At 40.6% G+C, this 115343-nt stretch carries 104 protein-coding genes, 1 tRNA gene, 1 other RNA gene and 1 pseudogene; 46 read left to right on the top strand and 61 right to left on the bottom strand.

The window, feature by feature from the left end; translation table 11 throughout:
- Positions 1-271 precede the first annotated feature (271 nt).
- The 3 genes from HLH18_RS09965 to HLH18_RS09955 are packed head-to-tail and all read right to left on the bottom strand — an operon-like array spanning position 272 to position 2261.
- Positions 272-1048, bottom strand: coding sequence for a glutathione S-transferase N-terminal domain-containing protein (locus tag HLH18_RS09965; protein ID WP_171546708.1), 777 nt, complete (start codon positions 1046-1048; stop codon positions 272-274).
- Between the two features lie 22 nt (positions 1049-1070).
- Positions 1071-1583 (bottom strand): ribonuclease E activity regulator RraA, encoded by a 513-nt coding sequence (gene rraA, locus HLH18_RS09960; protein WP_171546707.1) that lies wholly within the window; start codon positions 1581-1583, stop codon positions 1071-1073.
- Between the two features lie 12 nt (positions 1584-1595).
- Complete coding sequence (locus HLH18_RS09955) at positions 1596-2261, bottom strand: Rossmann-fold NAD(P)-binding domain-containing protein (protein ID WP_171546706.1); 666 nt, start codon at positions 2259-2261, stop codon at positions 1596-1598.
- A gap of 215 nt (positions 2262-2476) precedes the next feature.
- On the opposite strand from HLH18_RS09955, the gene rpsT reads away from it, so the two are divergent.
- On the top strand, positions 2477-2743 hold the full coding sequence (gene rpsT / locus HLH18_RS09950) for a 30S ribosomal protein S20 (protein ID WP_067724582.1): 267 nt from the start codon (positions 2477-2479) through the stop codon (positions 2741-2743).
- A 403-nt stretch (positions 2744-3146) separates the two neighbouring features.
- Positions 3147-3590, top strand: a complete 444-nt coding sequence (locus HLH18_RS09945) for an META domain-containing protein (protein ID WP_171546705.1) — start codon at positions 3147-3149, stop codon at positions 3588-3590.
- 55 nt (positions 3591-3645) lie between these two features.
- Here HLH18_RS09945 and HLH18_RS09940 read toward each other — a convergent pair whose 3' ends face one another.
- The 3 genes from HLH18_RS09940 to HLH18_RS09930 all read right to left on the bottom strand — a co-directional run bounded on the left by HLH18_RS09940 (position 3646) and on the right by HLH18_RS09930 (position 5881).
- Positions 3646-3843, bottom strand: a complete 198-nt coding sequence (locus HLH18_RS09940) for a hypothetical protein (protein WP_171546704.1) — start codon at positions 3841-3843, stop codon at positions 3646-3648.
- 389 nt (positions 3844-4232) lie between these two features.
- On the bottom strand, positions 4233-4970 hold the full coding sequence (locus HLH18_RS09935) for a histidine phosphatase family protein (RefSeq protein WP_171546703.1): 738 nt from the start codon (positions 4968-4970) through the stop codon (positions 4233-4235).
- Between the two features lie 56 nt (positions 4971-5026).
- Entirely contained in the window at positions 5027-5881 is an 855-nt protein-coding gene (locus HLH18_RS09930; protein WP_171546702.1) for a 3'(2'),5'-bisphosphate nucleotidase CysQ family protein, read from the bottom strand.
- A 13-nt stretch (positions 5882-5894) separates the two neighbouring features.
- Between HLH18_RS09930 and HLH18_RS09925 the strand changes: the two genes are divergently transcribed.
- The 4 genes from HLH18_RS09925 (at position 5895) to HLH18_RS09910 (ending at position 8892) form a co-directional block, all read left to right on the top strand.
- Positions 5895-6581, top strand: coding sequence for an HAD-IA family hydrolase (locus HLH18_RS09925; protein WP_171546701.1), 687 nt, complete (start codon positions 5895-5897; stop codon positions 6579-6581).
- Positions 6574-7014 (top strand): RNA-binding S4 domain-containing protein, encoded by a 441-nt coding sequence (locus tag HLH18_RS09920; protein WP_171546700.1) that lies wholly within the window; start codon positions 6574-6576, stop codon positions 7012-7014. Before HLH18_RS09925 ends, HLH18_RS09920 begins: the two co-directional genes overlap by 8 nt.
- Before the next feature lie 144 nt (positions 7015-7158).
- Positions 7159-8202, top strand: coding sequence for a recombinase RecA (gene recA, locus HLH18_RS09915; protein ID WP_171529912.1), 1044 nt, complete (start codon positions 7159-7161; stop codon positions 8200-8202).
- Positions 8203-8289: 87 nt separating this feature from the next.
- The gene (locus HLH18_RS09910) at positions 8290-8892 is read left to right on the top strand and encodes a regulatory protein RecX (protein WP_171546699.1); all 603 of its coding nucleotides are present in this window, start codon (positions 8290-8292) and stop codon (positions 8890-8892) included.
- 44 nt (positions 8893-8936) lie between these two features.
- Here HLH18_RS09910 and ffs read toward each other — a convergent pair.
- An RNA gene (ffs, locus tag HLH18_RS09905) (signal recognition particle sRNA small type) lies at positions 8937-9033 on the bottom strand.
- 294 nt (positions 9034-9327) lie between these two features.
- Between ffs and HLH18_RS09900 the strand changes: the two genes are divergently transcribed.
- Entirely contained in the window at positions 9328-10182 is an 855-nt protein-coding gene (locus HLH18_RS09900) for a YbgF trimerization domain-containing protein (RefSeq protein ID WP_171546698.1), read from the top strand.
- Positions 10183-10236: 54 nt separating this feature from the next.
- Here the strand turns inward: HLH18_RS09900 and lpxA are convergent, their stop codons facing one another.
- The 12 genes from lpxA to rimO all read right to left on the bottom strand — a co-directional run bounded on the left by lpxA (position 10237) and on the right by rimO (position 22602).
- The gene (gene lpxA, locus HLH18_RS09895; protein ID WP_171546697.1) at positions 10237-11025 is read right to left on the bottom strand and encodes an acyl-ACP--UDP-N-acetylglucosamine O-acyltransferase; all 789 of its coding nucleotides are present in this window, start codon (positions 11023-11025) and stop codon (positions 10237-10239) included.
- Positions 11022-11507, bottom strand: a complete 486-nt coding sequence (fabZ, locus tag HLH18_RS09890; RefSeq protein ID WP_171546696.1) for a 3-hydroxyacyl-ACP dehydratase FabZ — start codon at positions 11505-11507, stop codon at positions 11022-11024. The genes lpxA and fabZ overlap by 4 nt, the downstream gene beginning before the upstream one ends.
- Positions 11508-11513: 6 nt before the next feature.
- Positions 11514-12581 carry a UDP-3-O-(3-hydroxymyristoyl)glucosamine N-acyltransferase gene (lpxD, locus tag HLH18_RS09885; RefSeq protein ID WP_171546695.1) on the bottom strand — a complete coding sequence of 356 codons (1068 nt, stop codon included), beginning with the start codon at positions 12579-12581 and terminating at the stop codon, positions 11514-11516.
- A 3-nt stretch (positions 12582-12584) separates the two neighbouring features.
- Positions 12585-13082 carry an OmpH/Skp family outer membrane protein gene (locus HLH18_RS09880; RefSeq protein ID WP_171528864.1) on the bottom strand — a complete coding sequence of 166 codons (498 nt, stop codon included), beginning with the start codon at positions 13080-13082 and terminating at the stop codon, positions 12585-12587.
- A 77-nt stretch (positions 13083-13159) separates the two neighbouring features.
- Positions 13160-15655, bottom strand: a complete 2496-nt coding sequence (bamA, locus tag HLH18_RS09875) for an outer membrane protein assembly factor BamA (RefSeq protein ID WP_214647314.1) — start codon at positions 15653-15655, stop codon at positions 13160-13162.
- Positions 15656-15696: 41 nt separating this feature from the next.
- Complete coding sequence (gene rseP / locus HLH18_RS09870; RefSeq protein WP_171546694.1) at positions 15697-17052, bottom strand: RIP metalloprotease RseP; 1356 nt, start codon at positions 17050-17052, stop codon at positions 15697-15699.
- 3 nt (positions 17053-17055) lie between these two features.
- Positions 17056-18252, bottom strand: a complete 1197-nt coding sequence (ispC, locus tag HLH18_RS09865; protein WP_171546693.1) for a 1-deoxy-D-xylulose-5-phosphate reductoisomerase — start codon at positions 18250-18252, stop codon at positions 17056-17058.
- Positions 18253-19077, bottom strand: coding sequence for a phosphatidate cytidylyltransferase (locus tag HLH18_RS09860; RefSeq protein WP_171546692.1), 825 nt, complete (start codon positions 19075-19077; stop codon positions 18253-18255).
- Between the two features lie 3 nt (positions 19078-19080).
- Positions 19081-19833, bottom strand: coding sequence for a polyprenyl diphosphate synthase (uppS, locus tag HLH18_RS09855; protein WP_171546691.1), 753 nt, complete (start codon positions 19831-19833; stop codon positions 19081-19083).
- Positions 19834-19839: 6 nt separating this feature from the next.
- On the bottom strand, positions 19840-20394 hold the full coding sequence (frr, locus tag HLH18_RS09850; protein WP_131289069.1) for a ribosome recycling factor: 555 nt from the start codon (positions 20392-20394) through the stop codon (positions 19840-19842).
- A 77-nt stretch (positions 20395-20471) separates the two neighbouring features.
- Complete coding sequence (pyrH, locus tag HLH18_RS09845) at positions 20472-21200, bottom strand: UMP kinase (protein ID WP_171546690.1); 729 nt, start codon at positions 21198-21200, stop codon at positions 20472-20474.
- Between the two features lie 58 nt (positions 21201-21258).
- Positions 21259-22602 carry a 30S ribosomal protein S12 methylthiotransferase RimO gene (rimO, locus tag HLH18_RS09840; RefSeq protein WP_171546689.1) on the bottom strand — a complete coding sequence of 448 codons (1344 nt, stop codon included), beginning with the start codon at positions 22600-22602 and terminating at the stop codon, positions 21259-21261.
- A 360-nt stretch (positions 22603-22962) separates the two neighbouring features.
- Between rimO and glnL the strand changes: the two genes are divergently transcribed.
- A complete protein-coding gene (gene glnL, locus HLH18_RS09835) occupies positions 22963-24072 on the top strand; it encodes a nitrogen regulation protein NR(II) (RefSeq protein WP_171546688.1) in 1110 nt (369 codons plus the stop codon).
- Positions 24059-25540 carry a nitrogen regulation protein NR(I) gene (gene glnG, locus HLH18_RS09830; protein WP_171546687.1) on the top strand — a complete coding sequence of 494 codons (1482 nt, stop codon included), beginning with the start codon at positions 24059-24061 and terminating at the stop codon, positions 25538-25540. The genes glnL and glnG overlap by 14 nt, the downstream gene beginning before the upstream one ends.
- 59 nt (positions 25541-25599) lie before the next feature.
- Here the strand turns inward: glnG and HLH18_RS09825 are convergent, their stop codons facing one another.
- The 3 genes from HLH18_RS09825 to mnmG form a co-directional block, all read right to left on the bottom strand.
- On the bottom strand, positions 25600-25926 hold the full coding sequence (locus HLH18_RS09825; RefSeq protein ID WP_171546686.1) for a hypothetical protein: 327 nt from the start codon (positions 25924-25926) through the stop codon (positions 25600-25602).
- Between the two features lie 152 nt (positions 25927-26078).
- Entirely contained in the window at positions 26079-27278 is a 1200-nt protein-coding gene (gene mhpT / locus HLH18_RS09820) for a 3-(3-hydroxy-phenyl)propionate transporter MhpT (RefSeq protein ID WP_171546685.1), read from the bottom strand.
- A 313-nt stretch (positions 27279-27591) separates the two neighbouring features.
- Entirely contained in the window at positions 27592-29472 is a 1881-nt protein-coding gene (gene mnmG, locus HLH18_RS09815) for a tRNA uridine-5-carboxymethylaminomethyl(34) synthesis enzyme MnmG (RefSeq protein ID WP_171546684.1), read from the bottom strand.
- Between the two features lie 255 nt (positions 29473-29727).
- On the opposite strand from mnmG, the gene HLH18_RS09810 reads away from it, so the two are divergent.
- From HLH18_RS09810 to HLH18_RS09710, 21 genes are all read left to right on the top strand, one after another.
- Positions 29728-30141 carry a hypothetical protein gene (locus HLH18_RS09810; RefSeq protein ID WP_171546683.1) on the top strand — a complete coding sequence of 138 codons (414 nt, stop codon included), beginning with the start codon at positions 29728-29730 and terminating at the stop codon, positions 30139-30141.
- A gap of 164 nt (positions 30142-30305) precedes the next feature.
- A complete protein-coding gene (locus tag HLH18_RS09805; protein ID WP_171546682.1) occupies positions 30306-31196 on the top strand; it encodes a bile acid:sodium symporter family protein in 891 nt (296 codons plus the stop codon).
- A gap of 287 nt (positions 31197-31483) precedes the next feature.
- Positions 31484-32359 carry a bile acid:sodium symporter family protein gene (locus tag HLH18_RS09800; RefSeq protein WP_171546681.1) on the top strand — a complete coding sequence of 292 codons (876 nt, stop codon included), beginning with the start codon at positions 31484-31486 and terminating at the stop codon, positions 32357-32359.
- A 134-nt stretch (positions 32360-32493) separates the two neighbouring features.
- Positions 32494-33399: a 50S ribosomal protein L11 methyltransferase gene (gene prmA, locus HLH18_RS09795; protein WP_171546680.1), complete on the top strand. Its 906-nt coding sequence runs from the start codon at positions 32494-32496 to the stop codon at positions 33397-33399.
- A gap of 15 nt (positions 33400-33414) precedes the next feature.
- Entirely contained in the window at positions 33415-34287 is an 873-nt protein-coding gene (locus HLH18_RS09790; protein ID WP_171546679.1) for a DUF3426 domain-containing protein, read from the top strand.
- Between the two features lie 386 nt (positions 34288-34673).
- Positions 34674-34943 (top strand): DNA-binding transcriptional regulator Fis, encoded by a 270-nt coding sequence (fis, locus tag HLH18_RS09785; RefSeq protein WP_001086304.1) that lies wholly within the window; start codon positions 34674-34676, stop codon positions 34941-34943.
- A gap of 94 nt (positions 34944-35037) precedes the next feature.
- Positions 35038-36612 (top strand): bifunctional phosphoribosylaminoimidazolecarboxamide formyltransferase/IMP cyclohydrolase, encoded by a 1575-nt coding sequence (gene purH, locus HLH18_RS09780; RefSeq protein WP_171546678.1) that lies wholly within the window; start codon positions 35038-35040, stop codon positions 36610-36612.
- 129 nt (positions 36613-36741) lie between these two features.
- Positions 36742-38025, top strand: coding sequence for a phosphoribosylamine--glycine ligase (purD, locus tag HLH18_RS09775; protein WP_171546677.1), 1284 nt, complete (start codon positions 36742-36744; stop codon positions 38023-38025).
- Between the two features lie 242 nt (positions 38026-38267).
- Entirely contained in the window at positions 38268-38690 is a 423-nt protein-coding gene (locus HLH18_RS09770; RefSeq protein WP_171546676.1) for a hypothetical protein, read from the top strand.
- Positions 38691-39534: 844 nt separating this feature from the next.
- On the top strand, positions 39535-40404 hold the full coding sequence (locus tag HLH18_RS09765) for a MetQ/NlpA family ABC transporter substrate-binding protein (RefSeq protein WP_171546675.1): 870 nt from the start codon (positions 39535-39537) through the stop codon (positions 40402-40404).
- A gap of 74 nt (positions 40405-40478) precedes the next feature.
- Positions 40479-41504 (top strand): methionine ABC transporter ATP-binding protein, encoded by a 1026-nt coding sequence (locus HLH18_RS09760; RefSeq protein ID WP_171546674.1) that lies wholly within the window; start codon positions 40479-40481, stop codon positions 41502-41504.
- Positions 41501-42196, top strand: a complete 696-nt coding sequence (locus tag HLH18_RS09755; RefSeq protein WP_067724507.1) for a methionine ABC transporter permease — start codon at positions 41501-41503, stop codon at positions 42194-42196. The genes HLH18_RS09760 and HLH18_RS09755 overlap by 4 nt, the downstream gene beginning before the upstream one ends.
- Positions 42197-42414: 218 nt before the next feature.
- The gene (gene dnaE / locus HLH18_RS09750; protein ID WP_171546673.1) at positions 42415-45981 is read left to right on the top strand and encodes a DNA polymerase III subunit alpha; all 3567 of its coding nucleotides are present in this window, start codon (positions 42415-42417) and stop codon (positions 45979-45981) included.
- Between the two features lie 33 nt (positions 45982-46014).
- The gene (locus HLH18_RS09745; RefSeq protein WP_171546672.1) at positions 46015-46875 is read left to right on the top strand and encodes an RNA methyltransferase; all 861 of its coding nucleotides are present in this window, start codon (positions 46015-46017) and stop codon (positions 46873-46875) included.
- Positions 46868-47674 (top strand): serine O-acetyltransferase, encoded by an 807-nt coding sequence (cysE, locus tag HLH18_RS09740; RefSeq protein WP_171528870.1) that lies wholly within the window; start codon positions 46868-46870, stop codon positions 47672-47674. The genes HLH18_RS09745 and cysE overlap by 8 nt, the downstream gene beginning before the upstream one ends.
- A gap of 183 nt (positions 47675-47857) precedes the next feature.
- Complete coding sequence (locus tag HLH18_RS09735; RefSeq protein WP_214647313.1) at positions 47858-48772, top strand: ABUW_2363 family tetratricopeptide repeat lipoprotein; 915 nt, start codon at positions 47858-47860, stop codon at positions 48770-48772.
- Positions 48773-48895: 123 nt separating this feature from the next.
- Complete coding sequence (locus HLH18_RS09730) at positions 48896-50908, top strand: esterase/lipase family protein (protein WP_171546670.1); 2013 nt, start codon at positions 48896-48898, stop codon at positions 50906-50908.
- 421 nt (positions 50909-51329) lie between these two features.
- Positions 51330-53981 carry a DNA mismatch repair protein MutS gene (gene mutS, locus HLH18_RS09725; RefSeq protein ID WP_171546669.1) on the top strand — a complete coding sequence of 884 codons (2652 nt, stop codon included), beginning with the start codon at positions 51330-51332 and terminating at the stop codon, positions 53979-53981.
- A 205-nt stretch (positions 53982-54186) separates the two neighbouring features.
- The gene (gene fdxA, locus HLH18_RS09720; protein ID WP_067724492.1) at positions 54187-54510 is read left to right on the top strand and encodes a ferredoxin FdxA; all 324 of its coding nucleotides are present in this window, start codon (positions 54187-54189) and stop codon (positions 54508-54510) included.
- A gap of 142 nt (positions 54511-54652) precedes the next feature.
- Complete coding sequence (locus tag HLH18_RS09715; protein WP_214647312.1) at positions 54653-55369, top strand: D-Ala-D-Ala carboxypeptidase family metallohydrolase; 717 nt, start codon at positions 54653-54655, stop codon at positions 55367-55369.
- A gap of 132 nt (positions 55370-55501) precedes the next feature.
- Positions 55502-56167, top strand: coding sequence for an O-methyltransferase (locus tag HLH18_RS09710; RefSeq protein WP_171546668.1), 666 nt, complete (start codon positions 55502-55504; stop codon positions 56165-56167).
- 143 nt (positions 56168-56310) lie between these two features.
- Here HLH18_RS09710 and HLH18_RS09705 read toward each other — a convergent pair whose 3' ends face one another.
- The 11 genes from HLH18_RS09705 to HLH18_RS09655 form a co-directional block, all read right to left on the bottom strand.
- Positions 56311-57153 carry a universal stress protein gene (locus HLH18_RS09705; protein WP_171546667.1) on the bottom strand — a complete coding sequence of 281 codons (843 nt, stop codon included), beginning with the start codon at positions 57151-57153 and terminating at the stop codon, positions 56311-56313.
- Positions 57154-57291: 138 nt separating this feature from the next.
- On the bottom strand, positions 57292-57909 hold the full coding sequence (locus tag HLH18_RS09700) for a DapH/DapD/GlmU-related protein (RefSeq protein ID WP_171546666.1): 618 nt from the start codon (positions 57907-57909) through the stop codon (positions 57292-57294).
- Complete coding sequence (locus tag HLH18_RS09695) at positions 57902-58501, bottom strand: IMPACT family protein (RefSeq protein ID WP_171546665.1); 600 nt, start codon at positions 58499-58501, stop codon at positions 57902-57904. Before HLH18_RS09695 ends, HLH18_RS09700 begins: the two co-directional genes overlap by 8 nt.
- A gap of 113 nt (positions 58502-58614) precedes the next feature.
- Positions 58615-59805, bottom strand: coding sequence for a beta-barrel domain-containing protein (locus HLH18_RS09690; protein WP_171546664.1), 1191 nt, complete (start codon positions 59803-59805; stop codon positions 58615-58617).
- Positions 59802-61940 carry a type I secretion system permease/ATPase gene (locus tag HLH18_RS09685; protein ID WP_171546663.1) on the bottom strand — a complete coding sequence of 713 codons (2139 nt, stop codon included), beginning with the start codon at positions 61938-61940 and terminating at the stop codon, positions 59802-59804. The genes HLH18_RS09690 and HLH18_RS09685 overlap by 4 nt, the downstream gene beginning before the upstream one ends.
- A complete protein-coding gene (locus HLH18_RS09680) occupies positions 61937-63484 on the bottom strand; it encodes a TolC family protein (protein ID WP_502708122.1) in 1548 nt (515 codons plus the stop codon). The genes HLH18_RS09685 and HLH18_RS09680 overlap by 4 nt, the downstream gene beginning before the upstream one ends.
- A 161-nt stretch (positions 63485-63645) precedes the next feature.
- A complete protein-coding gene (gene lptB, locus HLH18_RS09675; RefSeq protein ID WP_171546661.1) occupies positions 63646-64392 on the bottom strand; it encodes an LPS export ABC transporter ATP-binding protein in 747 nt (248 codons plus the stop codon).
- Positions 64392-64958, bottom strand: coding sequence for a lipopolysaccharide transport periplasmic protein LptA (gene lptA / locus HLH18_RS09670; protein WP_171546660.1), 567 nt, complete (start codon positions 64956-64958; stop codon positions 64392-64394). Before lptA ends, lptB begins: the two co-directional genes overlap by 1 nt.
- Entirely contained in the window at positions 64942-65490 is a 549-nt protein-coding gene (gene lptC, locus HLH18_RS09665) for an LPS export ABC transporter periplasmic protein LptC (RefSeq protein ID WP_171546659.1), read from the bottom strand. Before lptC ends, lptA begins: the two co-directional genes overlap by 17 nt.
- A 41-nt stretch (positions 65491-65531) precedes the next feature.
- Positions 65532-66071, bottom strand: coding sequence for a KdsC family phosphatase (locus HLH18_RS09660; RefSeq protein ID WP_171546658.1), 540 nt, complete (start codon positions 66069-66071; stop codon positions 65532-65534).
- A gap of 3 nt (positions 66072-66074) precedes the next feature.
- Positions 66075-67052 carry a KpsF/GutQ family sugar-phosphate isomerase gene (locus HLH18_RS09655; RefSeq protein ID WP_171546657.1) on the bottom strand — a complete coding sequence of 326 codons (978 nt, stop codon included), beginning with the start codon at positions 67050-67052 and terminating at the stop codon, positions 66075-66077.
- 214 nt (positions 67053-67266) lie between these two features.
- On the opposite strand from HLH18_RS09655, the gene cysS reads away from it, so the two are divergent.
- From cysS to HLH18_RS09640, 3 genes are all read left to right on the top strand, one after another.
- The gene (gene cysS, locus HLH18_RS09650; protein ID WP_171546656.1) at positions 67267-68688 is read left to right on the top strand and encodes a cysteine--tRNA ligase; all 1422 of its coding nucleotides are present in this window, start codon (positions 67267-67269) and stop codon (positions 68686-68688) included.
- 63 nt (positions 68689-68751) lie between these two features.
- Positions 68752-68827: transfer RNA gene (locus HLH18_RS09645), tRNA-Gly, on the top strand.
- 382 nt (positions 68828-69209) lie between these two features.
- Positions 69210-69596, top strand: coding sequence for a carboxymuconolactone decarboxylase family protein (locus HLH18_RS09640; protein WP_171546655.1), 387 nt, complete (start codon positions 69210-69212; stop codon positions 69594-69596).
- A gap of 63 nt (positions 69597-69659) precedes the next feature.
- Here the strand turns inward: HLH18_RS09640 and HLH18_RS09635 are convergent, their stop codons facing one another.
- From HLH18_RS09635 to HLH18_RS09575, 13 genes are all read right to left on the bottom strand, one after another.
- Entirely contained in the window at positions 69660-70319 is a 660-nt protein-coding gene (locus HLH18_RS09635) for an ATP-binding cassette domain-containing protein (RefSeq protein ID WP_171546654.1), read from the bottom strand.
- Position 70320: 1 nt separating this feature from the next.
- Positions 70321-71004 (bottom strand): molybdate ABC transporter permease subunit, encoded by a 684-nt coding sequence (gene modB, locus HLH18_RS09630; RefSeq protein ID WP_171546653.1) that lies wholly within the window; start codon positions 71002-71004, stop codon positions 70321-70323.
- Positions 71005-71020: 16 nt separating this feature from the next.
- On the bottom strand, positions 71021-71785 hold the full coding sequence (modA, locus tag HLH18_RS09625) for a molybdate ABC transporter substrate-binding protein (RefSeq protein WP_171546652.1): 765 nt from the start codon (positions 71783-71785) through the stop codon (positions 71021-71023).
- Positions 71786-71799: 14 nt separating this feature from the next.
- The gene (locus HLH18_RS09620) at positions 71800-73029 is read right to left on the bottom strand and encodes a molybdopterin molybdotransferase MoeA (RefSeq protein ID WP_502708125.1); all 1230 of its coding nucleotides are present in this window, start codon (positions 73027-73029) and stop codon (positions 71800-71802) included.
- Positions 73030-73037: 8 nt separating this feature from the next.
- A complete protein-coding gene (gene moaCB, locus HLH18_RS09615) occupies positions 73038-73961 on the bottom strand; it encodes a bifunctional molybdenum cofactor biosynthesis protein MoaC/MoaB (protein WP_171546650.1) in 924 nt (307 codons plus the stop codon).
- A gap of 39 nt (positions 73962-74000) precedes the next feature.
- Complete coding sequence (locus HLH18_RS09610; protein WP_171546649.1) at positions 74001-74552, bottom strand: molybdenum cofactor biosynthesis protein MoaE; 552 nt, start codon at positions 74550-74552, stop codon at positions 74001-74003.
- A 1-nt stretch (position 74553) separates the two neighbouring features.
- Positions 74554-74805, bottom strand: coding sequence for a MoaD/ThiS family protein (locus tag HLH18_RS09605; RefSeq protein ID WP_171546648.1), 252 nt, complete (start codon positions 74803-74805; stop codon positions 74554-74556).
- A 1-nt stretch (position 74806) separates the two neighbouring features.
- Positions 74807-75859: a GTP 3',8-cyclase MoaA gene (gene moaA / locus HLH18_RS09600; protein ID WP_171546647.1), complete on the bottom strand. Its 1053-nt coding sequence runs from the start codon at positions 75857-75859 to the stop codon at positions 74807-74809.
- A 133-nt stretch (positions 75860-75992) separates the two neighbouring features.
- Positions 75993-76619: a molybdenum cofactor guanylyltransferase gene (gene mobA / locus HLH18_RS09595; protein WP_171546646.1), complete on the bottom strand. Its 627-nt coding sequence runs from the start codon at positions 76617-76619 to the stop codon at positions 75993-75995.
- A complete protein-coding gene (locus HLH18_RS09590) occupies positions 76616-79396 on the bottom strand; it encodes a nitrate reductase (protein ID WP_171546645.1) in 2781 nt (926 codons plus the stop codon). Before HLH18_RS09590 ends, mobA begins: the two co-directional genes overlap by 4 nt.
- A gap of 333 nt (positions 79397-79729) precedes the next feature.
- Positions 79730-81349 carry a nitrite reductase small subunit NirD gene (gene nirD / locus HLH18_RS09585; protein WP_171546644.1) on the bottom strand — a complete coding sequence of 540 codons (1620 nt, stop codon included), beginning with the start codon at positions 81347-81349 and terminating at the stop codon, positions 79730-79732.
- Between the two features lie 20 nt (positions 81350-81369).
- The gene (gene nirB / locus HLH18_RS09580) at positions 81370-83916 is read right to left on the bottom strand and encodes a nitrite reductase large subunit NirB (RefSeq protein WP_214647311.1); all 2547 of its coding nucleotides are present in this window, start codon (positions 83914-83916) and stop codon (positions 81370-81372) included.
- A 24-nt stretch (positions 83917-83940) separates the two neighbouring features.
- Positions 83941-85287, bottom strand: a complete 1347-nt coding sequence (locus HLH18_RS09575; protein WP_171546643.1) for an MFS transporter — start codon at positions 85285-85287, stop codon at positions 83941-83943.
- Between the two features lie 450 nt (positions 85288-85737).
- On the opposite strand from HLH18_RS09575, the gene HLH18_RS09570 reads away from it, so the two are divergent.
- The 3 genes from HLH18_RS09570 (at position 85738) to HLH18_RS09560 (ending at position 89568) form a co-directional block, all read left to right on the top strand.
- Positions 85738-86325: an ANTAR domain-containing response regulator gene (locus tag HLH18_RS09570; RefSeq protein WP_171546642.1), complete on the top strand. Its 588-nt coding sequence runs from the start codon at positions 85738-85740 to the stop codon at positions 86323-86325.
- Between the two features lie 3 nt (positions 86326-86328).
- Entirely contained in the window at positions 86329-87327 is a 999-nt protein-coding gene (locus HLH18_RS09565) for an ABC transporter substrate-binding protein (protein WP_171546641.1), read from the top strand.
- Between the two features lie 240 nt (positions 87328-87567).
- Positions 87568-89568, top strand: a complete 2001-nt coding sequence (locus HLH18_RS09560) for a TonB-dependent receptor plug domain-containing protein (protein ID WP_502708124.1) — start codon at positions 87568-87570, stop codon at positions 89566-89568.
- A gap of 110 nt (positions 89569-89678) precedes the next feature.
- Here HLH18_RS09560 and HLH18_RS09555 read toward each other — a convergent pair whose 3' ends face one another.
- The gene (locus HLH18_RS09555) at positions 89679-89963 is read right to left on the bottom strand and encodes a hypothetical protein (RefSeq protein WP_171546639.1); all 285 of its coding nucleotides are present in this window, start codon (positions 89961-89963) and stop codon (positions 89679-89681) included.
- A 454-nt stretch (positions 89964-90417) separates the two neighbouring features.
- Here HLH18_RS09555 and mdh point away from each other — a divergent pair, with 454 nt between their 5' ends.
- On the top strand, positions 90418-91590 hold the full coding sequence (gene mdh, locus HLH18_RS09550; protein ID WP_171546638.1) for an iron-dependent methanol dehydrogenase: 1173 nt from the start codon (positions 90418-90420) through the stop codon (positions 91588-91590).
- 184 nt (positions 91591-91774) lie between these two features.
- Complete coding sequence (locus tag HLH18_RS09545; protein WP_171546637.1) at positions 91775-92743, top strand: alpha/beta hydrolase; 969 nt, start codon at positions 91775-91777, stop codon at positions 92741-92743.
- A 23-nt stretch (positions 92744-92766) separates the two neighbouring features.
- Here HLH18_RS09545 and HLH18_RS09540 read toward each other — a convergent pair whose 3' ends face one another.
- Entirely contained in the window at positions 92767-93948 is a 1182-nt protein-coding gene (locus HLH18_RS09540; RefSeq protein WP_171546636.1) for a sigma-54-dependent transcriptional regulator family protein, read from the bottom strand.
- A gap of 203 nt (positions 93949-94151) precedes the next feature.
- Between HLH18_RS09540 and exaC the strand changes: the two genes are divergently transcribed.
- The 3 genes from exaC to HLH18_RS09525 all read left to right on the top strand — a co-directional run bounded on the left by exaC (position 94152) and on the right by HLH18_RS09525 (position 97223).
- Positions 94152-95663 carry an acetaldehyde dehydrogenase ExaC gene (gene exaC, locus HLH18_RS09535; RefSeq protein WP_131289695.1) on the top strand — a complete coding sequence of 504 codons (1512 nt, stop codon included), beginning with the start codon at positions 94152-94154 and terminating at the stop codon, positions 95661-95663.
- A gap of 149 nt (positions 95664-95812) precedes the next feature.
- Positions 95813-96532, top strand: a complete 720-nt coding sequence (locus HLH18_RS09530) for a glutamine amidotransferase (RefSeq protein ID WP_171546635.1) — start codon at positions 95813-95815, stop codon at positions 96530-96532.
- Between the two features lie 58 nt (positions 96533-96590).
- Positions 96591-97223: a LysE family transporter gene (locus tag HLH18_RS09525; protein WP_250852401.1), complete on the top strand. Its 633-nt coding sequence runs from the start codon at positions 96591-96593 to the stop codon at positions 97221-97223.
- Positions 97224-97292: 69 nt separating this feature from the next.
- On the opposite strand, the gene HLH18_RS09520 is transcribed toward HLH18_RS09525, so the two are convergent.
- The 3 genes from HLH18_RS09520 to tkt form a co-directional block, all read right to left on the bottom strand.
- Positions 97293-97877, bottom strand: coding sequence for a YceI family protein (locus HLH18_RS09520; protein WP_171546634.1), 585 nt, complete (start codon positions 97875-97877; stop codon positions 97293-97295).
- 432 nt (positions 97878-98309) lie between these two features.
- The gene (locus HLH18_RS09515; protein WP_131291760.1) at positions 98310-98525 is read right to left on the bottom strand and encodes a hypothetical protein; all 216 of its coding nucleotides are present in this window, start codon (positions 98523-98525) and stop codon (positions 98310-98312) included.
- A 164-nt stretch (positions 98526-98689) separates the two neighbouring features.
- Positions 98690-100678: a transketolase gene (tkt, locus tag HLH18_RS09510; RefSeq protein WP_171546633.1), complete on the bottom strand. Its 1989-nt coding sequence runs from the start codon at positions 100676-100678 to the stop codon at positions 98690-98692.
- A gap of 848 nt (positions 100679-101526) precedes the next feature.
- On the opposite strand from tkt, the gene metK reads away from it, so the two are divergent.
- On the top strand, positions 101527-102693 hold the full coding sequence (metK, locus tag HLH18_RS09505; RefSeq protein WP_171546632.1) for a methionine adenosyltransferase: 1167 nt from the start codon (positions 101527-101529) through the stop codon (positions 102691-102693).
- 50 nt (positions 102694-102743) lie between these two features.
- Here the strand turns inward: metK and HLH18_RS09500 are convergent, their stop codons facing one another.
- A complete protein-coding gene (locus tag HLH18_RS09500; RefSeq protein WP_131291767.1) occupies positions 102744-102989 on the bottom strand; it encodes a hypothetical protein in 246 nt (81 codons plus the stop codon).
- 321 nt (positions 102990-103310) lie between these two features.
- Between HLH18_RS09500 and HLH18_RS09495 the strand changes: the two genes are divergently transcribed.
- The gene (locus tag HLH18_RS09495) at positions 103311-103499 is read left to right on the top strand and encodes a hypothetical protein (RefSeq protein WP_171546631.1); all 189 of its coding nucleotides are present in this window, start codon (positions 103311-103313) and stop codon (positions 103497-103499) included.
- On the opposite strand, the gene HLH18_RS09490 is transcribed toward HLH18_RS09495, so the two are convergent.
- Complete coding sequence (locus HLH18_RS09490) at positions 103496-104134, bottom strand: LysE family transporter (RefSeq protein WP_171546630.1); 639 nt, start codon at positions 104132-104134, stop codon at positions 103496-103498. The genes HLH18_RS09495 and HLH18_RS09490 overlap by 4 nt on opposite strands.
- Before the next feature lie 144 nt (positions 104135-104278).
- Entirely contained in the window at positions 104279-104860 is a 582-nt protein-coding gene (locus HLH18_RS09485) for an FxsA family protein (protein WP_171546629.1), read from the bottom strand.
- Positions 104861-104982: 122 nt separating this feature from the next.
- Here HLH18_RS09485 and ruvC point away from each other — a divergent pair, with 122 nt between their 5' ends.
- A complete protein-coding gene (gene ruvC, locus HLH18_RS09480) occupies positions 104983-105528 on the top strand; it encodes a crossover junction endodeoxyribonuclease RuvC (protein ID WP_171546628.1) in 546 nt (181 codons plus the stop codon).
- Positions 105529-105537: 9 nt separating this feature from the next.
- On the opposite strand, the gene HLH18_RS09475 is transcribed toward ruvC, so the two are convergent.
- Genes HLH18_RS09475 through HLH18_RS09465 form a run of 3 tightly spaced genes read right to left on the bottom strand, consistent with a single transcriptional unit; the run spans position 105538 to position 107665 of the window.
- Positions 105538-105873, bottom strand: coding sequence for a hypothetical protein (locus HLH18_RS09475; protein WP_171546627.1), 336 nt, complete (start codon positions 105871-105873; stop codon positions 105538-105540).
- Between the two features lie 36 nt (positions 105874-105909).
- Entirely contained in the window at positions 105910-106185 is a 276-nt protein-coding gene (locus HLH18_RS09470) for an acylphosphatase (protein WP_171546626.1), read from the bottom strand.
- Complete coding sequence (locus HLH18_RS09465) at positions 106178-107665, bottom strand: NAD(P)H-hydrate dehydratase (RefSeq protein WP_171546625.1); 1488 nt, start codon at positions 107663-107665, stop codon at positions 106178-106180. Before HLH18_RS09465 ends, HLH18_RS09470 begins: the two co-directional genes overlap by 8 nt.
- 23 nt (positions 107666-107688) lie before the next feature.
- On the opposite strand from HLH18_RS09465, the gene queG reads away from it, so the two are divergent.
- Together queG and bioB are read left to right on the top strand one after the other, a co-directional pair.
- Entirely contained in the window at positions 107689-108801 is a 1113-nt protein-coding gene (gene queG, locus HLH18_RS09460) for a tRNA epoxyqueuosine(34) reductase QueG (RefSeq protein WP_171546624.1), read from the top strand.
- A gap of 284 nt (positions 108802-109085) precedes the next feature.
- Positions 109086-110075 carry a biotin synthase BioB gene (gene bioB, locus HLH18_RS09455; protein WP_171546623.1) on the top strand — a complete coding sequence of 330 codons (990 nt, stop codon included), beginning with the start codon at positions 109086-109088 and terminating at the stop codon, positions 110073-110075.
- A gap of 73 nt (positions 110076-110148) precedes the next feature.
- Here bioB and HLH18_RS09450 read toward each other — a convergent pair whose 3' ends face one another.
- The 4 genes and pseudogenes from HLH18_RS09450 to HLH18_RS09435 form a co-directional block, all read right to left on the bottom strand.
- Entirely contained in the window at positions 110149-110373 is a 225-nt protein-coding gene (locus HLH18_RS09450; protein ID WP_171546622.1) for a hypothetical protein, read from the bottom strand.
- A 716-nt stretch (positions 110374-111089) separates the two neighbouring features.
- Positions 111090-113294, bottom strand: coding sequence for an OsmC domain/YcaO domain-containing protein (locus HLH18_RS09445; RefSeq protein ID WP_171546621.1), 2205 nt, complete (start codon positions 113292-113294; stop codon positions 111090-111092).
- A gap of 465 nt (positions 113295-113759) precedes the next feature.
- Positions 113760-113957 (bottom strand): annotated as a pseudogene (locus HLH18_RS09440) (LysR family transcriptional regulator); the annotation flags it as partial.
- Between the two features lie 125 nt (positions 113958-114082).
- A complete protein-coding gene (locus HLH18_RS09435; RefSeq protein WP_171546620.1) occupies positions 114083-115000 on the bottom strand; it encodes a hypothetical protein in 918 nt (305 codons plus the stop codon).
- Positions 115001-115343: the final 343 nt, after the last annotated feature.

The raw sequence follows: 115343 nt of genomic DNA, 5'->3' as shown, positions 1-115343 counted from the left end.
CAATTAAAAAAATATCCCCAAAACCAAGTAATTTGATGACTTTTATACTAATAATTAAAATTCTAGTTTGGTATTTTGAGCGTTATCCTCTCAATTTAACACCATAAAATAAAAACACTGACGATTCAATCCATGATTAATGCATGATCAATAAATTAAATCATCTCAATAAAATTCAGTGTATAGCACTATCGGAGTTTAAAGAAAATTGGTTGATTGAAATAAAAATAAACAGCTGATCTAGCTGTTTATTTTTTGCTGTTGTAATCATTCAGCTATATTGTTTTTTTAAATATTTCACAATCTCAGCTGACTCAAACATTTTCACGCCAGTATTCGGGTCGACCAAATAAGGAACCTGAATATCACGCCCCATAATCTCAACAATCTTCTCACGTTTGCCGCCGGTTAATGGTTGGTATTTCCCAGGTTTTAAACGCAACACAGCCGGCCCCATATCTTGCCAGCGTTCTTTAGGTACATTATGAAATTTAAAAGGGAGTTCCAGCTCAGTTAATACACCACGTACCACACGCGTAAATGGGCTGGCTTCAAAGCCCCACAATTCCAGAAGCTGGGCTGGTGCCTCGCGATCAATAATTTTTTTATTCACCCAAACACCACGTGCGCCATTAATGATAGTTCCAGCAAAGGCAGCCACAGGAATTTTGGGATATTGCGTAAATTTTTTCGGTGTTTTTCCAGTTCGACCATAATGTTTGAATAAATAATGAATAATGTCTTGAGACTCATACATCTGGACACCTGAATTTTCATCAATAAAAAATGGAAACTGTTTTTTCCCACCTTTTTCTTTGACAATTTTTCGGTATTTTTGCCCACCTTTTGGACAAGGATAAACTTCATAATCCAGATTTAACAAGGTCATGACTTCACGTACACGACGGCAAAATGGCGAACCTTCAAACTCATAAAGTTTGAGTGATTTTTCCGGCTGTTTCGGAAATGCGGTACCACTAATTCCACGTCCACCTTCAGTCAATGCTGAAGCTAAAGCCTGTACAACTTTAATTTGATGATTCACCATTTTTATCCTTCTGCAATTGTCGTTATAAGTCGACTAATTTTTCTTTTGCAATCACAATTCCATTGTTATCCGCATAGATATAATCGCCAGAATGGATGCTTACCCCCCCAAAATACAAAGTTAAATCGACTTCGCCAATGCCTTTTCGATTACTTTTTTGTGGAATTGCAGCCAAGGCATGTACCCCCAGATCCAATTCGGCAATTGCATCTACATCACGTACACAGCCATAAATCAGCACTCCATTCCAGTGGTTTTTAACTGCTGACTCTGCAATCATATCGCCCATCAAGGCACAGCGCATGGATGCACCGCCATCTACCACCAGTACTTTACCAGTACCATCAGTCGCAAGCAGTTCTTTTACCCGCGAATTATCTTCAAAGCATTTAATCGTCACCACCTGACCACCAAAACTTTTACGCGCACCATAGCTTTTAAAGAATTTACCATCCATGGATGGCGTCACCACTTGAATCTCTTTTTCTGGATGATCATCAAGTAAATCGCAAGTTACGAATGCTGCAGTAGACACTTTTTATCTCCCTCATTTGGAATTTTGTATGCGTAAATTATCATAAATTTCAAACTTTTCAGTTTGAGTTTGCGCTGCCTCGACCATAGTATGAGCCACTTGCTCGGCTGTCACTGGCTTATATTTGAATGTATCAGGAACTAAATGCGAGAATTTTTGATAGAGCTTTTGAGTCAGATCTTCCAGGCTGCGTTGTTCTGGACGGTCACCTAACAATAATGAAGGACGTAAAATCGACACACGTTCAAGGTTTAAAATCTGGATATGCTTTTCCAGTTCACCTTTCACTCTATTATAGAAAAATTTTGACTTAGGATTTGCGCCCATCGCGCTGATCAGCAAGTAGTGAGTATTGGTCGATTCAAATAAATCGGCAAAATGTGCATTTATTTCATAATCAACATCATGAAATTTTTGTTTGGATCCGGCTTTTTTCAGGGTTGTCCCTAAACAGCTAAATGCATGGCTATATCCATTCACATCTTCATCATTGAGTAACAGAAAATCATCGAGAATGAATTGTTGTACTTTTTCCAAACTTTTGAGGGCTGAATCTTCACGACGAACCACTGCGGTAATTTTTTCGCAACTTTCTATTCGATTGAGTTGTTTCAGTAGCTCACGACCTACTAAACCTGTTGCTCCAATCACAATTGCACTTTTAATTGATTTAGTCATTTTTTAAGCAATCTCTATAGGTTATTACTAATCTAACGGTTTCTTTAGAATTTTTATGCATCTAAAATGTTGTCAAAGCAAGTCAAGACTTGACTTAACGTCATAGTTTAATCACAATATGGCACTTGTTTACGGGCTGGTGATAATTCTTCTGATGAAGGTTTTCAGTTGCAATTTCAGCCCGCCCAGACCAATCTAATTCAAGGAGTGCACGAGTGGCAAACTCTGCTCAAGCTAAAAAACGTGCCCGTCAAAACGTTAAAGCACGTAAACACAACGCTAGCTTACGTTCAATGGTTCGTACTTATATCAAACGTACAGTAGCTGCTATCGCTGCTGGTGATTATGCAGTTGCTACAGAAGCTTACAAAGCAACTGTACCTGTAATCGATCGTATGGCTGATAAAGGCATCATCCATAAAAACAAAGCTGCTCGTCATAAGAGCCGTTTGAATGCACAAGTTAAAGCTTTGGCTAACTAAGTTGTTGCATTGAAAAAAGCCCGTTAAGGGCTTTTTTTACGCCTAAAATTTCATCATTTATAAATAAAATATATAAATTTTTATACTTCAAACACTTTAGCTAATTAATATTAAATTGTAATGAATTAAAAGCCTAGGGATTGAGTGCTGTTTATACCCTTAATATAACAAATATATGATTAATCAATAATTCTAACCATAGTTGTTCTATTTAAGTTTATTGCTCCCTGTATCCTTTAACATGTCCTGTTTACCGAAAACCATACATGTTTATTTTCCGATCAACCCTTATAGATGATTAGTTAACAATCAAATGAATTCTAAGAAAATTTTATAAACTACAATTTGTTTTATCTGCCTCACAATTATCTTTAAGAAGTATTAAATTAATTGGAGAAAAGCGATGTTAAGAAAAATTATTCTCGCCACAAGTATAGCAACTTCCTTAACTTTGGTTGGTTGTAGTACATCTATGCCCAATCCCTCCACTGATCGAAATTTAGATCAATTGCAAAATAAAAATTGGGTATTAACCGAAATTAATCAAGTTATTTATAAAGCTGACCCGACCCAGTCTGCTGTTCCCACCATGACATTTGATAGTAATGAAGTAAGCGGCACCGATGGATGTAACCAATTCATGGGAGGTTATGCCGTTATGGGAACCCAGATTAAATTTGCAAATCTAAAGGCAGTAGAAAATAACGCATGTTCAAATGCGACCAATTTACCGCAAAAGTTCTCTCAAGCATTAAGCCAAGTTGTGAGCTATGAGGCTTCCAGGACGGAATTAAAGTTACTCGATAGCAACAACAGAGTGGTGATCAAGTTTAAAAATATTAAATAGATATAAATTCGCCCTCATTTGAGGGCTTTTTTTATTTGTTAAAATCGTTTTGGCTCTAAGAAATAGACCACAAATAATAATAGGCTTGAATATCTGGATTTAAGAATTCATCATTTTCAGGATCGTAATGAAAAGGTGTATTACTCAAAAGATCTACATAGTTAAGTGAGGTTAAATATTTTTTTAAGAACTGTTTAAAAATTTCAATTTTTGCAGGGAAGGTATTTTCACCATCCCATAAAATTACGTCCATTTTCAGCGGCCTAAAATCATATCTTCTTGCTTTCAAGTATATTGCCAAGAATCACACAATTCAATATATTTTGATAAATACATCACACTTTAATTCAACTACTTTCTTAACTCATATTTTGCGTATTTCAACTCTTTTAACTTTTGAATATTCATGCAAAACAATATTCTAAATATCTGTATTCTAATGATATAGGTTCATTTTTCTCATAAAATATGAGCCTGTAGGAACACTTATTTATATGAAATTTTGTAAAAAAGTCATCCCCTACACCCATTTTAATTTAGTAATTATTAATACGGATCAAATATTTAAAATTGCGGAAGATAAGCTGTATTTATCATTTTTGAATAGAACACCATCCGGGTAGATTTCCTTAAGTAAATCTTTTATTTTTCTAATTTTTGAAACTCTCGAATCGAAAGCTCCCTGACTTTACCACGCCAAATCCATTTGAGTTTTGATTCTAAAAATTCATCCCCTTCAAACCAGACAAACAAGCCTTCCATCATTTGTGGCCAGTCTTCCTGACTGATGGTATTACGCCCAGAAATCACTGCAATGATTGCAGCTAAAATCGTATCATGGCTGACAGCCAAACTTAAACCAAAATGATCTTGGGGATGGGTGTTATAAATAAGCTCTAATACGTCTACCACGCCGGTAATCGGATGTTTCATTCCCGGCAAGGCATTATTGACAAAACTATTGATAAAACCCAAAGCCCCTTGTTTACTAAAATATGGACCTGCCTGTTTGATATCCAGCACAAAACTTCCCGGTTCAACCAACAAGCCTTGCTCGACGATTTCAATATGATGGGTATTTTGTGCAAGCGTACTCGAATCAGCACCTTGAATCATTAAAGCTGCCGTATCGACACAGCGTTGAATTGGACTTGAAATACAGTGCTGGATGCTCCGGTCTGTATTTTCAATTAAATATGTGCCCCACGCCTGTGCCAAGTCACGACCTTGTGAAGTTAACTGTAAATCATAGCCAGCCAAACCCTGCCCAGCCACCACTTCACGAATAGAATGCCGGGTAAATAAAGTCACAGGTATTTTTGCATCGGGCAATAAATCAATTGCCTTGAGCATACTTGCAGGGAGTAGGTCTAATGCCATGATGCAGCCAAAAATTAAACATGGTTCGGCACACTATAGCATGTTAAAACATCTGCTCAAGAGATGTTCGCCATAAATCCTAGAGCATGGAATGCTAATTTTTTCATTTCGATATTCTTAAATGCAATAAAGCCACCGTTCAATAAACTATTCCGTTGATTATATAAAAAGGGACTGCCCTTTAAATCCACCAGCCCACCGCCAATACGCTCAATCAAACATTGACCTGCGCTGGTATCCCACTCACTAGTCGGATGGAAACGTGGATAAATATCGACTTTCCCCTCAAGCATCATGCAAAATTTATAAGCACTCCCTGCCTTAAACTCAACAATTTCAACTTGTTGTTTTAATATTTCCAAGTATTCAGCATATTTGGGCTTATTCTGGCTACTTTGACTTAAGCCGACTTGAATTGCAGTTGACGGTTTATCTTCGAGATACTCCCACCATTGCCCGGTTTGAAGCTCAAATTTCAACGGTAAACCTTGCTTCGGGCAAATATAGAGCGTCTGCTCAGCCGGAATGGCTAATATCGCAAAAGTGGTATGTGCACCTTCCACCAAACTTAAGTTAATCGTAAATTCAGGTCGCTTATGCAGAAATTCTTTGGTTCCATCCAAAGGATCAAGCAACCAGAAATTTTGCCATTTTTTCCGTTCGGTATTGTCACCTTCTTCTGACAATAAAGGGATCTGAGGAAAATTCTGCTGTAAAGATAGGGTGATAAATTCATTGACTCGGTGATCTGCTTGGGTCACAGGAGAATTGTCACTTTTTCTCTCGACATCAAAAGCTCCACCCGCACAATATGCCTGATATTCTACTCGCAAAATTTCACACGCCTGTGTCACAATGGGTACAAGCTGTAAAATCAAAGCATCTTGTGGTGCTGTTGTTGTTTTAAACATAGATTACCTTTATATGTCGAATTACTCAGAAAAACCGACCATCATTTTTGATATGGATGGCACGCTCCTTGACCTTGCTTATGATGATTTCATTTGGAATCATCAACTTCCCATTCGCCATGCTGCCACGCACGGTTGCACGCTCGAACAAAGTACTGAATCGCTATTTCAGTTTTATCAGGAACATAATCATACCCTAAATTGGTATTCAACCCGTTTCTGGAGTTCAAAAGTTGGCGTCGATACTCTTGCACTACAACATGAATTTAAACATAAGGTTGCTTTACGTTCTGGCTGTATAGAACTGCTCGACTATTTAAAAGCCAATGGTTATGCCTGCTGGATTGCAACCAATGCAGATTGCGAAGGTTTAAAGTTTAAACTTGAACACACCCAAATCGCTGATTATTTTGATGTGATTATCAGCAGTGAAAGCATTGGTTATGCCAAAGAATCGATCGAATTCTGGCAAAAGCTGCATGCCTTACATCCATTCCAAGAAAAATCTGCCTATTTTATTGATGACACAGAAAAAGTCCTGAAAGGTGCAGAAAAATTTGGTATTCAGAATTTAATTAGCATTGCACAGCCCTCATCTAAAGGAAATACACGGACTGAAAGTCCTTATCCTATTTTACAAGACTTGACCGATTTAATCGTCATGTTAGAACAAGCAGAGGATTTGAAAAAATATGCCTAATCCTTCTCAACAAAACACCGTTGAAAGTATGCGTGTGGATAAATGGCTGTGGGCAGCACGTTTTTTTAAAACACGTTCGATATCCAAAGCTGCGATTGAAGGCGGAAAAGTCCACCATAATGGTGAACGCGTTAAAGTTTCCAAAGAAGTTCGCGTTGGAATGGAACTGACCATTCAACAAGGTTTTGAGCGAAAAATTATTGTGATTAAAGCTTTATCCGCGAATCGTGGTGCGGCACCCATTGCACAACAACTGTATGAAGAAACGGAAGTGAGTATTGCAAAACGAGAGTTGCTTGCGACACAAAGAAAGTTGCATAATCTAGCCCGACCTGAGCATCGACCGAGTAAAAAAGATCGACGGCAAATCAGTAAATTTAAACAAGATAATGATCAGCAATTTGACCAGGACTGGTCTTATAGTCATGATTAATTTAAGCGTCACATTCTGTCGCATTTGACTGAATTGATATAGAACATAAAGAATGAATCTGTCACTATACTTGAGTGGAACACGTTTTAAAGTAACACATCCACTTAAGTTAATATGTTTGTGACATCGTTTTGAGGTTGTAAGATGGATGATAATAAAAGTAAGGCGCTGAATGCTGCCCTAAGCCAAATTGAAAAACAATTTGGTAAAAATACAGTAATGCGTCTTGGTGATAACACCGTACTGGCAGTTGAAGCGGTATCTACAGGTTCTTTAACACTGGACATCGCGCTCGGTATTGGTGGCTTACCGAAAGGTCGTATCGTGGAAATCTATGGACCTGAATCTTCAGGTAAAACCACCATGACTTTGCAAGCCATTGCACAATGTCAAAAAGCGGGTGGTACCTGTGCCTTCATCGATGCGGAACATGCGCTTGATCCTCAATATGCACGCAAGCTAGGTGTAGACCTGGACAACCTGTTGGTTTCTCAGCCGGACAATGGTGAACAGGCACTTGAGATTGCAGACATGTTGGTTCGCTCTGGTGCAATTGACATGATCGTTGTCGACTCCGTGGCTGCCCTTACGCCTCGCGCAGAAATTGAAGGCGAAATGGGTGACTCACACATGGGCTTGCAAGCACGTTTGATGAGTCAGGCATTACGTAAAATTACCGGTAATGCAAAACGCTCTAATTGTATGGTGATCTTCATTAACCAGATTCGTATGAAGATTGGTGTAATGTTCGGTAGCCCTGAAACCACAACGGGTGGTAACGCACTTAAATTCTACGCTTCTGTACGTCTGGATATCCGTCGTATTGGTCAAGTGAAAGAAGGCGATGAAATTGTCGGTTCTGAAACACGGGTTAAAGTCGTGAAGAACAAAATGGCACCTCCGTTCAAAGAAGCGTTATTCCAAATTTTGTATGGTAAAGGTGTGAATCAACTGGGTGAGCTGGTTGATCTTGCCGTAGCACAAGAACTGGTACAAAAAGCGGGTGCGTGGTATTCATATCAAGGCAATAAAATTGGTCAGGGTAAAAACAATGTTATCCGCCATTTAGAGGAAAATCCTCAAATTGCACAGGAACTTGACCGCCTCATTCGCGAAAAACTATTAACCCCTGTGACCAAGCCGATTGAAGAGAAAGATGAAGAAGAACCAGACTTTCTAGATGCCTAATCAGCATGATGTTAAAGTCGAATTTTTCGAGTTAAACTGTAAAACGCCCTACGGGGCGTTTTTTATTTGATGTGATAGATACACACTATGAGTAATCCAAAATTCCCCAAAATTCTTGACTATGAAAGCATTAAACAACAATTTGATGATTCATCGACAGAAGCGACACCTACCCCACAAGCCCCCATCCTAGAGTCCGAAGCATTACACTTTGAAGATGATCCACAGCCCAAGCCTAAAGGCCTCACAGGCTCACGTTTGCGCTCATATGCTTTTGCCGTACTGACACGCAAAGAATACTCAAAAGCCGACCTGATTGAAAAGCTTGCGATGTATGCCATTGATCGTGACGAGGTGCTGAAACTAGTGGATGAGTTAGCCAAAGAAAATTATCAAAGTGACCAACGTGTAGCAGAAATTATGCTGTCGAGTCAAAAAAGAAAAGGAAAAGGTCCAAACCGAATTAAGCTGGCTTTAAAATCAAAAAAAATTGACGCGAGTTTAATTCAGGAAGAATTAAAGGAAACAGACTGGAATGAACAAGCTTATCAACTGAAAGTAAAAAAATACGGTACAAATGTAGAAAAAGAGCCAAAACTAAAAGCCAAACAAATCCGCTTTTTAATGTATCGGGGTTTTGAAATGGATGCGATTATGAAAGCAATTACAAGAAAAGAGGATTATTTTTAAGAGAGGAATAGAATAAGAATTATTATTTTAGAAACTGGTGGCAACCCCACTAGCAAAACTTCGGCACATCATAGATCTGTTACCGTTGCTACCTTCCGGTCCTGGCGGGGTTCACAGAGTACAATTGCGAAGCCACCAGCGGGGCTACCATTGCAAGATCAGAGTATAGAGATTTTTACTTAACTTGCAAGCCTTCAAACCACTTTTCGAGCCACATCGCTTTTATTTGATTATTAAAAAAACAATCTTGATTAAAAAAAGCATTTTTGTATATTTTTATCTGGACTATCAATTACTTTAAAGCTACGACAAGTTTGTAAATGCATATTGCATTTCACGGCATGGACGTTTTTAATGTGGTCAGATCTTTTAAACTGGTACATTCTAAATGTCGCAAATTTTGAATATGCCTAAGAATACGAAATGGATGTTTTTATGATGCTCAAACAGCATGCTTTATGTGCACTCGCCTTACTTAGCTCAGCTTCACTTTATGCCAACATTCCAATTGAATCTCGTGGTTTAAGCCAAACTAGCATCGAACCGAGTGCAAATAATGTCGCTATTGATTCAGGTGCCACAACTGCCAATGTACCGACCAATCTGAATTGGCAAATCATGCAGAAAAATCAACAATTAGAAAATGATGTTCGTGCACTACGTGGCAAAATTGAAGAGCAGGACAATGAAATTGAAAAGCTTAAACATGAACTCACCAATCGCTATACTGACTTGGATCAGCGACTGGAACTGTTACAGCAAAAAGTGGATCCAGAAAGCGTAACGCCAGAGGAGGATAATCAACAGGATACTTCTCCCAGCACCGTAAATACCCCAACTCCAGTAACAGCAAAGGCAACCAATACCTTACCAGCAGCTGTTAGTACTCAAGCGACTACAGCAAGTACTCAACCCTCTCCGGCTGATCTGGACAAAGCTGCTTATACTGTTGCTTTAGATGCCTATAAACAAGGTGGTGCAAAAAAAGCCATTGCACCGATGAAAAACTTCATTAAAAACAATCCTAACAGTGTTTATATTAGTAATGCATATTTCTGGTTAGCAGAATTCAATTTAGCCATTGAACCCACCAATTACACTGAAGCGAAAAAGAATTACAATATTGTAATCAATCAATATCCAAATTCGGCCAAGGCAGCTCGAGCGCTGTACCAGCTTCACAGTATCGCCAAAGATGTAGACCGTAATACAATACAGGCCAATCAACTTAAGACCAAGCTAATCAAAGATTATCCGAAGTCGGAAGAAGCAGGTTATTTAAAGAAATAAAACAATAAAAAAGACACCCTAGAAGGTGTCTTTTTTATGCAACAGCATATTCGATTAACGAACAATACCACGCTTCGATTGTTCCAAAGAATCAATCAGCAACTGAACTTCAGAAACTTCAGGCAGGATTTCCGCACGAATCTGTTGAATCGCCTGTTCGGTGGTTAAACCTTCCTTGTAGATCAATTTAAATCCTTGACGCAATCCTTGGATCACATTCTTAGACCAACCTTTACGACGCATCCCTTCTACATTCATTGCAAAGGCATGCGCTGGGTTGCCTGACACCATCACATAAGCAGGTACATCTTTTAAAATTAAAGAAGCACCGCCAATCATACTGAAAGAATCGATTTTGCAGAATTGATGGATCCCTGAGTTTCCACCCACCACCACATAGTCACCGACATGAACATGTCCAGCAACACCGACATTATTGGCAAAAATATTATGATCACCCACCATACAGTCATGTGCAATATGGGTATTCACCATCAATAAGTTATGGCTACCAATTTTGGTAATGCCCTGATCTTGGGTCGTACCACGGTGCAAACTGCAATGTTCACGAATGGAATTGTGATCGCCAATTTCAAGCCAGGTTTCTTCGCCAGCATATTTTAAATCCTGACATACTTCACCCACACTCGCAAACTGAAATATTTCGTTGTTTTTCCCAATGCGAGTATAGCCACCAACTACTACATGTGAATGTAGCTTGGTGCCTTCACCAATACTGACCTGTGGCCCAATAATACAATAAGGACCAATTTGTACATCTGAAGCAATCACTACAGATGAGTCAATAATGGCGGTTGGGTGAATTAAATCGTTATTACTCATGCCTGCTCTATTTTCTGATGCGAAACCGTAATTTCCGCGGTAGTTGCTACAACGCCATCCACTGTGGCGATACAATTATATTTGTAAATGCCACGTTTGTGCATAATCAATTCTGATTTTAATACCAATTGGTCACCAGCAACGACCTGTTTTTTAAAACGGACTTTTTCAACACCCGCAAAAAGAAACAATGATCCTGGACCAGGTTTTTCATTATTCATGATAAAACCAAGTATACCAGAGACTTGAGCTAATGCCTCAACAATCAAAACGCCTGGCATAATCGGGTAGCCTGGGAAGTGCCCCTGTAAAAACTCTTCGTTGATTGAAACATTTTTATAACCAACGATACCATTGTCAGTCACATCTACAATGCGATCGACCAATAAAAATGGATAGCGGTGAGGTAAATATTCACGAATTTGTTGAATGTACATTGGCAATTCAGGTTTCGTAAATGCAGCAGTATTCGACTCAGTCATCATATTCTATTTACGCTTAAAAGTTGATTCAAGGGACTCTATTTGAGCCTGTATATGATCAAGCCGTTTCACTAATTGGGTCAATGGCACATCTGCTAATTGTTTAAAGCGTACAGCAGCGCGTTTCCAGTGCAAACTTTCTAACATGGGTGTCCCTGAAGAATAACTTCCTGCCTCAGAAATACTTTTTGTGACCATTGACATGCCAGTAATTGTCACATTATCTGCAATATTAATGTGACCGACCACCCCTACTCCACCCGCAAATACACAGTTTTTGCCAATTGTGGTACTGCCTGCAATACCACATTTTGCTGCAAGCGCTGTATTGGCACCAATCTTGACGTTATGGGCAATTTGCACAAGGTTATCAATAATCACGCCATCTTCTAGAATTGTATCGTCTAGAGCACCACGGTCGATACTACAATTTGATCCAATTCGCACGTCATTGCCAATTTTAACTGAACCTAGTTGTGCAATACGATTCCATTTACCTTGATAAGGTGCAAAGCCAAAACCTTCTCCACCAATCACACTGTTAGCATGAATACGTACTCTATCACCTACTTTCGTTTCACCCGTTAAAGTCACATGGGAATCAATAAAACATTGTTTGCCAATTTCTACATCATCATCGATTTTAACGTGCGATTGAATGACTGTTTCATCACCCACCACACAATTTTCACCGATCACCACATAATGCCCAATATAGGCACTATCAGCTACGATGGCAGAGGAATGAATTTGAGCTGTACTTTCGATACCCTGTTGCGTATGTTTTTTCTCAAAGACATGCGTCAGAATGGCAAAAGCCAGATAAGGATTATCAACCACAATAAAATTATTATGTGTATCTAACTGTGATTTTAAAGCTGTAGTGACAATGAGTGCACCTGCTTCTGAAGCACGTGCATGATCTAAATATTTTTCAGAATTTACAAATGCAATATGTTTGGCTTGAGCGACATCTAAGCTTGCCAATCCTTGTAACATTAAATCAGATTGACCGACAGACTCGCCTTGTACAAGGCGAGCAAGATCTTCTAAGCGAAATTGTCTAGGATTCATTGATTACTTAATAATATTGACCTTTTGAATCATTTTATCAGTTAAATCATATTTAGGGTCATAGGCAAGCGCTGAATTTTTATTCAAAACAACATCTAAATTATTTTCTTTACGCAATTGTTCCGCAGTTTGCTTCACACGTGCGTCAAAAACATTACGAATTTGTTGAATCGAATCTTGTACGCTGTCCTGTACAGATTGCTGTAATTGATTCAATTCTTGAAGCTTGGCTTGATACTGTGCCGAAAGCTTTTGCTTTTCTGCATCTGTAAATTTGGTATTGGATTGTGCCCGTTGCTGTAATGCTTCAAGCTCTTTAGATAACTGCTCAATTTTAGTAGTTTGTGGCTTGATTTTTTGCTGTACAGTTATATTTTGCTGCTTTAAATAGCTACTATTTTCCACAAGACGTTCTAAATCAATCACCCCATAACCGGCAGCCTGCGTTAAAGAGGTCGTACTTGCCAAGGCGATACCCATCACCATCATCATTTTTTGCATCATATTCTCTTTAAATTTGATTGTGTCAATACACCCGATAAATGTATTGACACAACCTAAATTATTCTTACGTCATCTTAGAAAGTACGACCGATTTCAAACTGGATATTTTTAGTATTGTCACCCGATTTTTCATTCAATGGGTAAGCATAACTGAGTGAAAGTGGGCCAATCATGGTAATCCAGGTGAAGCCAGCACCTACGCTATAACGCATGTTATTCGCGTCAAAACCAAAGTTGTCTTCACAATATTGTTTAGCACTCACACCTGGATCATTTCTACCATTTAAATAAAGTTGACCAGATGGAATATTACAATTAGTGTCAAATACCTGTGCACCTTCAGCAAACAGTACTGGACGAACTTGACGCGTCCAATCGCCTTTAAATGGTAAAGGTAATGCGAGTTCTGCACCAAATTGTACTAAAGCATTACCACCCACTTCTTCAGGATCATAATCTATATCATGTTTCTCGTTATAAGTTACACCAGGATATTTAGGACCTAAAGTACTATTGTCATAACCACGTACTGAACCAAAACCACCCGCATAGAAATTTTTATAGAATGGCAAGTCATTCCCATAACCCAACTTACCATAACCACGCAGTACAAAGTCATAGGGTAATGATAAGAATGCTTGTGCATCATAAGTCAATTTCTGATATTCAACATCACTGCCGGGTAAGGCAATTTCACCATTCACGCGATGCGACATACCTGATGTCGGGAATACAGGACGGTTTAAGGTATTATAAGACCAACCCAAATTCAAATTATAAGTTAAGAAATCGCCTTTAAATTCATCAAAAAAGGGTTGTGGGGTTGTAGCACAAGTATCGCCCGCTGTATTTAAGGCTGGACAATAAGTATCCGTACGACCAGTTTCCTTTCCACCATTTGCTAAGAGATAATCCTTAACATACGTTGAAACATATGCTCCAGTTGTTACCTCAGTTTGATCAATATTTAAACCTGCACTGATACTTTGATTCTCATCAATTGGATAACCAAATGTAATACCACCACCAAAACTATCCGTCACATAGTTGTTGACGTTATAGTCATTATCTAGCTTGGTTTTACGGTAGTACATGTTATAACCACGACGCACACCATCAATGGTAAAGTACGGGTCAGTCACACTTAAATTATAGTAATCTTGCGTTTCTGAACGGGATAAATCAATCGAAACACTATTACCTGTACCCAAGAAATTGGTTTGACTTAAACCTGCCTGGAAAGTCACACCACCACTTTGCGAGAAACCAACTGCAAGTGTACTTGTCCCAGAATGCTGTTCTTCAACATTGATATTTAAATCAACCTGATCTGGCACATTTGGAATACGAGCAGGTTTAATATCTACCGTTTTAAAGAAGCCGGTACGTTCTAAACGAACTTTAGACAGGTCAATTTTTTCATTACTTGCTAATGCACCTTCCATTTGGCGCATTTCACGACGTAATACTTCATCCGCAGTTTTGGTATTACCGGTAAAGTTAATACGACGCACGGTGACTTGTTGACCTGGATTAATATAATAATTCAGATTAACCAGTTTGGTTTCTTCATTAATTTCAGGAACCATGTTCACTTCGGCATAGTAATAACCAGCATTACCATATTTACGCAGTAAAAGTTGTTTGACTGCATTTACTTTTTCTTGAGAATAAGTTTCGCCATCTTTATAAATTTGCAGGGCTTTCAATTCTTCTGGTTTATAAAGTGCATCACCCAGGAACTTGGTTTCACCAAATTTGAACTGTTCACCTTCTTCTACAGCAACTTCAACAAAGATATTCTTTTTATCTTCACTCAGGTTCAAACTTGAATTGGCAATATTAAAGTTGATATAACCTTTGTTTAAATACAGAGCACGTAAAGCTTCCAGACTGGCTGCCATTTTTTCACGGGCATAGCGATCGTTACGGGTAACAATCGAACTCCAGCTACTTTCTTTCACTGCAAAAGCTTGCTTGATATCGCTTTCTTTAAAAACAGTATTACCAATAATATTGATATCTACAACTTTAGCTGCTTTACCTTCCAAAAACTCAATAGTTAAATCGACACGGTTGTTTGGCTTAGCGACCGTTTTAACACTGACATCAGCGTCATAACGACCTTGCTGCATATATTGTTGTTCAAGTTCGGTTTCAATGGTTTGCAGGGCAGATTTTTTCAAAACCTCACCTTCTGCAATGCCCATTTTTTTAAGCCCATCTTGAAGTGCTTCTTTAGGAATGAGCTTGTTCCCTTTAAACTCAACCTTGGAAATCAGGGGGCGTTCAACCACGCTAAAAATGAGCGTATCCGCTTCTTTTGACGCTTTGATATCATCAAACAAGCCCGTGGCATACAAAGCACGAATTGAATTTGCAATAGTCGTATCATCAACACGATCGCCAGCATTGACAGGCAACATCCCATAGACATTTGTTGGCGTTAAACGAACAAGCCCGTCAATTTTAATATCGCGGACAATGAATTCATCTGCTGCATATACTTGTTGTACTGCTGCCATTGCACTAATGAGCGCCAAAGGCATAAATAAATGTGTGTGCTGCATGCCAGTCTTTTCCGATGTTAATTTATTTCGTATTTACGTTGTTATAAACGCATGAAGTCATTGAATAATGCAAGGAGCATCATGCTGCCGAGCAGTACCATACCAATTTTTAAACCAACCAATTGTATTTGTTCAGAAACAGGTTTACCACGAATCAGCTCAATAAAATAGTAAACTAAATGTCCACCATCCAACATAGGAATCGGTAATAAATTTAAAATACCCAAACTCACGCTCATTAAAGCCATAAAAGAGATAAAGGTCTGCCAACCCATTTCCGCACTTTGTCCTGCCACTTTCGCAATGGTAATTGGGCCGGATAAATTATCCAGGCCAATTAAACCACGAAACATTTTGACGATCGAGTTCAAAATCATACCTGAAATTTGACCCGTTTTATCAACCGCCATCACAAATGCTTCAGTCGGACTGTATTGAATCATTTGTTTATAATCTGCAGGTATGTTTATTTTCCCTGGAATATTCTGTACGCCAAGCATACCTGAAACATTACCCATGTTGTCACGTTTGGCTTGTGGCATCACTTGCAAATGCAGCAATTGATTTTGACGTAACACATCTATTTTTAACAATTTTTCTGGTGAAGCCTGAACCACTTGAACCGCATCAAACCAGTCATTCATTTTTACGCCATCAATCGCAACAATTTTATCGCCTTCTTTCATCCCTTGTCGAATCGCTGCACCATCTTCACTAAGTTTAGTGGCAACGGCAGGAATGTGTGGGCGATATGGCATAAAGCCTAAACTGTCTAATGCAGATTGATTTTGATTTTTTAAGAAATTTTGAATGGGTAATTGAAAGGTTTTAATTTGTCCATCACGTTCTGCCTGAATTTCAATTGAACCTGTTTCACCTACACGGTCAACCAAAGCAAAATTCAATTTTTCCCATGTCTTGGTTTCAGTACCATCCACTGTTGTAATTTTGTCACCCACTTGCATTTGAACAGTTGCAGCAGGTGTATTCGGTAACACTTTACCAACACGAGTATTCAGTTGTTCTTGGGATGGGATAAATAAAATCCAGAATAAAACCACAGCAAAAGCTAAATTAATCAATGGACCTGCAGCCACAATCGCAATTCGCTTCCATGGATGCTGACGGTTAAAGGCTTTGGGTAAATCTTCTTCCGCCACGCTACCTTCGCGCTCGTCCAACATTTTCACATAGCCACCTAAGGGCAATGCAGAAAGTTGATATTGAATGCCAGACTTCTTAGACGTCCATTTAAATAATGTTGGTCCAAAACCAATTGAATAGACTAAAACTTTCACACCGAGTTTACGTGCAACAATATAATGCCCAAACTCATGAATCGCGATGAGCGGTCCAAGCAAAAGAATGGCTGCCACAACAATAAACAAGGCACTCATGATTTAGTTTCCTTTATTGATGACAATTTGCTGTGCAACAGAACGAGCAACTCGGTCAGCTTGTAAAATAAGTTCAATCGATTCCGCAGCACCACTTTCAACCTGATTCAAGGTTTGTTCAACCACTTGAGCAATGTCAGTAAAACCAATGTTGTTTTGCAAGAAGGCAGCAACAGCAATCTCATTCGCAGCATTTAAAATTGCGGGTGCCAAACCGCCACTTTGCATCGCTTGTCGAGCCAGTTTCAATGCGGGGAAACGTGTTGTATCAGGTTCTTGAAAATCTAACTGTTGATTCATAAACAAATCAAGTGCAGGAACATGGGTTTGAATACGCTCTGGCCATGCTAGCGCATGCGCAATTGGCGTACACATATCCGGATTACCCATTTGTGCCAAAGTCGAACCATCCACGTATTGAACCATAGAATGAATAATACTCTGTGGATGTACAACCACTGTTACAAACTGTTCTGAAATTGCAAAGAGATGGCAGGCTTCAATGAGTTCCAAGCCTTTATTCATTAAAGTCGCAGAATCAACAGAGATTTTTTGCCCCATCGACCAATTTGGATGCTTGCACGCTTGTGCAGGTGTCACAGTCTGTAATTGTTCAAGACTGTGATTTAAAAATGGACCGCCAGAAGCTGTAAGCAAAATACGGGAAACACCCTGTTTAGGCTGACCGTTACGCTCGGTTTGGAAATAATTCTGAGGTAAGCATTGAAAGATTGCATTATGTTCAGAATCGACTGGAAGCAATTCTGCATGATAATCATGTGCAGCTTGCATCATTAGGTCACCTGACATCACCAGTGCTTCTTTATTCGCCAGCAGGACTCGCTTCCCTGCTTTCACCGCAGCCAATGTCGGCAATAATCCTGCCGCCCCCACAATGGCTGCCATGACCACATCGACATCTGCATGTTCAGCAACGGCAATCAAGCCGGCTTCATCGGTCAAAATTTCAATATCGTTAAGATTTTGATTTTGAAAATGCTGTTTGAGTTCATCTACTTTATTGGATGGAACAACCGCGATTTTTGGTCGATACTGTTTGCATATTTCAACAAGTTCCAGAATGCGACTATGCGCCGTGACTGCAAATACAGAATACTTTCCAGGATGCTGCTGCAGAATTTTTAAGGTACTTTGACCAATGGAACCCGTGACACCTAATATACAAACAGATTGTGACATCTATAAATCTACACCAATAAGTTTTAAAACATACATGCCTGCAGCAAAAATTGGAGCAGCAGCAAGCAATGAATCAATACGATCAAGCACCCCGCCATGTCCTGGCAGAATACGACCCGAATCTTTAATTCCTGCACGACGTTTGATCATGGACTCGAACAGATCACCCAATACAGAACTAAATACAGTGACTACAGATAAAATTAAAAACAGGATATGCTGGGCCAAAGTTAAATCTAAATAAACAACTTCAACCACTACCACAATAATCATTGCAGTGAAGATGCCACCATATAAACCTTCAACCGATTTATTTGGACTAACATCGGGTGCCAATTTTTTCTTACCCAATTTACGCCCGACAAAATAAGCACCACTGTCTGCCCCCCATACCAGTAAAAACAGGTACATAAGCCACCATGGCGAGCTATTCCAGACTGAGAAAATTGCGGTAATCGCAGCAGAAATTAAAATAAATCCAATCACATTTAAGCTTGAATTATACCACCCATCATAACCTGGATATGATTTAACCCAAAAGATGCTTAAAATCCAGGAAAAAATGGAAGCTGCCCAAAGTAATAGAGCGATCTCATTAAAATATAATGCCAAAGTTGCTAATGCTGCTGTCGCTAATCCATACCCCCAAGCAAAGGGTTTCACCAGATTTTTATTTTTTCCTGGCATAAGTTTAAACCACTCATACCCTGCGACCCCTGCTGCAACAATCATCAGCACAAACATTGGATACTGAGACTGTGTAGCAAACATACAACTAAGTACGACTGCTACCAATACCAATGCGGTTATAATCCGCTCTAACATTTATTAATTCTCAAGTTTCTCTTGTTTGATTTGCTCTGAAGTTTTACCAAAACGACGTTCACGTCCAGCAAAGACTGCTAACGCATCATCGAATTCTTCAACGGTAAATTCAGGCCATAAGGTTTGGGTAAAATACAACTCAGCATAAGCGGCTTGCCAAAGTAAAAAATTCGACAAACGGTAATCACCACCCGTGCGGATCAGTAAATCTACCGCGGGTAAATCCGCCATACTGACATGTTGTCCAAACAACTCAACATTTATATCTTCAACTACGACTTTTTTTGCCAGAACATCAGCTGCAATTTGTTTTGCAGCCTGCGCCATATCCCACATACCACCGTAACTAATCGCGATGGTCAAAGTCATGCCATCGAACTTAGCAGTCCTTTGTTCGGCTTGCAACATCAACTCACGTAAATGCGCAGATAAACGAGAACGATCACCAATAAAACGTAAGGCAATATTGAATTTTTCCATTCGAGGCAGTTGCTCATGGATTGTTTCTTCCAACAATGCCATGAGTAAATCAACCTCAAATTGAGGACGATTCCAGTTTTCACTAGAAAATGCAAAAACGGTTAACGCTTGAATTTGTTTTTTTCTACAGTGCTCAACAATCGGATCCAGGACATTTTTCCCTTCACGGTGTCCAGCACCCTTTTGCATTTGCATTTTTTTTGCAAAACGATTGTTGCCATCCATAATGATGGCAACATGTTTTGGAAGAGGTAAACTGTCTTCTGATACGGTCATTAAATCTTAGACCTTCATCAATTCAGCTTCTTTCGCAGCAAGGCGTTTGTCCACTTCAGCAACAAATTTATCCGTGATTTTCTGAATATCATCAGATGCACGACGATCATCATCTTCAGAAATTTCTTTTTCTTTCAACAATGCTTTGATGTCGCCCAATACATCACGACGGATGTTACGGATCGCAACTTTGGCATTTTCAGCTTCAGTACGTGCAACTTTCTGCATGTCACGACGTGTTTCTTCAGTTAGTGCAGCCATTGGCACACGAATCGCATCAGCAGTAATCGGATTTAAACCCAAACCTGCTTCGCGAATAGCCTTATCAATTGCTGAAACCATTGTACGTTCAAATGGCTGTACAAGAAGAGTACGAGAATCTTCAAGACCCACGTTTGCCACTTGGTTTAAAGGCACATCAGAGCCATAGTAAGGAACCATCACACCATTCAAGATAGATGGATGCGCGCGGCCAGTACGAACTTTAGCAAAACCATGTTCCAAAGACTCTAAAGTCTTGTTCATGCGGTCTTCGCTGTCTTTTTTAAGATCGTTAATCATATGATCTTCCTTACTTAATTCTAAGAGATATAATTACTAAATAGCGTGTAGTATAAAGAGCTTTCAGGCTCACGTCATTAATTGGTAACGTGAGTCCCTTCTTTTTCACCCATAACCACTGAAAGCAATGAACCCGACTTATTCATATCGAATACTTGTAGTGGCACATTATGATCACGGCACAAGCAGATCGCAGTTAAATCCATGATGCCTAACTTTTCATCTAACACTTGGTCAAATGTAAGTGTTTCATATTTTACTGCATCGTCATATTTGCTCGGATCTTTATTATATACGCCATCGACTTTAGTGGCTTTCAAGATCAAGTTGGCTTCAATTTCAATACCACGCAAGCAAGCAGCTGTGTCAGTAGTAAAGAATGGGTTACCTGTACCCGCAACGAATACGCACACTTCGCCTTGAGTCAAATGACGAATTGCATCACGGCTAGAGTAAGACTCAACTACTGCACCAATTGGCAAAGCAGACATTAAACGGGTTTTAATGTTACGACGTACCAAAGCATCACGTAATGCCAAACCGTTCATAACAGTTGCAAGCATACCCATTTGGTCACCTGTTACACGGCCAACCAAACCATCTTTTTGCAATTGGCTACCGCGGTACAGGTTACCACCGCCAACCACGATACCGACTTGAACACCCAAACCCACCAAATGAGCAATCGCTAAAGACATTTGATCAAGCACTTGTGCATCAATCCCCATGTCCTTATTTCCTGCAAGTGCTTCACCAGAAAGCTTAAGCAAAATGCGTGCATAACGGGGTTTTTTTGAATCCAACATCAGGAAATCTCCGAATCTTCCAATATCTAAACTTTTATTCGTATACTTTTATGACAGATTAAGCAGACTTAACTCGAATTAACTTCGCATATAAATCATATTCATCTGCATCGGTAATTTCGACTTCAAGCAAATCGCCGGCTTTAATTTGACTCTTATCAATATCTTCTACAAAAACATTACCATCAATTTCAGGTGCATCTGCATAAGAACGTGCCACAGCCACCGGGAATTCTTCTTCCAAATCATCAACCAGTACTGTCATGGTTTGACCAATACGTTTTTGCAGTTTGGCAGCTGAAATTTCTTGCTGTACTTGCATGAAACGTTCATAACGGTCTTGCTTGATTTCTTCAGGTACATGATCCGGTAGATCATTTGCTGTCGCACCTTCAACAGGTGAATAGGTAAAGCAACCTACCCGATCAAGCTGTGCTTCTTTGAGCCACTCAAGCAGAATCTGGAAATCTTCTTCAGTTTCACCTGGGAAACCAACCACGAAGGTTGAACGAATCACCAATTCAGGGCATTTTTCACGCCATAATTTTAGACGCTCTAATGTATTTTCACTATGTGCTGGTCGCTTCATCAATTTCAAGATGCGCGGACTGGCATGCTGAAAAGGAATGTCTAGATATGGCAGGATTTTACCTTGTGCCATTAAGTCAATCACAGCATCCACATGTGGATATGGATAAACGTAATGTAGACGCACCCAAATACCGAGTTGACCTAAAGCTTCACACATGTCGAAGAATTTGGTTTTAACCGGCTGACCGTTCCAGAAATCGAGTTTGTACTTGGTGTCTAAACCATAGGCAGATGTATCTTGAGAAATGACTAAAACTTCTTTTACACCGGCATTTTTCAACGCTTGTGCTTCGCTTAAAACCGAACCTACAGGACGTGAAACCAGATCACCACGCATGCTTGGAATAATGCAGAATGTACAACGATGGTTGCAGCCTTCCGATATTTTCAAATAAGCATAATGTTTAGGGGTCAAACGAATACCCTGTTCAGGAACAAGGTCAATAAACGGGTTATGCTTTGGTGGTTCAGGTACGTACTCGTGTACGGCCTCCATCACTTCTTGATATGCCGCGGCACCGGTCACTTTAAGGACATTCGGATGCATTTTACGAATTTTGTCTTCATCTTTACCCAAACAACCGGTCACAATGACACGACCATTTGAGCTCATCGCTTCACCAATGGCATCTAACGATTCTTGTACTGCAGATTCAATAAAACCACAGGTATTAACAACAACCAAATCAGCACCATCATAATCTGATGCTACATCATAACCTTCAGTCTTCAACTGAGTTAAAATTCGTTCGGAATCTACCAATGCCTTAGGACAACCTAAAGAAACAAAACCGACTTTGGGGGATTTCATGAATCTGCACTCCACTATAATCCGCGTATTGTATGTCTTTTCGAATCATAAAAATAGGTAGAAAGCCGACTCTTTGCATCACGCACCAAAATATACCTATATTTTTACCAAATATTTTAAATGCACCATTTTGGTTCACTAATATTTTTATTTCCTTTACTATGCTATATAAATTCTGTAATCAAACAACAAAAAGCACACTTTTATAGCGTCAGAATTTTTATTTCCACACGTGCTTAAAGTTGGCGTGCATTTTGCTTTATTTCGACAACGTTTAACTCGTTGAATGTCCCATAACAGGGAGAAATGACAAGAAGTGCAGATGCCATTGCGCTATTTTAATACAGGATGCTTTCGCTAATGGATCAACCCGTCGGGATCGACTATCGCCTTTTAGTGGATAACTTAACCACCGCCATTTTACTGGTCGATAACCAGCTGAATATTTTTTATTTAAATTCTTCTTGTGAAGCTTTGTTTGACATCAGTTTGCTGCGTGCTTCAGGTCAACCTGTTTTAAATTTGCTGCATATGCCCGATGATGAGTTTAATACCGAAGAAGCGTTATTAAATACTTTCGTCACAGGACAACCTTATACCCGTCGTGAAGCCACCATTAGTGTCAACTTTAAAGATATACATGTGGATTATACGGTTTCACAAATAAACGCTCAAAAGCCGTATCACCCACTTCTACTGATAGAATTAAATCCGATTGATCGGATGTTGAAAATCTCTAAAGAAGAAAACCTGATTCAACAACACCAGGTTGCACGACAACTGATTCGCGGTGTGGCGCACGAAATTAAAAATCCTTTAGGCGGCATTCGTGGTGCAACCCAATTGCTGGCACGCAGCTTAAATGATCCTCAATATTCAGAATTCACTGACATTATCATTAGTGAAGTGGATCGTTTACGTAATCTGGCAGACACCATGCTCGGGTCTCGCCAATTGCCAAGTTATGAATTAGTCAATGTACATGAGCCACTCGAACGTGTCCGCTCACTCATTACCAATCAAACCAAAAAGAAAATCAAAATCACCCGTGACTATGATTTGTCTTTACCCGATGTTATGGCAGACCGCGATCAACTGATTCAGGTCATGCTCAACATTAGTGTAAATGCAGTCCAAGCCATGATGGAAAATAAAGAATTTTTTGTAGACCATCAACCTGAACTTATTTTGCGAACACGGATTCAGCGTCTGGTCACCATTAATGGTGTGTTAAAGCGCTCTGCTGTTCGTATTGATATTGAAGACAATGGCCCGGGTGTACCGGAAGAAATTTTAGAATCGGTGTTTTACCCACTGGTCACAGGACGTGCTAAAGGCACAGGGCTCGGTTTGAGCATTGCACAAAATATTATGCATCAACATAGTGGAATGATTGAATGCCAATCAGTTCCAGGAAAAACAGTCTTTAGCTTATATTTACCTTGGGAGTTTAACCATGTCGCGAAATAAAATATGGGTAATTGATGATGATCGCGCCATGCGCTGGGTATTGGAAAAAACATTCAAAGAAGAAGGTTTTGACGTTACCAGTTTTGAAGAAGCACAATCTGCGCTCGATCAACTTAATATAGATGCGCCTGATGTGATTTTGACTGATATCCGCATGCCGGGAATCGATGGTCTCACTTTCTTGGGTAAAGTGAAAGGTAGCCATCCGGATTTGCCTGTCATTATTATGACCGCTCATTCAGACCTGGAATCTGCGGTATCCAGCTATCAAACCGGTGCTTTTGAATATCTGCCAAAACCGTTCGATATTGATGAAGCATTGGCATTGGTTAATCGTGCAATTTTACATATTGCCAAGTTACAACAACAAGAATCTGCAAAAACAGCACCGCCTATTCAAACGACCGAAATCATTGGTGAATCACCTGCAATGCAGGAAGTTTTCCGTGCCATTGGCCGTTTGTCACAGTCGCATATTACCGTACTGATTAATGGTGAATCTGGTACAGGTAAAGAACTCGTTGCGCATGCCCTGCATCGTCATTCACCACGTAGCAGCAAACCTTTTATTGCCTTAAATATGGCTGCTATTCCAAAAGACCTGATCGAAACTGAACTTTTCGGTCATGAAAAAGGCGCATTTACCGGAGCGAACTCGCAACGTCAAGGTCGTTTTGAACAAGCCAATGGCGGCACACTATTTTTAGATGAAATTGGTGACATGCCATTTGAAACCCAGACACGTTTACTGCGTGTTTTGGCAGATGGTGAATTCTATCGTGTCGGTGGACACATCCCGGTCAAAGTGGATGTTCGTATTGTCGCAGCAACTCACCAAGACTTGGAAAAACTGGTTCATGACGGTCGCTTCCGTGAAGATTTATATCATCGCCTGAACGTGATCCGTATTCACATTCCAAAACTGGCGCATCGTAGTGAAGACATTCCAATGTTGGCGCAGCACTTCTTGGCACGCGCAGGTAAAGAATTGGGAGTGAATCCTAAAATCTTGCGCCCAGAAACCCAAGAGTACATGCAACAATTACCGTGGCAAGGCAACGTCCGTCAGTTAGAAAATACCTGTCGCTGGCTTACAGTCATGATTACTGGCCGTGAAGTTTATCCTGAAGATTTACCGTCTGAATTGAAACAAATTCCAATTCAACGTTCGGGTGACGAAGCCCAACCTCATGGTACTTTTGATCGTGTTTCACTGCATCACTGGGATGAACTATTGGCTCAATGGGCAATCCAAAAGCTTAAAAACGGTGAAATGAAGATTTTAGACATTGCTACACCCATGTTCGAGCGTACTTTAATTACTGCCGCTTTACAGCAAACCCGTGGTCGTAAACGTCATGCTGCTGAATTGCTCGGCTGGGGACGTAATACCTTAACGCGCAAGCTCAAAGAACTGGGCATGGACACGGCAGATGATGATGTTGAAGAAGAAGTCATCGAGAACTAAAATTTTTTAGCACTACAAAAAATAAAAGCTCCTTCAGGAGCTTTTTTATTAGATTCTATTTATGCCGTAAAACCGACATAACGAGAATATCCTGCTATGCCCAAATCAGATTGAAAAATCAAATAATCTGGATAAGTTGATTGCGTGATTTCTGCAAACATATTTACCTGATCATCATTGGCATGCAGATCATCAACCGAACGTGGCATGGTCTGCTCAAATTCATCGGTCATATATTCAAAACCGATATCCATGGCAATAAATAAGGTATGTTCACAGGGCTGTACATACTGCTCTTCAGCCCAGTTAATGACGTTTTGTTGACAATGTGGACACTGAATGTTGTCCGTTGCTTGAATGGATAATGGAATAAGTTGATAAGCCATATAAAAATAAGTCTGTTTGCTATAAGCCCATTTTAGCAAATTATTTAGATGACTTTATTTTTTCCAAGCAAGATTTTCAATAAAAAAGGGAATCTGAAGATTCCCTTTTTAAATGTCATGTTTTTAAGATTATATTTTTTAAGATCAGGATTTTATTTATGCGCAGATTTATAACGCGATAACGCAGTGACCGCCACAGCAGAAATGACAACTGCCGGCAAACTTGCCATTAAAATACCGGTGGTTCCCAAACCGAGTGCCAAGATTTTCCCGGTAAGTAATGGTCCAGTCATTGCACCCAAACGCCCCATAGAAATCGCACTGCCCACACCAGTCACCTTACCGGTACCCGAATAGAAGATTGGCGAAATACCGTACAGAATTGATTGACCACCGGTTGAGAAGATCCCGCCCATCACACCCGCCAAAACCAACATTGGGATAGAGGTTGTTGTGAATAACAGACTTAGGGCAACAAATAAACCACTATAGATAATCACTGCCATCTGCCAGAGTTTTAAACGGTCCAGCAAGTAACCCAAACCTAGCGTACCTATCACAGCACCGACTTGGAAAATCAGCATGATGCTGAATGCTTCTTGCTTAGACAACCCTTGTTCCATCAACAAGTTAGGCAACCAGCTAATCAAAATATAATTGATCATCAGGGTAAAGAAGAATCCCACCCAAAGTGGCAAGGTGTTTTTATATTGCTGGTTTTTAAACAATACTTGCGCCATTCCCGGAACTACTGCTGTAGACACTTGCGCTACAGCTTTTGGCTTGTCTTTAAGAATAAACGCCATACATGGAATAAGCGCTAAAGGTGTTAAGCCACCAATCAGGAACAAGGTTTGCCATTGAATCTCAGGTAATAGAATTGCCAGACCTGCAACAAAGATCGCGCCTACCGGTAAACCACAATACATCAGGCTATTTAACTTGCCACGATTGGCTTCCGTCGCTTCATCACCCACCACTGAAATCATGGTCGGCATTGCTGCCCCCAACCCAAGTCCGGTAAAGAAGCGCGCTGCATATAAAACTTCTACGCTTGGCGCAATTGCAGTCAGCGACATGAATACACCAAAAATACCAATAGATAACATCAGAACTTTCTTTTGCCCCAAATAGTCAGCAATACGCCCACCAAAGAATGCACCAAACAGCATTCCAAATACGCCTAAACTAAAGACATAACCCATCTGAACCTGATCCAAACCGAATGTCGCTGCAATTCCCTTAGCGGCTATACCCGGTGCTTGAAGATCGAAACCTTCAAAAAATGCGACCCAAAAACACAAAAATATCGTTAAGATTTTTTGTAGTTTCCCTGTGTGTGTTTGTGCCATGATCGATCTCCATCAATAGTATACAAATCGTTTTTACAATGACGATTCATCTCGCTATTCTCTGTGCAATCGTTCGATAGAAATACCACGACAATAGTCGGATTTCATGGCTCTAAAATAGTAAAGAGCTATCAAATTAGACTTAAAAGATTAAACAAATAGACTTTTTAAATATTAATTGTATTAATTTTAATTTATTTTCAAATACTTATATTTATAGTAGTTATTAATGATGAAATCATAGTCAGAATTGATTCATGAAAATTAGGCGATAAAAAAGCCCGCATTTCACGGGCTTTTTAACTTTAAAATCTTAAGCAGATTTTTTAGCTTGTGCATTCTTACGAATGGTAATCATGACGAGCTGTACCGCAGCTGGGGTTACACCTGGAATACGGCTGGCTTGCGCCAAAGTTTCAGGACGTACCTCTTTCAACTTCAAGGTAATTTCACGAGATAAACCAGAAACAATGTCATAGTCAAAATCGGCAGGAATACGTGTTTCTTCCAGACGCTTCATTTGCGCAACATCTTCATGCTGACGGTTGATGTAACCCGCATATTTCACTGCAATTTCAATTTGCTCACCGACAAATGGCGTCACTTCAGAATTGGTTAATTCTGCAATTTGAGCAAAACTGATATTTGGGCGTTTAAGTAAATCAATCGCGCTACATTCTTTTGAAAGATCCGCACCTGTCATCTCAACGAATTTCTTACCCATTGGATTGTTTGGCGCAGCCCATAAGTGCTGTAGACGACCTGTTTCTTTCTCAACGGCTTCCATTTTTTCACAGTAAGCTGCCCAACGCGTATCATCAACCAAGCCCATTTCACGACCGATTGCAGTTAAACGTTGATCTGCATTGTCTTCTCGAAGCATCAAACGATATTCGGCACGTGAGGTAAACATACGGTACGGTTCTTTAGTCCCAAGTGTAATCAAGTCATCGACAAGCACACCCATATACGCTTCATCACGTTTTGGTGTCCATTGTTCTTGATCCCAAGCACGGCGTGCTGCGTTCAAGCCTGCAAGCAGACCTTGTGCACCAGCTTCTTCATAACCGGTGGTACCGTTAATTTGACCGGCAAAGTACAGATTATTGATCGCTTTAGTTTCAAGCGAAAATTTCAATGCTTGTGGATTGAAGTAATCATATTCGATCGCATAACCCGGACGAAGGATATGTGCATTCTCCATACCACGAATTGAACGAACGAGTTCAAACTGCACGTCAAATGGTAAAGAAGTCGAAATACCATTTGGATAAAGTTCATGCGTATCTAAGCCTTCAGGTTCCAGGAATACCTGGTGAGAATTTTTATCCGCAAATTTATGGATTTTATCTTCAATTGATGGGCAATAACGTGGACCCACACCTTCAATTTTACCTGTATACATCGGTGAACGGTCGAGTCCGCCACGGATGATTTCGTGCGTACGTTCATTGGTATGCGTGATATAGCAGTTCACTTGTTCCGGATGCATAGATGCATCGCCCATGAATGACATGGTCGGAGACGGAAAATCCCCCGGCTGCGGCGTCATCACAGAGAAATCCACTGAACGCGCATCAATACGTGGCGGTGTACCTGTTTTTAAGCGACCGACTGGTAAATTCAATTCACGTAAACGCGCAGCCAGTGAAATTGATGGCGGATCACCCGCACGACCACCGCTAGATTTTTCAAGTCCGACATGGATCACACCACCCAGGAATGTACCCGTCGTCAATACAACCGTTTTCGCATCAAAGCGAATACCCATTTGAGTCACAACACCTTTAACGGTATCGCCTTCCACAATCAAATCATCAGCTGCTTGCTGGAAAATATCTAGGTTTGCCTGATTTTCTAGAGTTTCACGAATCGCAGCTTTAAAACGAACACGGTCAGCCTGTGCACGTGTTGCACGTACTGCTGCACCTTTACGTGAATTTAAAATACGGAATTGAATACCACCTTTATCGGCAGCCAATGCCATAGCACCGCCTAAAGCATCAATTTCACGGACTAAATGTGATTTACCAATACCACCGATGGCAGGATTACAGCTCATCTGCCCTAAAGTCTCAATGTTATGAGTTAAGAGCAAAGTCTGGCGACCCATACGCGCTGCAGCAAGTGCCGCTTCGGTACCTGCGTGACCGCCACCGATAACAATGACATCGTAAACTTTAGGATAATGCATAATGGTTTGAGAGATAAAAAAGAATGACGGAGTATTATATCAAAACTTGGAAAGATAAGTTGACAAAATAAGTCGATTTTATCAATGAAAATAGGATTGCCAAGCTCGGCATAAAAAATTGAAATGTAATCATGCTTTGCAGATTTACTATAGAAACAAAACACTTAGTTGGCAAAAATTTACGTGATTGGCATTGTTTTATTCTGGTTGTTTTTTAAGCTATAGGTTGGTTACATTACAAATAAGGTATAAAAGATGAATAAGAATTTCCTCCTCTCATCCATCCTCTGTGGTTTATGTCTCGCACCGTTTGCAGCCTCAGCAAATGATAAAGTTGAAAAAGTATATGATTCTCAAAGATACCAAAAGGTGTGTAAAGGTAAGAGCCAAGGCGCGCCAGTCAGTTTTGCATATCGCGGTATTATCTGGAATGGTACTTGTGAACCTCAATTCTTCCCTTCCGGCAAAAATGCTTCAGTGAGTGGAGATGAAGCAGAGTTAATGAATGCATGTAGTGGAGATATGAATGCTAAAATGGCAACTGTAAATGGTACTGAGATGAAAGGTAAATGTGCTTTAGGATTTATGGCACCTCGACCTACTTCTCAACCTCCAATGCAGTCTCCACCCCCTATGCAACATCAAATGCAAACTCAACCACAAATGTAACCCCCAACCTGAACTTCCGTCTCAATAATGAGTATAAAATACTAATTTTATTCAAATTATTAACGGGTGAAAGGATTACTTTTACCCGTTTTTCATATTGCTAATTTAAAAAACTGGTTTAAACTCAAAACATATTAAGGATAAAAATATAAAAAGGATATTCCATGGATTCGGGGCTATTTACTTTTTTTTTACCCATGGCTCTTGCCATCATGATGACTGGATTAGGGCTAGAACTTACGGTTAAAGATTTTCTTCGCGTACAACGCCATCCTAAAGTTATTTTTTTAGCTCTATTTACACAATTGATCGTTCTGGTCCTGATCGCGTTTTTAATCTGTATCCTGTTAAAACTCCCGCCGCTTTTAGCTGTGGGCCTGATGCTACTTGCCGCTTCACCAGGCGGGCCAACTGCAAATTTAATCAGCTATCTTTTCAAAGGTGATGTGGCTCTTAATCTCACTCTCACCACGATCAACTCCCTGATTTGTACTTTTACGCTACCTTTTATCGTAAATCTGTCGATTCGTTATTTTCTAGGTGAGCATCCAAAAATTGGGATGCCGACTGAAAAAATCACCCAAGTATTTTTAATTGTTTTCATCCCGGTTTGTTTGGGAATGTTTATTCGTTCAATTGCACCCAACATTGCATTAAGACTAAATAGACCCATGCGATTATTTTCCGTACTGTTTTTATTCTTAATTTTCTTTTATGCCTTATATAGAGAACGTTTAAACATCGTTGAATATTTTGCCGATATTGGACTTGCAACTGCGCTTTTTTGTTTTACCAGTTTATTGCTTGGCTATCTTATACCGCATCTGGCGGGGGTATCTGATAGACAAGTACGTGCATGTACCTTTGAGATCGGTATTCATAACACCTCGGTTGCAATGACAATAGCACTGTCCGTGTTATCCAGTACCACCATCGCCCTACCTGCAGGTATCTATTCTATTTTTATGTATGTTTTTGCTTTTATATTTGGCTATATTTTAACAAGACGCCCAGCTCTACTTAAAGAAGAAAATCCCAAAGTCCTCAATGATTGAATAAATATCTGATTCATAGCTGCAATAGATCTTTTAATAGGCATACCCTGTAATATGAATCAGATCTAAGTAAAATAATGATTCCACCGCTCAATTACTTTCATTCCACCCATAAAAATTAAAATAACTTCAGGCAATTAGAGTTGCCCTGATCAACGGTCAATTCTCGCTATTCCATATTCTTTATTTATCCGCTATACACTTAGTAGTATTCAATTTAGTAAAAATCATTACAAGAAAACTTAGCCTAATCAAAAAAAGAACGAACAAAGAAAAGGAGATTTCGAATGGATTCAGGAATCATCACTATTTTATTGCCTTTAGCACTTGCCATCATCATGATTGGTTTAGGGCTGGAGCTCACACTTAAAGATTTTGCCCGCGTAACCCAGCAACCCAAGGTCGTTTTCATTGCCCTGTTTTGCCAATTGGTTGTTTTAGTCAGTATTGCCTTTATCATTTGCAAAGTTTTAGCGCTTTCGCCTCTTCTTGCTGTGGGCTTAATGCTACTTGCAGCATCCCCCGGCGGAAGCACAGCCAACCTGTTTAGTTATCTTTTTAAAGGTGATATTGCGCTAAACATCACATTAACAGCGATCAATTCAGTCATGGCCGCTTTTACCCTGCCTTTTATTGTCAATTTTTCCATTCAATACTTTATGAACGATGGTCAGCAAATTAGCTTGCAGCTCGGCAAAATACTGCAAGTGTTTGCCATTATTATCCTTCCTGTCTGTATTGGCATGCTGATTCGACACTATGCACCACACTTCACGGCAAAACTGAATAAACCACTACGTATTTTTGCGGTGAGCTTTCTGGTGCTGATTATTATGGGTGCAGTCGCGAAAGAACGTCATCAAATTTTGGACTATTTAGCGCAAGTGGGCTTGGCGACGGTTTTATTCTGTTTATGTAGTTTGATGATTGGTTATTTTGTACCGCGCTTGCTGGGTATTCATAGCGCTCAAGCACGTGCCTGTGCCTTTGAAATTGGCATCCATAACAGCACACTTGCCATGACCATTGCCTTTACCATCATGGCAAGCTCTACTATTGCTATGCCCGCTGCGGTGTATTCAATTTTCATGTATGTTTTTGCTGCTGCATTTGGCATGTTACTCAATAAATTTGCACCCCAGCCACATGCCGTAGTGAGTTAATTGATTGGGTTCAAATAAAAGGATGATCCATATACGTCCTTTTATTTTCAGGATAGTTTTTATCAATATATAGTTGTTTAAGCCTGAGTTCCGTTACAATGCTATTTTTAAAAACACAAATTTAGGTTATCTCCGTGAAGTGGTTACAAATTCATATTACCGTTGATCAAGCTCAAGTCGATTTTACTGAAACCCTACTCAGTTCATTAGGTGCCGTTAGCGTAACTTTAGATGATGCTGAAAATCAGGACTTACTTGAACCACTTCCAGGTGAAACTCCACTTTGGAATAAAGTCATTGTGACTGGCATCTATGCCCAAGAAGAAGGTGAAGAAATTGATGTTGATGCTTTAAGGACATTTATTACAGCACAAATGCCTGAAGCACCATTACACCATGAATTTCTTGAAGACCAAGAATGGGAACGTACCTGGATGGATGCGTACGAGCCGATTCAAATCGCAGATAAATTCTGGATCGTACCTGAATGGATGGAATCACCTGATCCAGAGGCTGTGAATCTTAAATTAGACCCAGGTTTGGCATTTGGTACCGGTAACCATGCAAGTACTTTCTTGTGCTTACAGTGGCTCGGAAAAACTGATGTTAAAGATAAAATTGTCATCGATTATGGTTGTGGTTCAGGCATTTTAGGCGTTGCTGCACTCTTATTAGGTGCCAAAAAAGTATATGCCACGGATATTGACCCTCAAGCCGTTCTTGCCACTCAACAAAATGCTGAATTGAATGGTGTACTAGAGAACTTATTTGTTGGTTTGCCTGATGAATTCAATGAAGAGTTTAAAGCTCAAAAAGCAGATGTATTTGTCGCAAACATTCTTGCTGGCCCGCTCATGGCACTTGCGCCTGAATTCGCAACTTTAATTAAATCTGAGGGAGAGTTCGCACTTGCTGGCATATTAGAAGAGCAAGTTGCTGATGTTTCTAGTGTTTATTCTGAGTTTTTTGATATACTCGAAGTCGAAAAACGCGAAGAACATTGGTGCCGAATTTCGGGAAAACGCCAAACTACCCATTAAAATTTTGAATAGACTATGAGCGAAAAACAAACCTACTGCCCTAACTGTTTTACCAAGTATAAAGTCTCCGTGGCTCAACTGACAGTTGCTAGCGGCATGGTTTGTTGCGCAAAATGTTCGACAAATTTTAATGCGTTAACGCATCTTGTAGTAGAAAAAGAGCAATCTTCTTCTACTACATCGACTCCCTCTCCAAATCTTGACAATAAAAAACCTCAATCTAATGAGATGAATGCTGAGACCTTCATGGCAGATCAGCACCCAGAACAACATTTACTAGATATTTTCGATCGGAAAGTAGAAAACTCCAATATTGATTTAAAAACCTATCTCAACAATTTGAATTATTTCAGTACAGAACCGATTGGAACTTACCCTGCTCTCAATTGGTCTGAAAAATCAGAACAAGAGGACAAAAAAAGCTCCTGGAACTATGTTTTATGGGGTGTTGTCAATTTATGTTTGATTAGTTTACTTATTTTTCAGTTTTTTTGGTTTAACCCGAAAATTTTAAACAATAGTCCTATGTTTAGTGCTTTATTTAATACGGCATGCCAGACATTCAAGTGTTCTGCGATGGAACAGAATTATCGCCTTATATCAACCAATAAAGTTAAAATAAAAAAAATTTCGAAGAAAGAGACCCAATTTACCGGTGAGCTCATCAACTACCATTCTAAAAGTTTAGCCCTGCCGATTATCAAGGTGAATTTAAAAGATAATGGAGAAATTATTTCTTCTTATTCTTTCCAGCCTTCTGAATATTTGATTGACAGCCTTACAGGAATACAACGAATTCCACAAAATAGTCCTTTTAAATTTAAGTTTAGCCTTCCTGTGGAACGTAAAAGCTTTGATACCTATAGTTTGGAAATAATTCGACCTTAATATTGAAAAAAACTATTAAAAAACGCAAAAAAATGTAAAAAAAATGCAGTTTTCTTGCTCACTTTTTCTTAGACAATGCTATCATACGCGCCACGAAAGCTTTGTGCTGCAAACTCCTCACTATTTTCACAACAATTATAGTTTAGCTTATATGCGCTTTATCCTGATAATGCGTATTGAGTAGATTTTTTTGTTTTGATTTTGGTCGGTAACAAATATTAAACTATTGTTACGCTTAATTTTCGATCAAAAACGTCGAGTTGTGGCAAGCTAAATGTACAAGTTTTTAGAACTTCCGTTTTAGGACCTAAAACGGAATTTAAATTTTAGACCACTTTTATATATCCCTTTACCCAAGTGATATTTGATTTTTCGGATTAATTCGCATGAATAGCAAATCTCCTATTTTTACTGCACAATCTGATGTCGCTCTTCGTATTCACGTAGATCGCGCAGTTCGCCATTATTTTGCACAATTGCAAGGCGAGCAACCTTCTCAGGTATATGACATGGTGCTGGCAGAAATGGAGAAACCTCTTCTATCTGTAGTTCTAGAATATACGCGTGGTAACCAGACACGCGCTGCTGAGATTCTCGGATTGAACCGTGGTACTTTACGTAAAAAGTTGAAAGCTCACGGTTTAATGAGTGAATAAATGATAAAATGCTCACGGTTACCGTGGGCATTTTTTTTATCTTATATTTTGCCTGCTGTTTTAATCTAGACCTTTAATATTGTTGACGAAAATCATGACTATTAAACGCGCTTTAATCTCTGTATCTGATAAATCAGGGATCGTTGAATTTGCTAAAAACCTCGTGGCTCTTGGGGTAGAAATTTTATCTACTGGCGGTACCTATAAGTTGCTTAAAGACAACAATATCGCTGTAGTGGAAGTTTCAGAGCACACTGGGTTCCCGGAAATGATGGATGGTCGTGTTAAAACACTACATCCAAAAATTCATGGGGGCATCTTAGCTCGCCGTGGTCTAGACGAAGCGGTAATGCAAGAACACAACATCGATGCAATCGATCTAGTGGTTGTTAACCTTTATCCGTTTGCTGCAACCGTTGCTAAACCGAACTGTTCATTGGCTGATGCGATTGAAAACATCGACATCGGCGGTCCGACGATGGTTCGTGCTGCTGCGAAAAACCATGCCTCTGTGGGTATTGTGGTTAATGCTTCTGACTACGACACTGTAATTGCTGAAATGAAAGCAAACGGTGCATTATCTTACGAAACTCGTTTCGACTTGGCAGTTAAAGCATTTGAACATACTGCGCAATATGATGGCATGATCGCTTCTTACCTTGGCGCTCGTGTAGGTAAAGAAGAAGGTCAAGCAGATAAATTTGCCCGCACTTTCAACACTCAATTGAACAAAGCACAAGATTTACGTTACGGTGAAAACCCGCATCAATCTGCTGCATTCTATGTAGAAAGTACTGCGACCGAAGCTTCTGTTTCAACTGCGAAACAACTTCAAGGTAAAGAACTTTCTTATAACAACATTGCAGATACAGACGCAGCGCTTGAATGTGTTAAATCATTCGCGAAACCTGCTTGTGTGATTGTTAAACATGCTAATCCATGTGGTGTTGCAGTATGTTTAGACGGTATTCAAGCGGCTTATGATCTTGCATATGCAACAGATCCTGAATCTGCATTCGGCGGCATCATTGCATTCAACCGTGAATTAGACGTAGCAACTGCACAAGCAATTGTTGATCGTCAATTCGTTGAAGTGATCATTGCCCCAAGTATTGCTGATGGCGTACTTGAAGTGACTGGCGCGAAGAAAAACGTACGTGTACTTGTATGTGGCGAACTTCCAGCTATTGATGCACGTCAATCGCAACTTGATTATAAACGCGTAAATGGCGGTTTACTGGTTCAAGACCAAGACTTGGGCATGATCACTAAAGATGATCTTAAAGTAGTCACCAAACGTGCGCCGACTGAACAAGAAATTGATGACATGATCTTCGCTTGGAAAGTGGCGAAATACGTAAAATCAAACGCAATTGTTTATGCGAAAAACCGTCAAACGATTGGTGTGGGTGCAGGTCAAATGAGCCGCGTAAACTCTGCTCGTATTGCAGCGATCAAAGCTGAACATGCTGGTCTAGTGGTTGAAGGTGCAGTTATGGCATCGGATGCATTCTTCCCATTCCGTGATGGTATTGATAACGCTGCGAAAGCCGGCATCAAATGCATTATCCAACCGGGTGGTTCTATGCGTGATGAAGAAACCATTGCAGCAGCTGATGAAGCTGGTATCGCAATGGTATTCACCGGCATGCGTCATTTCCGTCACTAATTGATGGATTGAAAATGTAATGACAACGTCATTCATGTCAAATAAAACAGATTTTTAAATCTTGCATAAAGTCCTCTCCTTTTCAGGCTGAGGACTTTATGTCATTTTCGATTCATGGAGTATGAACCGATGAATATTTTAGTTTTGGGTAATGGCGGTCGTGAACATGCATTGGCATGGAAAATCGCACAAGACGATAAAGTTGCTAAAGTCTTTGTTGCTCCGGGCAATGCTGGCACAGCAACAGAAAACAAATGTGAAAACGTCAATTTAAGCATTTTAGACAATGCTGCGATTATCGACTTTGCTAAAAATAATGCCATTGATTTAGTCATTGTTGGCCCAGAAGCACCGCTAGTCAATGGTGTAGTAGATGCTTGCCGCGCGGCAGATGTAAAAGTTTGGGGTCCAACTCAATTTGCGGCTCAATTAGAAGGCTCTAAAGCTTTCGCAAAACATTTCTTGAAACGTCACAATATTCCAACAGCATTTTACGATGTGTTCACGGAAGTTGATGCTGCTAAAGCATTTGTTGAAAAAAATGGTGCGCCAATTGTAATCAAGGCCGATGGTCTTGCTGCGGGTAAAGGCGTCATCGTCGCCATGACCAATCAAGAAGCATTTGATGCGATTGATGACATGCTTGCCGGCAACAAATTTGGTGATGCCGGTTCACGTGTAGTTATCGAAGAATTCCTTGCGGGTGAAGAAGCGTCTTTCATTTGTATGATTGATGGTGACAACATCCTGCCAATGGCAACTTCTCAAGATCACAAACGCATTTTTGAAGGCGACCAAGGTCCAAATACTGGCGGTATGGGTGCTTACTCTCCGGCGCCTGTTGTGACTGCTGAAGTATTTGAAAAAACCATGAACGAAGTGATGCGTCCTACCGTTGAAGGTATGAAAAAAGATGGTCACGTTTACACTGGTTTCTTATACGCAGGCTTGATGATTGACGACAAAGGTCAACCGAAAGTGATCGAATTCAACTGTCGTTTTGGGGACCCTGAAACTCAACCAATCATGATGCGTTTAAAATCATCTTTGGTGGATTTGGTTGAAGCCGGCATTGCAGGCAACTTACCTGCTGAAGCTGAATGGGATGAGCGCAAGACTGTCGGTATCGTACTGGCATCTAAGGGCTATCCTGAAACTTCAAGCAAAGATGATGTGATTTCTGGTTTAGACACCGAAATGACGGATGCCAAAGTATTCCATGCAGGTACAGCGACCAATGCCAATGGCAAAGTTGTGACTGCTGGCGGTCGTGTACTATGTGTAACTGCATTAGGTAACACGATTGGCGAAGCTCAAGCAAAAGCATTAGAGCTTTGTGAAAAAGTAACTTTTGATGGTGTTCAATATCGTAAAGATATTGGTTACCGTGCAATTGCTCGTGAACAAGCTTAATTCTTTTAAAGAATAGATTAAGCCTAAAAAGCCCACATCTTCGTGGGCTTTTTAATATGTTTTATGCTCACCAGTTTTAAAATATAAGTATGATTTCAAGAAGCTGATATTTCACACTAAAACCTAGTCAGCTACACCTCCTCCTTCAAATAAAGCTTAAGCACATGTTTTTAAATAACTAAAAAATCATTTCGTATAAGGTGTATTATGTTAATAATAGACAAACTTTAAAGAACAAAAAAATGTGTGAATGCCAATCTGTAGGTAATTTTTTTGTATGTCCTACTTTTTCAGATATTTTCAGCCATAACTACGATATGAAACGTCAGTTTCCTCACTACTTCATTGAAGATACTCCATGCGAAGAAGCAGAACCAAAATTTGATTATGGTAAGTTTTATTATGCTTGTGCTGAGTGTCAGCAGGCCTGGTATTTTGAGTGTTACCCCAGCGAATCAACATATCCTATTTTTGGAATTAAAATTTCTGATATCAACCAAGTATTAAGTCAAAATAAAATCAATAGTATTAAGCAATACTTAGTGGTTTTAGCTCATGAAGGTTTTTCAGAGAGTAAGTGTATTCATAAAGAGTGTATGAACTATTCACTTAATGGAATTAAGGTATGCCTTAATCATTTTGGATACAAATTTAGTTCCCATTAATACCCCATTTAACATAATGGTGCTTATACGAAATGCGATTTTAAGATTACTTTAAGATCAATACCTTACAGTAAATCATACCCTCTAGAACGATCGTGTTCAACCGACTTGGAAACAAGTCGGTTTTTTTATGAGCATTTTTGGCACTTATTGCTAACAACTTTGTTTAAAAAATAATCTTTTTTGAGTTTTCGCTGATTTCTCAAGGCTTTTATTTCCTGAATAATTCACAAACTCTTCGAAACAATATTTGGTATAAAAACTTGCTTCCTCTCCCACCTTTATTATTTCGTCATTAACAAACTCACTATGTCGTTTTTATCCTGAATTTACCCTACAAAACTTCAGAAAAAAACCCTAAGAACAAAGACCTAGAGCGTTAAGACAAAACAGGGAAGTTTAGAATTTTCACTTATCCATTTTTCAGCTTTATATTTTCAAAAAACTTATATAGCAGCTAAATACAGTAAATGATCAGTTTTATTAATTTCAATAAACTTAATCTATTGTTTTATGAGTTATTTTATTAAAACCCTAATCTTTGTTATGAAAAATCAAGCTAAGTATAAGATTTATAATCACTATTATGCATAACAAAAAATTGCTATGATTATGCAAATTTAAAGATAGCTTGAATGATTAAAGCTGCTTTGAATACAGCGACTTGCTGTTCACAGTTTTACATTTATTTGCTTATGCGACTGATCTCTGATTGCATTGAATTTCAGGTCTATTTAAAGTCGTATACATTAATCAGTATTTACTGATTCAAGCTTGATTTTAATCTCTCTAATAAATGATTCGTAAATTTAAAGCCAAAATTAAATTTACCTGGGATGAACACATGAAAAAGCTCCTTGGACTTGTTTTAGGCCTAACCGTTGGTTTGGCAGGCTGCTCTAAACCAGAAGCACCTGCAACTGATGCGGCAAAAAGTGATACAGCAAAAGAACAAACGGTTGTAATGGCATCAACGGGTTCAGATGCAGACATCTGGCGTTATATTGCGACATTGCCTGAAACAAAAAAAGCAGGTATCAAACTTGAAGTGAAAAACTTCACTGACTATGTTGCTATGAATACCGCTGTTGCCAACAAAGAAGTTGATATCAATGCATTCCAGTCTTATGCGTATTTGGTAGCATTCAATGCTTCTAATAAAGATAAAATTGCACCGGTTTCTACTACTTATCTTGAACCGATGGGTATTTATTCAAGCAAAGTAAAAAAAGTTGAAGAATTTGCCAATGGTGCAACGATTGCCATTCCAAACGATGCAGCCAATGAAGCACGTGCCCTATTGCTTCTTCAATCTGCAGGTCTGTTAAAACTTAAAGCCAACTTTGACCCTGCAACAGGCACTCCAAACGACATTACTGAAAATGCTAAAAAAATCGTGATTAAACCGATTCAAATGGCGACTGCTGTTCGCGTAAAAGATGAAGTGGATGCGATTGTTTTAGGCAATACACTTGCTCTTGAGGGTGGTTTAAACGTCCTGAAAGATTCAATCTATTATGAGCCAGTAGACCAAAGCACCAAGTTAAATGTAAACATTTTAGCAACTGCTGAATCTCGTAAAGATGATCCTTTACTACAAAAAGTAGGTGCGTTGTATCACACTGAAGCTGTAAACAAATATGTGCAAGAAAAATTTGGTGGTACTAAGGTTGATGTAAATAAACCAATTAGTTATCTAACTGAAACAAAATAGTAATATAATCATTCAAACCAAACAGGCAAAGTGACTTTTGCCTGTTTTTTATTTTCTGCTTAGTTTTTGACGATATGATTGAATTTAAAAACATTTCAAAGCACTATCAGCTAAAAGGTCAAACCATCCGCGCTCTGGACCAAATTAATTTGGAAATTCCAGAAGGCAGTATTTTTGGCATTATTGGCTATAGTGGCGCAGGTAAAAGCACCTTAATTCGTTTGATTAACTTATTGGAACGGCCGAATGAAGGTCAGGTCATTATTAATCAAAAAGATTTTACTGCTTTGGATGCACGCTCATTACGTCAAGAACGTGCAAATATTGGTATGATCTTTCAGCACTTCAACTTATTACAAACCAAAACTGTCGCGGCAAATATTGAAATGCCACTGAAGCTTTTGGGTGTAAGTAAGGCTGAACGTGAAAAACGCTTAAACGAATTACTTGAGTTTATTGACCTCAAACATAAAAAAGATGCTTTTCCGGATGAGCTTTCAGGCGGACAGAAACAACGTGTCGGTATTGCCCGCGCACTTGCCAATCATCCTAAAATTTTACTCTGTGATGAAGCAACCTCTGCACTCGATCCGCAAACCACCAAATCTGTTTTAGCTTTACTTAAAAAAATCAATAAAGAACAGAACATCACCATTGTGATGGTCACTCATGAAATGGATGTGATTGAAACGGTTTGTGATTATGTCGCAGTGATGGAACAAGGTAAAGTCATTGAAACCGGCTCTACTCTTGAGATTTTCAGTCAGCCGCAGCATCCAACCACTAAAAACTTTATTCAAACGGTGCTTCAGCAACAGTTACCGGTCAATATTTTAAAAAACCTCGAAAATCAGAATCATAACAGTATTTATTGCCTGCAGTTTTTAGGCAAATCTGCTCAAGAAACTGTGGTACAAGCGGTCATTAAGAAGTTTGATATCAGTTTAAATATCCTGTTTGCCAACATGACCGAAATTAATGGCACCGTAATTGGACAAATGTTTATCCAATTGTTAGGTGATCCGGCAATTATTCAACAAGCAATTGAATTTTTACAACAAAATGGCGTAAAAGTTGAACATTCAGGAGAGCAGGTATGAGAGATTTAATCGTACAATGGTTGACTGAACTGACTGCACCATTTTGGCAGAGTTCCCTGTCGATTGACCAGTTTGTTACCGCCTTGCAAGAAACCTTTCACATGGTGTTCTTCGCGATGCTGTTTGGCGGAATTTGGGGCTTTATTCAGGGTATTGTTTTATTGGTTACTCGTCCTGAGGGTATCCTTCCCAATCGTGCGGTTTATCATATTCTCAACCCGATTGTGAATGCTCTCCGCTCGCTACCTTTCATTATTCTGCTCATTGCAGTTATCCCTTTAACCAAATTTTTAGTCGGCACCTCGATTGGCACATGGGCAGCAATTGTTCCCCTCACCATCTACATTGGTCCGTATATGGGACGCCTGATTGAAACTTCCCTATTAGAGGTGAATGAAGGGATCGTGGAATCTGCCCAAGCGATGGGTGCCACGCCTTTACAGATTATTTTCAAGTTTATTTTGCCTGAATCGCGCAGTTCACTGATTTTGAATTTAACCACGGCGACCATCAGTTTAATTGGTGCAACCGCGATGGCGGGTGCAGTCGGTGCCGGTGGTATTGGTGATTTGGCGATTTCATATGGCTATCAACGCTTTGATACCAGCGTGGTCATTTTAACCGTGATTGTGCTTTTGCTCTTGGTGCAAATTGTTCAGACCGTGGGTGAATGGCTCGCCAAGTTAAGATAAATATTGATCAGGTCAAATCTTTAAAACCCTCGTTTAGAGGGTTTTTATTTGGCAAAAATATTCTGCTTAAAAATAATGCAATTTCTGATTTTATCAATTAAAACATCAGCTATACCCAATATTATGATCAAAAATCTACTTGAAATTTGGTAAATATTAAGCCGTTCCCACATTAAGAGCATGCTAAAATAGCCGTCAGTTTTTGCAGGGACTCATTTATGCACTTTGTTCATCTTGGTATACATACAGAATTTTCAATTACGGAATCGATCGTACGTATACCTGATCTTATGAAAGCTGCAGTGAATGATGAAATGCCAGCTTTGGCATTAACAGATCTGTCCAACTTGCATGCCGCAGTTAAATTTTATAAAAAATGTCTGGATAAAGGCATTAAACCGATTTTGGGCAGTGTGATTCGCCTGAATGATGCAGAACATAAGGCAACCCTGCTTTCCATGACCAATAAAGGCTGGCGCAGTCTGACCGAAATTGTTTCGCGTGGTTTTATTGAAGGTCAACAGCTTGATATTCCTTGCGTAAAAAAAGAATGGGTGCTTGAACAGAATCAAGACATCATCGTGCTTTTAGGCATGCATAGTGATGTCGGCAAAATGCTCAATTCATCCAACCCGCAAAAAGCTGAAGCACTGCTAGAAGAATGGATTGAAAAATTTGGCAATCGGGTGTATTTGGCCCTGACCCGTACCGACCGACCGGATGAAGAAAGTTTCATTGCAGGAGCGGTTAAGCTGGCTCAAAAATACAATATTGGTGTCGTGGCACATAATGATGTGCATTTTATTGCACAAACTGACTTTGAAGCGCATGAAGCCCGTGTCTGTATTGCTGATGGCTATGTCCTCGGCGATAACCGTCGCCCACGTTCTTACAGTCCCGAGCAATATTTCAAAACTGCAGAAGAAATGACTGAACTGTTTTCAGACATTCCAACCGCGATTGAAAACACCTACCACATTGCCAAACGCTGTAATGTCAGCTTGCGTTTAGGCTTCAATGACCTTCCCGACTTTCCCATTCCAGAAGGCCATACCATTGATACCTTCTTTGAACATATTTCTAAACAAGGTTTGGAAGAACGCTTGAACTTTCTTTATCCCGTTGAAAAACGCGATGAAGACTGGCCAGAAATTCGCAAAAAATACGATGAACGTCTAGCTTACGAGATCGGGACGATCCTGAACATGGGGTTCCCCGGCTACTTCCTGATCGTGATGGACTTCATTCAATGGTCTAAAAATAATGGTGTCCCGGTCGGTCCGGGCCGTGGTTCAGGTGCGGGTTCCCTGGTGGCCTATAGCCTGAAAATTACCGATCTTGACCCACTGCGTTATGACCTACTGTTCGAACGTTTCTTGAACCCTGAACGTGTCTCAATGCCAGACTTTGACATCGACTTCTGTATCGCAGGTCGTGATCGGGTGATTGACTATGTGGCCCGTCATTATGGACGTGATGCAGTATCACAGATTGCCACTTTCGGAACCATGGCCGCAAAAGGTGCCATCCGAGATGTCGCGCGGGTACTGGGTAAATCTTATGGACTTGCTGACCGTATCTCGAAGTTGATCCCGACAAAACCCCTAGGTGTAGACCTGCGTGGTGCCATCGACATGGAACCCCAGCTTAAAGATATCGTCACCAATCCATCTAACCCGGATAATGATGATGCGGCTGAAATCTGGGAAATGGCCCTCAAACTCGAAGGCATAACCCGTAATACCGGTAAACATGCCGGTGGTGTGGTGATTGCACCCGGTAAAATTACCGACTATTCGGCAGTCATGTGCGATGCGGATGGTACCAACCGCGTCGCTCAATTCGATAAAGATGATGTTGAATCCGCAGGTCTGGTCAAGTTCGACTTCTTGGGTCTGCGTAACCTGACCGTTATTGAAGATGCGATTCAAAATATCAATAAACGCGTGGGGCCGGAAACAACAGTGGATATTGCACATATCCCGCTAGATGACGCCAAAGCCTATTCGATATTTGCAAATGCCAATACCACGGCGATCTTCCAGTTTGAATCCGTCGGCATGAAAAAAATGCTGAAAGAGGCGCGTCCAAGCAAGTTCGAAGAAATTATTGCCTTCGTATCCTTGTACCGTCCGGGTCCAATGGATCTTATTCCCGACTTTATCCATCGTATGCATGGTGGCGAGTTTGAATATCTGCATCCCTTATTGGAAGGCGTACTTGAACCGACTTATGGGATCATGGTTTATCAGGAACAGGTCATGCAAGCCGCACAGTACTGTGCCGGCTATACCCTCGGTGGCGCGGATATGCTGCGTCGTGCCATGGGTAAAAAGAAACCTGAAGAAATGGTCAAGCAGCGTCAAATCTTTATTGAAGGTGCTGCAAAAAAAGACATTGATGAAGCCACCGCCAACCATATCTTTGACTATATGGAAAAGTTCGCAGGCTACGGTTTTAACAAATCACATGCTGCCGCTTATGCACTGGTTGCTTACCAGACAGCATGGTTAAAAGCCTATTATCCGTCTGAATTTATGGCAGCGGTACTTACTTCGGAAATGCAGAATACCGACAGTATTGTATTTTTGATTGATGACTGCCGAATTAATGGCTTAGAAGTGTTCCCTCCTTCAATTAACATGTCTTTTTACCAGTTCCATGCCAGTGATGAAAAAACCATTGTTTATGGTCTAGGTGCAATTAAAGGCGTGGGTGAAGCAGCCATGCAATCGGTGATTGACTCACGTTTGCAGGATGGTCCTTACAAAGATTTATTCGATTTCTGCCATCGTATTGATTTGAAAAAAATCAATAAACGAACGTTAGAAGCACTCATCCGTTCAGGTGCTTTAGATTGTTTAGGCATTGATCGTGCCAGTATCATGGCGCAATTACCTGAAGCGGTTCAAGCAGCCGAACAAGCACGCTCTAATCGTGAAACCGGGATTATGGATTTATTTGGTGAAGTTGAAGAAGTTCAGCGCAAACCATCCAAACCGGTAAAACCATGGTCAGATGAAGTCCGACTTAAAGGCGAAAAAGATACGCTCGGCTTGTATTTAACCGGACACCCGATTGATGTTTATCGTCCAGAGTTAAAATCCTTTATTCCGGTACGAATTAACGAATTAACCCCGACACGTCGCGGAGTCACCACAGTTTTTGCCGGATTGGTGGTCGATGTTGCCAACTTCCCGAACCGGATGATGGTGACTTTAGACGATGGTACGGCACGTATAGAAGTTTCCGCCAATCATGAACGCTTCCAGCGTTTTAAAGATGTCATTCAGGCCGACCGTGTGGTGGTGATTGAAGGCGAAATCTATGAACGTGAAGGTTATGACCGTCCAATGGGACGCTTAACCAAAGCGTTCAGCCTGAATGATATTCGTCAAAAACGTGCCAATAGCATCCAGATTAAACTGAATCATGAACATCTGACCAAAACGTTAAGTCAGGATTTACAAAAGATTCTGCTTCCATTTTGTAATGTCGATATGTGTAATCATATTCCAATGCAATTACAAATTGATTATCCCTATGCTTCTGCGGAAGTTCACTTGGGTCTAAATTGGAAAGTCGCGCCACAGGATGAACTGTTGGCGAAATTGCGCGATTATTTTGGCAAAGATGTCATCCATATTGAATACCAAGTGAAATCCAAAGCCGCCAAGGCTGCGCATCATCAGGGCAAACCAGTCCAGATTGCACCGCCACCAGCCAATATCAGCATGGATGATGCGATGGATCTGTATCAGGCTGAAGCCAACCAATATTCTTAATTTTTAAATATTTAAATTCAAATCGGACACATTATGAGTCAAGTTGACAATGCTGTTGTTTCAGCACATCTCTCCCATGTGCGTATTGTCATGGTCAATACCACCCTACCTGCAAATATTGGTAGTGCTTTACGTGCAATGAAAACTATGGGCTTATGCAAGCTTGTCTTGGTTGCACCTAAAACCTATCCGCATCCAGATATCAATGCTTTGGCTGCGGGTGCTGTAGATTTAATTGAACAGATTGAAATTGTACCGACTTTAGAAGATGCAATTAAAGATTGTCATCTGGTTTTTGGCACCAGTGCACGTAGCCGTACCATTCCGTGGCCTTTGCTGGATGCTCGCCCTGCCGCTGAAAAATCACTGAATGCTGTAGTCAAAGATCAACAGGAAATTGCGATTGTATTTGGTCGCGAAGACCGTGGCCTGACCAATGAAGAATTGGCGATGGCCAATTATCACGTCACCATTCCAGTCAATGACGATTACGGTGTACTCAATGTTGCCCAAGCCATTCAGGTAATTTGCTATGAAATGCGTATGGCAGCCATGGCACTGACTGAACAGCAGGAAGATCCGGAAGCCACCATGCATGTAACCGATGAAATTGATATGCAGTGGGATGAGCCTTTGGTGACACATAAACAGATGGAACAGTTTTACCCGCATATTGAAAAAATGTTGGCAGAAATTGAATTTATGGATCCAAAAAATCCACGTTTATTGCCTTTACGCTTGCGTCGTCTATTTGGACGTATACAATTAGACCGTATGGAATATCATTTACTTCGTGGCATATTCACTCGTGTACAAGCCATGAATAGTGGTAAATGGAAAAAATCTACAGACAACAAGACAACAGATTCTTCAGAGGATCAACCTAATGCTTAAACAGCTCAGAGAAGACATACAGGCTGTATTCGCGCGCGATCCTGCAGCTCGAAACACCTTAGAAGTTCTAACAACTTATCCCGGCATACACGCGCTGATTATGCATCGTATTGCCCATGAACTTTGGCAAAAAGAGTGTAAAGGCTCTGCTCGTCTGCTGTCTTCTTTTAGCCGTTTTGCCACAGGCATTGAAATTCACCCGGGTGCAAAAATTGGTCGTCGTTTCTTTATCGACCATGGCATGGGTGTAGTGATTGGTGAAACTGCCGAAATTGGGGATGATGTCACGCTTTATCACGGCGTAACGCTGGGCGGTACCACCTGGAATAAAGGTAAACGTCATCCAACCTTAGAAGATGGTGTTGTGGTGGGTGCAGGGGCAAAAATTCTTGGACCTTTTACTGTCGGTAAAAACTCCAAAGTCGGTTCCAATGCAGTGGTGACCAAAGAAGTTCCGCCGGATACTACAGCTGTTGGCAATCCAGCCCGCTTTATCACCAAAGACAAACCGAAAGATGCTGAAGAAGCACGTCGTCGTGATTATGCAGAGAGCATTGGTTTCCAACCCTATGCAGCAACACAAGATCAGTCAGATCCTATTTTAGATGGCATGCGTGTTTTGCTGGATCGAATTCAACTCAATGAAAAACGCATGAATACCTTATGTCAGCGTTTATCGTTGCTCGATCCTTCATTTAAAAAGCAGCAAGACGAACAACCGTTTAGTGTTGAAGAGCTTAAAATCATTGAAGATGTGCGCCGTGAATGCGAAGCACAAAGCAGTCAATCCAAAGCCTAAATTGCTTATGTGAATTTTCACAATTGCTAACTTGCGTGTTTATCAGAGTTTTCTTAGACTGACAAACATGCAAGTTGGGTTTATTGACACTTCATCTGCCCAATTTGAGCCTACAGCGCAAGCCATTTATGAAATATTAACAGCCCCTAATTAATTTTAAAATTAAATGAATGGATGATCCATATGACCCTTAAGCCTTTGGCATGTATATTAATAGCGGTTTCTTTACTTTCTGCGTGTAGCATGGCACCGAAAGAAGATAAAAATCCGACTACTCCAATTATTTTCACTGAACCCGATTTGACTCCACCGTTCTATGCGCTGAATCCATTTAACTATGATGCTCCACCTCCATTTGAAATTGCATTAAAACAAGCTGCAGCACAGCCTGTTACTAAAATGGAAGTGAATCTGCAAAGCAATCCTTCCAAGAAAGTGACTCTAGATGTCAATAAGCTCATTATTCCAACGGTGAACAGCAATACACGTAATTTGAAATTTGCCGTGCTTGCAGGTGAAAATGAAATTGATATCACTGAAATTGATGACTTTTTACAATTGGTTGAAGGTAAAGCACGTCACTACCCACCTCGTTTTACTGAACGTCAGGAACGTAAGGGTTTTGAAGCCAAACTAAAAGAATTGACTCAACAGCTCGATACTTTAGCCTCTAGAGATAATGCGTCTTTTGATGTTCTGATTCGTGCATTTAAAGCCAGTGTAATGGCGCGTAACCTGGACTTGGGTTCAGTTTATACCACCAAATCTTTAACCTATGCGCAGCGCATTTTAAAAATTAACAAAGAAGATGCTGAAGCAAACTTCTGGTTTGGTTTTGGTTTATCTGAAGGGGGTGGTCAGCGTGAAGCGATTCCTTATTTAGATAAAGCAATGAAAGCGGGTGTACAGGAAGCTTATCTGTCTGCGGCAAATAATTACATTGCCATGGAACAAAAGAAAAATGCGATTCAAACTTTGAAAAATTACAAAGTCAAATATCCGCAAGAAGCTGAAGTGGCTGACCGTTTAATTGCTGAAATTGAAAAGCATGGTCGCTGGAATGTATGGCAAATGCTTAACCCACCTAAAGCTCCTTAATTTTTAAGTTTTGATTGAAATAGGCCGTCCAGTACGGTCTATTTTTTGTGTATAAATTGAAAACTAGAAAAATTATCGTATGATGAAGAAAATTCAAATAAATACTGACTGCAGACTATTATTATGTCAAAACAGATATACAAAGTTTTATTTGCCGCGCTATTCAGTAGTTATCTGCTGGCAGGATGTCAAATTGTAAGTGTTAAAAATCAAGCCATCAACGTCACCATTGCCAATGAGCGAGAAAGTATACTCACCCGCAACAAATTGAGTGAAGCCAGTTTAAATGTGCTTTCAATGACAGGTCGTGAAGCAAAAATCTGCTCTGATGAACCTGAAAAATGTGTCCAGGAACTGCAACAAATTCCCCAAATTCAAGATGAACAATTATTATCTACAGCAAGTGAAGTCTACTTAGCCAAAGCCTTAAGCTTTGAAAACTCAAGTGATTGCAAGATTGGCATATTAACCAGTACCAAGTCAGAAGAAAAACAACAGCTCCAGCAAGTGACTTATGATAAATGTTTGGATCAACAACTTTATATGCTGGATAAAAGTATTCGATACAGTTATGCCTACATGTTTAAAACCAAACGCGGACCTCAAGACCGTATTTTTGATAACAGACAAGTCCAGATTCGTGACTTTTATAACTTGGCCCTGGCCAAATTGGTTTCCGCGTATGCGCTACGTTACAAACCCACGGAAGTTGAACACCAGATTAAAGTCGGCAAAAGCATCTACAGTATTAATTTTGATCATTACCCGCAACTTAAAGAACAGAAAATTGAGCAGTTGCTTTCAAGTTATAACCTGAATTTTTCGGGGTTACGTTCGATTAACCGCCGTGATGGTTTTGGTTCAGAATTTGTTGTCGTTTTACCGCAAGTTAAGAAGGATGATATCGGTGAAAGTAAAAATAAATACATTATCGATCCAATCAATTTTAGCTACAAAAATGGCATCAATCCGAATATTCATCAAGCGCGTTATTTGGCAGCCACCCTTACCGCGCAGCCGAAATCCGCGAGCAATCTTGAGGACATTTTAAATAAGGCAGAGTTTGAATTAAAAGCTTTTGATCCCTACAAATATGAAAAAGTGGAGCTGGCAGGCAAAACCTATCCGCTTGCTGCTAACTTCTCTACGCCCTATGGTTTATGGCTGGCACAAAATAATCTGGGTAAAGCGGCCTATTTGACCCTGATTGATCGTGACGATCATCTCACCATGCCGCATTTATACATGCTCGAACCTTATAACCCGAATAAAAAAGTCATTGTATTGGTGCATGGTCTCGCCAGCAGTCCTGAAGCCTGGATACGACTGACCAATGACATTATGGGTGACACGGTACTGCGGGAGAACTTCCAGGTCTGGCAAGTGTTCTATTCAACCAATATGCCGATTATTGAAAGTCGCTTTCAAATCTATGCCCTGCTCACCCAAGCTTTTGCACAGGTGGATGCCAAAGCACCCGCCAAAAAAGATGCCGTTTTGATTGGACATAGTATGGGAGGCATTATTGCCCGTCTTTTGGTCAGCGATGCTGATGTGACCAAAAAAGCGTTGGCTATGATGAACAATCGCCAATTAAATAAATATCAAAAATTACCGATCGTTTCTCAGCGCTTGGGAATTAAAGATATTCCTAATTTTAATCGTGCGATATTTCTCGCATCACCGCATAAAGGAACCGATTATGCAGATCGCTGGTTTACTAAAGCGGCACGTAAAATCATTCGCTTACCTGTCGCATTCCTTTCTGCAATCGGTGACAGCATACAAAACCAGGATTTGGACGTCAAAGATCTAATAACCCAGATTGATCATGGTCTGATTCAAAATGGTCCCAGCGACTTAAGTCATCAGTCAAAATTTATGGAACTCACCAAAGACATTACCCCACGTAAAGGTCTCGCCTTCCATTCCATTATGGGCAATATCACCAACAGTGATGATCTGAATATCATTACCGATGATGTCGTCCCTTATAAGAGCGCCCACTTAAAGGGAGCTGTTTCTGAAAAGATCATCAAAGGTGGACATTCTATTCAGGAAACCCCCGAAGCCGTTTTAGAATTACGTCGAATATTACGTCTCCATTTGACCCAGTTAGGTTTACATAAACCTTAAGATTGATCCGTTTCAGCCGATCATGTGGATGAAGCATGATCGGCTGTTCAATTTAGTGTGAAGATATTTTCTTAGGCTATTTCCAAGCATCATTAAAATAGTTCAAATCTAGCTTATTGACCTTTATTACAGCTATATTCATGAACGCTGAATATCCTCATAGAAAAATAAAAAACTGCTTCCCTAATTTTTACGTAATTATTGCAAAGCATTTTTCTCTGCTCATGCAAATTTGATAAGATAAGCCACTCGAATGAAGTGAAGTTTTTTGATCGACACGACTTGCCAGAAAATTAAAAAATATAAGACCTGAATGTCTTACTGGTAAATAAACTTATCTTCATGCAAAAAATTGAAATTGGTGAGACAGCCAAGTTTTTAGCGATCTAGATTTATTCAAATATTTAAGGATTTTACCTCAATGAGTTACCCGGAAATCATGGCTGATCTTTCCACTTTAACGCCAATGATGCAGCAATATTTAACTGTAAAAATGCAGCACCCTCACTCACTCATGTTTTACCGTATGGGTGACTTTTATGAGTTGTTTTTTGATGATGCGCATAAAGCTGCAAAATTACTGGGGATTACTTTAACCCATCGTGGCAAAGCCAATGGCGAACCGATCCCAATGGCAGGCGTACCTTACCATGCAGCTGAAGGTTATTTGGCGCGTTTGGTAAAGAAAGGCGAAACCGTTGTCATTTGTGAACAGCTAGGTGAAGGCGAGAGCGCAGGCACTCGCGGTAAGGCACCTATGGAACGCGGTGTGGTACGAATCATTACACCCGGTACACTGACGGATGATGCGCTGCTTAACAGTCATCAATCTTCCAATTTAGTCGCGCTTTGCATTCAACAAAATCAAATTGGTATTGCGTTGTTAGATTTAAGTGCAGGCATTTTCAAGGTTCAACAACAAGACTTTCAACACGAGCAACTGGCGATAGAGCTTTCCCGCTTAATGCCAAGCGAGATTCTGGTGGATGAAGATATTGTTGATCCCAATATTATTGAACAAATCAAAAAGCAACTCGAGTGCCCTGTCACCAAGCGTCCGAATGTCGATTTCAACGTCAATAATGCTCAAAAAACCTTATGTGATCAGTTGGCCGTATCGACACTGTCAGGTTTTGGTATTGATCATTTGCCACTGGCAAAAGCCTCTGCAGCCGCACTGATTCATTATGCCAAAGAGACCCAAAAAACAGCTTTACCGCATATCCGTTCCATTCAACTGGAACAAAGCAGTGACTTTATTGCTTTAGATCCAGTCACGCGTCGCAATTTAGAGTTAGTCGAGCCATTGTTTGATCATGGGACATCATTGTTTCAACTGATCAATGATTGTCAAACGGCAATGGGCGGGCGTTTACTCAGCCGCACCTTAATGCAGCCGCTACGTGATACCAAATTACTCGATGCTCGCCTGGATGCAACGGCAGCGATGCTCAATGGCTATCATGAATCACCGATTCGCTTGGTACTGAAAGATATTAGTGATATTGAACGTGTGCTGAGCCGTATTGCTTTAGGCAGTGCACGTCCACGTGATTTGGTGCAACTGCGTCAAGCCTGTGCGCAAATTCCTTTATTACGCCATGCTATTCAGCCGATGACTCAAGCCAAGCAATCTACTTTAATTCAGCAATTAGATCATGAGTTGGGTGATTTCAAGGGGCTATACCAACGCCTGATGTCGGCCATTGTTGAACATCCTCCGGTATTACTTCGTGATGGTAATGTCATTGCAGAAGGTTTTGACAGTGAACTGGATGAACTGCGTAAAATTCGTGATCATGCCGGCCAGTTCCTGATTGATTTGGAAATCCAAGAGCGTGAAAATACTGGGGTTCCAACACTTAAAATTGGTTATAACCGGGTTAGTGGCTACTATATTGAACTGACTCGCGCTCAGGCTGATCAGGCACCGGATCATTATATCCGTCGCCAGACTTTAAAAAATGCAGAGCGCTATATCACGCCAGAACTCAAGTCTTTTGAAGATAAAGTGTTATCCAGTGAATCACGTGCGCTGGCGCGTGAAAAAATGCTGTTTGAAATGCTCTTGGATGAATTACGCCAAGACATCGGCAATTTACAAATGATGAGCAGCGCGATTGCACAAATTGACATGCTGGCCAACTTTTCCCATCAGGCACGTTTACGCAACTGGTCACGTCCGGAATTTAGCCCTGAAATCGGGGTGAAAATTATAGCCGGTCGCCACCCTGTGGTTGAAGCATTGAGCAAAACTGCCTTTACCCCAAATGATACGACTTTAGATTTTAACCATCGTATGGCGATTGTCACGGGGCCGAATATGGGTGGTAAATCCACTTTTATGCGTCAAACTGCACTGATCACCCTCTTGGCCTATTGTGGCTGCTATGTCCCTGCCAAATCCGCAGTGTTAGGCCCCATTGATCGAGTGTTTACCCGTATTGGCTCCGCGGATGATTTATCTACCGGTAAATCGACCTTTATGGTTGAGATGACAGAAACCTCACAGATTCTGCATCATGCCACCAACCAGTCTCTGGTACTGATGGATGAAGTCGGACGTGGTACCAGTACCTATGATGGCTTATCTTTGGCTTGGGCTTGTGTAATTGACTTAAGCAAGCGCATTAGATGTCTGTGCTTATTTGCGACCCATTATTTTGAACTTACTGAACTCGGTAAAGAATCAGGCATCGATAACTACCATGTCACCGCCAAGGAATTAAATGGCAATTTAATTCTATTACACAAAGTTCAGCATGGCCCTGCAAGCCAAAGTCATGGTCTGCAAGTGGCAAAATTAGCCGGTATTCCTGCCAGCGTGATTAAAGAAGCACAAAATCGTTTAAAGATTTTGGAAAAGCAGCAACATCAGCAACTGAATAAAGCGGTACAAAATGACTTATTTAGTGTGGCGAATGAATCGTCGATTGAAGTGATTGAACGTATTGTTGAGGTTGAGAAAGATGTGCCTGCGCTGAATCTATTAAGAGCTTTAGATGTCGATAGTCTTTCACCCCGTGAAGCACTACAACAAATTTATGCTTTGAAAGATGCCCTAGAAGCTTAATTTGAAACCATCATGAATAAGTCAAAGACTCCTAAATAGGAGTCTTTTTCATTTAGATGCCATATTTAACGCTATATTCATTTTTTATCAAAATTAACAGCCTTATATATAACAAATATCAATAAAAGCAATTGTTAGTTACCTGCATTTTTGCCTAGAATATAGCAAGAGTAATTAGAACCATATTTTTTAGGTAGCTGTCGCCATGACCTTTGTTGTCACTGAAAATTGTATTAAATGTAAATACCAAGACTGCGTAGAAGTTTGTCCAGTGGATTGTTTCTACGAAGGTCCAAACTTCCTCGTCATCAACCCTGATGAATGTATTGACTGCGCACTATGCGAACCTGAATGCCCTGCGAATGCTATTTTCTCTGAAGATGAGTTACCGGAAGGTCAAGAAGTCTTTATTGAACTGAATACCGAACTTTCACAAAAATGGCCGAACATCACCCAGATTGGTGATCAACCTGCCGATCGTGAAGAATGGAATGGTAAACCTGACAAGCTACAATACCTGGAAAAATAAAACTGTTTTTCACTTCAAAAAAGATCAGCACCTGCTGATCTTTTTTTATACTTAAAAAAACATTTGATTGCAATATTTCCAAATTTTATCCTTCAAATTATATTAAAATAGCGAATGTATTTATAAATATTTGATTTCTATAATGAAGCATTTTCTCAAGGGATTAATCGGGTTCGGTTTAATCCCACTTGTCATGATTGGATGTACTACGTCTCCTCAGAAACAAGGACATACGACTCCCGACGGAAAACGGATCTTCATTCCCCAAGAACGCATCATCATTGAACGCCCTGTTCCGCCTAAAACGGTTCCCTACGCTTACAATGCTTGGGTTGCTACAAGCGATAACTTACGACGCGTGCGTGAATATGAAGTGTTTCTTGAACAAAATGGTGTCGGCAACATCATTCCAAGTTTTGAATTGATGCGTACCGCACGTGATTGGCAAAAATGTTCCCGTTCGCAATACATGATTCCAAACCGTGAGTTGTGGCACAATCAAATTTCGACTTTGCGCGTATTTAAATATCTGGTTGCAGCCAAAGTGCTTACCGACTTTGAAGTCACTTCGGTTTACCGTGATTTACCACTGAACCAGTGTGCTGGCGGTGCAAATTCATCACGTCATTTGTTTAACTCTGCTATCGATTTTCGTGTTGGACCTGCATACCCTCATGCTGAAGACTATGCCTTTATCGAAAATACCAAATTTAAATTATGCGAATTCTGGGCGCAACATGGTCAAAGCCTGAATATGGGTCTTGGTCTATATGCTTCAGGACAAATCCATATTGATACCCAAGGCTATCGTACTTGGGGACCTGATCTATCACGTCATTCATCGATGTGTAATTACTAAAAGCAAATTCGGATAAAAAAGAGATCTTCAGGATCTCTTTTTTATTGCCTATTTTCAATAAATCTAAACGATAAATTGCACTCTGATTGGAAAAGTTTAAAATGCTTGCAACGCAACAAAGGTGATGAAACTATGCAACAAATGTGGACAGAGATTGATGCTTACATCGATTCACATTTAATTCCAGAAGACCCGATTCTTCTACAGACTTTAAAAAACACTGAAGAAAAAGGCTTTCCAGATCACCTTGCAGTAGCGCCCAATCAAGGCATGCTGCTGCAAATGCTCATTCAGATGAACAAGTGTAAGCGTGTACTGGAACTGGGTACTTTTGCAGCCTACAGCACCATGTGGCTGGCTCGTGCGCTCCCTGAAGATGGTTATATCTTAACGATTGAAGGTCGAGATACGCACGCAGCATTGGCTCAGGAAAATATCGACAATGCCAAACTTCCACAAACGATTGACCTGAAAGTGGGACGTGCAGCTGATGTATTAAAAGCCTTGCCTGCCGACTTTGAACCTTTCGATTTTATCTTTATTGATGCCGATAAACAGAGTTACCCGGAATATTTAGAATTAAGCTTGGACTTGTCTCATTCGGGAAGCATTATTGTGCTCGATAATGTCATTCGTGCGGGTGATATCATCAATCCGGACAATCACAAACCCAGTATTGAAGGTATCCGGGAGATGTTTGTCGCTTTACAAAATCATCCTCGAATCTTGTCCTGTACAGCATTGCAAACTGTAGGCAGTAAGGGCCATGATGGCTTTGCTTTAGCCATAGTGAAATAACTTGACACAAAGATCAAAAAACAATCGCATTGTTTTTTTATTTATTTATTAATAATTTACACAGACTGTCCATATAGTTATCCACAAGTTATGCGGATAACTATGGCTAATATTTAATCACCACTTATAAGCAATGCTTTTGCTTATTTTACCACCAACAACGGTACAGTTGAATTTCGGAAAATAGTGGTTGCCACACTTCCCAAAAAGAACTGGTGAATTTTACTGTGACTAAATGCACCGAGTACAATCAGTTGTATCTCATGTTCAATCTGATATTCAAGTATATTTTCAGCAACATCGCCATAACGATATTCCATCACCACATCAAGCCCAGCATCACGTAAATATTGTGCAGGTTCATTCAATATTTCTGGATGATCGCCGACATAGAGCACATGACACTGTAGCAGTTTTAACAAATCACTTTGTGCAATTCGTTTCATCAAATTGACGCAGGTAGGCGAATATTCATAGGCAAAAATAAATTGTGTTGGTGGCTGGAATTTTTCACCCACTGTCATTACGGTACAATTTACCCCACGAATAAAGTTTTCAACATTACTGCCGATCGGTTTATTCCGCTCTGCAGAGCGTTCCCCGACTCGACCAATAATAGCAATGTCGTCATCTCTAAGCACATTAAAACTTTGCTCTAAAAAATCGCCTTTTTCCTGAAGATGCGAGGCAGTTAAACCGTACTTTTGCTGAATCATTTCGGTAATATGATTAAGTAAATTATTACTATAATTTAGTGCCAATTCGCTTTGTTTTTGTTCAAGCTCAGCTAGTTCTTTCAGTAACATTGCATTACTTTCAAAACCAATCACACCACTTATTTCCCCCAAGTGATAACTGGCCGGATAATAATCTAAAACCTGTAATAACACCAATTCACGTTGGGTCTGCTTTGCAATCCATGCGGCAGCTTCAGCAACTGCATTCACGCATGGAGAAGAATCAATACAAGCGATTACACGTTTCATTTTATTTTAGCCTCGCTTTTCGCCATAAAAGGCTTTAAGTCTATTTGTTATTTTTAACTTAGCATATCTCTTACAGACTGTGCATGCTTTTATGTAATTAAACTTACTCGGCAATTCATATTAATTTTATTGAATTTTTTATTCGCGATAACGAATAAATCTGGCAGGATTACCCGCAACAATAGCCGATTTTTCTACATCTTTTGTGACCATACTATTCATGCCAACCACAGCATGCGATCCAATGCTTATGCCATCCTTCACCCCCACATGTGCACCCAACCAGACATCCTGACCAATCTCGATTCCCTTGGAACGTACCGCTTGCTGGTAAATCGGCTGTTCCAGTTGCATACCATGGTCAAAGGCATACAAATGACAATAGGCAGCAATACGAACCTGATCATGCAGCTTGATACCCATACGCCCACCATCAAGAATACAATGATGGTTAATGGCAACTTCATTACCTATTTCCAAAGGCCCATGCAAAGTACAATCTGCCGCAATAAAGGTATTATCGCCAATCACAATTTTCCGGCCCGGCTCGGCAAAAATATGTGCCAGGGGTGAAATAAAACAGTTTTCACCAATCTCGACCGTTTCCATTTGCATTAAATAGGCCTGATATTCTTTTTGCCATGCTTCAGCCCAAGCCCGATTTTTTGGCTTTAATGACCAATATAACCACGGCATATAATTCAAACGGTGCTTATGCTGTTCACGATATTTTAACAGCGGATCTTGTTCAGTCATCCTGTGGCTCTTCTACAATTTTGAGTTGTTCACGACCGCGCGTCACATCCTGAATTTTCAAGGACAAGGGTTCAATTTGGTGAATTTGTAGCAAGGCTTCGACCTCTACCCCCGTCGCGGTATAGTCTTCTTTAAATTCGACCTGCTGTTGATTGAGTTCGTATTGAAAAATCGACCACTCATTAAACTGACAGGAAAAACTGACTTTTTTCTTTTCAATCAGTTCAATTTTTTCAGCCAGCAATAAACATTGTCCTGCACAGCCCCCATAAGCGCGAACTAGACCGCCAGTGCCCAGTTTAATGCCACCATACCAGCGATTCACCAAAACCAGAATATTGGTCAAATCATTGCCTTCAATAGTAGCTAGAATCGGTCTTCCCGCAGTACCTGATGGTTCGCCATCATCATTAAAGCGCACATTGTGCCCAATTTTCCATGCCCAACATTGATGTGTGGTGGTGATATCTTTATGCGTCTCCAAGAAATCCTTGACCGCCTGTTCATTTTCGACAGGCACAGCAACGGCTTGAAAGCGACTTTTTTTGATGTCTTCTTCGAAACTAACTTGTGAGGCAATCGTAAATGGCATAAATCTAACAATAAAAAAATCACTGTAAAATTATAACGTGTTTTAAAGCATCTGCAGACAATAAAAAGCCTCCTATAAAAGAAGGCTTTTAAATTAAGCTTTTCAATTTTTAATTAGCGTTCACGTAATGCTTCTTGAGCTTTATTAAATGGTTTAATTAGGTAATCCAGTACTGATTTTTGTCCAGTTTTAATATCAACCGTTGCGACCATACCGGGAGTAATACTGAATTGCTTACCGGCTTTATTGGTTAATTTATCGGTATTGGTTCGAATATAAACGCGGTAATAGAACTGATCCTGTTTGACTTCATCACGTATGGTATCTGGCGAAATAATCGTGACCTTGCCTTGTAATCCACCATAAATAGAATAGTCATAAGCTGTGATTTTAACCAAAGCTTCCTGACCGGGATGAATAAATGCAATATCGCGCGGTAAAATTCGAGCTTCAATCAATAGCTGTTCATCTAAAGGAACGATGGTCATGAGCTTGCCATTTTGAGGAATGACGCCACCCATGGTCATCACATCAATTTCCTTGACGATTCCTCGCATGGGTGCCTTGAAAACCGTACGGCTTAAAGTATCTGACTTTCCTCTCACCACTTGTTGCTGTGTTTCTACATCTGTATTGGCTTTAGATAATTCTTCACGTGACTTTACATCATACTGATTGCGAATATCATTCATTTGATTACGAAGATTATTGGCTTCACGTTTTAGACGTAAAACTTCAACTTCACTTGCAGCGCCCTTAGCCACAAGCGGTTCGGTCATGCTCAGTTCCTGCTCAATCAAACTTAAAGCCTGACGCAAACCCGCCAACGATTCATCCAGATTGGCACGGCGCGAATGATAAAGTGCAGTTTCTTCCTGCACCAGTTTTCTGTCTTTTAAAACTTCCTTTGGAAAAGAAATCGGTGTTCCGTTCACTTCAGCTCTTAAACGTGCTGAAGCGGCACGTGAAGACATCAGTAATGATGCTGATTCGCCAACATTAGATTCCAGTCGGGTGGGATCGAGTTGAGCCAGAATCTGGCCCTGTTTGACAATCTCTCCTTCTCGAACATTTAACTTGGTTAAAATACCGCCTTCAAGTGACTGAATGGTTTGCTCTTTTGAGGAAGGTACCACTTTACCCGTCCCGGTAGAAACTTCTTCAAGTTTAAAAAACCATGCCCAAAGCAATAAGGTGAGTAAACCCAAACAAATCATCCAGATGAACAAACTGGCTTTGGGTAAAGGTGGTTCAAGCTCAGTAACTTTAATGGTACTTTTTAGATTCTGGGATTTAGCGCTCATGAATTAGCTCCTGCAACCTGACGTTGCTGTGGCTGATTTTGATTTAAAATCTGATCACGCGGTCCATCCATCACAATCTTGCCATCATTCACCACAATAATTCTGTCCACCAGTTCAAGTACTGCACGACGATGCGTTGCAACAATCATGGTGCGTTGACCGAGCCATAATTTCAGATGATCAATTAGCTGTTTTTCTGACACATCATCAATCGATGCTGTCGGTTCATCCAGCAATAAAATGTTTGGCTGACGAATGAGTAATCGTGCCAATAAAAGCGCCTGTTTCTGCCCACCAGAAAAACCAACACCCCCTTCAAGAATCATATGATCCAAGCCTTCCTTTTTTTCCTGAACAAAATGGAGTGCTCCAGTAATTTTCAAGGCATTTAAAATCTGTTCATCGCTGGCTAAAGGCGCACCCAGGGTCAGATTTTCCCGCACGCTTCCAAAGAATAAATGCGCATTCTGATTCAGCAACCCCATATCACGGCGCACATCTGAGGGATCAATCAAGCCAAGCTCAACACCATCCAGTTTAATTTTGCCCTGAACAGGAGTTTGCATGCCGGACAATAATTGTAGTAGTGTCGATTTACCTGCCCCATTACGTCCAAGAATCGCAATTTTTTCACCCGGTCTGATTTCAAGCTTTGGAATCATCAGACTTGGTTTTGGATCATCTTCGCCATACTTAAAGGTAACGCCAGTTAATTCATAATGACCATTTAGTGCCGGACGATGAATCAAATGGGCATGATCTGGTTGATCCACCGGTTTTTTCATTAATTCATCCAGTCCATTTTTAGCCACTTTGGCTTGCTGCCAGCGCCCCAGCACACCGGTAATTTGTGCAATTGGAGCAAGCATACGTGAAGACAACATCGAACACGCTACCAAAGCCCCGGTGGTCATGTCTCCTTTCATCACGGCAAAGCAGCCCACCAGCACCACAATCGCAAAGGTCAGACCCTGAATTTTCTGGGTCCAGGCATTCATAACTCCCACGATTTTACGTTGACGCATTGAAACATCCGCAGATGACTCATTCATGTGATTCCATTGATTCTGGAATCTTGCTTCCGCACGCAATAGCTTAATATCCTCAATACCTTGTACTGCTTCAACCAGCATGGCGTTACGAATTGCACCTTCGCGCATGCCTTCACTGGCGAGTTTTGCCAAAGGTTTTTGGGCCAGAATTCCCGGCAAAATCATTAAAGGCACAACCAGCAGCATCACCCAGAACAGGTTGCCCCCTATCAGCCAGAAAATTCCCAAAAAAAGCAGAAAGAAAGGTAAATCGGCAATGGCGGAAATGGTGGTGGATGTCACCAGTTCACGCATACCTTCAAGCTCACGAATCTGTGAAATAAATGTCCCTGTAGATTTCGATCGTTCACTGTTTTTAATTCTTAAAGCATGGCCAAAAACCCGGTCAGAAATTCTTAGATCCGCACGCTTACCAATAATATCCGACAGATAAATTCGTGCGACACGTATACTAAATTCAAAAATGGCAGCAATCAGTACACCACCGGCAAGTACCCATAAAGTGGGTATCGATTGTGCCGGAATGACCCGGTCATAAACGTTCATGGAAAAAACAACCGTCGCCAAGGCCAGAATATTGGCAATCATGGAGCCAAACATCACATCGATATAACGTTTCCAGTCACGTAATACAATCGACCAGAACCAGCTGCTTTCATAAGGTTTGATGTATTCATCTACCCGTGCATCTGGCACGGATTTTTCGGGTCGAAGAATATAAACATGCCGAATATTGGACTGCAGCACATTTAGCGTTAATGTCTGTGCAAGCCCTTGATCGCCACTCAGCTGGATATTGGCATTCCCTTCAGCATCGACCTTTTCAACCACACCGACCTGACCATCATGAAATTCCACCACCACAGGCAGGCGCCACGGATTGATTAAATCTGTAGTGAATGCAGATTTACGCCAACTCATACCAACCTGACGAGTAATCAATACCATGATGTCATCAACACTCTGGTTGGGATTCCAGTCCAGTTGTAAACGGATACGCTCTTCAGAGGGTTCTATACGGTAGTGTTTGGCAATCGTGAGTACCGCTTGAAGCCACGGCTGGTAATTATTTTTATTATTCATGGCTGAATCTCAAACCCCTGAATTGGAATATTATTAAGATCATAGAGATCACGCGAACGTCCGGTCACAGCAATGTATCGCACAATTGCATCATAAATATCGTAACGTGCATTTTCGATTTCCTGCGCTGCACTGTGAATAGACTGTTCTGCATTGAGTAAGTCAACCGCTGATCGCGTACCCAGTTTATATTGTTCTTGATAAAGCTCTCGGGTACGAATGGTGGTTTCCTTACGCGCAACAAGAATACTCATCAGGCGTTGCTTATTTTCAATTTCTTCACGTAATAGTCGGACTTCATCTAGCACATCCAGATAGACTAAATTCACTTTTGCCTTTGCGGCCTCTTCTGCATAACTGGCAGCACGTGTTTGAGACTTTATTGCCCCGCCCTGATACAAATTACTGGAGGCTTCCAACATGATGGAATCATATAAACCATCATCTTCATTATTATTGGGATTACGGCCATTCACAGCCTGACTGAGTGAACCTTTAACACTCAGGACGGGATAGTTACTTAATTTTAATTGTTGCTTTTGAAATTTGGCAACGTCCACCTCCGCCTGTGCAGAAATCATGCTCGGAATTTTATTAAATTCTGGATAACGGTATAAATCGGAATCTCTCACTACACGTTCTGGAATGGACCAACCCAGACCTGTCACATCCGCACCCAATAAGGTACGTAATTTCTGTTGAAATTTTTTCAGCTGAGTTTGTTGCACCACTAAATTGGCCTGTGCAGCTTCTAAATTTGCACGCGCCTGAACGGGATCAGCCTGGGTACTAATACCCGCCTTTGCTCTTAAATTGGTAATTTCAGCAATGCGTAAAATGCCGCTAATCTGCTGCTGTGCAATTTGGGTCATTTCCTGATAGCGCTTAATATTCACAATGGCATTGGCAGTGTCATAAGCCACACTATCTATACTGACTAAAACCTCAGCCTGTTCAGCTACAAGCTTTGCCTGTTGAATATCAACCCCACTTTTAACCTTGCCAAAATCGTATAGCATTTGCGTGGCATTCAGACCAATGAGTTGGCGTCCACGTTCACCGGAGCTCAAGTCTCCAGTGGATATCCCCCCTGAAACTTGTGGATAGTAGCCAGATTTGGCAACAGCAATATAAGCATCCTGTCCAGCCAAAACTGAAATACGCTGTGAAACCTCTGGACTGCGCTGTAATGCCCGAAGGATGGTTTCATTGAAACTTAACTGGCTAACAGGTTGATACATTGGTTGATTTTTATAAAAAGGCCGTGTGCGATCCGAACCTGGTATGAGAACGAACTCCTGAACTTTAGAGGTATCCAATTGAAAGTTACTTAGGGCGTCAATATCTGCCTTATTGTAGTTTTCATCTGATTTCGGAACAAAAATTTGACTCATCTCAGACTTGAGCGACTGTATGAACTCTTTTGAACTGTCTGCATGGGCATAGCTTATTGATAGAGATAGACTGCATATCAAACCCTGCATGCTTCTCAGCAATAACTTTTGACACAAACCTATATTGTTGTTTTGATTCTTTAGCATCATTTGAATGATAATTTTTATTTTATGAATATTTAACGTATGTCGTAAAGAATACGTCTATTTTTGTAATGTAATTCTTATTTTTAATACTTATTACATACAAAGATGATCTTGTCATTTATTTATAACAAAATCATCTTTTATTTTGATTATTTTTTAAACTTTTAAACCGTAAAATCTTCACCTAAATACACTTCACGCACCGTTTCATTTTCAAGCACTTCTTGCGGCGTTCCTTCTGCAATCACGGCTCCTTCACTGACAATATAAGCGCGCTCACAAATCGCCAATGTATCACGTACGTTATGATCGGTAATCAGTACACCAATTCCGCGGTCTTTAAGTTCACGGATAATATCCTTGATGTCCGCTACAGAAATAGGATCGACCCCCGCGAAAGGTTCATCCAGCAGCATGAACTTGGGATCAGCAGCTAAAGCACGGGCAATTTCTGCACGACGACGTTCACCACCCGAAACACTCATCCCCAACGAATCTTTAATATGGGTGATTTTAAAATCAGCCAGCAATTCATTTAAACGCTGTTGGCGTTGCTGTTTGTTTAAGTCCTTACGCGTTTCAAGAATCGCCATAATATTTTCAGAAATAGTCAGTTTTCTAAAAATAGACGCCTCTTGAGGTAAATAACCAATCCCTTTGCGAGCACGTTCATGCATGGCCAAATCAGATAAATCCAGATCATCCAAATGAATCTCGCCTTTATCCATTCGTACTAAACCAACCACCATGTAGAAACTTGTGGTTTTACCTGCACCATTTGGTCCAAGCAAGCCGACAATCTGACCACTTTGCATCTGGAAAGAAACGTCCTTAACCACCCATCGTTTACTATAGTTTTTTGCCAGATGTTTAATACAAAGCGTTTGTGGTTGATTTAGCGACTGATCCATTAATCACGTGCTCCCGGGAACGATTTTGAGCTAGAAGGTGGAATAACAATTTGAACACGGCCTGAAGATGAACCTGTGCTATTTGGCGTACCTGTAGCCTCAATATCACCCTTATTCATACTATATTTCAAAGTATTACCACGAATACTTGCACCATCTTGCTCTAACAGTGCGCTGCCGGACAAAGTAATAATGCCCGTTTGCGCATTATAAACAATCTTCTGTGCCTGTCCTTTCGCTAAACCTTTATTGACATCAACTTTTTGCTGAAAACGCGCAGGACCACCTGTCGCGGTAATCGTGCTGATTTCTTTTTGGCTATTCAGATTGGCCACAATCGCATTGGCTTGCAATTTCATGGTGCCTTGCTCGATGATGACATTCCCCATATAGGTCGTCACCCCTGTTTTTTCATTATAGGTTGCACGGTCGGCCACCAGGGAAATGGGCAGATTTCTGTCTGAAGGAATTGCAAATGTCGTTGCCGATGATAATACAACCAAACCGACTAAAGCTGCTTGCTGAAGCAAGGATTTAGACAATGTAAGCTTAAGATTTTGGTTCATATTTTCCTCGAATATTAAAAAATTCGTATTGACCGTCATTTAAATTGGCTTTCAAACCTTGGCTTACAAATTCAGCTTGCGGAGATTGCACAATGACCTGTTTATTGGTTTCAATTTCACGAGTTTTAGGATATCCCGTTAACTCTTGGGTTCGAAACTGCATTTTGCCCTGTTGCATTAACTTGGTCGCCAACACGTCTCCAGACAAAACAATGCGCTCATTATCATCATAACCATTTGCGACTTTGGCATAGAAAGTGGCGTCGACTACGCCATTTTTATACAGGGAAGCATTTAGATTGGTGAGTTTTGAGGTTTGTTTTTGCATGTCCTGTTCAAGACGATCGACCTGAGCACGAACATACAAATTACCGTCATCATCGGTTTGGGTAAGATTAATTTTTTCAGCCGAATAGGTCATACTCCTTGCGGAATCAACCTCAAGTTTCTTGCCCTTACCGCTGTAATAGTAGTAACCACCACTTATAGCTGCAATTGCTATAGCAGTTACGTATAAAACTTTTGTATCCATAAGTGTGGTACTTAACTCAAATTCAATGAATTATTTAACTATTAATGTGGGACAGCGGTATATTTTTCAAGAAGCGTTTCGTAAGCCCCTTTAGCCATCAAAATCATGTCGCAGATTTCGCGTACCGCCCCACGACCACCCATTGCCTGAGTGACCAGATCTGCACGACGTCGCACTTCCACATGACCATTCGGCACAGTGATTTTCATACCGGCAATGGCAAATGCAGAAAGATCTGGCCAATCGTCGCCCATATATAAACAGTCTTCTGGTGCAACATTCAATTGTGCACAGGCTTCGCGTAATGCGGTACCCTTATCTTCACGACCTTGAAAAACCAGGTCTACACCCAAGGCAGACATACGCTTTTCAACAATATTGCTTGTACGTCCAGTAATGATAATGACTTTGACACCGGCTTGCTGTACAAGTTTCATGCCTAAACCATCACGAATATCAAATGATTTAATTTCATCGCCTGTATTGGTCAATGTCACAAAACCATCACTTAAAATACCATCGACATCCAGAACCAAAGCTTCAATATGACGTGCCTGTTCCAATAAAATATAAGATGCCATTTATTAATTTACCCCAGCTTGAGTCAGGTCATGCATGCTAATGACACCAATGACTTTATTTACATCGTTTACCACAACAAATTGATTGATTTTCTTTTCGTTCATGCATTCTAAAGCTTCAACCGCACGAGCTTCTTGTGAAATGGTTAAAGGATTCTTGGTCATCACTTCCGATACCACCAAATTCACATCAAAACCTTGTTGCTTATCAATTAAACGACGCAAATCTCCATCGGTAAAAATACCGAGCAGAACATCATTTTGATCCACAATTGTGGTTAAACCTAGGCGTTTGTTTGAAATTTCGTATAAAACCTGATTCATTGGTGTATCTGGAGATACTTTTGGTAATTCTGTACCTGTATGCATCAAGTGTTTGACATGCAGTAATAGACGTTTACCCAAAGCACCTGCTGGATGTGACATGGCAAAATCATCCGCAGTAAAGCCACGTGCATCCAGTAAAGCGACAGCCAATGCATCGCCCAATGCCAAAGTTGCCGTAGTACTTGAAGTCGGTGCCAAGCCAAGCGGACAAGCTTCCTGAATATTACCCAAGGTTAAAGCCACGTCTGCATTTTGTGGCATCGGTCCTTTGTCATCACCACTAATGGTAATTAATGGTATTTCCAAGCGCTTGATCAAGGGCATCAGCATCATAATTTCATCACTCTTGCCCGAGTTTGAAATCGCAATCAGGACATCACCCGGTACCAGCATACCTAAATCGCCATGTCCCGCTTCACCCGGATGCATAAAGAAAGATGGTGTGCCGGTTGAAGCAAAGGTTGCCGCCATTTTACGACCAATATGACCTGACTTCCCCATTCCGGTAATGACTAATCGCCCTCGACACTTCAGAATGGTTTCACATGCATGGCTAAAACGTTCATCGATTTGCGTCGCCAATATTTCTAGCGCTTGTTCTTCGATACGCAAGGTTTCTAATGCAACTTTTTGGAAGTCTATTTGGTTTGGCATATTTGGTGGGTTCAAAGTGGGTTTACCTTAACGCTATAAAGCGTTGACTCTAATCAAGCAAAAATAATTTTCGCAATTTTATCATATCTATGCAAATGTCACGTTTCTAAATGTACAACTTTTCACAAGCTTATAAAAAAAGCGCATAAAACTTTATGAAAAATAGTGCTTAGGTTAAGATGAAGCATCTTTTTATTTAGCATTTTGAAGACTTATGCAGCCATTTGTTCTATACAACTCAGAGCAACGTAAAAAAGTTGAATTTGTTCCGCGTGTCGAGGGACATATCGATATGTATGTTTGCGGTATGACAGTTTATGATTACTGTCATATTGGGCATGCTCGGGTCATGGTTGCATTTGACTACATTATCCGCTTCTTGCGCAGTCAAGGCTGGAAGGTAAAATACGTTCGTAACATTACTGACATTGACGACAAAATCATCAAGCGTGCCAATGAAAATGGCGAAAGCATTACCGCATTGACCGATCGTTTCATTCAAGCCATGAACGATGATGCTAAAAATTTGGGTTGCCTAGCTCCTGATGAAGCACCGCGTGCAACTGACTATATTGACCAGATGCAAAACATGATCGGTAATTTGGTCAATAAAGGCACGGCTTATCCTTCTAGCAATGGTGATGTGTATTTCCAGGTTGAAAAATTTGCCAAATACGGTCGTTTGTCTGGCCGTAAACTGGAAGATATGCAAGCTGGAGCATCAGAACGCGTCGATGTTGAAGTTGAAAAGAAACATCCGTTTGACTTTGTACTTTGGAAACATGCCAAAGAAAATGAACCGTCATGGGCTTCACCTTGGGGCAATGGTCGTCCGGGTTGGCATATTGAATGTTCAGCGATGTCGACTTGCTGCCTAGGCAACCACTTTGATATTCATGGTGGCGGTTCCGACTTGATGTTCCCGCATCATGAAAACGAAATTGCACAAAGTGAAGCTTCGACTGATGAACAATATGTAAATTACTGGATGCACGTCGGCTTTATTAATGTCGATGGAGAAAAGATGTCTAAATCTTTAGGCAACTTCTTTACTATTCGTGATGTGATGGATAAATTTCATCCTGAAGTGATCCGTTACTTTATTGTCTCTTCGCACTACCGCAGTCCAGTCAACTTCTCCGATACAGCGTTGAAAGAAGCGAAAAATACCCTTTCTCGCTTCTACCATTCATTTAAAGCTTATCAAGCAGTTTATGATGAAAAAACGGTTGAAACTTTAGATGAAACTTTAGTTGAACGTTTTAATGCCGCAATGCGTGATGACTTTAATACATCCGAAGCGATTGCAGTATTGTTCGAAATCAATAAAGAACTCAACCGCGCAGTCAAAGATGAAAACCAGGAACAGGCAACGGTTTACTATTCAACTTTACGTCACCTCACCAATATTCTTGGATTAGTTCAACACAATGTAGATGAGTTCTTAAAGTCTGATATTGGTCAGGAAGCTTTAGGCTTAACAGCAGAACAAATTGAAGATTTGATTCAACAACGTAAAGATGCGAAAAAAGCCAAAGAATTTGCCAAGGCCGATGAAATTCGTCAGTCTTTACTCGATCAAGGTGTAGTTTTGGAAGATACACGCCAAGGCACCATTTGGCGTCGTGCTGATTAATTGATCACTTGTAACTATAGAGAGTTGACAGTTTCATTAAATTCTCTATAATTCACAACCATTGCGGGAATAGCTCAGTTGGTAGAGCATAACCTTGCCAAGGTTGGGGTCGGGAGTTCGAGTCTCCTTTCCCGCTCCAGAATACGAAAAAGCCCTGATCAATGATCAGGGCTTTTTTTATATCACTATTTTATAATTTTAACCTCGATCCTTGATTTCTACTTTTTATCTCAAATCACTGATCTGAACAAAACACTATCAAATCTTGACCACATAAAATCACAAATCAAAATTTAGATTTCATTTTTTAAATTATTTTCATTAAAATCAATATTTTATTAATACGCATTTCCAAAAATTATAAATTTTATTATAAACATTCAATTATTCATCGAAGTATGAGTCGTAACGAAGTCACTGCAATTACAATCGAACTACGACCATAAACCAATACGCATTGAAGTCATTCAGACATAAACTTTGATCACTTCTTTTTTATAGACGTTGAAAGAGTAAAAAATATGTCACAACAAGATTTTGAAAATGGTTTAAAAGTTCGTACCGAAGTGATGGGTGAATCTTTTGTAAAACGTGGACAAGATAATACTGTACCCTTTACTCAACCATTACAGGACTGGATTAATGAACATGCCTGGGGTTCAACCTGGCAACGTGAAGGTGTTCTTCCACGTAAATATCGTTCACTGATCACCATTGCTTTTTTAACGGCTCAAAAAAGCCCAACCGAACTTAAGGGACATGTTCGTGGTGCACTGAATAACGGGGCGACGGTAGAAGAAATTCAGGAAGTGCTATTACACAGCTTGCCATATTGCGGTGCACCTGCAACACAGGAAGCATTTCGCGCAGCACTTGAAGTGATTAATGAATATCAAAAAGCAGAATAATATCATTTGATGTTTATTGAAATAGCTTATGCTTAACGCTTAGGCTATTTTCATATTAGTGGTTTAACTTGTTTCAAGCTTAGACATCGTCTGCAATTGCCCCTGATTTAACTGCAAGGTATCCGCTTCCAGATATTCTAATTCTTCGAAATGATGAGTCACGTAAATCATTGGCAAATCCAGCTCATCTTTCATCCGCTTAAAAAAGGGTAAAATTTGCTGCTTTAAATGTGTATCCAGCCCCGTTAAAGGTTCATCCAATAACAACAAGTTTGGTGAAGACAATAAAGCACGTCCAATCGAAACCCGCTGTGCTTCTCCACCCGAAAGCTGATGTGCTTTACGCTGAATTAAAGGGCTTAATTCCAGTAATTCCACCACTTCTTCAAACTGGAATTTTCGTTCCGGTTGGGCTACTAATTTTTTTGCATAGCATAAATTTTGCTGCACATTCATATGAGGAAACAATAAAGCATTCTGGAAAATGAGAGCGATTTTACGTTGATGCATGGGCACATGAATGTTTTGCTGAGTATCAATGAATACCTGTTCATTCAACTGGATACAACCCTGCTGTGGCTTGAGCAAACCCACAATATTTTTTAGCAAGGTGCTTTTACCACAACCCGAAACACCGACAACGCCTAACAGCTGTTGCTGCATTTCCAGTTCAATATTCAACTGGAAATCAGCATGCTGATATTGAAAATCACATTTCAACATATCAGCCTCCCAATTTCCGTTGATATTGCTGCAAAATAAAATAGTTCGCAATCAGGGCTGAAAATGCCAGACACAAAGATAAAACCACCAACCGCATGGCAAATTCTTCACCATCGGGTTGTTGCAAGAATGAATAAATAGCGATAGGAATGGTGCGGGTTTCATGGGGAATATTCCCTACAAAAGTAATGGTGGCACCAAACTCTCCCAGACTTCGGCTAAAACATAAAATACTGCCAATCACAATTCCAGGAATCGCCAAAGGTAAATTGATACTCAAAAACACTTTCCACGGCGTAGCGCCCAGTGAACCAGCGATCTGCTCAAGCTGTTGATTCATTAACTGAAAAGAGAGACGAATCGGCTGCACCATCAATGGAAAAGCTACAATCATCGAAGCCAGTACCGCCCCTTTCCAGTTAAATGCCAGTTCAATCCCAATTGTATTCAGATATTGCCCAATCCAGCCTTTATTACCAAACAGGACCAAAAGCAAATAACCCAAAACCACGGGCGGCAGTACCATCGGCAATTGCAAACACGCTTCGACCAAAAATTTCAGCCTGAATTCATGGCGTGCCAAAGTCCAGGCCAAGGCCACTGCAAACGGTAAACAGATAAGCGTTGCCCATAAGGCCACTTTTGCCGAAAGATATAAGGCACTCAGTTCTTCGGGACTGAACATGGCTTAGCGATCCCCCCTATGATTGACTCATGCGAAATCCGTATTTTTGAAAGATGCTTTTTGCCTGCGGACTGGTTTTTATAAATTTTTCAAATTGAATGGCGTCCGCATTTTTTTCGCCCTGTTTGGTCAAGGCAATCGGATAAATAATCGGATGATGCGAATCTGCCGGGAAGGTTCCCATAATTTTTACTTTCTGGCTGATGAGTGCATCAGTTTTATAGACAATTCCCACTTCACATTCACCACGTTCGACAAATGCCAAAGCTGAACGCACATCATCTGTCCCGACAATGCGACCTTTGAGTTGATCCAGCCGATTCAGTTTAATCAAACTCTGTTTGGCATATTTACCCGCAGGAACGGATTCCATTTGCCCAGTACAGAGATGTCCTTTAAAAGATTGCTCAAAATTAAAACCGGATTGGGCTTTAAAAGGAATGTTTAGGTTTTTCGGGCTAATTACCACCAACTGATTAAACAATAAGGGCTTGGCGCTGTTTTGATGAATAAGGTTCTTTTTAATCAGGTAATTCATCCAGTCCAGATCTGCCGAAAAAAAGATGTCGCTGCTGGCTCCTGCTTCCAGCTGTTTCGCAAGCGCTGATGAAGCCCCATAGACCGGCACGAGATTGGTGTTGGGATACTGCTTTTCATAGATTTTTTCAAGATCAGTGATGGCATTGGTCAAACTGGCAGCAGCATAAATTTTGACTGTTTCAGCCTGTGCAACTGAAAATGGAGCCGCTAGACATACTAAGAAAAACAGGAATTTTTTCATGATTCATTTGCCCCTTAATGAATAAATAAACCGTGCACAATATGTCCTTCAGATAAAGCAACTCCCGCAGGAATTCTGACCAGACAATTGGCTTGCATTAAATTGCTGAGCATATGCGATTGCTGTTTCGACAAGCTTCTAACCTTGAGCAATCCCTGATCAAAACTGGCCAACATTCTTAAAAAACGTTCTCGGTTATCCAGTTTCACATCATGGCTAAGTACCGCGCTAAACCAGTCCGGTTGCTGTTTTTGTCCTTGTAAAGCCTTTAATACAGTTGAAGTATAAATTTGCATGCCCACATACACGGCTGCAGGATTGCCCGGAAGTCCAAGCAGATAACAACGTGTGAGGTCAGCTCGAGTTAATTCTGCAAAAAAAATCGGCTTGCCCGGTTTCTGTTTCACTTTCCAGAACACTTGTTCAAAGCCTAAAACCAGGGCAACCGGACGGATGAAATCATAATCCCCTACCGATATGCCGCCTGTGGTTAAAACCAGATCATAAGTTGCCGATAGTGTTTGAATTAATTCTTTCACTGCAACTTCTGTATCCGCCACATGGAAAATTTCAACCTGTTGTCCTTGATTCTGAAACCAGGCTTCGATCAACGGCCCATTGGCATCGAAGATTTTACCTGTTGCAAAGTCCTCTATACTTTCCGCAACTTCATCTCCGCTAATCACCACTGCAACTTTGGGATATTGAAAAACTTCAACGCTTTGAATGCCTGCCATACTTAAAGAAGCAATGGCTCCGACTGAAAGTAACTGGCCCTTGTTGGCCAACAGCTGTCCGGTTGAAATTTCTTCACCCACATTGCGAATGTCGGCATTGGCATTTAAGTGCTCAGTTATGGAAATTTTAGTTGAATCAAGAACATTGACTATTTCCTGACGTGCCACGGTGGTGGTGCCAAAAGGAATTTTGGCACCAGTAAAAATCCGCACAGCTTGTCCTGCTTTGAGTTGCCCTTTAGTCTGTTCACCTGCCCGAATTTCACCGATCAGTTTAAATTCACTATGCGGCGCAATTGCTGATTGGGCGCAAATCGCATAGCCATCTACCGCGCTCTGCGAAAATAAGGGCAGATTAATGGTGGAATAAATATCTTGCGCTAAATAGCGATTTAAAGCCCGATTTAACCCCAGACTTTCCGTGCCAAGTCCTTGGGTATTCTGCAAAATTAAATTTAAAGCCTGATCCACCGTAATTAGGCCCGGCTCTGTGCCACATCCAGACATTTTGCTATTCATTGGTAGCCACCTGAATGGGGAATATTTTTCTGTACATCAAATAAATGCACCAATGCTGGCAACACTGCGATTAAAGATTCTTTCGCCCCCTGACGGCTACCCGGCAAAGTCATTACCAGACTGTTATCAATATAACCGGCCACGCCACGACTCAAGGCCGCATACGGAGTTCGTTTTTGCCCAAAACTGCGTGAAGCTTCCATCAGTCCGGGAATTTCACGTTTTAATAAAGGCTGAATGGTTTCCACAGTTAAATCTTTTGGCCCCAGCCCTGTTCCACCAACGGTTAAAATCAGTGGATAGTCATTTTTTTGCCGTTCAACCAATGCCAGCAGTTGTTCCGGACTATCAGGAATGACGTGGTAAGCAATATCGCTAAAATTGGCTTCCTGTAAAATTTCCAGCACATTCTGCCCGGCAGTATCCGGTTTTTTCCCTGCAGCCACGGTATCGGACAATACAATGATTGAAGCCGGCATCGCTTCTTTTAAGGTACGAGTAAAATGGGATTTGCCGCCTTTTTTCTTTTGTAATTTAACCTGATCCAGACATAAATCTTCCGGTTCACAATGCGGTTTCAGCATGTCATACAGCGTTAACCCGGCCAGACTGACTGCGGTTAAGGCTTCCATTTCCACCCCTGTCGGTCCAATAGTTTCTACAGTGACAATAATCTCGACATGGGCATCAAACAGCTCATATTCCACATCGGCACGGTAAATCGGTAGCGGATGACACAGCGGGATCAGCTCATCGGTACGTTTCGCTGCTAAAATGCCTGCAATCCGTGCCGTCTTTAGCGCATCACCTTTTTCAGTATTGCCATTACGTAACAACTCGATGCAATGTGGCGGTGCATGCAGAATCCCTGTGGCCACTGCTGTCCGATAACTCTCGGCTTTCATCCCGACATTTTTCATTGCATGTTCCTATGATTCATTTTTAAAAATATTGTTCAATTAAAGCGGCCATTGGTAGATCAGTGGATCATTTTCTTTCGCATGATGGCAATGTTGATGTTTATCATATTCAGCGTTCACAAGATGATGAGCATGTTCCTCGTCCACGCCATCTTTACGGATACAACAGCCTTCTACATATTGGCTGCTGCCATCCAGATAAAATTCTTCTTTCCACACCGGCACTTCGTGCTTGACCCGTTCTACCGCTTCTTCACAGGCAGCAAAGGCTTCTCTGCGATGTGCCGCATAGGCAATGGCGATAATGGCTTTTTCACCAATATTCAAAGCGCCAATTCGGTGAATCACCCGTACATAAGACACGCCATATTTATGCTGAATCTCCTGCTCAATCTGGCGAATCATTTTTTCCGCCACGGGTGCATAAGATGTATATTTCAGTGCTTTAACTGCTTTGCCTTCATGATGATTACGCACCGTACCGACAAAAACCCCAATACCGCCACATTCAGGAAAATGTTCAATCTGATCGAAACTGTCTAAAGTTAAGGCGGTATCCTGAATTCGTGAAAATGCTTTCAGCTGTTCCATTTCAACCTCCCGCCACCGGTGACAGCAGCACCAGAGTCGTGTCTGCATGGAATTGAGTTTGACGTGAGATAATGTCCTCGCCGATAGCACAGGCACAGCGTTCAATCATGGTAAAAGCTGCCGGATACTCCTGCCCAACTTGAGCCAAAACTTGCCCAACCGTACTATATGGGCTGCAGATCATCTCCAGATTTGCAGGTAACTGGCGTTCTACCGCACCGAAGACTTCAATTTTAATTTTGATCTGTGGCATCTTAACCTCCAAGCATGTGCATGCTGATTTTGCGGGTGTTTTTATTCATGCGCTGGTTTTCCAAACGTTGGGCTATGCCGTGATAACCTGATTCTTTGTTCCAGATATAGTGGGATAACGCAGCATGCAAGCTCAGTTCGGTCAAAGGTTCAGAAGCATTCAGAGCTTTAATTTCAGTTTTAAGATTTAAACCTTGAGGCGCAAACAGGCAGTTATAAAACTCACCTTGTGCGGTTAGACGCACCCGGTCGCAAGTGCCACAAAATGAATTGGTAATGGTGGATATGATTCCGATCGGATGACCATCAATAAAATACTGTCGTGCCGGCTCTGAAGTTGAACGAACTGAAGAAGTGTCTTGGCTCGTTACTGCAAATTCAGTATTCAATATTTTTAAAATTTGCTGCTCACTGACCACATGCTCGCTCGACCATTTACGGTCACCATCCAAGGGCATAAATTCAATAAAGCGTAAGTTGATTTTTTCTTGTATTGACCAGCGCGCCAAAGGCAGAATTTGATCGTCATTCATGCCCTTCATCAATACACTATTGATCTTGATCGGTAACCCTACCGTTTGCGCTGCCTGAATTCCTTCAAGGACAGGAGATAAATCTTTTTGGGTCAGCTGTTTAAACTGCTGGGCATCCAGACTGTCCAGACTAATGTTTAAATCATCCAGTCCGGCCTGTTTTAACGCCTGTGCATATTGTTTTAAATAATGGGCATTGGTGGTCATGGAAATGCGCTTCAACCCAAGCTTTTTGAGCTGTTGCAGCTGGGCAACAAAATGCACCACGCCCTGACGCATTAACGGTTCGCCGCCCGTGATGCGAATAGATTCAATACCACGGCGCACCATAAAATCACAAAACTGATAGAGCTGTTCAAAACTGAGCAAATCGTGTTTTTTCATCCATTCCGGATGTTCCGGCATGCAATAGACACACTTGAAATTACAGCGATCGGTCACTGAAATTCGCAATTTGCGCTTGCTGCGACCAAACTGATCGACAAATCGTGTATTGGTTTCAAGCTCTGTCATCATATTCATGTTGAACATCCATCTTCAGGCATCCTGCTGTAATCGCACAAGAATTGTGCGCAAGATTTAAATCGCCCCATCTTGTTATAATTAGATTTGCAATAAGTGTTCCAACTTTGTGCCAAAGACGAAATATTCCGTTTTAGTGCAAAAATTTAAGTTGTTGATACTGCTGAAGCTCATCCAGCGAGTTAATACTGTGAAAAAACAGGGCATGATTTTCAAACCGTGCCACTTGAGCGTGCAAATCTGAAAAACACTGTCTTAAACTGCGCTGCTTTTGCTCAAGATGCATAGTAAGGATGCTTAAGCTGCTGCGCTTGACCAGGCAGAATGGATACAGGGCTGTACCATTGATTTCTACATAAGCCACTTCGGCCAGAGCATTTTTGCTCAAAGCCTGATGCAGCTTAAGAACGACTCTTGCAGGAATAAAGGTGACGTCACAGGGGATGAACAGCAGATAATCGGCCTGTACATGGGTCCAGGCACTTTTCATTCCCATCAGCGGACCTAGAAATCCGCTTTCATCATCCTGATAGCAACGAATGCTGGGAATGATTTTTTGATAAATTGAATAATCACGATGGCTGTTGATCCATATCTGTTGAACACTGGATTTCAGCTGTTGATGTATTTTGATCAGTTGAATTTGATCATCAAATTGCTGTAACAGTTTATTGATGCCATTCATCCGTTTTGCCTGCCCACCTGCTAAAATCACCAGATCGGTGCGCGGATATACCGAAAGTTTCAATTTCTTTCTCATTCCACCGCCTCCATTTGACAAGTCTTGATCAAACCACGAATTTCAGGCAAACATGAACCGCAGTTACCGCCTGCTTTTAAACATGCAGTGACCTGTTTTTCATCAGTAATATTTTGAGTTTTAATGGCATCAATAATGCGGTTTTTACCCACTTTAAAACAGCTACACACCAATGGCCCTTCATTGTTGGCCATGGACATCGGTTGACCGGCAAGCAATGCCTTACGATGCATGGCACTTAAACGTTCACGTTTAAACAGGCTTGCGACCCAGTCCCGATCTGGCAGCAGAGCTTTTGGTGCAATATATAGACTGGCAATCAAATGACCATCTTTCAACACCACGCTGTGACTGATATGCGCAGTCTGATCTTCAATATTCAGCCATTCAAAACTTTCATCCTGAAACGGTAACAGCTCTTTCAAATGCTCAGTAGTCTGGGTAAATTTTTTACGGTCTGCCAGTTCATAGCGCACAGCTTTAGCCGTGGTAATTTTCGTCCACCATACCGTATTTTCAATCGAGGATTGTACGATTTTTTCAAAGCCCTGACGCACGTAAAATACGCCCTGCCACTGACTATAAAAAGGATGGATGATCACGGGAGTATGTTTAAATTCAGGTTCACCTGAAATGGCATCCACAACAGGATTGACCACTTTGCCAATGCGGGCATCGGACGTGACTTGGTCATTCCAGTGAATGGGCGCAAATACCTGTCCCCGACGAATGTCATCACTGACTGTGGCGCGTAAAACGCAGTTGCCCCATTTCGATTTGACTTCTACCAATTCGCCATCTTTGATCCCATATTTCAGGGCATCATGCGGATGAATTTCACAAAACGGTTCTGCACGATGGGTACTTAAATTGGCTGATAAACCGGTACGGCTCATGGTATGCCACTGGTCACGAATCCGGCCGGTATTTAAAACCAAAGGAAATTCGCTACACACTTGATTGACTGGATCTACTGCAGTAATGGCGATAAATTTGGCTTTGCCATCGGTATGGCTAAATTGCCCTTTGGAATAAAACCGAGCGACTGCATCCTCTTGTTGGTTTTTAGTCCATACTGGCCACTGCACCGGTTGCAGTTCATCATATTCGCTTTGATTTAAATCGCTTAAAGCCTTTAAATTAAAATAACGGAAGTTTGGCGTTTCCCCGCGGTGCTCCAGATCTGAATTCTGCTCAGCCGAGAGTCGTGCATGTTCCTGAAAAATGTCATGGCTGTTATTAAAATCAAAACCGCTAAAACCTAATTTTTTAGCGACCTGACTCATCGCCCACCAGTCGGCTTTAGCCTGTTCTGGCTCATCTAAAAAGGCACGCTGTCTGGAAATACGGCGTTCAGAATTGGTGACGGTACCATCTTTTTCACCCCAGCCTAAAGCCGGTAACAGCACATCGGCATATTGTGTGGTGTCGGTGTCTTGGCAAATATCGGACACCACCACAAATTCACATTTTTCCAGGGCACGTTTCACCTGATCTGCATCGGGTAAACTCACCACTGGATTGGTTGCCATAATCCAGATGGCTTTAATTTTTCCACTTTCTACCGCATGGAATAGATCAACGGCCTTAAAGCCAGCCTGCTTGGCAATATAAGGGCTTTGCCAGAAGTTTTGCACCAGTTGTTGATGGTTTTCATTTTCCAGTTCTAAATGGGCCGCCAACATATTGGCTAAACCACCCACCTCACGACCACCCATGGCATTCGGCTGACCGGTCATGGAAAATGGCGCTGCACCCAGCTTGCCAATTTTTCCGGTAAACAAATGGCAGTTGGTAATGCTATTGGCTTTGTTCACGCCTTGCGAAGACTGATTCACCCCCATGGAAAACAGGGTCATCACTTTTTCAGTTTGGGCAAATTTCTGATAAAAAACTTGCAGTTTTTCCAGTGAAATCCCTGTACGCACTGCGACATCCGGCATAGATGCCTCAGTTTGGCTGTGGATCAAAGCCTGTTCTAAGCCTTGCGTATGTGCATCAATAAATTCATGGTCTGCATGACTATTTTGCGCCAGATACTGTAATAGGCCATTGAATAATGCGACATCCTGCCCCGGTAAAATCGGCAAATGTAAGTCTGCCGCTTCACAGGTACTGGTAAAGCGCGGGTCAATCACCACTACAAACAGATCACGCTGTTCTTTGGCTTTCATGATGCGTTGATACAATACCGGATGACACCATGCGGTATTTGAACCGACCAGCACCACCATATCGGTATGTTCAAAATCTTCATAGCTCGCTGGAACAATATCTTCACCGAAAGCACGTTTATGTGCCGCAACCGCAGACGACATACATAGCCGCGAATTGGTATCGATATTGGCTGTACCAAGGTAACCTTTGACGAACTTGTTCACCACATAATAATCTTCAGTCAGCAATTGCCCGGACACATAAAAGGCAATACTGTCACGCGCGTATTGATCAATACATTGCTGAAATTTTTCAGCAATTAAATCTGTTGCAGTATCCCAGTCAGTTCTTTTACGCTTGTTCTTACGACCAAGCATAGGATGAAGAACACGTGTTTCGAGGCCAATGGTATCGGCCAGATTACTGCCTTTAATGCACAGTTTCCCGTAGTTGGATGGATGATTGACATCTCCTGCAACCGAAACTTTTTGACCTAAAGCTGTGTCCTGTACAGTCGCAGTTACGCCACAACCTACCCCACAATAAGGACAGGTGGTATTGGTGATTTTGGTATTTATTTCTGTGGAGCTATGCAGTTCCATTACAGGGATACTATTCATTTCTGCTTTGCTCCTTAAATTTTGAAACTTTTAATCCGATTCATTTCAAATAGATTCATTACAACGGTGTCTTTTCAATAGAACTCATTTTCTGGATTAACCTTCGGTTCGACCTGAATGGCATTGCCATGCAAGTCTTTCGGATAAGTAACGAAGTTACGAAAGATAAAAACCATCTTGCAGAACTTCGTTCTTCACCGTCAAAACTCGTTCACATCCGTCATTTATCAAAAAATTCGCAGAAACATGAATTTTCATATTTCGTCCTGACTCAAACAGTTGCGGATGACGTTTCCGCATATCCTGTTTGGTACATTACAAAATGGATTTTTCTCAACCTGCTTTCTTTAATGCAAAATCTTTACCAAAGAGCAATTTATTACGAATATTACTAATTGGCGTTTGATCAGAAATCAGCTCTGCATACCAGGCACCATCTTCAGTATCGCCAAACAATACGGCACCAATGACTTTATCTTTTTGAATAATAATGCGTTTATAGATCTGACGTTTTTCATCATTCAAGATAATGTCTTCGTAATCATCCTGCGGTTCAAAATTCCCTGCTGAAAATACGTCACAGCCACTCACCTTGAGTTGCGTCGGAACCGTTGGTGCTTTAAAGGTTAAGCTGCCGTGTTCGGCCAGATGTGAGGCACAAATAAAGGCTTGGCCCCAAAGTGGTTCAACCAGACCGAAGGTTTGATTACGGTGCTCAATACATTCACCTACCGCATAAATACTCGGGTCAAAGGTTTGCATAGTGTCATTCACCATCACACCACGGTTACAACGTAAGCCGGCACTTTGCGCCAATGCCATATTAGGACGAATCCCCACGGCAAAAACCACCAGATCAGCATCCAGCACCGTGCCATCTTTCAGCCTGATTTGAGTGACATGACCATCCTCGCCAATCAGTTGTTCGGTATTGGCTTGAGTCATGATGTTGATGCCCTTGGCTTCAATACTTTGTCTTAACAAGCTGCTTGCACGACCGTCCAATTGACGTTCCATGATGCGATCCATCAAATGCAAGACCGTCACATTCATACCGCGTTGTTTCAGACCATAAGCAGCCTCAAGGCCAAGCAGACCACCACCAATCACTACGGCATTCTGTTTAGATTTACAATAATCCAGCATGGTGTTGACATCATAGATATCACGGAAACTGATCACGCCCTTTAAGTCCGAGCCGGGAATCAGCGGAACAAAGGGTTTGGAACCTGTCGCCAGGATCAAACGGTCATAATCCACCACCAGACCTTTTTCGGTATAGACTTGCTTACGTGGACGATCAATTTTCACCGCAGCATCACCGGCAATAAAGCGAATATTTTTGTCGCTATACCAGGCATGTGGATGCAGCATGATGTCATCAATGGTTTTATCACCCGACAATACGGGTGAAAGCATGATGCGGTTATAGTTGCCCCACGGTTCTTCACCGATTACGGTCACTTCATAACGTTCAGGTGCCATATCCAGCAAATCTTCCAGACAGCGCATACCCGCCAGACCATTGCCCACTAACACCAGTTTCATCTTTTCTTGAGAAGTACCGTTATTGGTAATATAGGTTTTTTGCGGTGTAGGACTGACCCAGACCTTGCCATTTTCAATCTTGCTTGGGAAAACCAGTAACTTTTGATCTTTATCTTCCAGACAGCGTCCGGTTGCCAGACTGAAATGCTGCTTGTAGATGGGAGATGCCACGACACGCTCGCCTTGCAAATCACCAATAATCCCGCGTGACATCACAAAAGCCTGACTGAATGGATCTTGATTGCTCAAGGCATAGACGCGTTTTTCATTACCGACACGGAAAATGGCAATTTGCTGATTGTCAATTAATGCACCCACACCGGTATTCGGGGTAATGTCATCCAATGCACAAATTTCCAGCCATTCCAGCTCATTGGTTTTATTCATTTCTTTAAATATTGTCATCTTCTTTCTCCTTTATTCTTTTAAGCTTCAACAACAGGAATACGTGTCACATCACGCTCGGCCTCGGTTTTGGGGCGGATTTGACCGCGCACCTCGGCGAATTGGATGTGTGGATCGTTTTGTTGTTCAACTTTTGCATTGATAAAGGTTACGAAGCGTTTACGTACTTCCGGATCTTCCACCGCAGTGCGCCATTCATCTTGATAGGTGCCGACCACATGGTTCATACGGCGTTCCAGTTCGGTTGCCAAACCAAGTGAGTCATTCACCACCACATCTTTTAAATAATCCAGACCACCTTCCAGGTTGTCACGCCATACCGAAGTACGTTGCAAACGGTCTGCGGTTTGAATATAGAACATGAAGAAGCGGTCGATATAACGGATTAAAGTTTGCGCATCCAGGTCAGATGCCAGCAATTCCGCGTGGCGTGGTTTCATGCCGCCATTACCGCAGACATACAGGTTCCAGCCTTTTTCGGTGGCAATCACGCCCACATCTTTACTTTGTGCTTCGGCACATTCACGGGTACAGCCCGACACCGCCATTTTCAGTTTGTGTGGTGAACGCAGGCCTTTGTAGCGGTTTTCCAGGAAGATGGCCAAACCGACTGAATCATCCACGCCATAACGGCACCAGGTACTGCCGACGCAAGATTTCACGGTACGCAGGGATTTACCGTAGGCATGTCCTGACTCAAAACCGGCATTGATCAGTTTTTCCCAGATTTCAGGCAGTTGGTGTACTTGCGCACCAAACATGTCGACCCGTTGTCCACCAGTGAGTTTGGTATACAAGCCATATTCTTTGGCAATTTGACCGATTGCAATCAAGCCCTCTGGAGTGACTTCACCACCTGCCATCCGCGGTACAACCGAGTAAGAGCCATCTTTTTGGATATTACCGAGATAATAGTCGTTACTGTCTTGCAGACCGGCATGGCTTGGTTTGAGCACAAAGTCATTCCAGCAAGATGCCAGAATATTTGCCGCAGTCGGTTTACAGATATCGCATCCGATTCCATGACCATGTTGTTGAATCAAATCATCAAAAGTCTTGATTTCATTAACACGTACCAGGTGATACAGCTCTTGGCGGGAATAGGCAAAGTGTTCACATAGGTGATTGTTGACGGTCACCCCTTGACGTTGCAATTCTGATTTCAATACTTGAGTGACTAAAGGTGCACATCCGCCACAAGCCGTTGCTGCTTTGGTACATTTTTTCAAGGCACCGAGCGAGGTTGAACCATCAGCGATGGCACTGCAAATATCAGCTTTAGAGACGTTATTACATGAACAAATGGTTGCGCTGTCTGGCAGTAAATCGACACCACTACCACCTGTTTTCGCTGAGGATTGTGCATAACCCGGCATGATCAGGCTTTCCGGATTTTCCGGTACAGCTAGTCCATTCAGCATCATTTGCAGCAGATCGTTATATTCTTTGGCACAGCCCACCAGAACAGCACCGAGTAGCTTGGTTTTTTCCGCATTCACCACGATTTTTTTATAAATCATGGCATCTTCATCGGCATAGAAGTAGCTGAGTGCATTTGGGGTCATAGCATGTGCATCGCCTACCGATGCGACATCTACACCCATCAGTTTCAACTTGGTGCTCATATCCGCACCGGCAAATGTATTGCAGGCCTGATCCATGACATGTTTCGCAGCAATACGCGCCATGTCATAGCCCGGAGCCACCAGACCATAAATTTTGTTTTGCCAAAGTGCACATTCACCAATCGCATAAATGTCGGCATCAGAAGTCTGGCAATAATCGTTAATCACGATACCACCACGCTCTCCAAGCGCCAAGCCGCTTTGACGCGCCAATTCATCCCGTGGGCGAATCCCCGCAGAGAATAAAACGATATCGGTTTCAAGTATTGATCCGTCGCCAAACTTCATCACATGCGTGGTATTTTCACCCGCTTCGATGCATTGCGTGGCTTTTTGGGTATGAACTTTTACCCCTAGATTTTCGATTTTTGCCCTTAAAACCTTGCCACCGAGGTCATCAATTTGCACCGCCATCAAGCGAGGTGCAAACTCGACCACATGGGTTTCCAAGTCCAGATCACGTAAGGCTTTAGCCGCTTCCAAACCGAGTAAGCCACCACCAATCACCACACCTGTTTTAGCATTTAAACTCGCGGCACGAATGGCATCCAAGTCTTCAATGGTGCGGTAAACAAAACAGTTTTCGCGATCATTCCCTGCAATAGGAGGGACAAAAGCATATGAACCGGTTGCCAGCACCAACTTGTCATAACCAATTACATCGCCATGATTAGTCGTAACGGTTTTATTCAGGGTATCTATTGCAGTAGCTTTGGTGCTTAAACGCAGATCAATACCATAGGCATCGGCAAAATCGCTACGGCAAAGGGTTAAGTCTTTGGCAGATTTTCCAGTGAAATATTCGGTTAAATGCACGCGGTCATAAGCTAAACGTGGTTCTTCTGCCAGAATCGTGATTTCAACTTCATCCCCTGCATGTTCAAGAACCGATTCAATAAACTTGTGCCCTACCATACCGTGACCAATCATGACTAATTTCATATCAATTCTCCTTAATCCCTTTCCTTAACCTTGAGCCATGTTGTTGCGTTCAAGCACTGCATCCTCAAACAGTTTTTGTTCTTTCTGTTTATGCTCAACCGAGAAACGAATCATCAGTACAAAGCTTGCTGCAATCACGACCAGTCCACCGAGTGCCATCAAACAAGTTTGAATATCCAGCATGCCTTTGAGCAAGAAACCTGCTGCCACTGCACCCACGTTACCGCCTGCGCCAATGATGCCTGCTACACCGCCCAAAGCATCACGGTCAATGAATGGCACCAAGGCATACGTTGCACCGCAAGCCATATGCGTAAACAATGCGAATACGGTCATGACCAGAATTGCGAGAACTGCGGTATTCATTTGAGAGAACAAGATTAGGAACAGGCCTTCCATCAAGATCATGCCGAACAGCACTTTGGTACGACCATCCAGACCTTTTTTCATTGCAACTTTGTCAGAGACAATTCCACCCAAAGCACGGGCAAACAGTGCCAGTAAACCGAAGATCCCTGCTGCCAAACCTGCTTCTTTGAGACCAAAGCTAAAGTGTTCAACGTAGTACATCGCTACGATGTTATGAATGAAGATTTCAATACCGAAACACGCAGCATAAGCACCAAATAAAATCCAAACCCGATAGTTACGTGCAGCGTGCATTAAAATTGCCATGCCGCCTTTTTTATCGCTACCGACTTGGATGCCTTGCGCACGAAGTTCTTTAAAGTTGCCTTGTGGACAGTCTTGGGTGAATTTCCAGTACATTGCACCAACAATAATCATCAGAATACCTGGTACCAATAAAGCAATTCTCCAGCCCATCGCCTGTTCAACCCCAAACATCACCAAGGCAGCAAGCATTAACGGCATAAGCGCTTGAGTTGCACCACCACCGGCATTCCCCCAACCTGCCGATGCAGCATTGGCAGTCCCCACCACATTCGGTGCGAACATAATACTGGTGTGATATTGCGTGATCACGAAGCTGGCACCAATGGCACCAATCAATAAGCGGAAGAAAAGGAAAGATTCATAGCTATTGGCAGAGGCCACACCAAAGACAGGAATACTGCCGATAATCAGTAGTGCGGTATAGGTTTTGCGTGGGCCATACTTATCACATAAAGGCCCGACAATCAGACGAACCAAAATAGTAATTGCGACTGCGGCAATATTGATATTGGCGATTTGGTCTTTAGTAAGATGAAATTCACCTGCAATCACAGGCATCAATGGTGCACAGGCAAACCATGCAAAGAAGCAGACAAAAAAAGCGAGCCAACTCATGTGGAAGGCTCTCATCGCTGCGCTGTTAAAATTAAAAAGACTTATTTTTGTGGCTTTTTTTTCATATAAATTTGAAGACATGGCCTTCTCCTTCCTGAACTGAACGTATAGGGTTATCTGCTATGCGGATCGCTGCACACCAGATTCGATCAGAACGGACGTCGTTGGCCGTCTTACAAATTTTTTAAAGTCGTCTTTGACTCAATATGAATTAAGCAATGTCCATGCCAATATGATAAAAACATTATTAACTCAATATTTTTTATAATTTTTTATGATGGATTGATCATTTTTGATCTTCATCATTGCAGCACGTTCATCTGATTAACAACACTAAAGCTAAGGAAATGGATTGGAGTTGTGCTTCCTTGTAGCGCATTTTTGCATTAATACGGTGCACAACCCGATAACGGTTAAGTTTTATATCTGATTTTATTGAATTAATGCAGTTTTAATTGTTTTGGCATTTTAATTGCTTTGCATTTGCTATGACTTTTCTTTCAGGCTTTGCCTGATGATATTTTAGCCAATATGCCAAAACTGAAAATCGCACTGATTGATGACGATCAAGAACGTGCCAACTATATTAAAGCCTCCCTGATCGAACACAATTTCGAGGTGGTCGCCTGCCTGACCATTGACCATTTAAGCATGTTCCGTCTGGAACAACTGCATGCCGACGTGATATTGCTGGATATGGATCACCCGCATCGTGACATTATTGAAAGCTGTGTCAGCCAGTTCGATTTGCCAACGGTTCTATTCACTAAAAATAGCCACAAAGACACCATCAAAAGTGCCATCGATGCCGGGGTAACGGCTTATATCGTCGACGGTATTGACCCATCTAAACTGGAAAGTATTTTAGAAATTTCAATTGAACAGTTTAAAAAACATAAAAAATTACTCGGTGATCTGGAAGATACCAAAAATAAACTGGCCGACCGTAAAGATGTGGAAAAAGCCAAAGTACTTATGATGCGATTGCATTCCTTAACTGAAGATCAGGCGTTTCAATTACTGCGTAAAAATGCCATGAGCCATCGTATGACCATTGGGGAAATGGCACGACGTTTATTGGATGCTCAACAATTATTACAAAACCAATTTAAGGATTAAGCCATGACAGATTTAGAAAAAACTCAAATCCAGATCGGCTATATTCCTTTGCTGGATTGCGTGGCCATTCTTTGGGCCAAACAGCGTGGATTTTTTGATGAAGTCGGCTTAGACATCACCTTGGTCAAAGAAGCATCCTGGGCAAGTTTAAGAGATCGGCTGGCTTTTGGCTTTTTAGATGCTGCACATTGTCTCTCTGCCATGCTTCCTGCTGCCGCTCTGGGTGAAGACCAGTTGGGAATCCCCCTGCAAACGGCTTTGGTGTTAAGTCATAATCGTGCCTTTATTAGTCTGAGTCAAAAATTATGCTTTGAGCTAAATATTTCTGCACAAGATAACCCGCAACAATCGGCAGAAAAAATAGTCACTGCCATACAACAACAAAAACCGATTCATTTGGCACATGTCTTTAAGCAGTCGATTCATCATTATTGTTTAAGAGAATGGCTCGCCCTAGCCGACCGTGATGTTGCACAAAGCATCAAGCTCACCACCCTTCCTCCTCCTTATATGGTGGAAGCATTAAGCAATCATGTCATTGATGGTTTTTGTGTCGGTGAACCATGGAATACCCAGGGTGAACTGTTGGGCATCAGCCAAATTGTGACATCCAGTCAGGATATTATTCCTCAAGTGGCGGATAAGGTTTTAGCGGTCACTGCTGACTGGGCAGAACAGCATCCCAACACCCATCTTGCCCTAACTCAAGCCATTCAAAAAGCGCAACAAGAACTAAAAGATCTAGAGGATTATAGTGAAGTTTGGCAAATGCTCATTGACTTCAATATTGTGCAGTTTCAATGTTCTGAAAGCATTCATGTGCAGAAGTTCCATTCTATTCAAAATATTATTCGTCATTTTGTCGATGAATCATCTCAGCCCAAGATTGAAGAGTTTCAATGGCTGCTTCGGCAAATGCTGAAATGGGATAATCAAATAAGCCTGAATGATGCCGTAATTGAGAAAATCAGCCAGAACTGTATTTTATCCTTGAACCATTAACATGAACCATCGCTCCAGCCATACAAACTCTAATAAGGTGCCGGAGCTAAATCATTCATTTTGATTATTTTTACTTACGATCAGGTTTTTTATCTTTTAGTTCTATTTCTGTGATTTTCCACAAATTTTCTCCACATTTTTACGCTATCTTACGCAAAATTACATTTGGAACATCAAATAATGAAACGCATACAACCGCGTTGGCAATTAAGCGCATTAAGTTGTGCCTTGCTCACTTTCATGTCCCCAACTTGGGCTGCTGATTCCATTACAAATACAACAACAAACAGCGTCCCAGTACAAACACTGGCCACTTTAAAATTCGAAGCCACACCAGCGACAGTAAAAGATCAGGATATCAGTGCGGTTGCCAAAACCATCGTCACGCGTGAGGAAATGCTGCAATTTGGCGATCAGTCTGTGAATGACGCCCTGCGTCGTGCTGCAGGTTTTCAGATACCAACCCCGGGACAAGGTCCACGCGGTGGTGGCGGTGCATCAGGCATGCGTTTTCGTGGTGGCGGTGCCCCGGTATTTCTAATTAATGGTGAAGCTGTACAAGGCGGTCCACGTGGCGGGATGTCTATCGTAGACAGCTTAACGCCCGACATGATTGAGCGGATTGAAATTACCAAACAGCCAAGTGTCGCTCAAGCATCGGTAGCCTCTTCGGCAGTGATAAATATCATTTTAAAACAACCGTTAGATAATGCCCGCATAAGCGGAACAGTCCGTGCTGGATATGGCTTGGCAAAATCAGATCAAAAAGAAGAACAACGTAAAAATATTAGTGTTCAACTCGATGGACGTGATAGTCCATGGTTATATAGTCTTTCTGCCAATCAAATGTGGAATGACACCACTTCTATCACACAGACCCAAAACAGTACCGAAACACGAGAACAAAAACGAGTGACTGAACGCAAGTCGCAAATGGTTTCACCCCGTGTTGAATACGAGTTAGATGATCAGCAAAAACTGGTTGCGGAATTGTTCTATCGAAATAATGAAAGTGACGGTAGTCGCGGTGATCAGACTCAAAATGATAAAAATGACAGCATCCGTTTAAATACCCGTTATGAGCGTAAAGACAAAGGTAATTCAGATAAAATTCGCCTTTCTGTTGAACAGCAGAATGAAACTGAATCAACGCGCTCTCCTTCATTCAGCAGCTATACTGATGAAACCGTAAATGAATACGGTATTGCGTATGACGGTGTGCGTAAATTCGATCAAAATCGCCAGCTTAAATTTGGTGCAGATGCTCGTGCCAATGAACTCGACAGCAATATCAGCCAAAGTTTAGATGAACAACTCTATGCATTATATGCTGAAGGGAGCTGGAAATTTACCGACCGTCAGACGGTCACTTTAGGTGCCCGCCAAGAATGGATCGAGCGCTCTGGTTTAGTCGATTATAGCGACAGTCATTTAAGCCCAGTCTTGGCACATCGTTTTGACTTTGATGATACTTGGTCTTTACAAACCAATATTAGTCAGGCTTTCCGTAGCCCTAAAGCAGACCGTTTATTACCCACGGTTTCCATTTCTACCGATAGTGATGCCGGTAGCCTGAACAATCCAGATCATGGCGGTAATCCCAATTTACGTCCTGAAAAAATTACTGCGTTTGAATCGACTTTAGGCTACAACACACAGTCAGGCGGTATCAATATCACCGCATTCCAACGTGAAATTGATGACTACATTGAAAAAGTCATTCGTCAGGAAGGTACCCGTTTTGTAGAACGTCCACAAAACCAGAATAATGCCACCACTTATGGGGTTGAAATTGCGGGTCGTTATGCATTAAAGCAGACTGAAAATGGCCATTCATTTATGCTAAATGGACAACTTTCTACAGTGCGCGCAAAAGTTGAAGATAAAAATCATCAAGAACGTCTGGTCAGTGATGTTGCGCCTTATACAGCAAGTGCAGGTCTGTCTTATAACTATCAGCCTTGGCGCATTTCAACCAGTGTCAACCTGAACTACGTGCCTGAATTTACTCGTGCTTTGGACAACCAGCCCTATGACCGTACCAGCAATGAACGTGTCAATATGGATATCAGTATCACCAAACGCTTTAATGATGGCTGGGCAACCTCACTGAATGCACGCAATATTTTCAGCACAGATTATAAAGAGCGCTTAAGCAATCAGTCAGATGGCAGCCTGTATGAATCACGGGTCACTCAGGCGATTCCAAGTGTGTTAATCAGTCTGGAAAAGAAATTCTAAACATAAAAAATCGGTGCTCTGGCACCGGTTTTTTCTTATCAATACATTTATTTTTCAACTATTCTGCAACAACTTATATTTTTATTGGATCGTAAACTTGGATAACAACGTTAATTTTTGCTTTGTAGCTCTTTAAGTAAACTTGCAATTCTTAAGGTGTGTGGTCGGTTTCCCTTTTGTTCCATGACTTTATTTTCGATCCGCCACAAATATTCAAAAATCTCTGATTCATCTGCATTCTCGCAAATCATCATAAACAGTCTAGGTAAATAATCTTCATATTCATCAGACATGGATCGGATGCTACGAATCCCTAAAGGATCCCATTCTTTGAGTAAAATTTTATGTATTGCATGTAATAATAATGTTGCTTCATTCGCATGTTCGACTTTCATTAAACTTCCCCCATCCTTAGGAATTTAATATAAAAATCATATAAGTTGACTATAATTTACTCGCATCAATATGATCAAGTATTTTTTAAGAATATTGATCATTTATTAAATAAAAAATAGTTTATTTACCAAATAGAAAACTATAATTTAATAAAAAACAATGCCTTCATCGCTATCCATTCATTCAAAAATTCTCACCTTAAACCTGATTTACATCTTTTTAGCAGTAACAATCCTTCTGCTTATCCAATTTATTTGCATTAAAAATGATTTTTAAATGCTTGTTTAATACTCACCTTTAATACGTACCTCAAACCATTTAAAAAACCATAAAAATTCAATAACGTGAAATGGTAGGTGTTTGGTAGGTAGGATTTCTCTCCTGTTCCTTTGATACTCAATTTACGGTGAGGGTCACCGATAACAACATACCAATGGTAGAAGGAATCGCACCATGGCTTTTAAAAATATTGCAGATCAAACGAACGGTTTTTATATTCCCTGTGTTTCTCTTTTTGGTCCGGGCTGTGCCAAAGAAATTGGCGCAAAGGCACAAGATTTAGGTGCTAAAAAAGCACTGATTGTGACTGATGCCGGTCTTTTTAAATTCGGTGTCGCAGATACCATTTCAGCTTATTTAAAAGAGGCTGGTGTCGACAGCCATATCTTCCCGGGTGCAGAACCTAATCCAACCGATATTAATGTCCATAACGGCGTACAAGCCTATAACGACAATGGCTGTGATTTCATCGTATCTTTAGGCGGCGGTTCATCGCATGATTGCGCCAAAGGGATTGGCTTGGTGACAGCTGGCGGTGGTCATATTCGTGATTATGAAGGCATTGATAAAAGCTCAGTACCAATGACGCCACTGATTGCCATCAATACCACGGCAGGTACGGCTTCTGAAATGACGCGCTTCTGTATTATTACCAATACCGACACGCATGTAAAAATGGCGATTGTGGACTGGCGATGTACTCCACTGATTGCGATTGATGATCCTAAACTGATGATTGCCAAACCCGCTGGTTTAACCGCAGCAACAGGTATGGATGCCTTAACCCATGCAGTTGAAGCTTATGTTTCTACTGCAGCTAATCCTATTACTGATGCCTGTGCAGAAAAAGCCATTAGCATGATTAGCGAATGGCTCAGCCCGGCGGTTGCCAATGGTGAAAATCTGGAAGCGCGTGATGCAATGAGCTATGCACAGTACCTTGCCGGCATGGCTTTTAACAACGCTTCTTTAGGGTATGTCCATGCCATGGCACATCAACTCGGTGGATTCTACAACTTGCCGCATGGCGTATGTAATGCCATTTTGCTCCCGCATGTATGCGAATTTAACCTGATTGCCTGCCCGGATCGCTATGCCAAAATTGCACAATTGATGGGAATCAATACTGAAGGTTTAACGGTCACTGAAGCAGCTTTTGAAGCTATCAATGCCATTCGCCAGCTTTCAGCCGCAATCGGTATTCCATCTGGCTTAAGTGAACTGGGTGTGAAAGAAGCAGACTTGGCCATCATGTCTGAAAATGCACAAAAAGATGCCTGCATGCTGACCAACCCACGCAAAGCCACCCATGCACAAGTGGTTGATATATTCAAAGCGGCTATGTAAAACCTCAATGTAAGTCTTCTCCCCCAACTCTTTGACTTACATTTTTGGCAAGCTAAGTTTCCATTTCATTGAAGAACTGGGAACTTAGCTTGCCTTTTTTTATTATTGAACTTAAAGCAATTTGACAAATGACTGCTCATCATGAAGGATAAAAGAAAATTGATCATTCCAAATGAGCACAACAATGACAAAACAGATAATTGAACCGCTTTATCAACTGGATATCTTAGGTTCAGGCTATGAACAGGCCACCTTAAATTTCCCAGATGATTATGAAGGTCAAGTTACAGCAACATTGGTGCGCAAAAAAGCGGAGCAACCAACCAGCAAAGCTGTTTTATATATTCATGGTTTTATCGATTATTTTTTTCAAACTGAAATGGCGGAACAGTTTAATCAACATGGTTTTAACTTTTACGCACTCGACTTACGTAAATACGGGCGTTCCCATCTTCCACATCAAAAATTTTATAACGTACGTGAAATTGCTGAATACGATGCTGAAATCACCCAGACTTTAGACATTATTGGCGCAGAAGGTCACGATGCTATTTTACTGAGCGGACATTCAACAGGCGGATTAACCACAACTTTATATGCGGCACATCATCCGGATCATCCTTTAATTAAAGCACTGTGGGTCAATAGTCCCTTTTATGACTTCAACATGAACCCGATCAAGAAAAAACTGGGTCTGCCCAATTTAAGTCGTGTAGGTAAAATTTGTCCGGATTTAGAATTCCCCAGTGAACTGAATAAATGGTATGTGACCAGTTTGCACAAAAACTTAAAAGGAGAATGGTATTTTAACCTTGAATGGAAAAAAACAACTTATCCCTGGGTTCGTTTGAGTTTTGTCCGGGCAATTTTTGAAGCGCAAAAGGAAATTCATCAAGGTGTGACCTTGAAAGTCCCTGCCTTAGTGATGCATTCAGATCAAAGTAAAAATCCCAAAAAATGGCATAAATATATGCAAACCAGTGATGTAATTTTAAATGTAAAACATATTGATAAATATGCCAGGAAAATTAACGGGGATGTCACCATCAGTGAAATAAAAAATGGCGTACATGATCTGATTTTATCTGAAAAATCTGTGCGCGAGCATGTCTATCATCAGCTCTTTGCATGGCTCAAGCAAAAAGGCTTATAGCCGTCATTACTACAATATCAGCGTTAATTATCTTTAAATTTGAGTAAGGTTTGATGCACGGGATGCGTTTTCGGCATCAGCTCAATCAAACGTTCCACGGCATCAATCGCTTCAGGAAAACGCGCCACATGTTTAAGCAAAACATCCGTTTCATTGGCTTTAAAAATGGCATCACTTAAACGTGATTCCAGACAATCACGCCAGGCACATAAAAAAGGACTTTCGGTTTTTGCCAGAAACACGCCGCTACACAGTTTTAACGCAGAATCGATATATCCGGCATCTAAAGATTGCTCTGTCAGTAAAAAATCAGCTTCAACATGCGCTAATAATTTATAGGGTCTGGATCCCAACATGCCGCCCAAAATATCGCGCAATTGTGACATTTCCGCTTTTAACGTGCCGATGCTGACTTTTCGTTCACCATATAATGCCTGATGCAAACTATCTAAACTTAAACCTTGCGGACACAGCGCTAAAATGGTCAAAATTTCGATTTGACGTGGTGTAAGCACCAAAACTTTGCCATTAAACATCACTTGCGGTACGGAAAAGGCACGAATAAACAATCGCTGTTTTTGATATTCCAGTAATGCGGATTGAATAATCGAGGCACAGCGCTCCGCTGCAAGTAATCCTAAACTGTTATGTTTTTGCCAAGTTGTAGATAGGTCAATTACGCCTAAAACCTGTTTTGAATAGGGATCAATAATCGGGGCTGCATAACAGACCCAATCATGAATAGAAGACATGTAATGTTCATTGGAAAATACACAACTCGATTGTTGGGTTTTTAAAGACAGAGCCAGAGCATTGGTGCCAACCAGTTCCTCGCGCCACTGCCCGCCTTCAATAAAATGCACACTTTCTGCTGCCCTTTGCATTTGTGGACTCGATGCTGTCCAAATGATGGTACTGCCAATATCTCCTACAGCCAGTACCATTGAGGATTGCTCGGCAATATGCTTTAAATCTTGTGCACAATGTTGCAAGGCATGTTCTAGAGCAGAAGGATAAGTTTCTTTTTGTAAATGAACCAATGGCGCAGCTGCACGATCTGAGGGAATTTCAGCAGATGTCGAGCGTTGCCACGAACTTACAATACTTTGTCCTAACTGTTCTGCATGCAAGGGAGAAAGACTGCTACTTTGCCTAAACTGCTCAATTTTCTGTCTTTTTTGCATCAAATGTTGCTTATTCATCATTCCTTATTCTCACAACAATTCATGATTTACATCCACTGTAATAGCTATTCTTGTAAGCCTGATTGAAAAGATTGTAAACCTTCTTGTATCCAACCTTTTTCCAACCTTATTCCATGTATGCTAATCAAATAATGTGCAAAAGTACCTTATACCAAAGCTGTAGATACGGTTTAAAACACTAAAATAAGCAAAGGAAAATTTATATGCGTTATGCCGATCCTAATCAACCTGGTTCAAAAGTTCAGTTTAAAGCCCAATATGAAAACTTTATTGGCGGTCAATGGGTAGCCCCAGTGAAGGGTGAATACTTTGACAATATTTCTCCTGTCGACGGTAAAGCATTTACCAAGGTTCCACGCTCAAGTGTTGAAGATATTGAGCTGGCACTGGATGCAGCGCATAAAGCCAAAGCACAATGGAACAAGTCCTCTCCCACTACCCGCTCGAATATTCTGTTAAAAATTGCAGACCGTTTAGAAGCTAATTTAGAGCTTTTGGCTGTCGCTGAAACCTGGGATAACGGTAAACCGGTACGTGAAACCCTGGCTGCCGATATTCCTCTGGCAATTGACCATTTCCGCTATTTTGCGGGTTGTATCCGTGCGCAGGAAGGCGGTATTTCAGAAATTGATGAAGATACCATTGCCTACCATTTCCATGAGCCTTTAGGTGTGGTCGGGCAAATTATTCCCTGGAACTTCCCGATTTTGATGGCAACGTGGAAATTGGCACCTGCATTGGCTGCAGGTAACTGTATTGTGCTTAAACCTGCAGAACAAACTCCGGTCAGTATTTTGGTGTTGGTTGAACTGATTCAAGACCTGCTGCCTGAAGGCGTATTAAATATTGTCAATGGTTATGGTATTGAAGTGGGTCGTCCACTCGCAACCAATCCACGTATCGCCAAAATCGCATTTACCGGTTCAACAGCGGTCGGTCAGCAAATTATGCAATATGCGACCGAGAACATTATTCCGGTAACCCTTGAACTGGGTGGTAAATCACCGAATCTTTTCTTTGAAGATGTCATGGCTCAGCAAGATGACTATTTAGAAAAAGCGCTGGAAGGCTTTACTATGTTTGCCCTGAATCAGGGGGAAATCTGTACTTGTCCATCACGTGCCTTGGTTCAGGAAAGCATTGCTGATCAATTTCTGGAACTTGCGATCGAACGGGTAAAACGAATTAAGACCGGTCATCCCTTAGATACCGACACCATGATTGGCGCTCAGGCATCACAAGAGCAACAAGATAAAATTTTAGGCTGTATCGCCACAGGTCGTGCAGAAGGTGCTGAAATATTGACAGGTGGTGGTGAACGTCATGAAGTGGGGCAAGGTTTCTATATCGAACCGACCATTTTCAAAGGTACCAATGACATGAGAACTTTCCAGGAAGAAATTTTTGGACCTGTACTTGCTGTTGCCACCTTTAAAGACTTTGATGATGCAATTAAAATCGCCAACGATACCATTTACGGTTTAGGTGCAGGTGTCTGGTCACGTTCCGCACATACCTCTTACCGTGCCGGTCGTGCAATTCAGGCCGGTCGTGTATGGACCAACTGTTACCACATCTATCCTGCGCATGCGGCATTCGGCGGTTATAAAAAATCAGGCATTGGACGTGAAAACCACAAGATGATGCTGGATCATTACCAACAAACCAAAAACTTGTTAGTAAGCTATGCAACCAAACCAATGGGCTTCTTCTAAAAACGTATATGTATAAAGCATAAAAAAGCGAACTTCGGTTCGCTTTTTTCTTTATTGCAAATCATTAACCAAATCATTTCGCTTGAAACCTTCATTTTTCTTCAAATTCGGGCTAAATTTCTCTTATTCCAGATATCTTGAAAAATAGTATGACTACAGCATCTCCAGATTTCCCCGACACTATTTACGCCATTCAACATCTTGCCTTTGAAGACTTAGGTGTCATGGAGGATGTATTTTATCAACTCGGCTTTCGAGTACGTTATTTTGAAGCTGGTGTGGATGACTTAACAAAAGCATTTCAACACCAAGGTTTAACCATTATTTTAGGCGGACCGATTGGTGTCTATGAAACGGATGACTACCCTTTCTTACAACAAGAAATTGACTTACTAAAAGTTCGTTTAGAAGAAAATTTACCTACCCTGGGTATCTGTTTAGGTGCTCAACTGATTGCACATGCTTTAGGTGCAAAAGTCTATGCTGGACATCAGAAGGAAATAGGCTGGAGCAAACTCAGTATTTCCGATACTGAAAACAACCTGCTTTCAGCATTGATAGATACACCTGTACTACACTGGCATGGTGATACTTTTGATTTGCCTGAACAGGCTGAATTATTGGCCAGCTCTGAAATTTACCCGAATCAGGCTTTTTCGGTGGGCAAAAATATTCTGGCTTTGCAATTTCATATTGAAGTTGCAGCAGAGAGCATGGAAAAATGGCTCATTGGCCATACCTGTGAACTGCGTAAAGCTGAAATTAATATTCCTGCTTTACGTGCGGACAATGAAAAATATGCCATGTCTTTAGAAACGGGTGCTACCGAAATTTTACGAAACTATATGAAGCAAGTGATGAGAAAATAAACTTTAATTTATGATTTAATTCATTTATAAGGGTGTCATTCATTTATATCAGTCTCTGATGATGACACCTTTAATCAGTATTGCGGTAATTCATTTTTTTGCATTGATCAGTCCAGGTCCAGATTTTTTCTTCGTTACTCAAAGTGCAATTCGTCAGTCAAGATCGCACGCCCTCTTTGCTGCCTTAAGTATTTCACTGAGCATTTTAGTCTGGTCAATTTGTACGATCAGCGGGCTGCATTTTTTATTTCAGAAAATTGCCTGGCTGCAGCAGGTGCTGATGATTTTAGGCGGCCTATACCTGCTTTATTTAGGGATCCAATTGCTGAAATCTGCTTTCAATAAAAATCTGACGTCTATCTCAAAAAACCAGAATGAAATTCTGCCGAAAAAATCACACAGCACACTGTTAATTCAAGGTTTTCTGACCAATATGGCTAACCCCAAGGCACTCATCTATTTCAGCAGCATTTTTTCCATCGCGATTAGTACAAATGTCAGTATTTTCGAGCAAAGTTCCTTGCTAGCGCTGGTTTTTATCGAAAGTCTGATGTGGTTTTCTGCTGTTGCTCTGGTTTTTTCTGCAGCAAAAATTAATCATTATTATCAAAAATTCAGCAAGAAAATTGACGGCATTACCGGCGGGATTTTTATCAGTTTTGGCTGCCTGCTGATCTTAAACCGTGATTAACGCATCTAAAATAATTTAAACAAATAAAAAGCACCATTGATGGTGCTTTTTATTTAGCGCATTTTAGGCTTATTTTTTCGCAGGAACAGACGCTTCAGTGGTGATATTTACAGTAACCTTGTCGCCCACATTTGGAACATAGCCGCCAACACCAAAGGCTGAACGGTTAAATGAAGTGGTTGCATTGAAACCAACAGTTTGCAGTTTAGTCATTGGATGCACGGCTTGTTTATTTAATACTGCATCAAGTACCACAGGTTTAGTCACATCTTTCACGGTTAAATTACCAGTGATTCTGTATTTGTTTTTACCTAAAGCCTGAACTTTGGTACTTTTAAAAGTGATGTTCGGATATTTGGCAACATCAAAGAATTCTGCAGTTTGAATATGCTCATCCAATGCTTTTACATTGGTATTGATGCTTGATACTGGAATGTTAACATTTACAGACGAGTTTGCAGGCTTTTCATTATCGACGTTAATGATACCTTGAATGTCAGAAAAGTTCGCAGATGGTGTAGAGAAACCAAAGTGGCTCCACGAGAAAACTGTTGCCGAATGGGTTGGATCAATTTGGTAAGCAACGGGTTTTGCCAATGACAAAGTTGCAACTGATGCAACCGCTAAACCTAAAGTTATTGCTTTAAAATTCATGTGTTCTTATCTCGCTTTGGAATGGTTGTTAGTCTATAGGTTTCTTATCTTAATTCACTGGTATAGATAAAACGATATGTTGCAAGAATAGAACAATCCCTTGGCTTTGCAGATCAATCTGGTATCAATATCAACATATTGATACTAAATATTTGATAAATATAATCAATTATTTTTTAATCAACTTTTATTATTCTATCTCAGTGCATGATTTTAATTATTTTTTAATAATTTTCGAATCATTTAATACAAAAAACACACAGTCAATGGGCTTTATATGGAAAGAAGTGGATCATGCTGCCCTGCTTACAATTGACTGACTTGATCTATTTCAATTTAAACTGATGAACGATTTAAAAATGATCAAAGATTTTCACTACATCACTAAAACAATTAAAGCCCCATGTGGGGCTTTTAAAGATGCTTAATCTTTTATAACTTCTCAACCAAGACACGATCGATTTGTTTTAAACCGGTGTGCTTTTCACGATTTTGACGGCGAACTTTAATGACTTTCTCTTCGTCCAGCTCTTTCAACATTAATACCACAGCCATCATACTTTCTAAAGGCAGATCCTGACCGATCCACTTTTGCTCGCCCGGTTCCATTAAAGTGATTTCATCACTAATCTGATTATAAAGGCTCATATTTTCCTCACTTATGCTGAATAAATGCCATCTCAAAATGAATACTCAATGAATGGCATCACTATATACTTATTCGTAAAAACTACTAGAACAATATCGTTAAAATTTATCAAAATAAAAACGCCCCCTATGGGGGCGTTTTTAACTAAATTAATCTTTTAAAATTAAGCAGTAATTTCTTTTACAGCAGCAACGACAGCATCAGTGGTAATACCGAAGTATTGGTATAAGTCTTTTGCAGGTGCAGATTCGCCATAAGTCATCATACCGATCACACGGCCATCAAGACCTACAAATTTCCACCAGTAATCCACATGCGCAGCTTCAACAGCTACACGAGCACGGATATGAGATGGAAGAACCGCTTCACGATAAGCCGCATCCTGTTTGACGAATTCCTCAGCACATGGCATAGAAACAACACGTACACCTTCAAGTTGTGCATACGCTTCCATTGCAAGAGATACTTCAGAACCTGTTGCAATGATAATTGCTTTTAATTCGCCTTTTTCTTCAGCCAATACATAAGCACCTTTGGCAACATCAGCAATTTGAGCATCAGTACGCGCTTGGAATGGCAAGTTTTGACGAGAGAAGATCAATGCTGTTGGACCTTCAGAACGTAAAAGTGCAGATTTCCAAGAAATTGCTGCTTCGACGGTGTCACATGGACGCCAAGTGTTTAAGTTTGGCGTGCCACGTAAAGATGCAATTTGTTCTACAGGTTGATGTGTAGGACCATCTTCACCCAAACCAATTGAGTCATGCGTATAAACATGAATCACACGTTGTTTCATCAATGCAGACATACGTACAGCATTACGTGCATATTCCATAAACATCAAGAATGTTGCTACGTAAGGGATAAAACCACCGTGAAGTGCAACACCATTGGCAATTGCAGTCATACCGAATTCACGTACACCGTAGTGAACGTAGTTACCGGCAGGATTGTCCTGAACGCCTTCACAACCTTTCCAAAGTGTCAGGTTAGAACCTGCAAGATCCGCAGAACCGCCTAGAATTTCAGGAAGTAACGGACCAAATGCTTGAAGTGCATTTTGGCTTGCTTTACGCGTCGCAACAGTTTCACCTTTTGCATTCACTTCAGCAATATATGCATCTGCATTTGCAACGAAGTCAGCAGGTAAATCACCTGAGATACGACGTTTAAGCTCAGCAGCTTCAGTTGGGTATTTAGCAGCGTAGGCAGCAAATACTTCATTCCAAGCAGCTTCAGATTTAGCACCTTTGTCTTTGGCATCCCAAGCAGTATATACGTCTGCAGGAATAACAAATGCTTCTTCTTTCCAGCCTAAAGCTTCACGCGTCAATGCAATTTCGTCATTACCTAACGGTGCACCGTGGCAATCTTCTTTACCCTGTTTGTTTGGTGAACCTAAACCAATCACTGTCTTACAGATGATTAACGTTGGTTTAGCCGTTTCAGCTTTTGCATCTAAAGTGGCTTGACGGATTGCATCAGAATCATGCCCATCAACTTTAATCACTTGCCAGCCATACGCATGGAAACGTTGTGCTGTATCGTCAGAGAACCAGCCTTCAACTTCACCATCAATTGAAATACCGTTGTCGTCATAATAAGCAATCAACTTACCCAGACCTAAAGTACCGGCCAATGAACATGCTTCATGTGAAACACCTTCCATTAAGCAACCATCACCGAGGAAACAGTAAGTGAAATGGTCAACAACTTTAATGTCGTCTTTGTTGAATTGAGCTGCTAAAATTTTTTCTGCCAAAGCAAAACCAACAGCATTAGCAATACCCTGACCTAATGGACCAGTTGTGGTTTCAATACCTGGTGCATAACCCAATTCCGGGTGACCTGGCGTTTTAGAATGTAATTGACGGAATTGTTGAAGATCCGCAATTGAAAGGTCATAACCGGTTAAATGCAATAATGCATATTGAAGCATTGAACCATGGCCGTTCGACAATACGAAACGGTCACGGTTGGCCCATTGTGGATTTGTTGGGTTATGATTTAAAAATTCGCGCCATACTACATCAGCGATATCTGCCATCCCCATTGGAGCACCTGGATGTCCTGAATTTGCTTTTTGCACAGCATCCATTGCCAATACACGAATTGCATTTGCAATACGACGTTCGTTAAGCGGGGTTGTCATAGGTCAGAGTCCAACTAAATCGTTTAAAGAAGATGATGAATAGGAAAATTCAAAGCTGGCTATATTGTCTTAAAAAAACAGCAAGGGGTAAAGCCTAATAGCCAACATTTCAACATTTATTCGTGACTAGACATATTTAAATGCAGGCAGAGTTCAATTTCACATCGATTTTAAGCATTTAACGGCTAAGTAAAAGCAGTGATTTATTTAATTTAAAACTCATAAATAATATTTCAACGATAACTCAGCTGCATTTTTTTAATCAGAACATTATTCAAACATTTCACTTATCAAAGGAGTCATTTTTTTCATTTACCTATTTATGGATAAATTTCCATCACCTGAGGGTGTCAGTAAAGTTTTATTAAATGAAATTGATCAATTAATAATCAATAAACATAAGAGTTGAATAAAATTCATCTTTGGAAATATTTAATGAAAAATATACTTATTTTAAATTGATGTTTTAGTATTGCTCTTAGTACTTATAAAGGGTTAATAGACTGATCTAAAAACAATCATTAAATACAATTTATTTAAATTAAATTATTGATAATTAACATTATTTTTATATATAAATTTTAGTAAGCAATCTTAACAATAATATTTAAAGCCCCAGCAGATACGCTTTGACTGGCTGATTAAATATGTGCGCCCCAAAAATTTTCATATCGGAAATTCCAGCTTTAAAGCCGATTTTCTTCTGCTTATCAGTTTTTTAGATGCATATATCAATTAAAAAATCGTGAAATTGAAATAATTTCAGTCATTTTAGTCGTGTAGAACTAGTCCAAAAGTCTAACTCGATGTAACATATCGGGTCTTTAAAATTAACTGTGATAGGACTTATGCGCGAGTACGCTGTATTTACCTCGGAATCTGTAAGCGAAGGCCATCCGGATAAAATGGCTGACCAAATCAGTGACGCTATTTTGGATGCAATCTTAAAAGAAGACCCATATGCACGGGTTGCTTGTGAAACGCTTGTAAAAACGGGTGCGGTAGTACTTGCCGGTGAAATCACAACAACTGCAAATGTTGACTTCGAAGCAATTGTACGTCAAACCGTAAATGGAATTGGTTATCACCATTCCGACCTTGGTTTTGATGGTTCAACCTGTGCTGTCATCAACATGATTGGTAAACAGTCTCCTGAGATTGCTCAAGGTGTTGACCGTCAAAAACCTGAAGATCAGGGTGCGGGCGACCAAGGCTTGATGTTTGGTTATGCAAGCCGTGAAACTGACGTTTTAATGCCTGCTCCTATTTCTTATGCACATCGCTTAATGGAAAAACAGGCTGAACTACGCCGTAATGGCCGTTTACCTTGGTTACGTCCAGATGCGAAAAGTCAGGTGACTTTTGCTTATGAAAATGGCATGCCTGTTCGTTTAGACGCGGTGGTATTGTCGACCCAACACGATCCTGAAATTTCACAAGCAAATCTTAAAGAAGCTGTGATTGAAGAAATCGTGAAGAAAGTGATTCCTGCTGAAATGTTCCATGCAGACACTAAATTCCACATCAACCCAACCGGGATGTTTGTGATTGGTGGCCCTGTAGGTGACTGTGGTTTAACTGGTCGTAAAATCATTGTAGATACTTACGGTGGTATGGCACGTCATGGTGGTGGTGCTTTCTCTGGTAAAGATCCATCTAAAGTTGACCGTTCTGCTGCTTATGCAGGTCGTTATGTAGCGAAAAATATTGTTGCTGCTGGTCTTGCGGATAAATGTGAAATTCAGGTGTCTTATGCCATTGGTGTGGCTGAGCCAACTTCTATTTCAATTAATACCTTCAATACAGCAAAAGTGCCTGAAGAATTGATCATTCAATTGGTTCGTGAACACTTCGACTTGCGTCCGTATGGCATTACCCGCATGTTGGACTTGATTCAACCGATGTATAAGCAAACTGCGGCTTATGGTCACTTTGGTCGTGAAGGTTCAGACACTGCATTTACTTGGGAAAAGACAGACAAAGTGGAAGCGCTTAAAGCCTCTGCCGGACTGTAATTTTTTCATAAAAAGCCCACATCTGTGGGCTTTTTATTACGTAAAAATCATTATTTCGTCTTATCTGCCTTTTGTAGAACTTCTAATAATGAAATTTGCACAGGCGTTTCTTGATGATCCTGTAAATAGACATGAACAATTTTAAAGATTATGACTGCTGCAAGGCAGGTTAAAACACAAAAAATCCAGAATCCATACGGACTTCTAATATTATGTGAACCGCAATTTGTGCATTCTTTATGATGGGTTGATTCAACGACCTGATCACAACAGGCACAATGATATTGATATAGCATAGCTATGCTCCTACATTACGCACATTCTTGTTTTTATATTTCCACCCTATTTTTTTGGTGGAAGGTAATATCAATAAAATCTTATGTGAGTCTTTAACGTAATACAAGACTATTTTCAACAAGTAATATAGACCAAAAAATAATTTATAAAATTAATCATATAAAACAGTTATTTATATTAAAATTAACATATTCAATCCAATTACAAAGACATTCTTTGTAACAAAGATGGAATTAGTCAAAAATTAAATCGGTGCGTTTAAGATCCACATCTTGCTCATGTTTTTAGCTAAAATAGCAGGCAATGATCTGGAGTGTATGATGGTTCAACTGATTAAAAAAGGTGGCTTACGCGAACGAGCCAACCGTAGCCGCAGCTATAAAGGTTCAGAAAATACTGAAGCAACCTTAAAACCCAATCGCTATTCTCAAGGCGAAAAAAATGAGGACGTACGTACTGCTATTCCCCCATCTACACCACTCACTGATGATTCAGTAAAAAAAGACTAAAGCATCGCTAATGCATCAACCCATAACCAGATTGCAAAAATCAGGAACAATCCCCCCGAAATAATATCGATATAACTCCCTGAACGCTGATAAGCCGCTTTGATTTTTGGCATCGACATAATCAGCATGAACAAAACAAAGACCAAAAAGGTTTGGAGTGGAATAATCACTGCAAGCTGAGTTTTTAAATGGGTCGATGCGGATGAACTCAAGGCTAAGGAAAAAACGCTACTAAAATAAATCAGGGTTTTAGGATTGGATAAATTGGTAAACAAGCCCAATAAAAAATGGTTTTTAGAATCTGGTACAGTGGGTTGTTGACCATCATCCAGATTTATTTCTTGCTTTAGGGTTTTTAAACCATCATTCAACATTGCCCAACCCATACGAGCCAAAAATACTCCACCAATTAACATTAAAACTTGTTGGATCCATGGAAATTGTTCTATCAGCACAGTAAAGCCAAGTAAGGTCAGTACCACCCAAACCACAATACCGACTGAAATACCGAAAATAATTTTTAATGTATTCGCCCTTGAAGTCGATGCCGAACTTTTAGCAATCAGTAAAACATCCGGCCCGGGGCTAAGCTGTGCAACAAAATGCAGTGCACAAATGGTCAAAAGCAATGACATAGAAATAGAGCAGATTTTAAAAAAACGTATTATATCGTTTGCTCAATTTTTTGCATGTCTTGCCATCTGATTTCAATACCAATTTAGAGCTAATAAAAAAGCCGAATCCTGATGATTCGGCTTAAAAAATACAGATCAATAAACTTATTTATTCACATCTTTCATTTCAATTTTTTTCGCATCTGGCATCACTTCGCGCGCTTCGCCATCAATTACACTAGAGTCATGACGCGGTGAACCGCCTTGCTGCTGTTGCATGTCCTGCATTTGACGCATGATATCTGCAAATGGGTTTTGACCTTGAGCACCCCCGCCCATGCCATTCATATCGCCCATCATGCCTCCCATCATTTTTTCCATCATGGCTTGCTGACGTTTTGCCATGGTTTTCATCATGGCATTTTTAAACACATTTTGAACGGCTGGAATCAAAATCAGCACGGCCAAGACATCAGTGATTAAACCTGGAATCAGCAAGAAAAAACCTGCCAAAATTTTTGGCAGATTCCCTGTTAAGGCAGGATCTCCACTCATTTGTCCCATTTGCATTTGCTGCATTTGCGGCATCAAACCTGCTGAATATTTACGAATCAGATTCATACCCATAAGGAAGGCAGCAACAAACCAGAAAAATACGTACCACATACTGCCGACGAGGTCACCCACGCCAATCCAGACAAAGACTTCAAGGATTAAGCCAGCTAAAACAATAAGAAATAATTTCATAAAAATTAATCAAATCTCAACAAAATAAATAGGGTGCAATATTCAAGTGCTTAATCACGATCAAGCTTTTTTGATACGCTTATGTAACAATATGGGCATTATTTTATTTTTAAAGTCTTTATATGTCATTAATTATTGGTATCGATCCGGGTTCTCGTATGACAGGCTACGGTATTATCGAAAAAGATGGGCAAAAATTGACTTTTGTAGATGCAGGCACCATTCGTACCGAAACCCCGGAAATGCCGGAACGCTTAAAACGCATTTTTGCAGGTGTGGAACGTATTGTAAAATTTCATGGTCCTACCGAAGCGGCAGTCGAACAAGTCTTTATGGCACAAAACCCCGACTCTGCGCTAAAGCTTGGTCAAGCTCGTGGTGCTGCCATTGCCGCATTGGTGAATCTGGATTTACAAGTGGCCGAATATACAGCACGACAAATTAAACAATCCGTGGTTGGCTATGGTGCGGCAGATAAAGAACAAGTCCAGATGATGGTGATGCGTATTTTAAATTTAAGCATTAAACCGCAACAAGATGCCGCCGATGCTTTAGCCGCTGCAATTTGCCATGCACACGCATCAGGCAGTATGAGTAAAATGGCAGTACTCAATGCACTTGGCGGTATGGCACGCGGTCGTAGCCGTACCAGCAGTAGAAGAAGATAAGTAGAATATTTACAGATACGGCGCGAAATCTTTACGCATTTCACCAATAGAGGGTTGCTTAGGATAAGTAAAAGTGACTCTCCGGCCGAAGTTTCTTATATTCTTTTTCTGATTGGGATCAATCCGGATCAAAACCAGTTCATCAGGTTCATTGCGATGATTCATTTCGCAAATCATAATGGTTTGATTCCTTTCAATCACTTTATATTTCATGAATTCTTTTTGCACAATGTCTTTAAATGACGCATTGCCTGAGCAACTTGAACTCTCACCACGTTGTGTGTAAATCACCATAACAATGCAAATTGCAATCACAATCGCCACAACCAGATATTTTTCCATCATTTCCCCCTTATATTTTTGTTTTTATCCAAGTCATATTTATCGCAACATTTTAAATGCAATAAAATCCTGTGCTTGATCAAATTCAATTTGAATAATCTTTGAAACTTCGGCACGTGATGGACCAATATAACTGCGTTCGATTATTGTATGGAGCTGATTTTCAGTACCCACAATGACTGCCTCAACTTCACCACTATCCAGATTTTTTACATAGCCTTTAAGCTCTAATTCTAAAGCATGCTGTTCAAACCAGCGGCGGTAGCCCACACCTTGCACTTTGCCATGAATGATTAATTTGATGGCTTTATTCATCATGACTCCCATTGACCACATGATAAATCGCTTCATGCATATGATGAGCCTGCAAACCACGCATCCCTTTTGTCGCCAACCAATCCCCTGCCAAAGCATGTAATGTGACAATTTCATGCAAATGGATTTGCTCAGAAAATTGTGCTTTTAAACTGGCAACCATGCCTGCCAGCACATCCCCCATGCCGCCCGTTCCCATCCCAGCATTGCCTTTTGTGCAAATCCAGAGCTGATCTTGCAAAATCAAACTGCCTGCACCTTTAAGCACCCATTGTCCGGCATATTTTTTTTGCAGTTGATGAATCGCTGCAATTCGATCATTCTCAATATCTTTCACAGAACAATTTAGAAGTTTTGCCGCTTCACCCGGATGGGGTGTCGCATAACTATCGGGTTTTAATAATTCAGGATGTCCAGCTAAAAACCATAAAGCGTCGGCATCGAGCACCACATGTAAATGTTCAGCTGTATTGAGCTTTGGGAACCATTTGAAAAATTGTTGTTCTGACCACGTATCACGTCCTAAACCCATACCAAAACTGACCGCATCGACATGATCTAATAATTGCTGAATCTCTGCTTCGGTCAAGGCATTGATATCACGGAGCATAATATTCGGTGAGCGTGCCAAAATCGCAGTGTGATGTTTCTCATGACAGACAATGGTGACTTTCCCCGCACCCGCACTAAAGGCAGATTCGGCAGCCATCATGACCGCACCGCCCATATCCGCATGTCCACCGATAATGAGTACATGACCATAACTGCCCTTATTCCCAAAAGCTTCGCGTTGCGGAAGTGAAATCTTCGTTGCGGAAAGTTTGGCAATCGGTTCTAATTCTGTATCGGTAGGAATCAGCGAAACGACATCAACTTGCCCTGCAAATTCTTTGCCTTGTCCAGTAAATAATCCTGCTTTTAAACCTAAAGCCGAATAGGTGTAATCGGCTTTGATCGCACAAGGTAAAGGCTGACCACTATTGGCCTGTAAACCACTTGGAACATCAATGGCAATTTTCAAAGCGGATTGAACATTGATGCTTTGAATAATCTGTTGCCAATCCGAATCTAATTCACGGTTTAAACCTATGCCAAACAAAGCATCAATATAACAGTCATATTGTTTTTGAAATTCAAAACCTGAATGAATTTTTAGTTCTGCAGCTACCGCTTCTTGATAGGCACTATATAAATCTTTTGAAACGCCTAATTCGGCGGCATAAATCTCGACATTAAAACCAGCTTGTTTTAAATATTTAGCGGTTAAATATCCATCACCTGCATTATTGCCTTGCCCACAACACACCGCGATTTTTTTTATTTGATGTTGCTGGAAAATGGGAACTAAGCACTGCGCAATCATCCAGGCGACTTGCTGCATCATGCCATAAGAACTGTTTTGCTTGGCAAACCAGCGTTGCTCCCATGCTTGAATACTTTGGCTATGATAAACTGGGCTATGATAAACTTGCTGACGCATTGTTCTTCCCTTCTTATTAAATTATGGCAACATCCACACCGTCACAGAAAATACCTTTAGATCAAACTGATCCTGAAGCGCTAAAAGCGTGGATTAAAGCTCAAGCTTTGCAATTAGGCTTCAGTGATTGTGTCATTGCCAAACCAGATGCTCAAGAAGAATTGCCACGTTTTCAAGAATATTTAAAGCGCGGTTATCATGGCGATATGAAGTTTCTGGAAGAAAATTTAGAAAAACGCGCTGATCCCACTTTGCTGGTTCCCGGCACCAAAAGCATTATTTGCGTACGAATGAATTATCTGGTGGAAACGCCTAAACCGCGTTATGTACCAGATGAACCCAATGCAGCCATCATTGCGCGCTATGCCCGTGGTCGCGATTACCATAAAACCATGCGTGGTCGTTTAAAAACTTTAGCCACTATAATTCGTGAAAAAGTGGGTGATTTTGAATCACGCCCTTTTGCTGACTCGGCACCGGTATTTGAAAAATCTTTGGCAGAAAATGCCGGTATGGGCTGGACAGGAAAGCATACTTTATTAATTCAAAAGAAATCAGGTTCCTTTTTTGTTTTGGGTGAACTCTTTACCTCGCTTGATTTGCCCTTTGACTCCCCTGCAACCAAGCATTGTGGCTCTTGCACAGCATGTATCGACATTTGTCCAACCCAAGCCATTGTTGAACCTTATATGCTCGATGCACGTAAATGCATTGCTTATTTAACTATTGAATATAAAGGCATCATTGCTGAAGAATTACGTCGTGGGATTGGAAATCGGGTTTTTGGCTGTGATGATTGCCAGCTGATTTGTCCATGGAATAGTTTTGCCAAGAAAGCCACGATTGAAGATTTTAATCCACGACATGGTTTGGATCAGATCAACTTACTGGATTTATGGCATTGGGATGAACCGACCTTTTTAGCCAATACTGAAGGCAGTCCAATACGGCGTACCGGTTATCAAAGTTTTATGCGAAATATTGCGATTGGTTTAGGAAATGCACCATTTTCTCATGAAATAATTGAAACTTTAAAGCAAACGCGTGATTCGCATGATCAGATTGTGCAAGTCCATATTGATTGGGCGATTCAGGAACAAGTGACTAAATCTAATCAAGGACTTAACTTATTGTAAGATATTTTCTTAAATTCCACTTTTCTAGATATGTGCAAAGTTTCAGCCTTATAAAAAAATTAGCGTCCAGTTCAGTGCAAAATAAAAAATATCATAAAAAACTTTGCAACTATATTTACAGCAATTCAAGTTACTTTGTAACTAAATATACAATCTTATAATTATCAAATTGATTTCAAATTAATCGATAGATACCATCAAATTTGGCTTTTTATGCCTTTTGATTTCACATAAATTAGGTATGATAAAAAATAATAAATAATGATGATTATGGATTTTCACCAATGAATGTACGTAATGACTGGACACGTGAAGAAATTCAGGCTTTATATAATCAGCCTTTTTTGGATTTAGTTTTTGAGGCACAACGCATTCATCGTGAACACTTCGATCCAAATACGATTCAAGTCAGCACATTGCTTTCAATTAAAACCGGTAAATGCCCTGAAGATTGCAAGTATTGCTCACAGTCAGCGCGTTATGACTCAAAACTTGAAGCTGAAAAACGTATTGCTGTCGATAAAGTGATTCAAGAAGCCAAAGAAGCGCTTGCTTCAGGTTCTTCACGTTTCTGTATGGGGGCTGCTTGGCGTAATCCGCATGAACGCGACATGCCTTATGTATTGGAAATGGTCAGCGAAGTGAAAGCACTGGGCTTAGAAACCTGTATGACTTTGGGTATGCTCAATCAATCGCAAGCCGAACGCCTGAGTGAAGCGGGTTTAGACTATTACAACCATAACCTCGACACCTCTCGCGAATATTATCCCAATGTAATTACCACACGCTCTTATGATGATCGTTTAAATACTTTGGATCATGTCCGTCAAGCAGGTATGAAAGTCTGTAGTGGTGGGATTGTTGGTTTAGGTGAAAACAGTAAAGATCGGATTGGTCTTTTGTACGAACTTGCAACATTACCCATTCATCCTGAATCTGTACCCATCAACATGCTCGTCCCGATTGAAGGTACTCCGCTTGCAGATGTAGAAAAACTTGATATCACGGAATGGATTCGTACCATTGCTGTGGCACGAATTATTATGCCTAAGAGCTATATTCGTCTTTCTGCAGGTCGCGAGTCTCTATCCGATTCGGATCAGGCCTTGGCTTTCATGGCGGGTGCAAACTCATTGTTCTCGGGTGAAAAACTTTTGACCACCCCAAATGCGGGCGAAGGTAAAGACAGACAATTATTTGATAAGTTGGGCTTGGTTGCAGAAAAGGCCAAACCGACAGTTAAAGAGTTATCTGTAGATGCAATGGTAAGTTAAGCTATTGATTTGAAATGTCCATAAAAAAAGCCCACTTTGGGCTTTTTTTATTCGGAAAAATTATTCTGCAACATTACTCTGCAAAGTTATGTGCAGTAATTAAAATCCCATAACTCGAATTCAGATAATCCCCCACCCGAATGATGTCCATACCATTGGCATGATGCACCGCCAATTCTTGAGCAATCGCATCATAAGTGAATGAGTCAAAACTGTCTTGATGATGACACAACCATATTAATGTATCTTCCAGATGCTCATCTACAATATACGTTTGTGCTTTAAAATCTTTATTCATTGGCCTTAGCCTTGCCTAAGTAAAAAGTTTTACTTATCAATTATTACTAATTTTGATCTAAAAACAAAGAAGTGAGCATAAAGCTCACTTCTTTGTTATAAAGAGAATTCAATTAAAGTGGCTTATTAACGCCACACTTTCTGCATTCCTTATGACTTTCCCCAATTTCTTCCATGTGCTCATATTCATAAACATGTAAACAAAATAATTTCATAAGCAATTGAAGCATTCCTAAACTCCTTTTTGATTGTTTTTTAAAATTCAGTTTTTTTTAAAATACATTTCATCCTGAAACCACAATGTGACTAAAAAAACATCACTCCTATTTATTACCACATTTTCGGGATAATTCAAATAATGTAGCAACAATTTTTAGATCAAATGACAAAAATAAAGCTAGAATTAATACTCTTTTTAAATAATGACTTACTTTTAATACTCGGTTAAATAAGGTCATTAAAAAATCCGATAAACAAAAAGGCTGATGAGGTTTAATGTCTGGCTGGCCAACACAGACAAGAAGTATTTTCTACCTCATTGTATTTAAAATATTATGTTGGCAAATGCCAAAAAATAAGCCGAATGATTTGAGTCATTCGGCTTATTGCTGGTATGCAAATACTTAGAATAGAAAATAGCACTTTTTAAATACATTTCATATCAACAACATAGGAGCAACTCGATAATATTCGTAATTGCTCCCACCTGCATAATTTCTATCCTGATACAGCTACAAACTTCTTGCGTGCTGCATGGAGCTTTTTATAGCTGTCGATCAGACGTAAATGACGGTCTAAGCCATCCAGTTTGATACTGGTTTCAGTTAAACCATGGAAGCGGATACTGCCATCCATAGAACCAATCACGGCATCCATCCGTTCATCACCAAACATACGACGGAAATTGGTTTCATAATCATCCAAATCCATGTCGTCATCGAGTTCAACTTCCAGAACGACATTTAAGCATTGGTAGAATAAACCGCGTTCAACCGTATTGGTATTGTATTGCAGGAATTGTTCAACTAAATCTTTCGCTTCTTCAAATTGCTGTAAGGCAATATAAATAAGGAGCTTAAGTTCCAGAATAGTGAGCTGTCCCCAAACGGTATTGTCATCAAATTCAATCCCAATTAAGGTCACGATATCGGTGTAATCATCAGATTCACACTCTTCTAAACGCTCAACCAAGGCTTCTAGCTGTTCATCATCCAAACGATGGATATTTAAAATGTCTTCGCGGAACTGAAGTGCTTTATTGGTATTGTCCCAAATCAGATCTTCAACCAGATAAATTTCCGAATAGCCCGGCACCAAGATACGGCAAGCAGTTGCATCTAAATGCTGATACACAGCCATATAGACTTCTTTGCCCATCTCTTCGAGAATACCGAACATGATTGCCGCTTCTTCCGCATTGGCATTTTCGCCCTCAGAAGTAAAATCCCATTCAACAAATTCATAATCAGATTTTGAGCTAAAGAAACGCCAAGATACCAGACCACTTGAATCGATAAAGTGCTCTACGAAGTTATTCGGTTCAGTGACGGCATTGCTGCTAAAGGTTGGTTTTGGTAGATCATTCAGACCTTCAAAACTACGGCCTTGCAATAGCTCAGTCAAACTACGTTCTAAAGCTACTTCTAATTTTGGATGTGCACCGAAAGAAGCAAAGACACCGCCAGTACGTGGATTCATTAAGGTCACGCACATCACTGGGAATTGACCGCCCAATGAAGCATCTTTTACAAGTACAGGGAAACCTTGCTCTTCCAGTCCTTTAATGCCCGCCACAATGCCTGGATATTTCGCCAATACATCTTCCGGCACATCGGGAAGTGCAATCTCACCTTCTAAAATTTCACGTTTCACCGCACGTTCAAAAATTTCAGACAAACACTGTACTTGTGCTTCGGCCAAAGTATTACCGGCACTCATGCCGTTACTTAAGTACAAGTTTTCAATCAGGTTCGATGGAAAATAAACCACTTCATCATCGGACTGACGCACGAATGGCAATGAACAGATTCCGCGCTCAGTATTGCCCGAGTTGGTGTCGTACAAATGCGTACCGAGGAGCTCATCTTCAGGATTGTAAATCTCTAAAGTATATTCATCCAAAATTTCTTTTGGTAATTCACCTTGTGGACCCGGCTTAAACCATTTTTCATCTGGGTAATGTACAAATTCAGCATTGGCAATGTCTTCACCCCAAAACTGATCGTTGTAGAAGAAGTTACAGTTGAGACGTTCAATGAACTCCCCCAATGCCGAGGCCAAAGCGCTTTCTTTGGTTGAACCTTTACCGTTGGTAAAGCACATTGGTGATTGCGCATCACGAACATGTAAAGACCATACGTTCGGCACGATGTTACGCCATGATGCAATTTCAATCTTCATGCCGAGACCAGCCAAAATGCCTGACATATTGGCAATGGTTTCTTCTAATGGCAGATCTTTACCGGGAATAAAGGTACTGCTTTCAGAGGCTAAACTTGGCATCAATAAAGCTTGTGCATCAGCATCAATGCTTTCCACTTCTTCGATGATAAATTCAGGACCCGTTTGGATCACTTTTTTAACCGTACAACGGTCGATCGAACGCAAAATACCTTGACGGTCTTTTTCTGAAATGTCCGCCGGTAATTCCACCTGAATTTTAAAAATTTGTTTGTAGCGGTTTTCTGGATCTACGATGTTGTTTTGCGACAGACGAATATTATCGGTCGGGATATCACGCGCTGCACAATACACCTTTACAAAGTAGGCGGCACATAAGGCAGAAGATGCAAGAAAATAATCGAATGGTCCTGGTGCTGAACCATCACCTTTATAACGAATTGGTTGGTCGGCAATTACCGTAAAATCATCGAACTTGGCTTCTTGTCGAAGGTTGTCGAGATAATTGACCTTGATTTCCATGCTGGCACCTAACTATTCTTATGTATCCCTACGGACCCATAAGATTCTAAATATTGAAACATAAGCCGAATCACGGAAAAGAAATTGACTTAAAAAAGAGAGTAACTCGCATCATCCGTTTGATGACGACATCGAACGACTAACACGTGTAATGATGGGCGATATTATAGAGGGATTTGGTCAGATTGATAACTTTTGTCTATCTTTACAGACTATTTATAAAAAATGCTTAAAACAAGAACAACTTAGACAAAGATTTCGATTAGCTCCTAAGCCTGTTCACTTAGCAGGATTATTTTTATTACCAAGACTTACCATCTTTTGGACTGATTCGCATATAGAGACTTGTACATCGGATGGTTTTCGGAAAGACTGAAAGTTTTATCGAATTAATTGCTCATGCAGTGATGGAAGGATTTAAGACATAAAACCCCTTGTTCTTTTAAGCTGTAATTTAAAATCGCCTTATAAACAGCGAAAAATATTTTGTAAGGTTTGGATAAACCAAGAGCGTGCCTCCAAATCATCATGATGATTATACCAATTGACACTGACATTAAAGGGTTTAACCGCAAAAGGTAACTCAAAAATATTTACATCACTGTTACGTTCATATACTTTCGCTGCACGTGAAGGTAAGGTAACCAATAGTTCAGAACTACTCCTATAATGCGGTAGTTAATTAAAAAGTTAGTAAATAAAAAATAGCACTACAAAGTGCTATTTTTTTATGATCTTTTCCACATTTTTCTTATTTCATTATAAAAATTTATGAAATTTTTCTAGCTTTATTTATAAAATTTTGATGATGTAACAATTGTATGATGCAAAATAGTTTGTTTATCAACATCCTCAATAAAATTTCCTTCATCGTCCCTATTTTTTCTTAAAAACAACTCTAAAGCCACAATCTCTCCTATTACTTGTGTTTTTGGCATAAATGGAAAACCATCCGAATCTAAATCCTTATTATTTTTATCTGTTCTACTCGAAATTTTTACAAAGGCCTTACCATCAACTCTTAATGCTGTATTCTGATCTGCATTATATATTTCTTCTGCTTTCAATTTATTATCCATTGGCATAAAACATAATGACCTTTCATCTTCTTTATTATACTTATACTTGAAATGCATATCTATATTCGTAAACGTATTAAATTTTGGAGAAAATCCTGCAGAAGTAAACTCTCTAAGACATATCCCACTAAATCCTTTTTTTATAGTATCATATTCATATACAGTATTAATTTCACCAAAGACATCTTCTGAGGTTCTTGTCAGATTATATGAATCAAAAGGAACTGTTATATAATTCTTATTTTCATAAAAGTTAACTTTTTTCTCTATTTCTGGAAGATTATTTTTAAACTCTTGAAGAATTTTTTCTTTTTCAAAAGGACTATGTACTTCATATATTTCTGGTACAAATATAGCCAGAATTTGCTCTTGTGAAAAATCTAAATCTTTATCAGCTGTATTAGCTAAATTCCAATAAACCAAAGACATTCTTTTATCTCTTGAATTAATATCATGAAATTTAGAAAGGTGGGGGATACTTGGATCTTTAGCAACTAGTTCTGGATAATTAAACTCTATATTTGGCTCAACTTTATCGTTGAATTTTTCAGAGACTGTATCATCATAAACTTTTGTATTATTAGAATCATTTGATGGTTTAGTACAACCACTAATAATTGCAAGCATAAATACACTTAAAATATATTTAGATTTCAAATTTCACCTTTTTAATTAATAATATAGAAATACCTAGTATAAAATTAAGCACAATAAATTAAAACAATTTAGTAAAAAAAATCCTATAATTAATAGTATTGACAATCTAATTTAATATTTCTTTATCAAAAATAATGAATACCTGAACATCAAATCATTATAAGTAATTATATTCACACCTAATTCGATTAAAACAGTAAGCGTCCGCTGAACCCCACTTTTCTTATCTGCTCAATATCCCGATAGTGTCCATTATTTATTATAAATGGACATTATGTTTATGGCCTTAGACACTTTTATAGACACTGAACAA

This window comes from Acinetobacter sp. ANC 5414 (assembly GCF_013004295.1).
GTDB lineage: Bacteria > Pseudomonadota > Gammaproteobacteria > Pseudomonadales > Moraxellaceae > Acinetobacter.
Note: the sequence above shows the minus strand (reverse complement) of the source record. Positions and strands in the feature narration are given on the sequence as shown.

Excerpts from the sequence above, each read along its gene's own strand:
- mhpT (WP_171546685.1), bottom strand. The coding sequence starts at position 27,278 with ATGGCACAAACACACACAGGGAAACTACAAAAAATCTTAACGATATTT.
- ispC (WP_171546693.1), bottom strand. The coding sequence starts at position 18,252 with ATGTCACAATCTGTTTGTATATTAGGTGTCACGGGTTCCATTGGTCAA.
- HLH18_RS09790 (WP_171546679.1), top strand. The coding sequence starts at position 33,415 with ATGAGCGAAAAACAAACCTACTGCCCTAACTGTTTTACCAAGTATAAA.
- HLH18_RS09880 (WP_171528864.1), bottom strand. The coding sequence starts at position 13,082 with ATGCAAAAAATGATGATGGTGATGGGTATCGCCTTGGCAAGTACGACC.
- HLH18_RS09635 (WP_171546654.1), bottom strand. The coding sequence starts at position 70,319 with ATGTTGAAATGTGATTTTCAATATCAGCATGCTGATTTCCAGTTGAAT.
- rseP (WP_171546694.1), bottom strand. The coding sequence starts at position 17,052 with ATGAGTGCCTTGTTTATTGTTGTGGCAGCCATTCTTTTGCTTGGACCG.
- lptB (WP_171546661.1), bottom strand. The coding sequence starts at position 64,392 with ATGGATCAGTCGCTAAATCAACCACAAACGCTTTGTATTAAACATCTG.
- HLH18_RS09710 (WP_171546668.1), top strand. The coding sequence starts at position 55,502 with ATGCAACAAATGTGGACAGAGATTGATGCTTACATCGATTCACATTTA.
- HLH18_RS09515 (WP_131291760.1), bottom strand. The coding sequence starts at position 98,525 with ATGAGCCTTTATAATCAGATTAGTGATGAAATCACTTTAATGGAACCG.
- HLH18_RS09930 (WP_171546702.1), bottom strand. The coding sequence starts at position 5,881 with ATGTTTAAAACAACAACAGCACCACAAGATGCTTTGATTTTACAGCTT.
- fabZ (WP_171546696.1), bottom strand. The coding sequence starts at position 11,507 with ATGACTGAGTCGAATACTGCTGCATTTACGAAACCTGAATTGCCAATG.
- HLH18_RS09730 (WP_171546670.1), top strand. The coding sequence starts at position 48,896 with ATGTCAAAACAGATATACAAAGTTTTATTTGCCGCGCTATTCAGTAGT.
- ruvC (WP_171546628.1), top strand. The coding sequence starts at position 104,983 with ATGTCATTAATTATTGGTATCGATCCGGGTTCTCGTATGACAGGCTAC.
- lpxD (WP_171546695.1), bottom strand. The coding sequence starts at position 12,581 with ATGAATCCTAGACAATTTCGCTTAGAAGATCTTGCTCGCCTTGTACAA.
- mdh (WP_171546638.1), top strand. The coding sequence starts at position 90,418 with ATGGCTTTTAAAAATATTGCAGATCAAACGAACGGTTTTTATATTCCC.
- HLH18_RS09810 (WP_171546683.1), top strand. The coding sequence starts at position 29,728 with ATGAATAAGAATTTCCTCCTCTCATCCATCCTCTGTGGTTTATGTCTC.
- HLH18_RS09760 (WP_171546674.1), top strand. The coding sequence starts at position 40,479 with ATGATTGAATTTAAAAACATTTCAAAGCACTATCAGCTAAAAGGTCAA.
- moaA (WP_171546647.1), bottom strand. The coding sequence starts at position 75,859 with ATGAATATGATGACAGAGCTTGAAACCAATACACGATTTGTCGATCAG.
- cysE (WP_171528870.1), top strand. The coding sequence starts at position 46,868 with ATGCTTAAACAGCTCAGAGAAGACATACAGGCTGTATTCGCGCGCGAT.
- HLH18_RS09560 (WP_502708124.1), top strand. The coding sequence starts at position 87,568 with ATGTCCCCAACTTGGGCTGCTGATTCCATTACAAATACAACAACAAAC.
- lptA (WP_171546660.1), bottom strand. The coding sequence starts at position 64,958 with ATGAACCAAAATCTTAAGCTTACATTGTCTAAATCCTTGCTTCAGCAA.
- HLH18_RS09690 (WP_171546664.1), bottom strand. The coding sequence starts at position 59,805 with ATGAGCGCTAAATCCCAGAATCTAAAAAGTACCATTAAAGTTACTGAG.
- HLH18_RS09955 (WP_171546706.1), bottom strand. The coding sequence starts at position 2,261 with ATGACTAAATCAATTAAAAGTGCAATTGTGATTGGAGCAACAGGTTTA.
- HLH18_RS09525 (WP_250852401.1), top strand. The coding sequence starts at position 96,591 with ATGATGACACCTTTAATCAGTATTGCGGTAATTCATTTTTTTGCATTG.
- HLH18_RS09735 (WP_214647313.1), top strand. The coding sequence starts at position 47,858 with ATGACCCTTAAGCCTTTGGCATGTATATTAATAGCGGTTTCTTTACTT.
- uppS (WP_171546691.1), bottom strand. The coding sequence starts at position 19,833 with ATGACCGTATCAGAAGACAGTTTACCTCTTCCAAAACATGTTGCCATC.
- queG (WP_171546624.1), top strand. The coding sequence starts at position 107,689 with ATGGCAACATCCACACCGTCACAGAAAATACCTTTAGATCAAACTGAT.
- modA (WP_171546652.1), bottom strand. The coding sequence starts at position 71,785 with ATGAAAAAATTCCTGTTTTTCTTAGTATGTCTAGCGGCTCCATTTTCA.
- HLH18_RS09940 (WP_171546704.1), bottom strand. The coding sequence starts at position 3,843 with ATGGACGTAATTTTATGGGATGGTGAAAATACCTTCCCTGCAAAAATT.
- mnmG (WP_171546684.1), bottom strand. The coding sequence starts at position 29,472 with ATGCATTATCCTAAAGTTTACGATGTCATTGTTATCGGTGGCGGTCAC.
- glnG (WP_171546687.1), top strand. The coding sequence starts at position 24,059 with ATGTCGCGAAATAAAATATGGGTAATTGATGATGATCGCGCCATGCGC.
- HLH18_RS09655 (WP_171546657.1), bottom strand. The coding sequence starts at position 67,052 with ATGCCAAACCAAATAGACTTCCAAAAAGTTGCATTAGAAACCTTGCGT.
- HLH18_RS09495 (WP_171546631.1), top strand. The coding sequence starts at position 103,311 with ATGGTTCAACTGATTAAAAAAGGTGGCTTACGCGAACGAGCCAACCGT.
- HLH18_RS09660 (WP_171546658.1), bottom strand. The coding sequence starts at position 66,071 with ATGGCATCTTATATTTTATTGGAACAGGCACGTCATATTGAAGCTTTG.
- HLH18_RS09860 (WP_171546692.1), bottom strand. The coding sequence starts at position 19,077 with ATGTTAGAGCGGATTATAACCGCATTGGTATTGGTAGCAGTCGTACTT.
- bioB (WP_171546623.1), top strand. The coding sequence starts at position 109,086 with ATGAATGTACGTAATGACTGGACACGTGAAGAAATTCAGGCTTTATAT.
- HLH18_RS09490 (WP_171546630.1), bottom strand. The coding sequence starts at position 104,134 with ATGTCATTGCTTTTGACCATTTGTGCACTGCATTTTGTTGCACAGCTT.
- bamA (WP_214647314.1), bottom strand. The coding sequence starts at position 15,655 with ATGCAGCACACACATTTATTTATGCCTTTGGCGCTCATTAGTGCAATG.
- fis (WP_001086304.1), top strand. The coding sequence starts at position 34,674 with ATGAATAGCAAATCTCCTATTTTTACTGCACAATCTGATGTCGCTCTT.
- glnL (WP_171546688.1), top strand. The coding sequence starts at position 22,963 with ATGGATCAACCCGTCGGGATCGACTATCGCCTTTTAGTGGATAACTTA.
- HLH18_RS09900 (WP_171546698.1), top strand. The coding sequence starts at position 9,328 with ATGATGCTCAAACAGCATGCTTTATGTGCACTCGCCTTACTTAGCTCA.
- fdxA (WP_067724492.1), top strand. The coding sequence starts at position 54,187 with ATGACCTTTGTTGTCACTGAAAATTGTATTAAATGTAAATACCAAGAC.
- HLH18_RS09530 (WP_171546635.1), top strand. The coding sequence starts at position 95,813 with ATGACTACAGCATCTCCAGATTTCCCCGACACTATTTACGCCATTCAA.
- HLH18_RS09910 (WP_171546699.1), top strand. The coding sequence starts at position 8,290 with ATGAGTAATCCAAAATTCCCCAAAATTCTTGACTATGAAAGCATTAAA.
- HLH18_RS09520 (WP_171546634.1), bottom strand. The coding sequence starts at position 97,877 with ATGAATTTTAAAGCAATAACTTTAGGTTTAGCGGTTGCATCAGTTGCA.
- HLH18_RS09920 (WP_171546700.1), top strand. The coding sequence starts at position 6,574 with ATGCCTAATCCTTCTCAACAAAACACCGTTGAAAGTATGCGTGTGGAT.
- HLH18_RS09555 (WP_171546639.1), bottom strand. The coding sequence starts at position 89,963 with ATGAAAGTCGAACATGCGAATGAAGCAACATTATTATTACATGCAATA.
- cysS (WP_171546656.1), top strand. The coding sequence starts at position 67,267 with ATGCAGCCATTTGTTCTATACAACTCAGAGCAACGTAAAAAAGTTGAA.
- HLH18_RS09540 (WP_171546636.1), bottom strand. The coding sequence starts at position 93,948 with ATGATGAATAAGCAACATTTGATGCAAAAAAGACAGAAAATTGAGCAG.
- mobA (WP_171546646.1), bottom strand. The coding sequence starts at position 76,619 with ATGAGAAAGAAATTGAAACTTTCGGTATATCCGCGCACCGATCTGGTG.
- HLH18_RS09700 (WP_171546666.1), bottom strand. The coding sequence starts at position 57,909 with ATGACTGAACAAGATCCGCTGTTAAAATATCGTGAACAGCATAAGCAC.
- frr (WP_131289069.1), bottom strand. The coding sequence starts at position 20,394 with ATGATTAACGATCTTAAAAAAGACAGCGAAGACCGCATGAACAAGACT.
- metK (WP_171546632.1), top strand. The coding sequence starts at position 101,527 with ATGCGCGAGTACGCTGTATTTACCTCGGAATCTGTAAGCGAAGGCCAT.
- HLH18_RS09685 (WP_171546663.1), bottom strand. The coding sequence starts at position 61,940 with ATGAATAATAAAAATAATTACCAGCCGTGGCTTCAAGCGGTACTCACG.
- exaC (WP_131289695.1), top strand. The coding sequence starts at position 94,152 with ATGCGTTATGCCGATCCTAATCAACCTGGTTCAAAAGTTCAGTTTAAA.
- lptC (WP_171546659.1), bottom strand. The coding sequence starts at position 65,490 with ATGGATACAAAAGTTTTATACGTAACTGCTATAGCAATTGCAGCTATA.
- HLH18_RS09575 (WP_171546643.1), bottom strand. The coding sequence starts at position 85,287 with ATGTCTTCAAATTTATATGAAAAAAAAGCCACAAAAATAAGTCTTTTT.
- mutS (WP_171546669.1), top strand. The coding sequence starts at position 51,330 with ATGAGTTACCCGGAAATCATGGCTGATCTTTCCACTTTAACGCCAATG.
- HLH18_RS09945 (WP_171546705.1), top strand. The coding sequence starts at position 3,147 with ATGTTAAGAAAAATTATTCTCGCCACAAGTATAGCAACTTCCTTAACT.
- HLH18_RS09465 (WP_171546625.1), bottom strand. The coding sequence starts at position 107,665 with ATGCGTCAGCAAGTTTATCATAGCCCAGTTTATCATAGCCAAAGTATT.
- HLH18_RS09570 (WP_171546642.1), top strand. The coding sequence starts at position 85,738 with ATGCCAAAACTGAAAATCGCACTGATTGATGACGATCAAGAACGTGCC.
- HLH18_RS09545 (WP_171546637.1), top strand. The coding sequence starts at position 91,775 with ATGACAAAACAGATAATTGAACCGCTTTATCAACTGGATATCTTAGGT.
- HLH18_RS09755 (WP_067724507.1), top strand. The coding sequence starts at position 41,501 with ATGAGAGATTTAATCGTACAATGGTTGACTGAACTGACTGCACCATTT.
- HLH18_RS09770 (WP_171546676.1), top strand. The coding sequence starts at position 38,268 with ATGTGTGAATGCCAATCTGTAGGTAATTTTTTTGTATGTCCTACTTTT.
- HLH18_RS09445 (WP_171546621.1), bottom strand. The coding sequence starts at position 113,294 with ATGGAAATCAAGGTCAATTATCTCGACAACCTTCGACAAGAAGCCAAG.
- HLH18_RS09620 (WP_502708125.1), bottom strand. The coding sequence starts at position 73,029 with ATGTCTGGATGTGGCACAGAGCCGGGCCTAATTACGGTGGATCAGGCT.
- HLH18_RS09805 (WP_171546682.1), top strand. The coding sequence starts at position 30,306 with ATGGATTCGGGGCTATTTACTTTTTTTTTACCCATGGCTCTTGCCATC.
- HLH18_RS09500 (WP_131291767.1), bottom strand. The coding sequence starts at position 102,989 with ATGCTATATCAATATCATTGTGCCTGTTGTGATCAGGTCGTTGAATCA.
- HLH18_RS09640 (WP_171546655.1), top strand. The coding sequence starts at position 69,210 with ATGTCACAACAAGATTTTGAAAATGGTTTAAAAGTTCGTACCGAAGTG.
- HLH18_RS09715 (WP_214647312.1), top strand. The coding sequence starts at position 54,653 with ATGAAGCATTTTCTCAAGGGATTAATCGGGTTCGGTTTAATCCCACTT.
- purH (WP_171546678.1), top strand. The coding sequence starts at position 35,038 with ATGACTATTAAACGCGCTTTAATCTCTGTATCTGATAAATCAGGGATC.
- HLH18_RS09825 (WP_171546686.1), bottom strand. The coding sequence starts at position 25,926 with ATGGCTTATCAACTTATTCCATTATCCATTCAAGCAACGGACAACATT.
- HLH18_RS09765 (WP_171546675.1), top strand. The coding sequence starts at position 39,535 with ATGAAAAAGCTCCTTGGACTTGTTTTAGGCCTAACCGTTGGTTTGGCA.
- HLH18_RS09800 (WP_171546681.1), top strand. The coding sequence starts at position 31,484 with ATGGATTCAGGAATCATCACTATTTTATTGCCTTTAGCACTTGCCATC.
- HLH18_RS09590 (WP_171546645.1), bottom strand. The coding sequence starts at position 79,396 with ATGAATAGTATCCCTGTAATGGAACTGCATAGCTCCACAGAAATAAAT.
- HLH18_RS09475 (WP_171546627.1), bottom strand. The coding sequence starts at position 105,873 with ATGATGGAAAAATATCTGGTTGTGGCGATTGTGATTGCAATTTGCATT.
- HLH18_RS09565 (WP_171546641.1), top strand. The coding sequence starts at position 86,329 with ATGACAGATTTAGAAAAAACTCAAATCCAGATCGGCTATATTCCTTTG.
- HLH18_RS09925 (WP_171546701.1), top strand. The coding sequence starts at position 5,895 with ATGTCGAATTACTCAGAAAAACCGACCATCATTTTTGATATGGATGGC.
- HLH18_RS09605 (WP_171546648.1), bottom strand. The coding sequence starts at position 74,805 with ATGCCACAGATCAAAATTAAAATTGAAGTCTTCGGTGCGGTAGAACGC.
- HLH18_RS09705 (WP_171546667.1), bottom strand. The coding sequence starts at position 57,153 with ATGAAACGTGTAATCGCTTGTATTGATTCTTCTCCATGCGTGAATGCA.
- moaCB (WP_171546650.1), bottom strand. The coding sequence starts at position 73,961 with ATGAAAAATGTCGGGATGAAAGCCGAGAGTTATCGGACAGCAGTGGCC.
- modB (WP_171546653.1), bottom strand. The coding sequence starts at position 71,004 with ATGTTCAGTCCCGAAGAACTGAGTGCCTTATATCTTTCGGCAAAAGTG.
- rimO (WP_171546689.1), bottom strand. The coding sequence starts at position 22,602 with ATGAAATCCCCCAAAGTCGGTTTTGTTTCTTTAGGTTGTCCTAAGGCA.
- HLH18_RS09470 (WP_171546626.1), bottom strand. The coding sequence starts at position 106,185 with ATGAATAAAGCCATCAAATTAATCATTCATGGCAAAGTGCAAGGTGTG.
- pyrH (WP_171546690.1), bottom strand. The coding sequence starts at position 21,200 with ATGTTGGATTCAAAAAAACCCCGTTATGCACGCATTTTGCTTAAGCTT.
- lpxA (WP_171546697.1), bottom strand. The coding sequence starts at position 11,025 with ATGAGTAATAACGATTTAATTCACCCAACCGCCATTATTGACTCATCT.
- dnaE (WP_171546673.1), top strand. The coding sequence starts at position 42,415 with ATGCACTTTGTTCATCTTGGTATACATACAGAATTTTCAATTACGGAA.
- HLH18_RS09965 (WP_171546708.1), bottom strand. The coding sequence starts at position 1,048 with ATGGTGAATCATCAAATTAAAGTTGTACAGGCTTTAGCTTCAGCATTG.
- tkt (WP_171546633.1), bottom strand. The coding sequence starts at position 100,678 with ATGACAACCCCGCTTAACGAACGTCGTATTGCAAATGCAATTCGTGTA.
- nirD (WP_171546644.1), bottom strand. The coding sequence starts at position 81,349 with ATGACAATATTTAAAGAAATGAATAAAACCAATGAGCTGGAATGGCTG.
- HLH18_RS09680 (WP_502708122.1), bottom strand. The coding sequence starts at position 63,484 with ATGATGCTAAAGAATCAAAACAACAATATAGGTTTGTGTCAAAAGTTA.
- HLH18_RS09435 (WP_171546620.1), bottom strand. The coding sequence starts at position 115,000 with ATGCTTGCAATTATTAGTGGTTGTACTAAACCATCAAATGATTCTAAT.
- HLH18_RS09935 (WP_171546703.1), bottom strand. The coding sequence starts at position 4,970 with ATGGCATTAGACCTACTCCCTGCAAGTATGCTCAAGGCAATTGATTTA.
- HLH18_RS09610 (WP_171546649.1), bottom strand. The coding sequence starts at position 74,552 with ATGGAACAGCTGAAAGCATTTTCACGAATTCAGGATACCGCCTTAACT.
- purD (WP_171546677.1), top strand. The coding sequence starts at position 36,742 with ATGAATATTTTAGTTTTGGGTAATGGCGGTCGTGAACATGCATTGGCA.
- HLH18_RS09485 (WP_171546629.1), bottom strand. The coding sequence starts at position 104,860 with ATGAAATTATTTCTTATTGTTTTAGCTGGCTTAATCCTTGAAGTCTTT.
- HLH18_RS09745 (WP_171546672.1), top strand. The coding sequence starts at position 46,015 with ATGAGTCAAGTTGACAATGCTGTTGTTTCAGCACATCTCTCCCATGTG.
- recA (WP_171529912.1), top strand. The coding sequence starts at position 7,159 with ATGGATGATAATAAAAGTAAGGCGCTGAATGCTGCCCTAAGCCAAATT.
- HLH18_RS09450 (WP_171546622.1), bottom strand. The coding sequence starts at position 110,373 with ATGAATAAAGATTTTAAAGCACAAACGTATATTGTAGATGAGCATCTG.
- nirB (WP_214647311.1), bottom strand. The coding sequence starts at position 83,916 with ATGAAATTAGTCATGATTGGTCACGGTATGGTAGGGCACAAGTTTATT.
- HLH18_RS09695 (WP_171546665.1), bottom strand. The coding sequence starts at position 58,501 with ATGCCATTTACGATTGCCTCACAAGTTAGTTTCGAAGAAGACATCAAA.